Annotated in this window: 94 protein-coding genes and 1 tRNA gene (2 of these 95 cut by a window edge); 54 read left to right on the top strand and 41 right to left on the bottom strand. The window is 60.8% G+C overall.

The genetic code is table 11. The features are described 5' to 3' along the window. Window positions 1–911, bottom strand: the 5' portion of a protein-coding gene (locus AC1DXO_RS18260; protein WP_476979610.1) for a PA0069 family radical SAM protein. It extends 214 nt beyond the left edge of the window; the window shows 911 of its 1125 coding nt (coding positions 1–911); the start codon lies at window positions 909–911; its stop codon lies off the left edge, out of view. 211 nt (window positions 912–1122) lie between these two features. On the opposite strand from AC1DXO_RS18260, the gene AC1DXO_RS18255 reads away from it, so the two are divergent. From AC1DXO_RS18255 to AC1DXO_RS18230, 6 genes are all read left to right on the top strand, one after another. Then, a complete protein-coding gene (locus AC1DXO_RS18255) occupies window positions 1123–1560 on the top strand; it encodes an RrF2 family transcriptional regulator (RefSeq protein WP_476979609.1) in 438 nt (145 codons plus the stop codon). 41 nt (window positions 1561–1601) lie between these two features. Further along, complete coding sequence (locus tag AC1DXO_RS18250; RefSeq protein ID WP_476979608.1) at window positions 1602–1811, top strand: YezD family protein; 210 nt, start codon at window positions 1602–1604, stop codon at window positions 1809–1811. Window positions 1812–1977: 166 nt separating this feature from the next. Continuing rightward, complete coding sequence (locus AC1DXO_RS18245) at window positions 1978–3363, top strand: OprO/OprP family phosphate-selective porin (protein WP_476979607.1); 1386 nt, start codon at window positions 1978–1980, stop codon at window positions 3361–3363. Between the two features lie 91 nt (window positions 3364–3454). Further along, window positions 3455–4471, top strand: a complete 1017-nt coding sequence (locus AC1DXO_RS18240) for a sulfate ABC transporter substrate-binding protein (protein WP_476979606.1) — start codon at window positions 3455–3457, stop codon at window positions 4469–4471. 233 nt (window positions 4472–4704) lie between these two features. Next, on the top strand, window positions 4705–6114 hold the full coding sequence (locus AC1DXO_RS18235) for a glycoside hydrolase family 125 protein (protein ID WP_476979605.1): 1410 nt from the start codon (window positions 4705–4707) through the stop codon (window positions 6112–6114). A 59-nt stretch (window positions 6115–6173) separates the two neighbouring features. Then, window positions 6174–8483: a GH92 family glycosyl hydrolase gene (locus AC1DXO_RS18230; protein ID WP_476979604.1), complete on the top strand. Its 2310-nt coding sequence runs from the start codon at window positions 6174–6176 to the stop codon at window positions 8481–8483. 10 nt (window positions 8484–8493) lie between these two features. On the opposite strand, the gene AC1DXO_RS18225 is transcribed toward AC1DXO_RS18230, so the two are convergent. Continuing rightward, the gene (locus AC1DXO_RS18225; RefSeq protein ID WP_476979603.1) at window positions 8494–9045 is read right to left on the bottom strand and encodes a hypothetical protein; all 552 of its coding nucleotides are present in this window, start codon (window positions 9043–9045) and stop codon (window positions 8494–8496) included. 129 nt (window positions 9046–9174) lie between these two features. Between AC1DXO_RS18225 and AC1DXO_RS18220 the strand changes: the two genes are divergently transcribed. Genes AC1DXO_RS18220 through AC1DXO_RS18205 form a run of 4 tightly spaced genes read left to right on the top strand, consistent with a single transcriptional unit; the run spans window position 9175 to window position 10849 of the window. Further along, a complete protein-coding gene (locus tag AC1DXO_RS18220; RefSeq protein WP_476979602.1) occupies window positions 9175–9672 on the top strand; it encodes a DUF4262 domain-containing protein in 498 nt (165 codons plus the stop codon). Between the two features lie 13 nt (window positions 9673–9685). Beyond that, window positions 9686–10204, top strand: coding sequence for a GNAT family N-acetyltransferase (locus AC1DXO_RS18215; protein ID WP_476979601.1), 519 nt, complete (start codon window positions 9686–9688; stop codon window positions 10202–10204). Further along, entirely contained in the window at window positions 10194–10538 is a 345-nt protein-coding gene (locus AC1DXO_RS18210) for a ribbon-helix-helix domain-containing protein (RefSeq protein ID WP_476979600.1), read from the top strand. Before AC1DXO_RS18215 ends, AC1DXO_RS18210 begins: the two co-directional genes overlap by 11 nt. Further along, window positions 10535–10849, top strand: coding sequence for a type II toxin-antitoxin system RelE/ParE family toxin (locus AC1DXO_RS18205; protein WP_476979599.1), 315 nt, complete (start codon window positions 10535–10537; stop codon window positions 10847–10849). The genes AC1DXO_RS18210 and AC1DXO_RS18205 overlap by 4 nt, the downstream gene beginning before the upstream one ends. Before the next feature lie 70 nt (window positions 10850–10919). On the opposite strand, the gene AC1DXO_RS18200 is transcribed toward AC1DXO_RS18205, so the two are convergent. Next, window positions 10920–11699 carry a LytR/AlgR family response regulator transcription factor gene (locus tag AC1DXO_RS18200; RefSeq protein WP_476979598.1) on the bottom strand — a complete coding sequence of 260 codons (780 nt, stop codon included), beginning with the start codon at window positions 11697–11699 and terminating at the stop codon, window positions 10920–10922. Between the two features lie 157 nt (window positions 11700–11856). Here AC1DXO_RS18200 and AC1DXO_RS18195 point away from each other — a divergent pair, with 157 nt between their 5' ends. The 3 genes from AC1DXO_RS18195 to AC1DXO_RS18185 all read left to right on the top strand — a co-directional run bounded on the left by AC1DXO_RS18195 (window position 11857) and on the right by AC1DXO_RS18185 (window position 15749). After that, window positions 11857–13023, top strand: a complete 1167-nt coding sequence (locus AC1DXO_RS18195; protein ID WP_476979597.1) for an acyltransferase family protein — start codon at window positions 11857–11859, stop codon at window positions 13021–13023. Window positions 13024–13070: 47 nt separating this feature from the next. After that, window positions 13071–14777, top strand: a complete 1707-nt coding sequence (locus AC1DXO_RS18190) for a sulfotransferase family protein (RefSeq protein ID WP_476979596.1) — start codon at window positions 13071–13073, stop codon at window positions 14775–14777. Between the two features lie 213 nt (window positions 14778–14990). After that, window positions 14991–15749 (top strand): hypothetical protein, encoded by a 759-nt coding sequence (locus AC1DXO_RS18185; protein WP_476979595.1) that lies wholly within the window; start codon window positions 14991–14993, stop codon window positions 15747–15749. 178 nt (window positions 15750–15927) lie between these two features. Here AC1DXO_RS18185 and AC1DXO_RS18180 read toward each other — a convergent pair whose 3' ends face one another. Next, window positions 15928–18183: a family 20 glycosylhydrolase gene (locus AC1DXO_RS18180; RefSeq protein WP_476979594.1), complete on the bottom strand. Its 2256-nt coding sequence runs from the start codon at window positions 18181–18183 to the stop codon at window positions 15928–15930. A 283-nt stretch (window positions 18184–18466) separates the two neighbouring features. Further along, entirely contained in the window at window positions 18467–21112 is a 2646-nt protein-coding gene (locus tag AC1DXO_RS18175; RefSeq protein WP_476979593.1) for a TonB-dependent receptor, read from the bottom strand. 389 nt (window positions 21113–21501) lie between these two features. Here AC1DXO_RS18175 and AC1DXO_RS18170 point away from each other — a divergent pair, with 389 nt between their 5' ends. Genes AC1DXO_RS18170 through nagA form a run of 6 tightly spaced genes read left to right on the top strand, consistent with a single transcriptional unit; the run spans window position 21502 to window position 27524 of the window. Beyond that, the gene (locus AC1DXO_RS18170; RefSeq protein WP_476979592.1) at window positions 21502–22785 is read left to right on the top strand and encodes a sugar MFS transporter; all 1284 of its coding nucleotides are present in this window, start codon (window positions 21502–21504) and stop codon (window positions 22783–22785) included. 28 nt (window positions 22786–22813) lie between these two features. Next, window positions 22814–23752, top strand: a complete 939-nt coding sequence (locus tag AC1DXO_RS18165; RefSeq protein ID WP_476979591.1) for a glucosamine kinase nucleotide-binding domain-containing protein — start codon at window positions 22814–22816, stop codon at window positions 23750–23752. After that, window positions 23749–24549, top strand: a complete 801-nt coding sequence (locus tag AC1DXO_RS18160) for a copper homeostasis protein CutC (RefSeq protein WP_476979590.1) — start codon at window positions 23749–23751, stop codon at window positions 24547–24549. Before AC1DXO_RS18165 ends, AC1DXO_RS18160 begins: the two co-directional genes overlap by 4 nt. Then, on the top strand, window positions 24536–25276 hold the full coding sequence (locus tag AC1DXO_RS18155; RefSeq protein ID WP_476979589.1) for a GntR family transcriptional regulator: 741 nt from the start codon (window positions 24536–24538) through the stop codon (window positions 25274–25276). Before AC1DXO_RS18160 ends, AC1DXO_RS18155 begins: the two co-directional genes overlap by 14 nt. Window positions 25277–25293: 17 nt before the next feature. After that, a complete protein-coding gene (locus AC1DXO_RS18150; protein ID WP_476979588.1) occupies window positions 25294–26385 on the top strand; it encodes an SIS domain-containing protein in 1092 nt (363 codons plus the stop codon). Beyond that, window positions 26382–27524, top strand: a complete 1143-nt coding sequence (nagA, locus tag AC1DXO_RS18145) for an N-acetylglucosamine-6-phosphate deacetylase (RefSeq protein ID WP_476979587.1) — start codon at window positions 26382–26384, stop codon at window positions 27522–27524. The genes AC1DXO_RS18150 and nagA overlap by 4 nt, the downstream gene beginning before the upstream one ends. 41 nt (window positions 27525–27565) lie before the next feature. Here nagA and AC1DXO_RS18140 read toward each other — a convergent pair whose 3' ends face one another. The 3 genes from AC1DXO_RS18140 to AC1DXO_RS18130 all read right to left on the bottom strand — a co-directional run bounded on the left by AC1DXO_RS18140 (window position 27566) and on the right by AC1DXO_RS18130 (window position 31470). Beyond that, entirely contained in the window at window positions 27566–29107 is a 1542-nt protein-coding gene (locus AC1DXO_RS18140) for a glycoside hydrolase family 32 protein (protein WP_476979586.1), read from the bottom strand. Window positions 29108–29190: 83 nt separating this feature from the next. Beyond that, on the bottom strand, window positions 29191–30111 hold the full coding sequence (locus AC1DXO_RS18135; RefSeq protein WP_476979585.1) for an ROK family protein: 921 nt from the start codon (window positions 30109–30111) through the stop codon (window positions 29191–29193). Between the two features lie 42 nt (window positions 30112–30153). Further along, on the bottom strand, window positions 30154–31470 hold the full coding sequence (locus AC1DXO_RS18130) for a sugar porter family MFS transporter (RefSeq protein WP_476979584.1): 1317 nt from the start codon (window positions 31468–31470) through the stop codon (window positions 30154–30156). 346 nt (window positions 31471–31816) lie between these two features. Between AC1DXO_RS18130 and AC1DXO_RS18125 the strand changes: the two genes are divergently transcribed. After that, window positions 31817–33019: an ROK family transcriptional regulator gene (locus AC1DXO_RS18125; protein WP_476979583.1), complete on the top strand. Its 1203-nt coding sequence runs from the start codon at window positions 31817–31819 to the stop codon at window positions 33017–33019. A 19-nt stretch (window positions 33020–33038) separates the two neighbouring features. Here the strand turns inward: AC1DXO_RS18125 and AC1DXO_RS18120 are convergent, their stop codons facing one another. Together AC1DXO_RS18120 and AC1DXO_RS18115 are read right to left on the bottom strand one after the other, a co-directional pair. Further along, window positions 33039–35246 (bottom strand): beta-glucosidase, encoded by a 2208-nt coding sequence (locus AC1DXO_RS18120; RefSeq protein ID WP_476979582.1) that lies wholly within the window; start codon window positions 35244–35246, stop codon window positions 33039–33041. Window positions 35247–35363: 117 nt separating this feature from the next. Continuing rightward, window positions 35364–38369, bottom strand: coding sequence for a TonB-dependent receptor (locus AC1DXO_RS18115; RefSeq protein WP_476979581.1), 3006 nt, complete (start codon window positions 38367–38369; stop codon window positions 35364–35366). A gap of 310 nt (window positions 38370–38679) precedes the next feature. On the opposite strand from AC1DXO_RS18115, the gene AC1DXO_RS18110 reads away from it, so the two are divergent. The 7 genes from AC1DXO_RS18110 to copD all read left to right on the top strand — a co-directional run bounded on the left by AC1DXO_RS18110 (window position 38680) and on the right by copD (window position 46348). After that, window positions 38680–39111 carry an RbsD/FucU family protein gene (locus AC1DXO_RS18110; RefSeq protein WP_476979580.1) on the top strand — a complete coding sequence of 144 codons (432 nt, stop codon included), beginning with the start codon at window positions 38680–38682 and terminating at the stop codon, window positions 39109–39111. Between the two features lie 185 nt (window positions 39112–39296). After that, window positions 39297–39569 carry a metal-sensitive transcriptional regulator gene (locus AC1DXO_RS18105; protein ID WP_476979579.1) on the top strand — a complete coding sequence of 91 codons (273 nt, stop codon included), beginning with the start codon at window positions 39297–39299 and terminating at the stop codon, window positions 39567–39569. A gap of 11 nt (window positions 39570–39580) precedes the next feature. Next, on the top strand, window positions 39581–41821 hold the full coding sequence (locus tag AC1DXO_RS18100; RefSeq protein WP_476979578.1) for a copper-transporting P-type ATPase: 2241 nt from the start codon (window positions 39581–39583) through the stop codon (window positions 41819–41821). 602 nt (window positions 41822–42423) lie between these two features. Then, complete coding sequence (locus tag AC1DXO_RS18095; protein WP_476979577.1) at window positions 42424–44304, top strand: multicopper oxidase domain-containing protein; 1881 nt, start codon at window positions 42424–42426, stop codon at window positions 44302–44304. After that, the gene (locus tag AC1DXO_RS18090) at window positions 44291–45016 is read left to right on the top strand and encodes a copper resistance protein B (RefSeq protein ID WP_476979576.1); all 726 of its coding nucleotides are present in this window, start codon (window positions 44291–44293) and stop codon (window positions 45014–45016) included. The genes AC1DXO_RS18095 and AC1DXO_RS18090 overlap by 14 nt, the downstream gene beginning before the upstream one ends. 28 nt (window positions 45017–45044) lie before the next feature. Further along, entirely contained in the window at window positions 45045–45410 is a 366-nt protein-coding gene (gene copC, locus AC1DXO_RS18085; RefSeq protein ID WP_476979575.1) for a copper homeostasis periplasmic binding protein CopC, read from the top strand. An 11-nt stretch (window positions 45411–45421) separates the two neighbouring features. Continuing rightward, the gene (gene copD / locus AC1DXO_RS18080) at window positions 45422–46348 is read left to right on the top strand and encodes a copper homeostasis membrane protein CopD (protein WP_476979574.1); all 927 of its coding nucleotides are present in this window, start codon (window positions 45422–45424) and stop codon (window positions 46346–46348) included. Window positions 46349–46425: 77 nt separating this feature from the next. Here the strand turns inward: copD and AC1DXO_RS18075 are convergent, their stop codons facing one another. The 4 genes from AC1DXO_RS18075 to AC1DXO_RS18060 all read right to left on the bottom strand — a co-directional run bounded on the left by AC1DXO_RS18075 (window position 46426) and on the right by AC1DXO_RS18060 (window position 48422). Continuing rightward, window positions 46426–46812, bottom strand: a complete 387-nt coding sequence (locus AC1DXO_RS18075; RefSeq protein WP_476979573.1) for a hypothetical protein — start codon at window positions 46810–46812, stop codon at window positions 46426–46428. 25 nt (window positions 46813–46837) lie between these two features. Next, window positions 46838–47230 carry a YdcH family protein gene (locus AC1DXO_RS18070; RefSeq protein ID WP_476979572.1) on the bottom strand — a complete coding sequence of 131 codons (393 nt, stop codon included), beginning with the start codon at window positions 47228–47230 and terminating at the stop codon, window positions 46838–46840. Between the two features lie 72 nt (window positions 47231–47302). Then, the gene (locus tag AC1DXO_RS18065) at window positions 47303–47809 is read right to left on the bottom strand and encodes a TIGR02444 family protein (protein ID WP_476979571.1); all 507 of its coding nucleotides are present in this window, start codon (window positions 47807–47809) and stop codon (window positions 47303–47305) included. Continuing rightward, on the bottom strand, window positions 47802–48422 hold the full coding sequence (locus tag AC1DXO_RS18060; protein ID WP_476979570.1) for a UbiX family flavin prenyltransferase: 621 nt from the start codon (window positions 48420–48422) through the stop codon (window positions 47802–47804). The genes AC1DXO_RS18065 and AC1DXO_RS18060 overlap by 8 nt, the downstream gene beginning before the upstream one ends. A 169-nt stretch (window positions 48423–48591) precedes the next feature. On the opposite strand from AC1DXO_RS18060, the gene AC1DXO_RS18055 reads away from it, so the two are divergent. Next, on the top strand, window positions 48592–48792 hold the full coding sequence (locus AC1DXO_RS18055; RefSeq protein ID WP_476979569.1) for a DUF465 domain-containing protein: 201 nt from the start codon (window positions 48592–48594) through the stop codon (window positions 48790–48792). Between the two features lie 80 nt (window positions 48793–48872). Here the strand turns inward: AC1DXO_RS18055 and AC1DXO_RS18050 are convergent, their stop codons facing one another. Further along, entirely contained in the window at window positions 48873–49337 is a 465-nt protein-coding gene (locus tag AC1DXO_RS18050) for an Lrp/AsnC family transcriptional regulator (RefSeq protein ID WP_476979568.1), read from the bottom strand. A gap of 174 nt (window positions 49338–49511) precedes the next feature. Here AC1DXO_RS18050 and ald point away from each other — a divergent pair, with 174 nt between their 5' ends. Continuing rightward, complete coding sequence (gene ald, locus AC1DXO_RS18045) at window positions 49512–50609, top strand: alanine dehydrogenase (protein ID WP_476979567.1); 1098 nt, start codon at window positions 49512–49514, stop codon at window positions 50607–50609. A gap of 197 nt (window positions 50610–50806) precedes the next feature. Beyond that, complete coding sequence (locus AC1DXO_RS18040) at window positions 50807–52666, top strand: alkaline phosphatase family protein (protein WP_476979566.1); 1860 nt, start codon at window positions 50807–50809, stop codon at window positions 52664–52666. A gap of 231 nt (window positions 52667–52897) precedes the next feature. Here the strand turns inward: AC1DXO_RS18040 and AC1DXO_RS18035 are convergent, their stop codons facing one another. After that, entirely contained in the window at window positions 52898–55222 is a 2325-nt protein-coding gene (locus tag AC1DXO_RS18035; RefSeq protein ID WP_476979565.1) for a tetratricopeptide repeat protein, read from the bottom strand. A gap of 185 nt (window positions 55223–55407) precedes the next feature. Between AC1DXO_RS18035 and AC1DXO_RS18030 the strand changes: the two genes are divergently transcribed. The 3 genes from AC1DXO_RS18030 to AC1DXO_RS18020 all read left to right on the top strand — a co-directional run bounded on the left by AC1DXO_RS18030 (window position 55408) and on the right by AC1DXO_RS18020 (window position 57417). Further along, window positions 55408–55920 (top strand): GNAT family N-acetyltransferase, encoded by a 513-nt coding sequence (locus AC1DXO_RS18030; RefSeq protein ID WP_476979564.1) that lies wholly within the window; start codon window positions 55408–55410, stop codon window positions 55918–55920. Between the two features lie 377 nt (window positions 55921–56297). Continuing rightward, on the top strand, window positions 56298–56825 hold the full coding sequence (locus tag AC1DXO_RS18025) for a GNAT family N-acetyltransferase (RefSeq protein ID WP_476979563.1): 528 nt from the start codon (window positions 56298–56300) through the stop codon (window positions 56823–56825). Between the two features lie 115 nt (window positions 56826–56940). Continuing rightward, window positions 56941–57417 (top strand): hypothetical protein, encoded by a 477-nt coding sequence (locus AC1DXO_RS18020; protein WP_476979562.1) that lies wholly within the window; start codon window positions 56941–56943, stop codon window positions 57415–57417. On the opposite strand, the gene AC1DXO_RS18015 is transcribed toward AC1DXO_RS18020, so the two are convergent. Together AC1DXO_RS18015 and AC1DXO_RS18010 are read right to left on the bottom strand one after the other, a co-directional pair. Beyond that, on the bottom strand, window positions 57418–57912 hold the full coding sequence (locus AC1DXO_RS18015) for a CPBP family glutamic-type intramembrane protease (RefSeq protein ID WP_476979561.1): 495 nt from the start codon (window positions 57910–57912) through the stop codon (window positions 57418–57420). It abuts the gene before it with no gap. Between the two features lie 245 nt (window positions 57913–58157). After that, entirely contained in the window at window positions 58158–59183 is a 1026-nt protein-coding gene (locus AC1DXO_RS18010; RefSeq protein WP_476979560.1) for a hypothetical protein, read from the bottom strand. A gap of 45 nt (window positions 59184–59228) precedes the next feature. Between AC1DXO_RS18010 and AC1DXO_RS18005 the strand changes: the two genes are divergently transcribed. The 3 genes from AC1DXO_RS18005 to AC1DXO_RS17995 all read left to right on the top strand — a co-directional run bounded on the left by AC1DXO_RS18005 (window position 59229) and on the right by AC1DXO_RS17995 (window position 63136). Beyond that, complete coding sequence (locus tag AC1DXO_RS18005; RefSeq protein WP_476979559.1) at window positions 59229–59705, top strand: MarR family winged helix-turn-helix transcriptional regulator; 477 nt, start codon at window positions 59229–59231, stop codon at window positions 59703–59705. Between the two features lie 111 nt (window positions 59706–59816). After that, on the top strand, window positions 59817–61403 hold the full coding sequence (locus AC1DXO_RS18000) for a GH39 family glycosyl hydrolase (protein ID WP_476979558.1): 1587 nt from the start codon (window positions 59817–59819) through the stop codon (window positions 61401–61403). Window positions 61404–61462: 59 nt separating this feature from the next. After that, a complete protein-coding gene (locus AC1DXO_RS17995) occupies window positions 61463–63136 on the top strand; it encodes a carboxylesterase/lipase family protein (RefSeq protein WP_476979557.1) in 1674 nt (557 codons plus the stop codon). Window positions 63137–63182: 46 nt separating this feature from the next. Here the strand turns inward: AC1DXO_RS17995 and AC1DXO_RS17990 are convergent, their stop codons facing one another. After that, a complete protein-coding gene (locus AC1DXO_RS17990) occupies window positions 63183–65720 on the bottom strand; it encodes a tetratricopeptide repeat protein (RefSeq protein WP_476979556.1) in 2538 nt (845 codons plus the stop codon). A 14-nt stretch (window positions 65721–65734) separates the two neighbouring features. Then, complete coding sequence (locus AC1DXO_RS17985; RefSeq protein WP_476979555.1) at window positions 65735–67069, bottom strand: tetratricopeptide repeat protein; 1335 nt, start codon at window positions 67067–67069, stop codon at window positions 65735–65737. Window positions 67070–67233: 164 nt separating this feature from the next. Between AC1DXO_RS17985 and AC1DXO_RS17980 the strand changes: the two genes are divergently transcribed. Genes AC1DXO_RS17980 through AC1DXO_RS17965 form a run of 4 tightly spaced genes read left to right on the top strand, consistent with a single transcriptional unit; the run spans window position 67234 to window position 69983 of the window. Continuing rightward, entirely contained in the window at window positions 67234–67851 is a 618-nt protein-coding gene (locus AC1DXO_RS17980; RefSeq protein ID WP_476979554.1) for a LemA family protein, read from the top strand. 26 nt (window positions 67852–67877) lie between these two features. Further along, window positions 67878–68702 (top strand): TPM domain-containing protein, encoded by an 825-nt coding sequence (locus AC1DXO_RS17975; RefSeq protein ID WP_476979553.1) that lies wholly within the window; start codon window positions 67878–67880, stop codon window positions 68700–68702. Between the two features lies 1 nt (window position 68703). Next, on the top strand, window positions 68704–69399 hold the full coding sequence (locus AC1DXO_RS17970) for a TPM domain-containing protein (protein WP_476979552.1): 696 nt from the start codon (window positions 68704–68706) through the stop codon (window positions 69397–69399). Further along, window positions 69396–69983 (top strand): YcxB family protein, encoded by a 588-nt coding sequence (locus AC1DXO_RS17965; protein ID WP_476979551.1) that lies wholly within the window; start codon window positions 69396–69398, stop codon window positions 69981–69983. Before AC1DXO_RS17970 ends, AC1DXO_RS17965 begins: the two co-directional genes overlap by 4 nt. A gap of 527 nt (window positions 69984–70510) precedes the next feature. Here the strand turns inward: AC1DXO_RS17965 and AC1DXO_RS17960 are convergent. From AC1DXO_RS17960 to AC1DXO_RS17925, 8 genes are all read right to left on the bottom strand, one after another. After that, on the bottom strand, window positions 70511–72190 hold the full coding sequence (locus AC1DXO_RS17960) for a thiamine pyrophosphate-dependent enzyme (RefSeq protein ID WP_476979550.1): 1680 nt from the start codon (window positions 72188–72190) through the stop codon (window positions 70511–70513). Between the two features lie 36 nt (window positions 72191–72226). After that, window positions 72227–72529, bottom strand: a complete 303-nt coding sequence (locus tag AC1DXO_RS17955; RefSeq protein ID WP_476979549.1) for a hypothetical protein — start codon at window positions 72527–72529, stop codon at window positions 72227–72229. A gap of 99 nt (window positions 72530–72628) precedes the next feature. Then, window positions 72629–73345, bottom strand: coding sequence for a response regulator transcription factor (locus AC1DXO_RS17950; RefSeq protein ID WP_476979548.1), 717 nt, complete (start codon window positions 73343–73345; stop codon window positions 72629–72631). A gap of 115 nt (window positions 73346–73460) precedes the next feature. Next, window positions 73461–74786, bottom strand: a complete 1326-nt coding sequence (locus AC1DXO_RS17945; protein WP_476979547.1) for an NAD(P)/FAD-dependent oxidoreductase — start codon at window positions 74784–74786, stop codon at window positions 73461–73463. Between the two features lie 177 nt (window positions 74787–74963). Then, entirely contained in the window at window positions 74964–76037 is a 1074-nt protein-coding gene (locus tag AC1DXO_RS17940) for a hypothetical protein (protein WP_476979546.1), read from the bottom strand. A gap of 280 nt (window positions 76038–76317) precedes the next feature. Further along, window positions 76318–77976, bottom strand: a complete 1659-nt coding sequence (locus tag AC1DXO_RS17935) for an RNA-binding domain-containing protein (protein WP_476979545.1) — start codon at window positions 77974–77976, stop codon at window positions 76318–76320. Window positions 77977–77983: 7 nt separating this feature from the next. Next, the gene (locus tag AC1DXO_RS17930) at window positions 77984–78187 is read right to left on the bottom strand and encodes a hypothetical protein (RefSeq protein WP_476979544.1); all 204 of its coding nucleotides are present in this window, start codon (window positions 78185–78187) and stop codon (window positions 77984–77986) included. A gap of 613 nt (window positions 78188–78800) precedes the next feature. Next, window positions 78801–80234, bottom strand: a complete 1434-nt coding sequence (locus AC1DXO_RS17925) for a hypothetical protein (protein ID WP_476979543.1) — start codon at window positions 80232–80234, stop codon at window positions 78801–78803. Between the two features lie 562 nt (window positions 80235–80796). On the opposite strand from AC1DXO_RS17925, the gene AC1DXO_RS17920 reads away from it, so the two are divergent. The 3 genes from AC1DXO_RS17920 (at window position 80797) to AC1DXO_RS17910 (ending at window position 84020) form a co-directional block, all read left to right on the top strand. Then, window positions 80797–81714, top strand: coding sequence for an HNH endonuclease (locus AC1DXO_RS17920; protein ID WP_476979542.1), 918 nt, complete (start codon window positions 80797–80799; stop codon window positions 81712–81714). A gap of 175 nt (window positions 81715–81889) precedes the next feature. Beyond that, window positions 81890–82996 (top strand): hypothetical protein, encoded by a 1107-nt coding sequence (locus tag AC1DXO_RS17915; RefSeq protein WP_476979541.1) that lies wholly within the window; start codon window positions 81890–81892, stop codon window positions 82994–82996. A gap of 109 nt (window positions 82997–83105) precedes the next feature. Continuing rightward, a complete protein-coding gene (locus AC1DXO_RS17910; RefSeq protein WP_476979540.1) occupies window positions 83106–84020 on the top strand; it encodes a metallophosphoesterase in 915 nt (304 codons plus the stop codon). Between the two features lie 704 nt (window positions 84021–84724). Here AC1DXO_RS17910 and AC1DXO_RS17905 read toward each other — a convergent pair. The 4 genes from AC1DXO_RS17905 to AC1DXO_RS17890 form a co-directional block, all read right to left on the bottom strand. Further along, a complete protein-coding gene (locus tag AC1DXO_RS17905; protein ID WP_476979539.1) occupies window positions 84725–85264 on the bottom strand; it encodes a Panacea domain-containing protein in 540 nt (179 codons plus the stop codon). 308 nt (window positions 85265–85572) lie between these two features. Then, window positions 85573–85659, bottom strand: a tRNA-Leu gene (locus AC1DXO_RS17900). Between the two features lie 124 nt (window positions 85660–85783). Continuing rightward, window positions 85784–87049 carry a calcium-binding protein gene (locus tag AC1DXO_RS17895; protein ID WP_476979538.1) on the bottom strand — a complete coding sequence of 422 codons (1266 nt, stop codon included), beginning with the start codon at window positions 87047–87049 and terminating at the stop codon, window positions 85784–85786. 166 nt (window positions 87050–87215) lie between these two features. Continuing rightward, on the bottom strand, window positions 87216–87791 hold the full coding sequence (locus tag AC1DXO_RS17890; RefSeq protein WP_476979537.1) for a hypothetical protein: 576 nt from the start codon (window positions 87789–87791) through the stop codon (window positions 87216–87218). A 194-nt stretch (window positions 87792–87985) separates the two neighbouring features. On the opposite strand from AC1DXO_RS17890, the gene AC1DXO_RS17885 reads away from it, so the two are divergent. Together AC1DXO_RS17885 and AC1DXO_RS17880 are read left to right on the top strand one after the other, a co-directional pair. Then, on the top strand, window positions 87986–89686 hold the full coding sequence (locus AC1DXO_RS17885; protein WP_476979536.1) for a GH39 family glycosyl hydrolase: 1701 nt from the start codon (window positions 87986–87988) through the stop codon (window positions 89684–89686). Window positions 89687–89688: 2 nt separating this feature from the next. Further along, window positions 89689–90408, top strand: coding sequence for a FadR/GntR family transcriptional regulator (locus AC1DXO_RS17880; RefSeq protein ID WP_476979535.1), 720 nt, complete (start codon window positions 89689–89691; stop codon window positions 90406–90408). Window positions 90409–90725: 317 nt separating this feature from the next. On the opposite strand, the gene AC1DXO_RS17875 is transcribed toward AC1DXO_RS17880, so the two are convergent. From AC1DXO_RS17875 to AC1DXO_RS17850, 6 genes are read right to left on the bottom strand one after another with little or no spacing between them, the layout of a single operon-like run. Beyond that, complete coding sequence (locus tag AC1DXO_RS17875) at window positions 90726–91409, bottom strand: gluconate 2-dehydrogenase subunit 3 family protein (RefSeq protein WP_476979534.1); 684 nt, start codon at window positions 91407–91409, stop codon at window positions 90726–90728. Next, window positions 91406–93139 carry a GMC family oxidoreductase gene (locus AC1DXO_RS17870; RefSeq protein ID WP_476979533.1) on the bottom strand — a complete coding sequence of 578 codons (1734 nt, stop codon included), beginning with the start codon at window positions 93137–93139 and terminating at the stop codon, window positions 91406–91408. Before AC1DXO_RS17870 ends, AC1DXO_RS17875 begins: the two co-directional genes overlap by 4 nt. Window positions 93140–93144: 5 nt before the next feature. Beyond that, window positions 93145–93978, bottom strand: a complete 834-nt coding sequence (locus AC1DXO_RS17865; protein WP_476979532.1) for a sugar phosphate isomerase/epimerase family protein — start codon at window positions 93976–93978, stop codon at window positions 93145–93147. A gap of 26 nt (window positions 93979–94004) precedes the next feature. After that, window positions 94005–95702: a GMC oxidoreductase gene (locus AC1DXO_RS17860; RefSeq protein WP_476979531.1), complete on the bottom strand. Its 1698-nt coding sequence runs from the start codon at window positions 95700–95702 to the stop codon at window positions 94005–94007. Continuing rightward, complete coding sequence (locus AC1DXO_RS17855) at window positions 95699–96268, bottom strand: gluconate 2-dehydrogenase subunit 3 family protein (RefSeq protein ID WP_476979530.1); 570 nt, start codon at window positions 96266–96268, stop codon at window positions 95699–95701. Before AC1DXO_RS17855 ends, AC1DXO_RS17860 begins: the two co-directional genes overlap by 4 nt. 11 nt (window positions 96269–96279) lie before the next feature. Then, window positions 96280–96714 carry a c-type cytochrome gene (locus AC1DXO_RS17850; RefSeq protein ID WP_476979529.1) on the bottom strand — a complete coding sequence of 145 codons (435 nt, stop codon included), beginning with the start codon at window positions 96712–96714 and terminating at the stop codon, window positions 96280–96282. A gap of 251 nt (window positions 96715–96965) precedes the next feature. Here AC1DXO_RS17850 and AC1DXO_RS17845 point away from each other — a divergent pair, with 251 nt between their 5' ends. Together AC1DXO_RS17845 and AC1DXO_RS17840 are read left to right on the top strand one after the other, a co-directional pair. Continuing rightward, entirely contained in the window at window positions 96966–97970 is a 1005-nt protein-coding gene (locus AC1DXO_RS17845) for a LacI family DNA-binding transcriptional regulator (protein ID WP_476979528.1), read from the top strand. A gap of 92 nt (window positions 97971–98062) precedes the next feature. Further along, entirely contained in the window at window positions 98063–98830 is a 768-nt protein-coding gene (locus AC1DXO_RS17840; protein WP_476979527.1) for a 3-keto-disaccharide hydrolase, read from the top strand. 54 nt (window positions 98831–98884) lie between these two features. Here the strand turns inward: AC1DXO_RS17840 and AC1DXO_RS17835 are convergent, their stop codons facing one another. Next, window positions 98885–101305, bottom strand: a complete 2421-nt coding sequence (locus tag AC1DXO_RS17835; RefSeq protein ID WP_476979526.1) for a TonB-dependent receptor — start codon at window positions 101303–101305, stop codon at window positions 98885–98887. Between the two features lie 226 nt (window positions 101306–101531). Between AC1DXO_RS17835 and AC1DXO_RS17830 the strand changes: the two genes are divergently transcribed. After that, window positions 101532–102254 carry a response regulator gene (locus AC1DXO_RS17830; protein WP_476979525.1) on the top strand — a complete coding sequence of 241 codons (723 nt, stop codon included), beginning with the start codon at window positions 101532–101534 and terminating at the stop codon, window positions 102252–102254. Further along, a complete protein-coding gene (locus AC1DXO_RS17825) occupies window positions 102247–104148 on the top strand; it encodes a hybrid sensor histidine kinase/response regulator (RefSeq protein ID WP_476979524.1) in 1902 nt (633 codons plus the stop codon). Before AC1DXO_RS17830 ends, AC1DXO_RS17825 begins: the two co-directional genes overlap by 8 nt. Window positions 104149–104173: 25 nt before the next feature. On the opposite strand, the gene AC1DXO_RS17820 is transcribed toward AC1DXO_RS17825, so the two are convergent. Further along, window positions 104174–107071, bottom strand: a complete 2898-nt coding sequence (locus AC1DXO_RS17820) for a M16 family metallopeptidase (protein WP_476979523.1) — start codon at window positions 107069–107071, stop codon at window positions 104174–104176. Between the two features lie 373 nt (window positions 107072–107444). Between AC1DXO_RS17820 and AC1DXO_RS17815 the strand changes: the two genes are divergently transcribed. The 5 genes from AC1DXO_RS17815 (at window position 107445) to AC1DXO_RS17795 (ending at window position 113667) form a co-directional block, all read left to right on the top strand. Continuing rightward, window positions 107445–109463, top strand: coding sequence for a polysaccharide lyase family 7 protein (locus AC1DXO_RS17815; protein WP_476979522.1), 2019 nt, complete (start codon window positions 107445–107447; stop codon window positions 109461–109463). A gap of 101 nt (window positions 109464–109564) precedes the next feature. Beyond that, on the top strand, window positions 109565–110272 hold the full coding sequence (locus tag AC1DXO_RS17810; RefSeq protein WP_476979521.1) for a hypothetical protein: 708 nt from the start codon (window positions 109565–109567) through the stop codon (window positions 110270–110272). A gap of 93 nt (window positions 110273–110365) precedes the next feature. Continuing rightward, entirely contained in the window at window positions 110366–112198 is a 1833-nt protein-coding gene (locus tag AC1DXO_RS17805; RefSeq protein WP_476979520.1) for a bifunctional protein-serine/threonine kinase/phosphatase, read from the top strand. A gap of 3 nt (window positions 112199–112201) precedes the next feature. Then, a complete protein-coding gene (locus AC1DXO_RS17800; protein WP_476979519.1) occupies window positions 112202–112885 on the top strand; it encodes a hypothetical protein in 684 nt (227 codons plus the stop codon). Between the two features lie 485 nt (window positions 112886–113370). Beyond that, entirely contained in the window at window positions 113371–113667 is a 297-nt protein-coding gene (locus tag AC1DXO_RS17795) for a hypothetical protein (protein WP_476979518.1), read from the top strand. A 60-nt stretch (window positions 113668–113727) separates the two neighbouring features. On the opposite strand, the gene AC1DXO_RS17790 is transcribed toward AC1DXO_RS17795, so the two are convergent. Further along, a protein-coding gene (locus AC1DXO_RS17790) for a calcium-binding protein (RefSeq protein ID WP_476979517.1) crosses the window boundary here: on the bottom strand, window positions 113728–115343 show its 3' portion. It continues 400 nt past the right edge of the window; the window shows 1616 of its 2016 coding nt (coding positions 401–2016); its start codon lies beyond the right edge, outside the window; its stop codon occupies window positions 113728–113730.

The following is a 115343-nucleotide window of genomic DNA, read 5'->3' as shown; positions in this document are numbered from 1 at the left end:
ACCTTGTTGGCCCGATCGGGAAAATTGGCCTGCAGCCACTCCTCGAACAGGGTCTTTATCTCGTAAGGCAGCCGCACCAGAGTATAGCCGGCGCGATCGGCGCCGGCGTCGCGCGCCGCCGCTAAGATCGCCTCCAATTCGTGATCGGTCAGGCCGGGGATCATCGGCGCCGCCAGAACGCTGACGGGAATACCAGCCTGATGCAGGGCAGCGATCGTATCGATCCGCCGCGACGGTGTCGCCGCACGCGGTTCCATGACCCTGGCGACGTGACGATCCAGCGTCGTCACCGACAGGGTCGCGCTGACCAGCCTCTCCGCTGCCATGGGCGCCAACAGGTCGAGATCGCGCTGGATCAGGGCCGATTTGGTGATCAGGTGGACCGGATGACGGAATTCATACAGTACCTCCAGCAGGCCACGCGTGATGCGCTCCTGCTTCTCGGTCGGCTGGTAGGCGTCGGTATTGATCCCCAGAACGGTTGGGCCTGGCTTGTAACGCCGGTCAGACAGCTCAGCACGTAACAGCTCGGCGGCATTGGGTTTGCGGAAGATGCGCGTCTCGAAATCCAGCCCCGGCGACAGGTCGAGATAGGCATGGCTGGGCCGGGCAAAGCAATAGATGCAGCCGTGTTCGCAACCCTTGTAGGGATTGATCGAGCGATCGAAGCCGACATCGGGTGACGTATTGCGCGTAATGATGGTCCGCGCCGTATCGACGCCCAGGACCGTCTCGCGGCGCTCGAACTGGTGCCGTTCCTGCTGCGTCCAGCCATCGTCGATCTCATAGCGATCCGGCGCATCAAAGCGCCCGCTCGTCCGGTTGGACACTGAGCCCCGCCCCTTGCGCGCGCGGTTCGGCAAGGCAGCGTCATCGCTAATCGGTGTCGTGCGCAGGGTGGGTGGCGGCATAGCGTCACCTTAACCCTCAACCGGAACAAATCAAGAACAAACTGGGCCTATACGCTGCGTTGGTGATATGGTCTTCCGGAATTCTGCGCGCTCCGCCACAAAATCAACGAAATTTCTACACAATCAGTTTAGATTAAATACCATTGACGCACTTTGGATTAAACAATATCAATCTGGTGTAGATTGAAAACGGGCGTCGGAGAGGCAACACATGCTATCCATGAAAGCCAAATACGCGTTGAAGGCGCTTATTCATATGGCACAAAGCGAGTCTCCGACCCTGCCCAGCAAGCAGATCGCCGAGGCTGAGAATATACCGCAGAAGTTCCTCGACAATATACTCCAGGAACTGCGCCAGAATGGCTTCGTCGATTCCAAGCGAGGCATTTTCGGCGGCTACGTCCTGGCCAAGCCGGCCAGCGAGATCTTTCTGGGCGACATCATCCGCATCATCGACGGTCCGCTGGCGCCCATTCGCTGCGCCTCCCTGACCGCCTATCAGAAGTGCGACGACTGCCGCGATGAAGCTGCCTGTCACCTGCGTCGCCTGATGCGCGATGTCCGTGACGCCATGTCGGCCGTACTGGACGGCCGATGTTTGCAAGACCTGATCTCGGCACCCGAACTGCTCGAAGTCCGTACCGCTTAACCCGATTTTTCCACCACCCTAACTCATCAGACGAGGATCACATGAGTGTACCGTCAGACCTTTCCGTACGTTCCAATCTCACTGAGCAGGGGCTCAGCGAGACCGAGCGCCATATCCTGAACACCCTGCGCAATATCCGCTTCGGCGCCCTGGAGATCGTGGTTCACGATTCTCGCGTCGTCCAGATCGAACGCAGCGAAAAAACGCGCTTCGACGTCAAGGGCAAGCCGCTTAGCGAAAGCATTTCTTGAGCGAAAAGCTCAAGAACGGGCGAAAGCATTTCTTGAGCGAGAAGCTAAAGAACGGGCGAAAGCATTTCCTAAGATTTCGTCTCAAACCAAACAATCTTAAATCAACAAAAACAATACACTGACCGGACGCACCGGAAGTGATCTGCACATCAACAGGACATCTTCCATGCGACTCATTCACCTCTCCGCCAGCGCCATCGCGCTGGCTGCGGCCCTGGCTGCCGCGCCCTTTGCCGCCCAGGCTCAAAGCGCCTTCGTCCATGACGACGGCACGCCCTTCACCACCGATGAAAAGATCGACGCCCTGCAGGCCGAGGTCGATCTGCTGAAGCGTCAGCGCGACGTCGATCAGGAAGTCACGACGGCTACCGCCGCCAAGACGCCGACCGTCACCGTCGACAAGAAGGGCCTGAAATACGTCTCGCCCGACCAGAAGTACGAACTGGGCCTCAACGCCCAGATCAATGTCGACGTCCACAGCTTCGGCAATGACGCCGGTACCCTGGTCGACGAAACCCAGGATCGCCTGATCCGCCTGACCTTCAGCGGCCGCGCCGGCAATGCTTCGTTCCGCATCGTTCCCGAGTTTGGCGGCTCGTCCTCAGCCGCCTCGTCCATCGTTGACGGTTACATCGAATACAAGTTCAGCGACCTGTTCAATGTCCGCGCCGGCAAGTTCAAATCGCCGATCGGCCTGGAGCGCCTGCAGTCGGACCCGGATGTCATCTGGACCGAACGCGGCCATTCAACCAACCTGGTTCCCAACCGTGACGTCGGCTTCCAGCTGTTCGGCACCGCCCTGTCCAATACGCTTGAATATCAGGTCGGCCTGTTCAACGGCGCCAGCGACAACGTCAATCTGAACAACGACCTCGACAACAAGAAGGACATCGCCTGGCGCGTCTTCGCCCAGCCCTTCGCCAATACCGATTTCGTCTTCCTGCAAGGCCTCGGCATTGGCTGGGCCGGCACCGACGGCGAGCATGTCGGCAACGCCACCAATACCCAACTGCCGAGCTATCGCACACCGGGTCAGCAGACCTTCTTCAAATACGCTGCCAATGTCTATTCCTCGGGCAAGCTCACGCGCTCCAACCCGCAGGCCAGCTTCTACTTCAACAATTTCGGCCTGCTCGCCGACTACATCTCCGAAAAACAGGACGTGACCAAGGTCGGCGGTACGTCGGCCCAGCTGGAAAACACCGCGCTTGACCTGTCGGCCTCGTGGGTCATCACCGGCGAAAGCCTGGGCTACAAGGGCGGTGTCAAGCCAAGCCACGACTTCTCACCCGGCGGCGGCGGTTGGGGTGCCTGGGAACTGACGGCGCGCTACGGCTACACCGATGTCGATGATGCGGCCTTCACCACCTATGCCTCGGCTACGGCGTCCGCCACCAAGGCGACCTCGACCGGCCTGGGCGTCGCCTGGTACCTCAGTGAAAATCTCAAGCTGCTGGCCGACTTCGATCATACCGAGTTCAAGGGCGGCGCTGTCACCGGCGATCGGGCCGACGAAGACTTCGCCTCGGGTCGCCTCCAGTTCCGCTACTGATCGCACTCACGATAGATTTTTTGCACAAATGGACGCAGTATAGCCACGTGTTTGCGTGCCGCGCGTCCCTCCCTACTCAAGGATAAGACCTATGAACCGCAGAAACTTCCTCGGCACCAGCTTGATCGGCGGCGCCCTCGCCGGCACCGGCCTCCTGACCGCCGGCGCCGTGCAGGCCAAGGCCGCCAGCCTGCTCAACGTCTCCTATGACCCGACCCGCGAACTGTATGAGCAGTACAATGCCGCCTTCGCCAAATACTGGAAAGGCAAGACAGGCACCGATCTGACCGTCCGTCAGAGCCATGGCGGTTCCGGCGCCCAGGCGCGCTCGGTGATCGACGGCATCAATGCCGACGTCGTCACCCTGGCCCTGGCCGCCGATATCGACTCGATTGCCGCAAAGACCGGCCTGCTGCCGGCCAACTGGCAGAGCCGCCTGCCCAACAACTCGTCGCCCTATACCTCGACCATCGTCTTCCTGGTCAAGAAGGGCAACCCGAAGAAGATCAAGGATTGGGACGATCTGATCCGCCTCGACGTCTCGGTCATTACACCCAATCCGAAGACCTCGGGCGGCGCGCGCTGGAACTACCTGGCCGCCTATGCCTACGCCAAGAAGCGCTGGGGTACCGACGACAAGGCCAAGGAATTCCTGAAGAACCTGTTCGGCCGTGTGCCGGTGCTCGACACGGGCGCCCGCGGTTCGACCGTCACCTTCGTCGAACGCGGCGTCGGCGATGTGCTGATCGCCTGGGAAAACGAAGCCTATCTGGCCGTCAACAAGCTGGGCCAGGGCAAGTTCGAAATCGTGACGCCGTCGATCTCCATCCTGGCCGAACCGCCGGTCGCCGTGGTCGACAAGGTCGCCCAGAAGAACGGCAATCTGGAACTGGCGCGCGAATATCTGAAGTATCTCTACAGCGACGAAGGCCAGGATATCATCGCTCAGAACTACTATCGCCCGTCCAATCCAGCCATCGCCGCCAAATATGCCGGCCGCTTCCAGAAGATCCCGCTGGTCACCATCGCCGACTTCGGTGGCTGGAAGAAGGTCCAGAAGGAGCAATTCGATTATGGCGGCGTGTTCGATCAGATCACCAAAAAGTAAGTAAAGTCGCCGGGGCTCAGCCCCTGCACCCGATACATTTTTCAGGGCAGGCGTCCACCCGGGCGCCTGCCTTTCTGACGTAATAAGGCCGACTTCCCTTATGAGGCGAATCGGCCTACCAGTAGCCATACCAAAACCATCCTGCGGCAGGCTCCCCTCACCCCGGAACCTGCCGATTTTTTGTTGCAACTGTCCCCACATAGTGCTGACCTGCCACAAACAGGGAGCACATCATGGACCGGCGCAGCATTCTGATCGGCCTTGCCGCCGCGGCCGTCGCCGGCCCAACCCGCGTCAACGCCGCCGTCCCCGCCGCACGCCCCGCCCCGGCTGAGCGCAAGTTCACCAGCCCCGCCGTCGAAACCCTGATCGCTGACATCAAGAGCCGCCTGCGCGACCGCGAACTCGCTCAGCTGTTCGAGAACTGCTTTCCCAATACGCTTGACACCACCGTCACCACATCCGTCATCGACGGCCGCCCCGACACCTTCGTCATCACCGGCGATATCGATGCCATGTGGTTGCGCGATTCCTCGGCCCAGGTCTGGCCTTATCTGCCCCTGGCCAAGGACGATCCGGCCCTGCGTACGCTGTTCCATGGCCTGATACGCCGCCAGGCCGACTGTATCCGCCTCGATCCCTATGCCAACGCCTTTATGCGCGACCCAGCCCAGCCGACCAACCTCGTCTGGTCACTGGACGACAAGACCGACATGAAGCCTGGCGTCGCCGAACGCAAATGGGAGATCGACAGCCTGTGCTATCCCGTCCGCCTAGCCCACGGCTATTGGCAGGCGACCGGCGACACCACGCCCTTTGACGGCGACTTCCAACAGGCCCTGCGCCTGATCCTGCAGACCTTCCGCGACCAGCAGCGCAAGTCCAGCGACGGGCCCTACCATTTCCAGCGCAAGGCCGAGAATCCCGTCGACACCCTGCCGCTCAACGGCTACGGCGCACCGACAAAAAAGATCGGGTTGATCCACTCCGGCTTCCGCCCATCGGATGACAGCTGCATCTATCCCTTCCTCATCCCGTCCAACCATTTCGCCGTCGTCACCCTGCGGCGCATGGCCGAGTTGTCCGACGCGCTAGACATGGGCGCCGGTTTCGCCATCGACTGCACCGGCTTGGCCAACGAAGTCGCCAGCGCCCTCGACATCTGGGGCAAGACACGCCTTCCCACCGGAGATATCGTCTGGGCCTATGAGGTCGACGGCTACGGCAACGCCCTGTTCATGGACGACGCCAACACGCCCGGCCTGCTCAGCCTGCCCTATCTCGGCGCCATGCCGGTCACCGATCCGACGTATCAGCGCACGCGCAAGGCCGTGTGGAGCCTGGCCAATCCCTATTTCTTCAAGGGTCAGGCCGCCGAAGGCATAGGCGGGCCGCATATCGGTCGCGACATGGTCTGGCCCATGTCGTTGATGATGCGCGCCCTGACCACCTCCGATCCCGCCGAGATCCGCAAGGCGCTCGACATGCTGAAGCTTAGCCATGCCGGCACCGGCTTCATGCACGAAGCCTTTCACAAGGACGATCCGGCAAAATTCACACGCTCGTGGTTTGCTTGGGCCAACACCTTGTTTGGCGAGACCGTGCTTGATATCGTCAAACGGAAACCGGAACTGGTACTGTAACTGCCTTTGGGGGCCCCTGAGTGTTGTCGAACCGAGTATTATCGCGTCGCCGATTGTTGATGTCCGCCGCTGCCGCCGGCGTCGCGACCGCCCTGCCGTTTTCCGCCTCTACGGCGTGGGCCGATACCCTGGGCCAGGCCGACCCGACGATTTTTGTCGACCCGATGATCGGCACGGGCGGCCACGGCCACGTCTATCCCGGCGCCAGCGTCCCCTTCGGCATGATCCAGCTTTCGCCCGATACCGACAATGCGCGCTGGGACGCCTGCTCGGGCTACTATTACGACGATGCCACCCTGCTCGGCTTTTCGCATACCCATCTGTCGGGTACCGGCGCCAGCGATATGCTCGACCTGCTGGTCGTCCCCTTCGTCGGCGAGACAAAACTGGCGCCCGGCACCCTGGCCAATCCCGCAGGCAGCTACCGCACACGACTGAGCCACGACCACGAAACCGCCATGCCGGGCTATTACAGTCTGACCATGCCGGACAGCGGCATCCGCGCCGAACTGACGGCCAGCGCGCGCGCCGGCCTGCACCGCTACACCTTCCCGGCAGGACAGCCGGCGCGTCTGTTGCTCGACTGGAGCCACGGTTTCCGCAACAGTGCGACCACGCCGACCCATATCGCCTCGGCCTGGCTGCAGGATAGTAATAGCTTGACAGTCACAGGCGCTCGCACCGTCCAGCAGTGGGCGAACGGCCGTCACATGCATTTTATCATGCGCCTGTCGCAGCCCTTCACCTCCATCCAGTATTACGACAACGACCGGCCGGTCGACCGCCTCGCCGCGCTGACCGGTCGCCACCTGAAGGCCGTGCTCGACTTTGGCGTATTGACCGAACCCCTGCTGCTCAAGGTCGGATTGTCGGCCGTCGACAGCGTCGGCGCCCTGACCAATCTCGACGGCGATACGGGCCTCGATCCCACCCTGTTCGATTTCGAAGGAACACGAGCACGCGCCCGCGATGCCTGGGCCCAGGTCCTGGCGCCCATTCGCATCGAAACCGACAACGATGCCCACCGCCGCATCTTCCACACCGCCCTGTACCACGCCCATATGGCGCCAACCCTGTTCAGCGACCGCGACGGACGCTATCGCGGCATGGACGGCGCCGTCCATACGCTGACCCCCGGCCAGGAAAACTACAGCACCTACAGCCTGTGGGACACCTACCGTGCCTGGCATCCCCTGATGACCCTGATCGCGCCCGATCGCGCCGCCACCCTTGCGCGTAATCTGATCGAGATCGCCTGGCAGAGTCCCCAGGGGCCTGCCATCTGGCCGCTGCAAGGCGTGGAAACCTACTGCATGATCGGCTGGCATTCCGCCGTCGTCATCGCCGAAGCCCTGGCCAAAGGCCTTCCCGGCATCGACGCCGGCCGCGCCTGGGCCATCTACCGCGAGCTCGCCTTTGATCGCAACTCGGACGAGCTGATCCTGTACCGCACGCTCGGCTACATGCCGGCCGACAAGCAGAACCAGTCGGTCAGCAAGACGATCGAATACAGCTACGACGACTGGGCGATGGCACACATTGCCAGGGCCGCTGGCGCTCGCGACGACGCCCAGGCGTTGCTGCGCCGCTCCGGTAATTACCGCAATGTCTTCGACGTAAAGACCGGCTTCATGCGCCCGCGATGGAGCGACGGCCGTTGGGCGACACCGTTCGATCCGCGCGCCATGGGGCACAATTCGAAATATTGGTGGGACTTTACCGAAAGCAATGCCTGGCAGGCGACGTTCGGCAACCAACACGACCTGTATGGCGGCATTGCCCAGTTCGGCGGCGACGCGGCCTTCGAAGCGCGCCTCGACGCCCTGTTCACTGCGCCGAGCGACCTGCCGGACGACGCCCCGCCCGACATGGAAGGCATGATCGGCCAGTATGTCCACGGCAACGAGCCCAGCCACCATATCGCCTATCTCTATGCCTATGCCGGCGTGCCGTGGAAGACCCAGGCGCGCGTGCGCTCGATCTTGCTGGAACAGTATCGTGCTGCGCCCGACGGCATGTCGGGTAATGAGGACTGCGGCCAGATGAGCGCCTGGTATATTTTCAGCGCGCTAGGCTTCTATCCGGTCGATCCGGTCAGCGGCATCTATGTCTTCGGTTCGCCGCTTTTCCCGGCCGCCGAGATAAAGGTCGGCGGTGACAAGACCCTGCGTATCGTCGCCGACAATGCCGGCGACGACCGCCCCTATATCCAGAGCGTGACACGCGACGGCGCGCCCTACCCGTTCTCATGGATTTCACACGCCGACATCCTTCAAGGCGGCGAACTACGCTTCGTCATGGGCGACCAGCCCAATCCGCAGTTCGGCCGCGATCCGGTCCACCGTCCGCCGTCGTTCGAGATGGCGTAACGGAAGGGGTTTACGCCTTCTTGCGATGGAAAAAGGTAACCACGAAGACCAGCGCCACCAGACCGCTGATCCAGCCCGACACCTGGCCGAACATGGCGTCGTAACGGGTGTGGAAGCCGGCCATATCGAACTGGATCGCTGAAGCGACATAGGCCATCAGCTGTCCGGACCAGGCATTGATCTCGTCATATAGCGGCGAATGGCCACTGATCTCGACCCCGACAAGCTGGGCATAGGTCTTGAACGCTGTCATCGGCGCGAAGATCAGGAAGCAGATAAACGCCGCCATCAACACTATCCAGGTGACATTGACGATGGCCCCGATGCCGAACAGATATTTGCGGCTGATCCATACCGAATAAAGCAGGAACAACTCATTCACCAGCACCACGCCGATCTGGCTGGCCAGGGCGCCATCGATCCCCGACACGAAATCGTAGTGAAACACCTGGGTCGACCACAGCACATTGACGATCGATGAAAAGAAGGTGGTAACCCAGCTGATGGTATAGGCCTGCATGTTGCGGCCCATCAGCGAGAAGATAGATTTGTGGCTAACCATGCCCTGCCCCTTTTGCCCGTTTCGTTCCCTGTCTTAACCCTATCGCAAAACGGCGCCCAATGCAAAAACGGTCCCGCCGCGGCGGCCGCATACAATTGACAAACGCCCGGCCGCGTTCGAAAGTATCCTATGCAAACAGCTCTCGATCTTACCCCCTCCGACCTTGACGCCGACCAGCAGGAGTTGGTCGAAATCATCCGGACCTGGGGCTGGAACTTCACCAGCTTCCCGGCCGCTGATGGCTATCCCGCCTTTGCCTATACGACTGGCTTTTGGCTTAATCTTGGGTTTCCGGAAATGGTCGTTTTTTCCCTGCCGGAAAAGGTCGCCCAGAACGCCTTCTGGGATATCTGGAACATGATCAAGGCCGGCAATCGCCCTCCGGTCAATGAACCCGTGCCAGTGTTCGGCAACAATATGAACGGGTATCTCCTGCCGGTCGACAAGGCGGAATATCCTGTCCTCCTCGATCGCAATCTCTGGTTCTACGGCGGTGACGATTTCAAGTGCCTGCAATTGGTCTGGCCCGATGCCAACGGATTTTTCGCCTGGCAGAAGGGTTTTGACCAAACCATGGCCGACGCCCAGCCCAATCTGACGTCCGGCCCCGGTCCGGGCATCGTCTGACCTCAAAAATCTCATGGCCATCACCCTCCGCGCCGCGTCATCACCCGCCGACTATGACGCCTTTGCTGCCCTGTGCCGCGACTATGTCGGCTGGTGCCGCGAGCGTTATGCCCACGACACCTGGTTCGTGAGTGAAGTCTTCGGCTATCAGTCGCTGGACGACGAGTTGATGGACCTGTCGCGGAAATACGGACCGCCCGGTGGCAAGGCCATGCTGGCTTTCAGCGGAAATGACGTCGCCGGTGTCGGGGCCTATCGCAGGACCTCCGACACGGTCTGCGAAATGAAGCGGCTATATGTATCGCCCGCCTTCTCCGGCCAGGGCATCGGACGTCAATTGGCCAATGCACTGTTCGATGCAGCACGGGCGGATGGCTACAGCCTGATGCAGCTCGATACCGGTACCCTGATGAAGGAAGCCATCGCCATGTATGAAAGCCTGGGCTTTTACCGCATCGCGCCGTACAGCGTCTATCCGGAAAAACTTCTGCCCTATCTGGTGTTTATGGAAAAGCCGCTCGATGGCACCTAATCAGGATGTTGTTGAACTGACCACGCTCGGCGGATATGATGAGGCGGTCCATGAGGTGCGTATGACGATTAATTTTGAAATTCGCGGTCACTCGGAAGAGTTTGTGCAGGTGCTGCTCAACAGCGGCCGTTACAGCAGCGCGACCGATGTCGTAAGTACCGCGCTCCGCCTCATGGAGGAACGCGACCAATTGCTCGCCATTCACAAGGACGCTCTGGCGCAAAAGATCGAGGCCGGGTACCAGTCTTTGCAAGAAGGCCGGCATTGTGACGGAGAGGCGTTTTTTGCGACTCTCGAGTCCGAGCTTGATGAAATCGACCGCCAAGTCAAGTGAGCCGCTTCCGCCTGTCGCTGGAAGCCCAGCAAGATCTCAGAGACATACAGACCTATATGGTTGAAGCCGGCGGCACGCGCTTGGCTCGGTATATCCGTAACGAAATTATCGATGCTATCCGCTTTCTGGCGTCCAACCCGGGCGCTGGACATAGTCGCTCGGACCTTACGCCGGTCCCTGTAAAATTCTGGCCGGTATTCTCCTATCTGATCGTTTATGATCCGATTTTTAAACCTCTCGGCGTGGCCCGCATCTTTCACTCCGCACGCGACCTGGAAACGGTGTTCGAGGAAAACCCGCCCAAGGCCTGACGCGGGACGGTTTCGACATAATGCTTTGCGACACTTCTGATGCCTCGGACAAAGTCATCCTAGCATCAGGTCAGGCCAGGCCTTCCAGCCCTGCCCGATACCGTCGGCTTCCGGCAAGCTCCTGACCGTCCTCAAGTGTAATCCGCAGGTCTCCGGACGGCGTCGCCGTGAAACTACGCATATGGACCGGATTAAGCAGCCGTGAGCGGTGAATGCGCACAAAACCGTAGATCACCAGACGCTTCTCATACTCAGCCAATGTGCCCCGCAACAACAGGGGCTTGGCCGGCGCCACAAGATGCAGCTCGACATAGTTGCCGGCCGCCTCGGCATACAGCACCTCGGCCGGTGTCAGGAAAAGCGTCCGACCATCGGTTTTCACCTCCAGGCGCGCCGGAGGTGCTTCCATTGCGACCGGCTGGCGCAGCCGTTCATCGACCCACGCGATAGCGCTGATCAGGGCGACGGTGAGGACGTCTTTGCGCCCTTCGTAGATCAGTTGCAGCAACAGGTTGTCGTGTGAAAAGGCATAGCGGCCGCCCATCACGGCGTAGGTGGCGTGCCTGAGCCCTACCATGATCGCGTCGTGACCCAGGGTGTAGAACAGCCAGGCAAGGACCTGCCCCGCCAGGAACTGCGGCAGGGGCAACCGGCTCCAGTGGAAGCGCCGGTAAATCCAGTACACACCGGGCAGCAGCACGGCAAATCCGACAAGGCTGCTGACCTCCCAGCAGAAGGGTTCCCAGGCGTCGAAGTTGCGGTGGCCCGGCGGATGCTCGATCAGCGACGACGAAATATTGACGATATTGACGGCCGCAACAATGGCGACGCTGAACAGCCACAGGCGCATCGGGATAATCCCGCTTGTCCCGGAAAGCCTGCCGCTCGTCCCTGATGATCTGCCGTTCATCCCCGTTCGTCCCAAGACCACCGCCGCCCGTGGCAGCGCGCTTGGCCCAAATCTAGCCCCGTGTCACTCCAAAGGCCACAGATAAACGGAGACCCTGATGAACTCGACCACACGGCGTTACGATCTCGACTGGCTGCGGATCATAGCCTTCGCATTGTTAATTTTTTACCATATCGGCATGTTCTACGTGACTTGGGGCTGGCACGTCAAAAGCGACCACGCCGGCCATACCATCGAACCCCTGATGCGCCTGGTCAATCCGTGGCGGCTGGACCTGCTGTTCCTGATCTCCGGTGTTGCCACGCGCTTCATGGCAGACAAACTCGGCGCTCTGCGTCTGGCCGGTTCGCGTTTCAACCGCCTGTTCTGGCCACTTCTATTCGGCATGGCGGTCATCGTCGCCCCGCAGAGCTTCTTCCAGATCCGCGAGGAATTAGGCTATGACGGCAGCTATCTCGACTTTTACGTCAAGTATCTGACCCACTATAAAGGCTGGTGCACGCCTGACGGCTGCCTGGCTGTGCCGACATGGAATCACCTGTGGTACGTCGTCTATCTCCTCGCCTACAGCCTGATCTTCGCGGCCCTGTGGCCTCTGCTGAAGCGTATTCCTGTCGCATGGGCGAAAAACCTGCCGGCCTGGGTCTATGTCGCCATCCCGCTCGTCTTCTACTGGTTTGGCGACTATGTCCTCGACCCGCGCTTCCCCGAAACCCACGCTTTTGTCGGCGACTGGTACGTCCATTACGACTCGGCTGGATTCTTCATCATGGGCATTCTGATCGCCCGTTTCGACCGCTTTTTCGACATCGCCCGCAAGCTGCGCTTTGTCAGCCTGATCACAGGTGTCACCGCCTATGCAGCGCTCGAATATCTGCGCGTCAACTGGACCGGCGGCCACATCTCCGACGACCTGGCCGAAATGATCGGCAACGGCATCGAGGCCGCCCAGGCCGTTTTCCTGATGCTGGCCCTGCTGGGTTTTGCCCGCCAACACCTGGCTGGCGCCGACGGTCCCGTGCGCCGCACCCTGACCGAAGCGATCTTCCCCTTCTACATCGTCCACCAGACGATCATCGTCGTCGTCGCCTGGTATCTCAATCGCCTCCACTGGCCTGTGGCGATCGAAGCTGCCACATTGGTTGCGATCACCGTTGCCGGGTGCGGCCTGACCTACCTGATTGTCAGACGCGTCGCCATTCTGAGACCCTTCCTCGGCCTGCCGTTCCGTACAAAGCCAACGCCCTTACCGCTTGAAGCATAACAACAAACACCTTAGAAGTCGGGGCCACGCTAGATGAGGACAATACCGTGGCCCAATCGCCCCATCCGCTGGTCGTCAATGGCCGTCAGGCCTTCAAGGCCGGTGATCTGCCGGGTGCCATGAGCCTGGTTGAAATGCGCCTCAATGACATGGCCGGCGACACCCAGGCCCTGGAGCTGAAGGCGCTGATCCTGCAGTCCCGCGGCGATCTACAGGGCGCCGAGACCGCCGTCAGGGCCGCCATAGCGGCCGATCCCGAATGCCATTGGGCGCTCAACGACCTGACTGTGCTGTTGCGCCAGGCGGGTCAGCGCGCCGCTGCCGAAATGGCTGCGCGCGAAGCCCTGGTTGCCCTGCCCGACGACGCCCAGGCGCATCTGCAACTCGGCGTCATCCTGGCAGAAAAGGACGACCTGCCGGCCGCCGAATATCATAATCGCCGCGCCCTCGCCCTGGCCGGACCGCATCCCCAGACCCTGCTCAATCTCGGTCTGACCCTGTACAATCAGGGCAAGCTCGACGAGGCCCTGGCGGCACTGCTTGAAGTCCATCGTATGACGCCCGATGCCGCCATGGTGATGGGGCATATTTCGCGCGTCTTCGAGGCCAGACGCGATATGCCAGGCGCCTTGGCCTGGCTCGACCGCGCCGAAGCCGCCGGCCGCGCAACGGGCGAGGATTTTACGCTTCTGCGCGCCCTTTATCTCGGCAACAGCGACCACGCCCAGGAAGCGCTCGACCTGATCGAAGCCCAGGGCCAACTGGCGGGTCCAGCCCAACTCGACCGCGCCCGCCTGCTCGACAAACTGAAGCGCCACGATGAAGCCTGGCCGGCCCTGCTCGCCGCCAAGGCCCAACTGGCGCAGGATATGGGCGTGGTTTATGACGCGGCACGCGTCGATGACCAGTACACTGCCCTGAAGGCCTTTTTTACGGCTGATCGCATGACGCGCCTGCCCAAGGCGCGCGTGCGGCGCGATTGCCCCCAGCCCTTGTTCATACTGGGCTTTCCGCGCTCCGGCACGACCATGCTGGAACAGATGCTGGCCAGCCACCCACAGGTCGATGCCGGGGGCGAACTGCCTTTCGTTTACGAATGGCAAGCCCTGGTGCGCAATCTCCTGCCCGGCGACACGGCGTTTCCGGACAAGCTGGCCTTCGCCCAGGCCGCCGACTACCACCATATCCCCGGCGTCTTGCGCGACTACTATCTCGAACGGGCACAGACCTACGGCATCGGCGGTCAGGATCGCCGCCTGTTTACCGACAAGATGCCGCTCAACGACGTCTATCTGCCGCTGATCCAACTGGCCTTTCCGGGCGCGGCGGTTATCCGCATGGTCCGCCATCCTTTCGACATCGCCATGTCGGTCCTCAGCCACAACCTGACCCATGGCGAAAACTGCGGCTACGCCATCGAGACCGTCATGGCGCATATCAAGGCGACCTATGCCCTGAACAGCCACTATGACTCGGTGCTGGAGCAGCCGGTCATGGTGTTGAAATACGAGGATTTTGTTGCCGATCAGGACGGCCAGACCCGGCGTGTCCTGGGCCAGTGCGGGCTGGACTACGATCCGGCCTGCCTGCGCTTCCATGACAATCCGCGCCATGCACCGACTCCCTCCTATGCCCAGGTGTCGAAGCCGCTCAACGACCGTTCGATCGGCCGCTGGAAGGCCTATGCCAAACATTTCTGGCCATGGCGCGAAGCGATGGCGCCGGTCATCGAGGGACTTGGTTACAGTCTTTAGGATGTTACCAGCTCCAAACGAGCCATCGTTTGGCAAGGGCGACTGCCCGCCCGAGCTGATGCGAGGAGCCACGCGGCGTTTGAGCTCCAAATAGGAGAAAGCGTCGCCGGAAAAGCACGATCGTTCGGCTTCATAGGCCTGTCATCATTTCGCATTAGCGAAGGCCGTTGCGCCTGTGTTAGCGTTTTTACGGGCACGGCTTTCGGGGATCTTATGCCGGTTGATACGACAGCGCAGGCGCGGACAGCGCAAGAGGCGGCGTGGTGGAACGCGTGGCGCCAGCTCGACCTGTCGTGGGACGGTCTGGCCAGGCGCAGCGGCCATCAGGGCACTTTGCAGGACTATTGGCGCAACGAAGCCGGCCAACTGATCACGGAACCCGGCACGGGCCGGCGCTGGACGCGCTATCATTGTCCCTTCAATTTCGCCGACGGCACCCCCTCGCCCAAGGTACTATGGACCGCCAGCGAGTGGCGCGACCTGCACAACAGCCTGCGCACACGCCTGGCCATGGGAACGGCGGACAAGCCAAGCCTGCTGACCGGCGTGGTGCTGGACGGGCTCTGGGAGCCTGAGGTCGAAGTACCGGACGCCGAGGGTTTTCTCTATCTGCGGGCCAACTGGGCTTATTTCCGCGACGGGGTCGATTTCAGCCGCAACGGTATGGGCCTGGCCGATTTCCGCGCCGCCTGGTTCGGCAGCAAGGCCGTATTCGAAGGCGCCCGCGCCGTGTCTTCGGACTTCGACGGCGCGTTGTTCGCCGATCGGATGATCCAGGAAGCAGCATCGACACCAGGAAATGTTCGTACCGCGGCCCCCACCGCCATCGAGCCGGTGCGTGTCACTCCACATGTCGTTGAACCGCTCATCGAACCTGAAGCGCTGGCCAGACCTCGGGGTTGGCGTATCATCGCCGGGGTTGCGGTCCTGGCGGTTATTGCCGGCATTGCCTGGGCGGCCGCGCACGTTTAAAAGCATAACCGTCAGTATGCCGAGTCAAACGTATAGCGTTTGACCGCCATGCGCAGATTAACGCAGATTTTTCAGAGCCTTAATCTAATCGTGAAGCGCGTTGAGGAGCGATCGAAGTATCTCTCAAATAATCTGCGCTAATCTGCGAAATCTGCGGTTAACTAATCCTTCGGTCGGCCTACTGCGGCGTCAGACGCACATCTTTCAGCGCCCATTCCGGCGGCGGGGCTGACTGGGCGAACAGGAAGCACAGGTCATGGGCGCCGGATTGCGCGGCAATCTGCCCTGTCAAAACCGTAACGCCTGTGGATTTCGCTGCCGCATCGAGCGGCAACCGCGCCGCCACCGGACCATCGCAAGTGTCGATATGGACGACCAGTTCACCGGATGGCGTCTGCGGTATCTCGAACTTGATCGGATCGGGACGATTGCCGAGCTGAAAATTGAACGGGTAGTTGGCGACGCGCGCGGACATGGCCAGTCCTTTCGACGTATCGGCGGCGCGCCATATCCAGCACGGTTTCAAGATATCCATCAGCACGACGCCGCGGTCGCCGCCGTCATCCTCAAGCGCCAGGTTGAGCTTGCCCTGGCACATATCGAGTTGATAGCTGTCGCGGGTTTCCAGCGCCGCACGGGTGATGGGGACGCGACGAGCGCGACCCAGGGGCTGGCCGTCAAGCAGGGTCTGCACAGTCACGGTCGTGTCGCGACTCACGGTGATTGGTCCGCTATAGGGCTTCCCGTCGACATGGATGTCACCAATACCGAGGCCATTGGCCAGGCTGACTGAAATGCCGTCACCGCTGGCCGTCAGAGTGGCGTGCGGCTCGAACGGTACGGTATTGTAGCCGATACCCAGCGTATCGAGGCGTTTCAGGTCAGCGGGCAGACGGCGGACAAAATCGTCCCAGTCGTGGCTCGCAGCCGGGCTCCAGCCGATCTCTGCGACGGCCAGCAGACGCGGAAAGGCCATGGCCTCGACGCGGACATCGGTGCGGATGTGTTCGGTCCATAGATTCGCCTGCAAGCCCAGCACATGTTGCCGTTCGGCCGGCGTCATGGCGTCGAGCGCCGGGTTGAAGTCATAGACGGTCTTCAGTGTTGTCGGAACACCGCGGCCCGGTGGTTCATCCGAAAATACACTCTGGCGATGGTCGAAATACATCTGCGGCGACGGTGACAGGATGGTGTCGTGGCCCAGTTTCGCCGCCGTGACGGCGCCGTCGATGCCGCGCCAGCTCATCACGGTGGCATCGGGGGCGATGCCGCCCTCCAGTATCTCATCCCAGCCGATCAGGCGGCGACCACGCGCGGCCAGATGCCGGCCCACGCGAGCAATAAACCACGCCTGAAGCTCGTGTTCGTCCTTCAGGCCAAGCGACTTGATCCTTGCCTGGACCGTCGGGGAGGCTTGCCATTGCGGCTTGATCGCCTCGTCGCCGCCGACATGGATATAGGGGCTGGGGAACAGGTCCATGACCTCGTCATAGACGGTGTCGAGAAAGGCAAAGGTCGCATCCTCTGGGCTGAGCAGGTTGGGATAGACGCCCCAGTCCGACATGCGCTCTTGTGGCGCGACGCCTTGGGTACCCAGGGACGGATAGGCCTTGATGATCGCCGTGGCATGACCCGGTATGTCGATTTCGGGCACGATGGTGATATTGCGCGCCGCCGCATAAGCAATGATGTCGCGCAGCTGATCCTGGGTGTAGAAACCGCCATAGCGGATAGGCCGGCCGTGCTTGTCGACGCCCGCCGCGCCGGCCTCCTGCCGCCACGCCGAGACCTGGGTCAGTCTGGGATAGGCCTTGATTTCCAGCCGCCAGCCCTGGTCGTCGGTCAGGTGCCATTGCAGGATGTTGAGCTTCTGCGTCGCCATGGCGTCGATCAGCTTCTTGACCTCGGCCGGCGGCTGGAAATGGCGGGCTGAGTCGAGCATCAGGCCGCGCCATTTGAAACGCGGCGTGTCGAAGATGGCAACCGCCGACATGCGGGTTGCGCCCTTGCCGGCTTCCTGGGTGGCCAATTGCCACGCCGTGACTGCGCCGTAGAACAGCCCCTTTGGTGCGGCGGCGGCGATGGTCACACCTTCGGCGGCAACGGTCAGGTGATAGGATTCAGCGTCTTCGGCCACGAAGGTCTGGATGCGGGTAAAGACGATGGCGGGTGTGTTTTCAGGCGCCGCTCCGCTGACGATGGTCAGGGTCAGGCCGCGTGACTGCCGGATCTTGTCGCGCAGGTAGACGGCGGCGTTGCGAGCAGCGAGATCCCCGGCCGGAATATAGATGCGGGTCTGCGCGGTCAGGGTGAAATGGCCCTCGCCCTCGGTGATCTGCGAAGGCAGCGGCGTCAGCAAGGGTGTTGCGGCCCCGACCGGCAGGGCAAACCCCAGGCACAGGATCATACTCAGGAGTAAGCTTTTCAGAGTCATGTTTCCCGCCCGTTGTTTTGCGCCAGCATAGGCACCTTAAAAAAAGAAGAGCAAGCCCGGGTGCGACGCCGGACTTGCTCTGGGTATCTGTTCCGCCGCCAGGAGGATAAGGCAGCGCTGAGAAACGTCAGGTTTTTTACACGTCCCGCCCATGTCCGCAAAAGCGGCCTACACACGCATCACAAGACAGGACAACCCAACTCGCCGCCTGGGAAAACAAACGGCGGAACAGACGTAACGGACCGAACGCGGGTAGAGAAGGTTCGGCCCGTCTGGTCTCAAATCAGTACTTCAGGCGAGCGCCGAAATAGAAGGACTGACCGTTATCGTAATAGGCGCGCGGGATGCTCGGATTGCCGACGAAGTAGTACAGCTTTTCGTGCAACAGGTTTTGCGCATCGACCGTCAGTTCGACGTGTTCGGACAGGTTGTAGCTGAACGAACCGTCGAGCGTGCCGAAGTCGTCCTGCCACATGGCGGTGCCGCGGTCGGTGCCCGACTTGAACTTCGAGCGGTAGTTATAGGCCAGTCGCGCGCTGACCTTGTCGTTTTCAAAGTAGCCCGTCAGGTTCATCGTGTTCTTCGAACTGCCGTCGACCGATTGACCGAGGCGGTCCTTGGTGTCGACATAGGTGTAGTTGAAGATGAAGCCCAGGCCGTAGGCCAGAGGCTGCTGGACGCTGAACTCGTAACCCAGGCCCTTGGCCTTGCCGCCGTTGGCGGGTCCGGTCATGGTGAACAGGTGACCCTGCGGCGTCTGGATGGTGGTGAAGAACTGCTGGAAGCTCTCCTGGGTGATGTAGTTGGAGATATCCAGGTCGAACACGCCGAACGACACCAAAGATTCCGGACCGTAGTAGTATTCGGCGCCCAGATTGTACTGCCAGGCGCGGTACGGATCGAGGTTCGGGTTACCACCGGCGTTGCCGGTGAAGTTCGAGTCGACCAGGGTGAACGAACCGGCCAGTTGCGCGTAACCCGGACGAGTCATGACCTTGGCGGCGCCGGCGCGCAGCAGCAGGTTGTCCGCGATCGTATAGGTCAGGTTGGCGCTGGGCAGGTAGTCGGTATATTCCTTGTCGGTGACGATGGCGCCGTAGGAACCGAAGATGTTGTTCACCGTCTTGTTCGGCGCGTTCGGCGACCATTGCGTCGACGTGGTCTGGGTCTTGACGGCACGCAGGCCGACGTCACCACGCCAGTTGTCGCCGCCGAGCTTGGCCATGGCGTAGATGGCCGAGGACTTTTCCTTCACGCCGAAGCTGGCCGGCGCGTAGAAAGCAAAGGTACGGCCGCCATTGTGCGTATCGAGATACTTGTAGACCGCAGCCGCGTCACTGAACGAGTAGTGCGGAAGCGCGCCGACATCAGCGCCGAAGTCGTCCGGAGTCACGCTGCCGGTAAACACAGTGCCCAGGCCGACATTATTCGTGCCGCTGTTGGCGCCGTTGCCACCCCAGCCATAGGCCAGGTAGTTCAGGTCACGCGTGTGGTCTGTAAAGCGGGCGCCGAACAGGACCGTCTTGAAGAAGCTCTTGTTGATGTCGTAGGCAAAGTCGATCTTGGCGTAAGCTTCCTTGTCGGGCGACGAGATGGTGCCACCCCATGACCAGCTGAACTTGTTGTTCAGATAGGTCGCGGCCGTCGGATCGGCCGGCAGGCCGGGATAGCTGACCGTGCTGATCTTGCCGTCGTTGGCGAAGGTCGCGCCGACATTATCCCAGTAGGTTTCCCAGGCGGCGGTATCGTCGGTGACGCCTTCACCCGAAGTGAAGCCGACCTGGCCCTTCATGCTCAGGTTCTCGCTGATCTCGTAGGAGAAGTCGAGGTTCAGGTCGTAGGAGTTGGAATGGGCCTTGCGGAAGATGTCGTCCTGGACCAGCGAACCGCCGGTGGCTGCTGCGTCCGCAGCCGTCCATGAGGCGGAGGTGACATAGTCGCCGCTGGTGGTATAGGCGGTCGGCGTGCGCGACGCCAGGTGCGAACCCCACAGCATGAAGTTATGGTTTTCGTTGTCAGCCTGCAGGTAGGTGTAGAGACCCGAGAAGTCCAGTTCGAGCTTGTCGGACTTCCATTGCATCACAAAGTTGGCGCCCTTGCGGGTGCGTTCCTGGGTGAAATAGGCCGCGCCGATCAGCGACGGCACGTTGAGCGTCTTGCCCGAGCCGGCAAAATTGGCCTGGGGCGAATAGCCGAGGATTTCCTGGCCGTCGCGGCGGAAGCTGCGCTTTTCATAGAAGGCGCCGAGCAGGATGCCGAAATCGTGGTTTTCGTTCTTCCACGAATACATGCCCGAGATATTCGGCTGCCACTTGTCGGCCAGCGTAGCATACATGCCCTGGGCCGAGGCCGAGAAGCTGCCGGACTTCAGGTCCAGCGGCTTGCGGACGTGGACGTCAACAGTGCCACCGATGCCGCCTTCGGGCAGGTCGGCCGACGATGCCTTGATGACTTCAATGGTGCCGACCACTTCCGACGGCAGCATGGTATAGTTGAACGAACGGCCGCCACTGGTCTGGTCGAGGACGAACCAGTCGCCGGTTGCCATGTTATGGCCGTCCATCAGGGTTAGGTTCAGCGTCGGGTCAGTACCACGGATCGAGATGTGCTCGTTTTCACCGAAACCGCCGGCATTGGCCGAACCGGTGACGACGTTAACGCCTGTGGCGCGCGACAACGAGTCGGCGACGTTCTTGTCCGGAAACTTGCCGATGTCCTCGGCGGTGATGATTTCCGACACGCGGTCGGATTTGCGCTTCTGGCGCAGGGCGCTCTGCAGCGACTTGCGGATACCGGTAACGACGACGGTGGTCGAATCATCCGGTGCAGCGGCGCCATCCTGAGCGTAGGCCTGGGCCGCGAAACCCGCCGACAGGACGAGTGCCAGGGAGGCCACGCCGGTCATCAGGATCTTACGTTGGAACTTCATAGTGTTGTATTTCCCTATTTTATTTGTTTGCCGCCTGCGGCATAGGCGAGCCCCGAAACCATTATGCTGCCGCGCATAAGCTGTGGTCAGGTGCGGATGAGATACCACTAGGATACCATAACATACCAACCGCATACCTTTTGCGGAACCAACGGTAACTTTGGTTTTAAAAATCTGTCAATAAAATTTTACATTGGGCTTGTTTTGGGCTGATTTCGCGGCCCAATGTGGCAATTTTATCGCGCCCAGGAAGGACAAATTTGCGACAAATGCCTTGCTGCGCAAAGGTTTTGCGTCAAAGCGCATATTTTCATCGCTGAAGATTGCAATTTGCGTGGAAGTCAGCCATACCATTTAGACAAATTGGTATTATCAGGGACGAAACAACGATGCCTGCCGATCAATCGACCACTCAAAAGACACCTTGGGGCGCGGTTCTGCTCTTCTGCCTGCTGTTCTTCATCTTCGGCTTTGTGACGTGGCTGAACGGACCGCTGATCACCTTCGTCAAGCTGGCCTTTTCGCTCAGCGACGTTGAGGCCTTCCTGGTTCCGTCGGTCTTCTATCTGTCCTACTTCTTCCTGTCGTTGCCGGCCGCCTTCATGCTGCGCAAGACGGGCATGAAGCGCGGCATGGCACTGGGTCTGCTGATCATGGGGGTGGGCGCCGCCTGCTTCGGTCAGTTCGCCACCATGCGCATCTTCCCGGGCGCTCTGACCGGACTGTTCATCATCGGCGCCGGTCTGTCGGTGCTTCAGACGGCCGCCAATCCTTATATTTCAGTTCTGGGTCCAATCGAATCGGGTGCCCAGCGCATCGCCGTCATGGGCCTGTTCAATAAGGGCGCCGGCTTCCTGGCCCCTATCCTGGTCGGGGCTTTCATCCTGCACGGCATCGGTGAACTGGACGCCCAGGTCAAGGCCGCGACCGATCCGGTCGCCCGCGACGCCATTCTCGATGCCTTTGCCGGCCGCATCCACACGCCCTACATGGCCGTGGCCGCCTTCCTGATCCTGATGGCGATCGGGACCTGGTTCTCGCCCCTGCCCGCCCTCGGCGACGACTCCAATCCAGATTCGGGTCAGGGCAGCAATTTGGCCTATGTGCAGATGTTCTTCGGCTTTCTCGCCATCTTCTTCTATGTCGGGGTCGAGGTCATGGCCGGCGATGCCATCACCACCTACGCCAACGGCTTCGGCCTGCCGCTTGAACAGACCAAATACTTCACCTCGGGCACGCTGATCGCCATGATCGCTGGCTATGTCGCCGGCCTGGTCGCCATCCCGCGCTTTATCAGCCAGGAAAAGTACCTGCGCTTCTCGGCGGTGCTCGGCATCCTGCTGACCATCGGCGCCTTCTTTACCAAAGGTTATGTCAGCGTCGCCTTCGTCGCCGCGCTGGGCTTCGCCAACGCAATGATGTGGCCGGCTATCTTCCCGCTCGGCATTCGCGGCCTGGGCAAGCTGACCGAATTCGGCGGCGCCCTGCTGGTCATGGGCATTGCCGGCGGTGCCGTCGTGCCTCAGCTGTTCGCGCACCTGAAGGCGCAGTTCGATTTCCAGCTCGTCTTCGCGTGCCTGATGATCCCTTGCTACGCCTATATCCTGTTCTTCGCCCTGTTTGCCGGCGGCAAGAGCAAGACTGCGGCCCAAGCCGCCATCGCCGATATCTGAGCCGCCGTCACGCAAGCTTGAGCCCACCATGTCCTTCTTTTCGCGTATGATTTCGTTCATGAACCAGAGCTCTCCCCCGTACCAGATCTTTGCGGGCGTCGACGGCGGCGGTACCAAGTGCCGCGTCCGGCTGCGCGATGCGAACGGCGCCCTGATCGGGGAGGCCGAGGGCGGATCGGGCAATATCCGGCTCGGCCTCGACCTGGTATGGAGTCATATCCTGCAGGCTTTGGATACAGCCCTGGCCCAGTCCGGCCGCAACCGGTCGGCCTATGGCAAGATATCCCTGGGCCTCGGTCTTGCCGGGATTTCCGACTATGGCGACGCGGCGCGCACCATCGCCGCCGGGCCGAAATTCGCCCGCTGCGAAGCCTCGTCCGACGCCCATGCCGCGGCACTGGGCGCCTTTTCCGGCCGCGATGGCGCCATCCTGATTTCCGGCACCGGTTCGGCGGCCTATGCCTGGGTCGGCGGCCGCGGCATCCAGATCGGCGGTTGGGGCTTCGAACTGGGCGATGACGGATCGGCAGCCGATCTCGGCCGCGACGCCCTGCGCGCCACGCTTGACGCCGTCGATGGCCTGTCCCCGCCCAGTTCCCTTACCCAGGCCCTGCTGGCCCGGTTCGACACACCGGCCGAGATCGTCCATTTCGTTACCAGCGCCAAGCCTAAGGACTACGGCGAACTGGCACCGCTGATCATGCAGCACGCCGGACAGGGCGACCCCGTCGCGGTCGCCCTGGTCGAGAAACAGGCTCACGATATGGGCCGCTATATTGCCCGCTTACATGAAGTCGGCGCGCACAGGATCGCCCTGGTCGGCGGCATGGCGCCCGTCTTCAAGCCCTGGCTCAACCCGGTGGCGCAGGCCCTGCTGGCCGAACCCGAACACGACGCGCTGGAAGGCGCACTTTTGATGGCTCAGGGCCAGCCCAGCGGCCTTAAGCCGGCGCAGGTGCATGCATGAGTCAGACGTCATTTCTCCTCGAAGCCCCTCTTCTCCTGGAAGTCTGCGTCGACACGGCCGCCGGCGTGCGCGCCGCGATCGACGGCGGCGCCGATCGGATAGAACTGTGCGACGCCTTGAGCGTAGGCGGCCTGACGCCATCGGCCGGCCTGATGCGGCTCGCCCACCAGCTGGGCGCGACGACGCGGGCCATGATCCGGCCCCGTGCCGGTGACTTTATCTATAGCGCCGACGAAATCGCGGTCATGCTGCACGACATGGAGTTGGTGGCCGATACGGGGCTGGAAGGCGTCATCCTGGGCGCCAGCCTGGCTTCGGGCGAGTTGGATGTGGCCGCACTGGAATTGCTGGCTGGACACGCCAAAAGCCTCGAGCTCAAGCTGGCCCTGCATCGCGCCTTCGACCTGGCGCCCGATCCGGCCGCAGCGCTGGACACCGCCATCAGTCTCGGCTTCGACACGGTCCTGACGTCGGGCGGCGCACGGCCCGCCCCTCTGGGCATTGCCGGACTGACGGCCCTGGTCGAACAAGCCGCGGGCAATATCGAAATTATCGCCGGCAGCGGTGTTACCACCGCCAATCTCGGGGATATACTCGCCTCCGGCGTCCGCGCCGTCCACGCTTCCTGCAGCGCCGTTGTACCGGTGCGCAGCCCGCGCGCCGCCGAACTGGGCTATGTCTCGCCCGATCTTCGCGACACCAATGCCGCCATAGTGGCGCAGATGCGCGCCGCCCTCGACAGCTACAGCCAAACCGAAAGCCCAATATCAGAAGGAATGGCCCATGTCGTTTGCTGAAACCATCGGCCATCTGAGCAAGGACGATCCGGCGCCGCTGTACCTTCAGCTGCAGCGGGCCCTGCGCGAGGCCATCCAGCGCCGCCAGTTGCATCAGGACGACGCCATCCCGCCGGAACGCGATCTGGCCGAGGATTTCGACGTCTCGCGCATCACCGTGCGCAAGGCGATCGAGGGCCTGGTCTCAGAGGGCCTGCTGACACGTCGCCGCGGCGCCGGCACATTTGTCGCCAGCCGTGTGGAAAAGAGTTTTTCCAAGCTGTCGTCCTTTTCCGAAGACATGATTTCGCGCGGCCGCAAGCCGCATTCGGAATGGGTCAGCAAGTCGGCCGGGGCGGTCACGCCGGAGGAATCGCTGTCGCTCGGCCTGTCGCCGGGGGCTCTGGTCTACCGCTTCCACCGCGTCCGCTATGCTGACGGAACCACCATGGCGCTCGAATATTCGACCATACCCGGCTACTGCCTGACCTCGGCGGAATCGGTCGGGTCGTCGCTGTACGAGGCGCTCGAAAAGACCGGCCACCGCCCGGTGCGCGCCCTGCAACGCCTGCGCGCCGTGGCCTTTTCACCCGACCACGCCGAACGTCTGGGCGTCAAGCCCGGTGATCCGGGCCTGTTCATCGAACGCCGCGGCTTCCTGCAGGATGGACGCGCCGCCGAATTCACCCAATCCTATTATCGTGGCGACGCCTATGACGTGGTCGCCGAATTGAACGATATAAGCTGATTTCAAGAGACACTGTAATGACCTCCTCTACTTTGACTTCCTCTGGCCTAGCTTCCCCCGCGCCCCCGACTGAAATCGACGTCACGACCACCCTGATGTTTGCGGAAGCGTCCGAGGGTGGCGCTGCCGTAGCGCGTTTCCTCAGTCACAACCGTGCCGCCCTGGCGCGTCTCGGCGCGCGGCTGAAGGCCGATCCGCCGCGTTCCGTCGTCACCGTGGCGCGCGGATCGTCCGACCACGCCGCCACCTTCGGCAAATACCTGATCGAAACCCTGACCGGCGTGCCGACCTCGACCGCCGCCATGTCGGTATCGTCCATCTATGCGGCGCCCGTGGTCGCCGAAAATTCGCTGTGCATCGCCATTTCGCAGTCCGGGCGGTCACCCGACCTGCTGGCCAGCGTCGAGGCCCACCGCAAGGCCGGCGCCTATATTGTCGCCCTGGTCAATGACGAGGCCTCACCGCTTGCCGCCCTGGCGGACGAACTGCTGCCGTTGAAGGCCGGTCCGGAAAAGTCGGTGGCGGCGACCAAGTCCTATATCGTGTCGCTCGCCGGCCTGGCCGCCATCGTCGCCGCCTGGTCGGGCGACCGCGCCCTATCCGACGGTCTCGATCGCCTGCCGCAACAGCTCGACCATGCCTTCGCGCTCGATTGGTCGGCCGCCCTGCCGCCGCTGACCGCGGCGCGCAACCTGTTCGTCATCGGTCGCGGCTATGGCTTTGCCGTCGCCCAGGAAGCGGCGCTGAAGCTCAAGGAAACCTGCGCTCTGCACGCCGAAGCCTTCTCTTCGGCCGAGGTGCGCCACGGCCCCATGGCCATCGTCAATGACGGCTTCCCCATCCTGGCCTTCGCCACCTCGGATACGGCCGGTGACGGCGTGCGCGACGTATCGGCGGAATTCGCCGAGCGCGGTGCGTCCGTCCTGCTGGCCAGTTCCGCCGCTCCGTTACCGGGCACGATCGCCCTGCCCGCGCTCGATACGGTTTCGGCCCTGGAGCCGATCCTGCAGATCGCCAGCTTCTACCGCCTGGCCAACAGCCTGTCCCTGGCGCGCGGTCTCAATCCCGACAGTCCTCCCCACCTCAACAAGGTCACCAGAACCGTATGACGTCGCTCAGCTTTACCAATGCGCAGATCGTCACACCCGGCGGCATTGTCTCGGGCAATCTGACCTGCGAAGGCGAGACCATCGTATCATTGGGCGGGCCGGCGGCTGCGCGGGCGATCGACGTCGCCGGCGGCTATCTGTTGCCCGGCTTCATCGACACCCAGGTCAATGGCGGCGGCGGTGTGCTGTTTAACGACCAGACCACGGTCGACGGCATCGACGCCATCGGCCGGGCGCACCGGACCTTTGGCACGACGGGCTTTTTACCGACCCTGATCAGCGACGAACTGGATGTGATCGACGCCGCCATGCGCGCCACCGAAGCCGCCCTGGCCGCCGGTGTACCGGGTGTGCTGGGCATCCACATCGAGGGGCCGTTCATTTCGAAAGAGCGCAAGGGCATCCATAACCCCGAGATGTTCCGCACCCTCGACGCGCAGTCCAAGACCTTGCTCAAAAGTCTGAAGGTGGGCAAGACCCTGGTCACCCTGGCGCCGGAAAACTGCACGCCTGAGGATATCCATGAACTGGCCTCTGCCGGGGTGATCATCGCCGCCGGCCATACCAATGCGACCTATGAGACGACGGTCGCGGCGCTGAAGGCCGGCATCACCGGTTTTACCCACCTGTTCAACGCGATGTCGCCGCTGACGCATCGCGCCCCGGGCGTGGTCGGCGCCGCGCTGGAAGACCCGGACAGTTTCTGCGGCCTGATCGCCGATGGCCGCCATGTCGACTGGACCGTGCTGCGCATCGCGCTGCGGGCCAAGGCGGTCGACCGTTTCATGCTGGTGACCGACGCCATGCCGACGGTCGGCTCGTCAACCAAGACCTTTGTCCTCAATGGCCAGCAGATACACGTCGAGGACGGCGTCTGCATCGGACCGGACGGAACGCTGGCCGGATCGGATCTGGACATGGCCACCGCCGTGCGCAACACCGTGCAGAAGATCGGCGTGTCGCTCAGCGATGCGTCGGTTATGGCGGCAGGCGCGCCGGCGGCCTTCCTGGGGCTGCAATCGGCCCGCGGGGCACTGGTCGCCGGTCGGCGGGCCGATATCGTCTGGCTCGACCAGGACCTGCAGGTGAAGGGCACATTTATCGGCGCGCAACAGGACGAGGCCCTGGCGGCGGAGTAGGCTGAGCCTCACGCCTTTCCCGCAAGGTACCCGCCTATCTGTCAGTGTATGGATTTGACTGGTGCAACTTTGAACTTCGTTACCTTAACCGGCTCGCCGTCTACGATGAATTTTAGAATGGAATACGGCTCCGTCGGAAAGAGCGACTCCGTCATCACTGTCGCACCGTCATCCGCGAACAGTTCCACGGAATCACGATCCATGAAGACCCGCATCTTCACGGTGTCGGCCTGCGAAATTCTGGGCGCCGTATGAATGGCGTTGGCGAACTTGTCGGAAAAGTCCGTTACGCCGGACTTGCGGCGGTCGCTGAAGTAGCCGTCCTCGCCGTCATAGCCAATCCGGTAGACGTCGCCCAAGGTGTTTGAGAACTCCAAATAGGCCTTCGTACCCTGGGCCGGAAGGGTGAATTCTAATCTGGTCTCGGACTGGGTCACGGAGCTGGCCGGCGCGACGGCCTGCAGACTGTCCGAGACCGTTTGTGCTGGGGTCAGGTGGCTGGCGCCTATGATAGGCTTGAGTTCGGCAACCGGTTGCGACCGCAGCGAATAGCCTGCAGGTTCGACATGCAAGGTCAGTTCCCGTGGCAAGGTCATGGCGCTGCGCCAAACGGTCGTGGGAACAGACTGACCGTAGTCCCAATTGTTCATCCAGCCGATCGACAGAACGCGGCCGTCGCTTTTCGGAACGTCGGACCAAGTCACGCCGGCATAGTTGTCGCTGCCCCAATCGATCCAGTGCGCTCCGCGGGCCTGCAACTGGTCGCTGAACTTCGGGTCCATCGTGAATGCCTTACCATCGAAGTCACCGACAAAATACTGGGTTGCCGACCCGCCGTTGGGTCCACCGGGATTCAGGCTTTGGAGCAGCACCCATTTAACCTGGCCCGTTTCGGCAACCTTTACGGGGAACAGGTCCGGGCATTCCCAGACTCCGCCGTGAGCGCCAAGGCCGGCCCCGAAAGCGCTGAGATATGTCCAGTTTTTGAGATCGGGGGAGCCATAGAACTCGGTATGGTCGCCCGCGGCCAAAGTCATGATCCACGACTTCGTCGCCGCATGCCAACGCACCTTCGGATCGCGGAAATCCGCCTTGCCGGCCGGCGCCTTCAGAACCGGATTACCCGCGTATTTCGTCCAGGTCTCGCCACCGTCCGTACTATAGGCCAAGGCCTGATTCTGATGCTCGTTCAGCCCGGACTGTTTGTAGTTGTCGTTATTGTAGGTGAAGATAGCCACCAGAGGCGGCTTCTTCCTTGTCCCGAATCCGCTGCTATTGTTCCAATCGACAACGGCACTGCCGCTGAAAATAAGCCCCTGCGAGTCTGGAGCCAGGGCCATGGGCTTGTTGGTCCAATGCACCATGTCCCTGCTGACGGCGTGGCCCCAGTGCATCGGCCCCCACGTATTGCCGTCGGGATAGTGCTGATAGAACAGGTGGTAGGTGCCCTTGTAATAAACCAACCCGTTCGGATCGTTCATCCAGGCCTTGGGTGGCGTATAATGGTAGGCCGGCCGATATGGCTCGGTATAGGATTCCGCCGCCGAAGGCTCAGCCGTTACCGCCTTGGCCACCGTGGACATGGGTTCCGCCGTTAAAGTCACAACCAACCCGGCCAGGAGTGGGCCTGTCAAATTCCTGGTCTTCATCGCAGTATCCTCGCCTGTTATTGTGTTTCCAAAGCCGCCGGCGCATGCCCCGGTGTCAATCTCGCAGCCAGCCCGATCGCGCCGAGCACACCGGCCCGATCTTTGAGTGCGGCAGCCTGAATATAATCCTGGACGTCCTGCGGCCTGCGCAACTTGTGCAAATAGCCGCCGAGAAGCCGCGAGAATTCCAACCGGCTGCGGTCAATCACTTCACGCTTCAGGCCGACTCCGCCGCCGATCAGTATGCGTTGTGGAGCGGCGATCACGGCCATATTGTAGTAAAGTTGGGCGAGATAGTCGCCGATCAAATGCCATACGTCGTGGTCATCCGGCAGATCTTCTCCGCGCCGCCCTGTGCGCAGTTCGATGGTCGGACCACTGGCCAGCCCCTCGAGACAGTCGCCGTGAAAGGGGCACGAACCTGGAAACGGATCGCGGCCGGGATCACGGCGTACCAGCATGTGGCCGGCCTCGGGATGGAGCAGGCCATGCACCGGCTTGCCATTGACAAACAGACCCGCGCCGATACCCGTGCCGACGGTTACATAGGCGAAGGTGTCGAGACCGCGGCCGGCGCCCCAGTTCGCTTCCGCCACCGCGGCGCCATTGACGTCGGTATCCAGGGCGACGGGCAAACTCGGGAATCGACTCCGGAGCGCGCGCACGATGTTGAAGCCGCGCCAGCCGGGCTTCGGCGTATCGCAGATCGTCCCGAAGTCCTCGAGCGCGGGGTTCACCTGGACTGGACCGAAAGACGCAATGCCGATCGCGCAAATCCCGGGATAAGCCGCCTGAAAATCCAGAACCTGGCGCGCAATGGCCGCGAACGTCAGGTCCGGCGTCCCCGTCGGGATCCGTACCAACTGCGTCAGGTCTTCCGGGCAGGTCCCGACCGCCATGATGACCTTGGTTCCGCCGATTTCAATGCCGATATACATGTCGTCACTCGTGATTTGCACAAACGCCAGCCGACGGTCGGTTCAGTGACCGATCGATTGTTCCATGTCCTCCAGGGTCACGCCCTTCGTTTCCGGGAAGAATTTCAAGACGACGACGAACTGGAGCACCATGGCGACGGCGAAGAAGACGAACGGCAACCCCTTGGAATACGCAGCCGCCAGCGGAAACGCCGCCGCGATTATCGCGTCCATGAACCAGTGAACCGATGCGCCCAGCCCCTGGCCGCGCGAACGGACCTCGGTCGGGAAGATTTCCGATATATAGACCCAGATGACAGCGCCCTGCGAAAACGCAAAGGACGCGATGAAGAGGATCAGCATCCAAAGCAGGTAGGCCTGATGGGTGGCGGTGAGTTGGATGTAGGCCGTCCCGGCGAGCGAGAGCACCAGGCCAACCGAACCGATAAGCAGCAGGGTCTTGCGGCCAACGCGGTCGATGATGGTGAGCGCCAGCAGGGTAAAGGTGAGATTGGTTGCACCGATGATGACCGACTGCAGGTCGGCTGAAACCTTGGCGAACCCGGCTGCGGCGAAGATGTCGTTCAGATAATAGAGGATGGCATTGATGCCGGAAAGCTGGTTGAAGCCTGCAATGGCGATCGCCAGCAGCATGGGCCGGGCGTAGGCCTTCCAGGTCAGGCGCGCCTTGGCGCCCTTGTGACTATTGTGATTGACCCAGTATTTATTCAGTTCGGCCTCGGGGTCGATGACTCCGATCCGGGCCAGCACGCTGCGGGCCTCGTCCAGCTTGCCCTTGACGGTCAGCCAGCGCGGGCTGTTCGGGATGGTATAGAGAAGCAGCCACAGGACGAGCGAAGGCAGGACGGTGACGCCGAATTTCCATCGCCATTCCTCTTCGCCGAGATTGAGCGTTCCGATCAGGTAGTTGCTGAGATAGGCCACCAGGATTCCGAACACGATGTTCAGCTGGAACATGCCGACCAGGGCGCCGCGGTTCTTTGCCGGCGCAATTTCGGCAAGGTAGGTCGGAGCCAGGACGGATGAGGCGCCGATGGCAAGTCCGCCCAGGATGCGCGATACGATCAGAATGGGAAGCGTTGGCGCGAAGAAGCTGCCGATGCCCGAAACGACGTACATCACGGCGATGGCGCGAAGACAGTTGCGGGCTCCGAAGATATCGCCCGGCTTACCTGCGAACAGCGCGCCGGCGAGCGTTCCCCAAAGCGCGCTGGATACCGTCAGGCCGAGCGCCGCGGGATCGAGATGGAACGCCTGGGTCAGGCCTTGTGTCGTTCCCGCGATGACCGCCGTATCGAAGCCGAAAAGCAGACCCGCCAGGCCGCCCACAAAAATCCCGCGAACCAGAGTAGAGTTCATTCCGGTGGTCTCCTGCCTTGAAGATGTTTTTATGTTTCTAAAAAAAGGGCGAGCACAACGGGGGAAGTCGTGCTCGCCAGACAAGGGAGAAACATACACGGGTCCTGGCCGGTCAGGCCCTTGCCGACCGGCTCTTAAGGCCGGCAACGAAACTGCCGTCCTCCTTTTTACACACCATACCGATCATTAAGTCAATATACCGGACTTAAAAATCTTATTCCACAAGCCTGGCGGGCTTTTAGCGCCTGAAAATAGCAAAACACTCAGGTTCCGGAAGACTTTTCGAGAGTGAACCGGCAAACGAGCACATTGGACTAACGCCAAAATCGGATTACAGCTAACCACTATGAGCAAAGTAAATCGTGGAACGAATATCGTCGCGGTCGGCGCCTATAACGAGCGCCTGGTCTTGTCGATTCTCCGTTCAAAGGGCGCCCTGTCCAAGGTCGAGCTTACCCAGGAAACCGGCCTTTCCAAGCAAACATTGTCGGACGTTATCGGCCGGCTCGAAGCCAACGGACTGTTATTGCGCGGAGAGCCCATTCGCGGACGTATCGGTCAACCCCAGGTGCCGTTCGCCCTCAATCCCGCCGGAGCCTATTCGATCGGCTTCAAGATCGGACGGAAAAGCTATGAAATGGTCCTGATGGACTTTTCCGGCCATATCCTGAAATGGATCACCAAGCACATCGACTATCCTGTGCCGGATGACATGACAGCCTTTGTCGTGGCGGGACTGAAGGCCATTCGCTCCGAATTCACGGCCTCGATTCTCGACAAATGTGTTGGGATGGGCGTGGCCATGCCGAATGAGCTGTGGCGCTGGGGCAAGGAGTTCGACGCACCGGAAGACCAGATCGAGACATGGCGCGACTTCGACGTTCAGACGGCGCTGGAAGGCGTCGCCGGCATGCCGGTGCTGATCTGGAACGACGTCGCCTCCGCATGCAACGGCGAGCTCATTTACGGCAAGGGCGAAGCGTCGAATGATTTCCTGTACATCTATATCGGGACCTTTATCGGCGGTGGCTTCGTTATGAACGGCAAGATCGTTCGTGGGGCACGCGCCAACGCCGGAGCCGTCGGCTCCATGCTGATCACCGACAGGAAAGATGGTGGAGAGGGCCGGCAACTTCTGTCGGTCGCCTCAATCATGAATCTCGTTCACAACCTGATGGCGGCCGGCCGGGACGCTTCGGGCATATGGAATCTGGAAGACGAATGGACTCAAATCTATGATCTGGTCCTGCCTTGGGTCGAGCAGGTTTCCAGCCACCTCGCCATCGCCTGTATCAGCGCTGCGGCCATCACCGATGTGCCGCAAATCGTCATCGACGGTTCGATGCCCGAACACGTTCGCGACCTCATTGTAAAGAGCACAGACGCTCATATCCGCAGGCTTCCGACGACAGGTTTATCGCCCTTCAAGGTTCTGCCCGGGACCCTGGGTTACTCGGCTCGGGTGATAGGCGCTGCCAGTCTTCCGATGCAGGCGCGCTACGCGCAGGATCTCGAAGCCTTGCTGAAGGGTGACCCTGTCGTTCGTTAGAGTGCAAGCCGATCAACGATCAGTCGCGCCATTTCCTTGCCGCCATCGGAACGGTGACGACGGCGCCCAGGTCCTCGGCATTGTCCCCTAAGGCAAAGCCATAGTCTCCCTTCGGCATCGACCACCCTGCGTCCTTCCAATCGGCAAGCAGGCGCGGATCGATGGTAACGGTCACGCGACGGCTTTCGCCAGGCTGAAGGCTGACACGCTGAAAGCTCACCAGACGCAGAATCTTGTCGCCGGCGCGGTCGACCAGGTAAAGCTGGGTGACATCGTCGCCGGCGCGCGCGCCCGTGTTCGTAACCATGTAGCTCGCAGTGTTTCCTTTTACGGAAAGGCCGGCGGTCGCAAAGCTTGTATAGGAGAGACCGAAACCGAAAGGATACAACGGTTTGGCGCCCTTGCGCGCGAACCAGCGATAGCCGACGTCCGCCCCCTCGATGTTATAGTCGGCATAGAGCTTCTCCCCGCCGGGCGGGATATCGTCCGCGGTATAGGGCGCGACCCAATCGCTGCCGTCGAGTTTCGGGCGCGGGAGCTGAGCCTCGCTGGCCGGAAAAGTGACCGGCAGGCGTCCGGCAGGGTTGGTTTCGCCGAACAGGACCGATGCGATGGCCTGACCGCCTCGTGCGCCTGGATACCAGGCTTCGATCACCGCCGCCGTCTTGTCGAGCCAGGGCATCTTCACCGGTCCGCCGGTCTCCAGGACAACGATCGTGTTGGGATTGGCTTCGGCGACTGCGGCGATCAACGCGTCCTGGCCATCGGGAAGCGACAGATCGGGTTGATCGAAGCCTTCGGTGCGCCATTCGGTGGCGAAAACGATCGCGACATCCGCCTGCTTAGCCTTTTCGACCGCATCGGCGATATAGCGGCCGTCACGGAAGGAAATCTCCGCGTCGGGCGCCATGGCCCTGATCGCGTCCAGAGGGCTCGACCGGTGGTACTGCTGCGACGCTGAACTGCCCGACGGTCCTACAGCCACCGGAACCGTGATCGCCGCTCCCTCCTCGCCATGAACCTGACTGGAGCCACCGCCCGACATCACGCCGCGATCGGCGTGGCCACCGATGACAACGATACGCCAGGCCGTTCGCGCCAATGGCAGAACCGAGTTTTGGTTGCGGAGCAGGACGATGCCTTGCCGCGCGACCTCCTCTGCGATCGCTGAATCTTTGGCAAGGTCGATCTTGCCGCCAGGCGTGGCGGGATGCATGTCCAATCCCGCGGCATAGATCGCCGTCAGGACGCGCCTGTTCATTTCATCGACTTTTGCAGCATAGGTGCGGTCGGACGCCGCCTTCTGCCTGAGAGGATCACCGAAGAAGATGGCGTCATCGAGTTGTGAGCCGGACTGCTGATCGACGCCGTTGAGCGCGGCGCCAAGGCCGGGGACGGCTTTCCCCCAGTCGGACATGACGAAGCCCTTGTAGCGCCAGGATTGCTTGAGCACCTTGTTGAGCAGCCAGTCACTATCGCAGGCCTTCACCCCGTTCACCCGGTTATAGGCGCACATGACCGCGAGCGGCTGGCCTTGCTCGATGCCGATCTGGAAGGCAAGCAGGTCGCTCTCGCGGGCGGCTGGCTCGGCGATCCTGGAGTCGACGATTTTGCGGCCGGTTTCCTGACCGTTGAATGCGAAGTGCTTGATGGTCGAAATGATAGTGTTGGACTGGATGCCGCGAATGGCTGCGCCGACGAGCACCCCCGTCAGCAAGGGATCTTCCGACAGATATTCAAACGTACGTCCGTTGCGCGGATCGCGCATCAGGTTGGCGCCGCCGGCCAGCAGGACGTTGAATCCCTTGGCCCGCGCTTCCGAACCGATCATGGCTCCACCTTGGTAAAGCATGTCGGGATTCCAACTTGCCGCCTGGGCCAGACCGGACGGAAGCGCAGTCGCGCCATCTTTACGCATCCCGGAGAAGTAGGCGACGCCGAGACTGGCGTCGGTTTCCGTCAGCGCCGGAACACCGAGACGCTGAATACCTTCGACATACCCGGCCCCAAGGATTGACTCGGCCGGCAGTGGCCCGTCCAAGCGATAGTTGAGAGCCATGATGCCATGTGTCAGGATGGTCTTTTCGTCGGCCGACATCTGGCTGACGGTTGCCTTTGCGCGTTTTTCGGCGGCGGCGACGTCTTTCGCCGCAGGTTGCGCGAAAGCCAGGCCAGGAAAAATCATATTGGCCAACAAGGTTGTGGCCAGGATCAACTTCTTGTTCACGATCAACCGCTTTCGGGAGCTAGAATGGCACTCTCGAGTGGAGAGCGTGCGGCTGCCGATCGCCGCCATGAGACGGACAGGCGGCGGGCATCTTGACAGATGCCGCCGCCCTCCATTTTACATCTTGAATCTCAGGCCGATGCCGAGATACCGGCCTTCGACGCGCACATCGGCAGGAAAGTACTGAGTGGCATTATAATAGCGATAGTCCCTCCATGGCGTGCCAAGCAGATTGCTTCCCGTGAAGGCGACTGAAAATTTATCCGAAACAGCATAGGTAATGGACGCGTCAAGGCGAGAGACGGCATCCGCCAGTTCTGCACCCAAACGCACATCGCTTGTGGTACGACTATATTTATTCACATAGTTCGAACGATAGTTGTAGGCCAAGCGTGCGCTAAGCGGGCCTTGTTCATAAAACACGGCCAGATTATACGCCCACTCGGAAACCCCCTGTATCCGTACCATCCGGTCATCATTGAACTGTGCCGGGAATGCGTTCTTGGCATCGATATAGGTCAGGTTGCCCTGCACACCAAATCCAGAGAGTCGGCCGGGCAAGAAATCCAGAGCATACTGGAACGATGCTTCCGCTCCCTTAATCCTGCCCTCGCCCGCATTCTGGGGTTTGGTGTTGTTGATGGTTGTATTGGTTGCTGGGTCGAATTCCGCCGTTGAATAGGTGCTGACGAAACCCCAGAGATCCTTGTAGAACAGGGCGAGTGAAGCATAACTGTCCTTGTTGAAATAATACTCAAGGGACATGTCGTAGTTTTTCGCTGTCAGCGGCACCAGATCAGGATTCCCGCCATCAACGTTTATGGTTCGCGCTGACGGCGGCGACATAACAGGGTTTCCGTTAGCGTCGAGGACGGGGTTTCCGTCCGCATCCAACACCGGGGAAGGCGCATTGTTGGAACGTGTTACAATCGCTCCTGGCCTTAAGTCGGCGTATTTTGGCCGCGTCATTGTCTCGGTATAGGCAAGCCGCACTAAGAACTGATCCGTAAAATGAATCCGCGACTGGAACGAGGGCAACAGATCGTCCCATTGATAGCTGGCCTCTCCTGGCACAAACTCATTATTGAATACGATCGCGCTGGTTTTTCCTTTCGTCAATGCCAGACGGGCGCCGACTGTGCCGTCAACCGATACGTTGCCAACAAGGAATTCATATTTGCCCTGAAGATAAGCCGCATAGGTACGCTCCTTGCCACTGAAGTACCATGCTGCGGGAAGGCTGGAAGCGATCAGCTTGTCTGCGTCATTGATGATGCCCTGGCGAAGATCGATTGCCCATTGTTGAGTTTGAGCCCATGGCTCGTTTATCCAGCCATTCTGTACGAAGTCTTGTGTCTGATCATATATATATTGTCGCACCTGTTGTGTGACGGCTGGATCCCGCAGGTCGGCGCCACTCGGCGCTATCCAATCCCGGAAACGCTGAGGATCGTTCCGGAAAGCGCCCATGGCCAGTTCCGTACCGATGGGCAGATCACTCAGTTGCTTCCGGTCATCGGATATCCACCAGGGAAAAATCTGTCGATTGTTGATATCAATGGACGAGGTGCGCGTCGTTTCTCTGACACCGAACTGGATTTTCGGCAGCCAGCCGATATTGGTATCAAAATCAGCGTCCATCCGCCCTTGCCAGCCATCGCCTTGAGCGACAAGATGTTCGTCTTTCATAGACTCCAAAAGGAAGTTATCGGCATTCTTCACATCGAGCCCTTGCAGGTCGAATACAGCCGACCCTGCATTGTCAAATTCGGCGTTGATGGTGAAATCGCTATTTGGCCTCAACTCCAGCATCGTAGAGTCTGCCTCATAGGCACTTTTGCTATAGGCAAAGTCACCCGTAATCGTTAGCCGGTCAATCAATGTACTGCGGAAGCCGAAAGCGCCCTGATACAGATCGGTTTTATCTGTTTTACCTGTGCGATTATACCGGACGTAAGGGCTGCCGTGATAGCTAAAGCTTTCCGCCTTTCCCGGCTCGCCCCCGGCCAGGACAACGTTGCTGAAGACGCCGCTATTTTCCTTTTTCAGGCTTTGGCCATAGAAGTCATTCGCAAGCTTTCCGCGATAACCGCTCCACAGCCCCTCGACATAGAGTTCGAGTTTGTCGTTTGGACGCCATTGCACAACAAAATTGGTTGATGGGCGAACGCGTATGCCAGCATCATAAGAATTGCCAATGAAATCAGGGTGGCAGAATTCACCCTCCTGCACCGTGATCTCTGAATTGCACGAACCATCCCGGGTAGCGCCATTCGGATCACCGACCAGCTCGCCATTGTCCACACGATTGCGAACGACAGCAGCACCGTCGTAACGCAAGGCGTTCTGATATTCGGTACGGATATAGCTTGCCCCCAGCAATACACCGATTTCCCCGATGGATGTGTTCCAGTTTTTGACCAGAACCACGTTTCCAGCGGGTTCAAAGGTTTGGGATTGGTCGTTATAAATGCCCTTGATCTCACCGCTGATGGTCGTGCCCCGCAAGTTAAACGGACGGCGGGAATCGATATTGATCAGCCCGCCCAGACCGGGTTCGACCAGGTCTGATGTCGCGGTTTTGTACACCGAAAAGCCACCGGCCATGCTCGCCGAGATATCCTGCCAATGAATCACGCGATCATCGGTGCTGAACATTTCGCGGCCATTATAGGTTGTTGCAATATCGGGCAGTCCCCTGACCAGCACTTCGGCACCCTCATCAAGCTTACGCACGATCTGAACGCCAGGAATACGCGCCAGGGTCTCGGCCCCGGTGTTGTCCGGCACCTTGCCAATGTCATCCGCAACCACAGCATCGACAATCGATGGCGAATTCTTTTTGATGCCCTGTGCCGAACGGAGTGCTGCCCGGTAGCCGGTGACGACGACGATGGTCGCGTCCGCCTGATCGGCATTTCCTGCGTTCGCGTCCTTCGTCCTGGCATCCTCGACCTTGGCCTCGGTCGTCACGTCTGGAGCAGTAATCGTGTCCTGGGCCGCCACCATCTGCGGGGTGACGATCAGCGCCGCCAAAGCCAGAACACCCATTGAACTGGCCGCTGAGAGCGAACGCTTTAACGCGGCGCGGACGCACGGCGAGCGTTGGGGGAATGATTTCATTGCTATCTCCTGTTTCCTCCGAGCCGCGTGCTGCACGAGCACTTTATAGTTCGACCCTTGATGGTCAGATAGCATCGGCATTTATTTAAATCAATACTCCGGACTTAATATCGTCACTATGCCGACATACCTATATCATATTTGCCACACGCGTCTTTTTTGGAATTTATTTTGCAAACTACACGGCCGCGTTGCTTTCATAGGGAAGGTGAAACACCTCGCCTTCATATTAAGTCTGGCATATTGACCTAGGGGGTGATGAGAGCCTATCTGAAGGCTGACCCCAATTTATCGGCCAGAGGAGACATTCATGCTCAAAGGTATCAACCCGCTTTTGGGACCGGACCTGCTGGCCATACTGCGGGAAATGGGACATGGCGACGAAATCGCTATCGTCGATGCGAACTATCCGGCGGTCAGCCATGCGAAACGCCTGGTGCGAATGGATGGGCACGGCGCGCCCAGGATCGTTGAGGCCATATTGTCGCTGATGCCGCTGGACCGCGATGTTACGGAAGCCGCGTTCCGGCCATGCGCCTTCGGCGACTGCGAACGCATTGAACCGATTTATGAAGAATTTCAGGCGGCGATCGAGCGGAACGACCCGGGCATGAAGCTGGTGCCGATTGCCGGACAGCCATTCTATGATCGGATAAAGAGCGCCTACGCCATCGTTGCCAGTGGAGAGGCACGTCTCTATGGAAATATCATACTCCGCAAGGGCGTAATTGCGCCAAAATAGGCCCGAGCTTACGCGAGGAGCCATCGGGGGCGCCCGTGCGATGGCGTTTGAATTGCAAAAGCGCAAGATCGAAGCCTGTGCCTTATGTGTCAGCATCTGTGCAGGTTGGTATAAGGTCGCGCCTCGGGCTTGAATGATACCCCCACCGGGTATATATACCCAACGGGGGTATCATTGAGGCCACTATGTCTGAACATCCATCGCATTCCGATCAATTACCAGCACTGAACCGCGCCGCCGGCCAGATCGAGGGCGTCAAGCGCATGATCGGCGAGGGCCAGTACTGCGTCGACATCCTCACCCAACTTCGCGCCGTGCGCAGTGCTCTAAAGACCATCGAACTCGGCGTACTGGAAACGCACATGAAGTCATGTCTGACGGATAGGTGCTGTACCGGTGAAAAGCAGCGCGACGACCAGATTGCCGAAATCATGACGCTGCTGAAGAAGTACGAATAGGAAGCCAGATCATGGACAAGATTTCTGAAGCTACGCGCCAGACGGCAGGCGAAGGCGACCCGGCATCCTCTGGTGACACGAAATCCTGCTGTCATTCGACACCCGCCACCCCGGCGCCAAGCGCTGGTCCGGGCCAAACCATCATCTATACCTGCCCAATGCACCCGCAGGTGCAACAAACCAAGCCCGGAAACTGCCCGATCTGCGGCATGACGCTGGAACCGGCCGGTGTCGCCCTGTCCGACAAGCCGGATCCGGAACTCGTCGATATGACACGCCGCTTCTGGATAGCCGTCGCCTTGTCGGTCCCCCTGCTGCTCAAGGTGATGGGCGAACATTTCATTCCGTGGATACATGAAAATCTCAACAACGACATGGCGCGCTACGTCCAATTGGCGCTGGCAACACCTGTCGTTCTCTATTGCGGCTGGCCCTTCTTCGTCCGCGGCTGGCAGTCGCTGATCAACCGCTCGCTTAACATGTTCACCCTGATAGCGTTGGGCGTCGGTGTGGCCTTTGGCTACAGCCTGGCGGTCACGCTTTTCCCGGCCGCCTTCATGGCCTTCACCCATCAATCGATGCCGCCGGAAGTTTATTACGAGGCGGCGGCGGTCATCACTGCCCTTGTCCTGCTTGGCCAGGTGCTGGAACTGAAGGCCAGATCACAAACCAACAGCGCCTTACGCGCCCTGTTCGACCTCGCTCCCAAGACCGCCCGTCTGATCGGCGACGACGGCCAGGAGCGCGACATTTCGGTGAGCGACGTCAAGGTTGGCGACCGCCTGCGCGTGCGTCCGGGCGAGAAGATTCCGGTCGATGGCGTTGTCACCGAGGGTGCCAGTGCCGTCGATCAGTCCATGCTGACGGGCGAATCCCTGCCCGTTGAAAAACATGCGGGCGATAAGGTCACGGGCGCCACCCTCAATGGCACGGGTGCCCTGGTCATCCGCGCCGAGCGCGTCGGGCTCGATACCATGTTGTCGCAGATCGTCGCGATGGTGGCCAAGGCGCAGCGTTCACGCGCGCCGATCCAGCGCATGGCCGATATCGTTTCTGCGTGGTTTGTGCCGATCGTCGTCGCTATCGCCCTGGTGACTGCGGCCATCTGGGGCATGTGGGGGCCAGAGCCGAAACTTGCCTATGCGCTTCTGAACGCTATCGCCGTGCTTATCATCGCCTGCCCCTGTGCACTCGGCCTTGCAACGCCGATGTCGATCATGGCCGGCACAGGACGCGCCGCCAAGGCCGGTATCCTCATACGGGACGCGGCGGCGTTGGAGTCGTTTGAGAAGGTTGACACCCTGGTCATCGACAAGACCGGCACCCTGACCGAAGGCAAGCCGCGCCTGATCAAGGTGTCCGCCCTGGACGGCTTTTCTCCGGATCGGTTGCTCCAGTTGGCGGCCTCGCTTGAACGGTCCAGCGAGCACCCACTCGCCCAGGCCATTGTCGACGGCGCCGCCGCCAAGACCCTAACCTTGCTCGATCCTCAGTCATTCCGCTCGGTGACGGGCAAGGGCGTAACCGGCCTGGTCGACGGCCAAACGATTAGCCTGGGTAATGCCGCCCTTCTGGAGGAGGCCTCGGTTGCATCCGGTGTGCTTGAGGCCTTGGCCCGTCCGTTCCGCGACGAAGGCCAGGGCGTCATGTATATCGCCATTGGTGACAAGCCCGCCGGCATCATCGTCGTTGCCGATCCGATCAAGGCAACAACGATCGAAGCGCTCGCCGCCTTGAAGACCGAAGGCTTGAAGGTCGTCATGCTGACCGGCGACAATCTTGTTACGGCCAAGGCCATCGCGTCCAGGCTCGGCATCACCGATATCGAAGCCGACGTCCTGCCGGCGCGTAAAGCCGAGGTCGTTCAAAACCTGATGGCAAAAGGCGCAAAAGTTGCCATGGCGGGAGACGGCGTCAATGACGCGCCTGCCCTGGCCTCCGCGACCGTCGGCATCGCCATGGGCAATGGCACAGATATCGCCATGGAGAGCGCCGGCATCACCCTGATCAAGGGTGACCTGTTGGGCATTGTCCGCGCCCGGCGCCTCAGCCATGCCGTGATGAACAATATCCGCCAGAACCTCTTCTTTGCCTTCTTCTATAATGCCATGGGCGTGCCTGTGGCCGCCGGCATCCTCTACCCCTTCTTCGGTCTGCTGTTGTCGCCGATCATCGCCAGCGCTGCCATGGCCTTCAGTTCCGTTTCGGTCATCGCCAACGCGTCAAGGATCAGGGGCGTAAAGCTGTCGTGAGGCAACCAGTCGCGCAAAGTTCACTTTTCATTCAAGGCCAAGGGCCTATAATTCTGTCATGTTGAAGCGTTGGATATGTATCTGGTCGATGCTGGTGTTTGTCTTCGCGACAATCGCTGCGCCCCTGCATGCCCACAACATGCCGGCCGGGAACGTCGCTTCCCCGGTAACGACCCACGTCGCCGCTCCGCAAGCCATGAACGATATGCCGGGTATGATGGGCGATACCGCTTGCCAACATTCCGCAGCCACGAAGGCTTCAAAAGAAGCTATGCCGGTACATTCAAAAGGCTGCTGTTCGGACGGATGCCAGTGTCCGTTAAGCCATTGCCCGGCATCGCCCGGGCTGCTTGTCCTCCTTCAACAGCCATTGCTGTTTTCTGTCGGCGGCACACGCGTCGGACTCATGGCGGAAGCCAGATTGACCGACCAATGGAACGATCGACTTAAACGACCTCCCCGAACCTGAATTTGAAACGCCAGGGGCCACCGAACCTTTGTTCGGCGGCTGATCCGAGAGACCGCGCCTGTTCAAATGCGCGCAAGTCTATTGAATCCGCCTGTGGCCCCAAATCCCTGCTTTCAATTTCAGGAATACCCTCATGAAAAAACACCTGCTCGCGGCCTTGGCTAGTCTTTGGGGGCTGCTCTTGCTGGGGCTGATCCCGGCAAGCCTGGCGGCGAAAACCGTCGAATATCACCTAACGATCGCCCGTCAAAACGTGACGATCAACGGCGTGTCCGCCAATAAGATCACCGTCAACGGCTCCATTCCAGGTCCCGTGCTCACCTTCACCGAAGGCGATGACGCCGTTGTCTCCGTTACCAATGCGATGAACGAGGACACGTCCGTGCACTGGCACGGCATGCTGGTGCCCGGCAATCAGGACGGCTCTCCCGGCTTCAATGACTTCAAAGCCATCAAGCCCGGTGTGACCTTCACCTATCGCTTCCCGATCAAACAGTCTGGGACCTACTGGTATCACTCGCACAATGTCGGTCAGGAACAGGACGGGCTCTATGCCGGCATCGTCATCGCACCGAAAACGCCGGATCCGATCGTCGCCGACCGGGACTATGTGATCCTGCTGTCCGACTATAAGGCGGAGAGCGCGGCCTCGACATTCAGGCACCTCAAAATGTCATCGGACTATTACCAATATCATCGTCGCACGCTCGGTGACCTGATGACGGACGCCCAAACCCAGGGCCTGGGCAAGGCGGTCAAATCCGCCGCAATGTGGGGCAGGATGCGCATGCTGCCGACCGACCTGTCCGACGTTTCGGGCTATGCCTTCCTGATGAACGGCCTGACCAGCGCGCAGAACTGGACTGGTATCTTCAAGCCCGGCGAAAAGGTGCGCCTGCGTTTCATCAATGCGTCTGGCATGACCATGTACGACGTGCGTGTCCCTGGCCTCAAAATGACCGTGGTCGCGGCAGACGGCCAGCCGGTCGAGCCGGTTACCGTCGATGAATTCCGTTTCGGCAATGCCGAGACCTATGATGTCATCGTCGAGCCGCCAAAAGACGCGAGTAATCCCGATAAGGCCTACACGATTGCCGCCGAGTCCATCGACCGCGAAGGCTTTGCCCTGGGAACGCTTGCCCCTCGCGAGGGAACGAAGGGCGATATCCCGGCGCCCCGACCGCGTGCGCGCCTGACCATGTCCGACATGAACATGGAACAGATGATGAAGGACGATCCGAAAATGGATATGTCCGCCATGGGTGAGCCCAGTGGCTGGGCCCAAACATTCGCGCCTGAGGGAACCAAGGTCCTTAGCTACGACGATCTTCGCTATGCCGGCGCGCAGGACGACACCCGCGAGCCGACACGCGAGATCGAGGTCCATCTCGGCGGCAATATGAATCGCTACATCTGGACAATGAACGGTAAGACGTTCGATCCAATGGACGGCATCAAGGTCGCGTTCAACGAACGGGTTCGCATTACCTACATCAACGAAACCATGATGGCGCACCCGATGCACCTGCACGGCATGTTCGTACAGCTTGAAAACGGCCAATCCATGGACAAGTTGCCCAACAAGCATACCGTCATTGTCCCGCCCGGGCAGACCCTGTCGGTCATCCTGACCGCCAATAACCCCGGCAGTTGGCCCTATCACTGCCATCTGTTGTTCCATATGGCCTCTGGCATGATGACCACCCTGGTGGTGGCTGAACCTGATCCTTCAGCACCGCCGCCGCCCGCCCGACAGCACGATTCCCAACCCGTTGATAGCTCCACGACGGAACCAGACGCCGCCAGTCCCGCTACCAGTTCGGCGGAAATGCCGGGCATGGACATGGGCAATACAGCCGCCCATGAACCGGCGCCTGCGAAGCCTCAGGCCGAAAAGCCCGCGACCAAACCCGCGCCTGCCGCCAAGAAGCCCAAGGTCCAACCCAGCATGAAGGGCATGGATATGGGCGGGATGGATATGGGCGCGATGGGAGACCACCATGAACAGCATTAAATCATTGACCCTGGCTTTGGTGCTGATGGGCCTGCCGGCCTTCAGCCAGGCGGCCGAAGCCATGCACGAAAACGGCGGCGCCACCTATCACGCTATTCGCCTCGAAACCGAACTTGGCCGCTATAGCGGGCAGGACACGGCGTCCTGGGATCTCGATGGCTGGATCGGCAACGATTATGACAAGCTCTGGCTCAAGAGCGAAGGTGAAATCGCCGGCTCGAAGATAGAACAGGCCGAAGTCTGGGCGCTTTACAGTCGAAACGTCTCAACCTTCTGGGATACCCAGATCGGATTGCGGCAGGACCTCAAGACCTCCAGCGCTGGCAAAGGCCACACCTATCTCGTGGCAGGCATCAATGGGCTGGCCCCATACTTCTTCGAAACCGAAGCGCATATCTTCCTGCGTGACGACGGAGCCTTGAGTGCCCGGCTCCGGCAGGAGAATGAAATCCTGCTGACCAATCGCCTGATCGTCCGTCCACGGCTGGAGGTCAACCTCAACAGCCGTGCCGACCCGGCCGAAGGCGTGGGAAGCGGCCTGACCGATGCGTCGATTGGCGTCCAGACCCGTTACGAGTTTACGAGGAACTTTGCCCCGTATGTGGAGCTGAAATATCAGAAAAAGTTTGGCCTGACGGCGGACTATGCCCGCGTTCGCGGCGAGAAGCCTGACGCAACCACCTTAGCCGTCGGCATTCGCTGGCTGTTCTAACCCCTCATAATCCAAAGGAGACTTTTACATGAAAAACCTCAACCACGTCCTGGCCACCGCAGCCATCTGCGCCACGGCTCTCATCGCCAACACGGCCGACGCCCACGCCAAGCTCCAGCATGCCGCACCTGAAGCCGGGGCAACCGTGGCATCGCCCACGACCATCATGCTGCATTTCAACGAAAAGCTGGCGCCGAAGCTCTCAGGCTTCGAGGTCAGCATGTCCGACGGCATGAAGGTCAATGTCACACCCGCCGTCGATTCCAGCGGTCTGATGCTCACCGCGCCCGTTAAAGGCAAGCTGATGGCGGGCACCTACAAGGTCACCTGGCACGCGGTGACGACCGACGACGGTCACCGCACCGAAGGCAGCTATACGTTCACTGTGAAGTAGGGAGGCACGGCATGTGGCTGGCAGGTCTGGCAAGGTTTCTTGAATATGCAGGCGCCGCCGGCCTGTTCGGCGGAGCTCTGCTTTACCTAATGCTCCTGCCGTCCAAAGGAAAAGCTTCGGCCAGTCAACTGGGCTGGCCGAAGCCCCTCCTGATTGGCAGCAGCCTTTTGCTCCTTGTGGGCACGCTGCTGTCCCTCGCGGCGCAAACCGCCACGATGAACGGAATCAATATCGACAAACTTGACGTAGCATCCCTCGCGATCGTTCTGACCGATACCCGTTGGGGTCACGCGATATCCGCGCGCATTGTCTTAAGTCTCGTTGCCGTCTTGATCGTAAACCTCGGGCAACCCTCCCGGGGCCTTTGGAAAATTACGTGTGTCCTGAGTGTGATTCTCCTTTCAAGTTTCGCATGGACCGGTCATGGCGCCTCGACACCGGGCACAGGTGGCCTGGTTCACCTGGTCGCCGACATAGCCCACGTGATCGCTGCGGGACTGTGGCTGGGCGCCTTGGGTGCCTTCCTGGCTTTGCTCTTTTCGGCTGGATCTCAGGATCTGGACCAGCAAGCCGCCCTGCTCAACGCATTGAAGACATTTTCCGGGATCGGCTCTGCCCTTGTCGCGACACTCATCGTGTCTGGCCTGATCAACAGCTATTTCCTGATTGGAATCAGTCACGTACCCGAACTGCTCGCGTCGCCATACAGCCGCCTCCTCGTCATCAAGCTCATACTTTTTGGCATGATGCTCGGACTGGCGGCTTGGAACCGATTCCGTTTGACGCCGGCCCTGGCAACCGCCCTGGAAAACGGGCAAGCGCTTCACCAAACATTGGGTGATCTTCGCCGCAGCCTTGTGCTGGAATCCCTTGCCGGAGCCGCCGTACTTGCACTCGTCGGCGTTATTGGAATGATGGAGCCACCAACGGCGCAATAGGTGTGCCAGCTCGCGGCGGCAAAGTTCAGCCGAACCGCGGCAAGCGACCAAGCCAATCCCCTGCACAACAATCCTCGTTACCGGCAGTGTTCCTGCCAGAAGTCCTGCATTTCGCCGCCCAGGGCCTGAGCGGATTTTTCCTGGCTGATCACCCAGTCCATGACCTCGTCGGCGCTATGGCCTTCGAGATCGCCCCCGCTGGCGACCATATCCCGGATCGCTTCGACCTCGCCATAGGCGGTTTCGAAATTGACACGTGCCCGCTCCAGGGCATCGCAGCTCTCGGTTCTGTTACCCAGCAGGTATTGGGTATGGGCGTCTTCGAGCTGGGACTGGCCCTTCGCATCACGGGTAGTGACGTCGTCATACAACACGCCGAAGGTCTCGGCATGGGCAGCGCTCGCAACCAGACCCATAGCCAAACTCAGGGCTACGATCGCCGATGCGATGGCTTTACGATTCATGATTTCCCCCTCATGGCTGCCGGCTTCAGGCGATGATGTCCGGACGGATCTTGTCTTCAAGGGTCGACATACGGTCGCGCAGGGCCAGTTTCTTGCGCTTCAGACGGGCCAGCATGATCTGGTCAGGCAGGCGCACCATCTGTAGCGCATTGATCGACTCGTCCAGATCCTTGTGCTCCTGGCGCAGCAGGGCCAGTTCGTTGCGCAGGGCGACGGTTTCGGCAGAGATCGGCAGTTCGCGAACGCGCGGTTCCAGGTCGTCGGGCTGATAGTCCGGCACCAGCTCCAGGCGCGGTTCGCCATCAACCCGTTGCGCCACACGTCTTTCGATATCCCCCCGCGCCGCGTCGCCATCCGTCTTGACCAGGTGCAGGTTGTCACCGCCGCGCAGGCTCCGGATGTTCGTGTCGTCGTGCATGGAGAGCAACTCCTCTTGGACGTAAGGATTTGAAGCTAAAGGACAAACGGGGAAGCTGCCAAGGTTCCGCGTTTAGCCATTATAGCCTAAAATTTCCGTCTTGGTAAGGGCCTGAGTCAGGCTCGTCAGGCCTTCGACGGGAATTTCGGCCGTCCACGCGCCGGACGTCGCCAGCAGGGCGGCCAGGATAGAGTCCACCAGGCCGGAAACGGGTATGAAATCACCAGGCACGGCCAGCGATTCCAGTTGACTCATAAGGGCCCGTTCCGCCGCCAGCTCGGCCGTCTTGACCGTCTCGCGCAGGGCGAGCCGGTCCGCATCATCACCTTCATGAAGCGTCGTCTTGAGGCGGCGGCGGATGGTGCGCAACGGTATGATGGCTGCCTGCGACCAGACACGAGCGACGTCCGCGGCACGCTCCACATGGCCGGCGATTCGGACTCCGTGGGCCGCGCCCCAGGCCGCCCATAACAGCAGAGGGACGTTCTGATCGTGATCGTCCTGCAAGGCCAGGCACAGGGCGGCAACGCCGTCACGGCTGTAGCGCTCGACCGCCCAGGTCCAGAAAGACTCAGCCATCCTTAAGGCCATCTTTGAGACCGTCCTTGGATTCGGCCTTGAGTCCAGCCCAACGCTTGATATCGACCTCGATATCGAACAGGTCGAGCGCCCGGCCGACGCTCTGGGCGATGATCTCGTCGACCGATTGCGGCCGGGTATAGAGCGCCGGCATGGGCGGGGCGACAATGGCGCCCATCTCGGTGACCGCCGCCATGGTGCGCAGGTGGCCCAGATGCAGCGGACTTTCCCGCACCATCAAAACCAGACGGCGGCGCTCTTTCAGGCAGACATCAGCGGCACGCGAAACAAGGCTTGTGGTAACGCCGGTGGCGATCTCGCTGAGCGACTTAATCGAACAGGGTGCGATCAGCATCCCTAAGGTCTTGAACGAGCCTGAGGCGATGGTGGCGCCGATATCACCGGGTTTGTGAACGACGTCGGCCAGGGCATGGACATCGGCCAGCGAAAGATCCGTTTCGACTCCGAGGCTTAAGGCGGCGGCGCGCGAGACAACCAGGTGCGTTTCAACCTGTGCGTGCTTCAGCATTTTCAGCGCGGTTATTCCGTACCCGGCGCCCGACGCGCCACTTATGGCGACAATAAGTTTTTGATTAGGTTTATGTATTGTCAATATCTGCCTGCCTTGCTGCAAAGCACAACGTTAAGAATTCATTCGCTTTGAATCTCTCGATTGTGTGATCAGATGTAACGGATCGTGATTCTACTTTCGCTTCCCACGGGTGTTCCATACGGTCTCCGGACACGGGGTCCGGCTCATGAGAGAACGAGGATATTGCCGTATGTCCATCGAAGCGAGAGTTCGTGAACTCGACCATCGTCACCAATCCCTCAAAGATATGATTGCACGCGAGGAGCGGAGCCCCTCCAGCGACTCCCTATACCTTACGGAGCTGAAGCGAAAGAAGCTTAAGCTCAAGGAAGAAATCGAACGCATGAAGGCACACGTACGACAGGGAGTCGAAGAGCCTGTCTTCCACTGAACCAGCGCCGGGATGGCGTAGGAAAAATTGAAATATAGAAAACCCCCGGAGCGATGACGCGGCCGGGGGTTTTTATTGGGTCACGCCATCTTCACAGTGCGGATCGAGAACTGCGACACCAGTTTCGACACGCCCGGCATGGTCGACAGGACATCACGGTGGACGTCTTCATAGGACAGGCTTTCGCGCAGCACGATCTTGAGCAGATAATCCGCCTCGCCCGACATCAGGTGGCATTCCTCGATGGCGACACAGGCAACCGCCGCCTTTTCGAACTTCTCAAAGGTCTCGCGGCGCTGGTCCTGAAGCGTTACATGGACGAAGACCGTGCCCTGTTTGCCCTGGACATTTTCGGCGATGACGGCGCGATAGCCGGCGATCACGCCCTTTTGTTCCAGTATCTTGACGCGCCGGTGAGCGGCCGACGGCGACAGCCCCACGGCCTCGCCCAGATCGGCGGAGGTCGCTCGGGCATTGCCGCGCAAGACCTTGATCAGTTCACGGTCAAAGGAATCGAGATCGGAAAATTTATCGCCTACTGCCATGTTTTTGAGAATATCTCTGACTGACTGCCGTGGCAATTCACAAAATTTCGAGGATTTGGCGCGGCGAGTAGGATATAATTGATCTCATTTGCAACGGCACCCCGGATGCAACGGCTTCCCGTGTAGCGTTGAGGGACAGGCCCGGCACCCACATCGTATGAATGGAGAGCCCCCATGAAGATCAGCGTCCCCAAGGAAATCAAGAACCACGAATACCGCGTCGGTCTCGTACCTCACTCCGTCGCCGAACTGACTCATCAGGGCCATCAGGTCTTCGTCGAAACCCAGGCCGGCGCTGGCATCGGCTTTTCGGACGACGACTATGTCGCCGCCGGCGCCACCATTCTGGCGACGCCAGAGGAAACCTTCGCCGCCGGTGACCTGATCGTCAAGGTCAAGGAACCGCAACTGCACGAATGCGCTCGCTTAAAGCCGTCGCAGACCCTGTTCACCTATCTCCACCTCGCCGCCGACAAGCCCCAGGCCGAAGCCCTGATGAAGTCGGGCGCCACCTGTATCGCCTATGAAACCGTAACCGAAGCCGCCGGTGGCCTGCCGCTGCTGCGCCCGATGTCGGAAGTCGCCGGCCGCATCTCGGTCCATGTCGGCGCCACCTATCTGCACAAGGCCTTTGGCGGCCGCGGCGTCCTCCTGGGCGGCGTTCCGGGTGTGGCGCCGGGCAAGGTCGTCATCATCGGCGGCGGCGTCTCGGGCATCAATGCCGCCCAGATGGCGGTCGGCCTGTCGGCCGACGTCACCCTGTTCGATATCAATCCGCACAAACTGATCGAAATCGACCAGATGTTCCACGGCCGCGTCAAGACGGCCTATTCGTCCAAGGCCGGCCTGGCCGAGGCCATTCGCGACGCCGACCTGGTGATCGGCGCCGTGCTGATCCCGGGTGCCGCCGCCCCCAAGCTGATCACCCGCGACATGCTGAAAACCATGAAGCCCGGCGCGGTCCTCGTCGACATCGCCATCGACCAGGGCGGCTGTTTCGAAACCTCGCATCCGACGACGCATCAGGACCCGATCTATCTGGTTGATGGCATCGTCCACTATTGCGTCGCCAACATGCCCGGCGCCGTGGCGCGGACCTCGACCCTGGCGCTGAACAACGCCACCCTGCCCTTCGTACTGAAGATGGCGCGCATGGGCGTTTCGGCGGCCCTGGCGGCTGACCCGCACCTGCATGCCGGACTGAACGTCGCCGCCGGCAAGATCACCTACAAGGCGGTCGCCGAGGCCCTCGATCTCGACTTCGCGGCTTAACACCAACGGTCAAAAATGACCGGTTGGTATTAAGCTTTTTTGAGCTCAAGCGCCGCATGGCTCCTCGCATAAGCTCGGGCGGGCGGTCGCCCTTGCCAAGCGCGATGAGTCAGCGTCATCGCGCTTGGAATAAACTGCCTGCACCTACACACGCCTGTCACATTGCCGTGGTCATGGCGGGGCTGGAGACTCCCGCCATGACCCTGTTCAAAACCTGCTTCACGTCCTGCCTGGCCATCGCCGCCGTGCTGGCCCTGCCTATGGCCACTCAAGCCGCTGACGCCGCCTCACGGCACAATGTCATCATCTTCGTCGCCGACGGCCTGCGCTCGGGCATCGTCACGCACGACACCGCGCCGACCTTCGACCAGGTGCGCAGCCAGGGTGTCGATTTTCACAATTCGCATTCGCTGTACCCGACCGTCACGACGGTGAACGCCTCGGCCATCGCTACCGGCCACGGTATCGGCGATACGGGCGAGTGGGCCAACAACATGCATTTCGACCCGGTCCTGACGGCGGCCCAGGGCGCGCCGACCGCCGACATGGAGGACAATCCGGTTCTCAACGAGGTCAATGCGCGCTACGGCGGCAATTATCTCAACGAGGTCAGCCTGCTGCGCCTGGCGCGTGAACACGGTTACCAGACCGCCGCGATCGGCAAGGAAGGCCCCGTCCTGATCCAGGACATCGCTGCCCCTGCCGCCGGGGCCATAGTTATCGACGATGCGACCAGCGCCAAGGTCCATGCGGGTGGCATCGGGCTGGATCCTGTCGTGGCCCAGGCTATCCGTGATGCCGGTCTCGAGGTCTCGGCGCCCGACCGCGGCCTCAACACCTGGGCCGGTGCCTACAATATGCCGGGCGTCCAGGTCGCCAATACGGATCAACAGGCCTGGTTCGCCGCCGTGACCACCAAGGTTTTGCTGCCGCGCTTTGCCGCGTCGGGCCAGCCCTTCGCCATGGTCTACTGGTCGCGCGACCCGGACGGCACCCAGCACAATACGGGCGACAGCCTGAATGAGCTGTATCCCGGCATCAACGGCCCGACCTCGCTGGCCGCCGTGCGCAATGCCTCCGACAACCTTCAGGCCCTGATCGACTCGCTGAAGGCCCTGGGCCTCTACGACACGACCGACATCTTCGTCACCGCCGACCACGGCTTCTCGACCATCAGCCGTCAGTCGAAAACGTCATGGGCCGCCAAGCAGAGCTTCCCCGACGATACGGTGCCGGGTTTCCTGCCCGTCGGCTTCCTGGCCATCGACCTGGCACACGCCCTGAACCTGCCGCTCTACGATTCCTACGGCGCGCCGGTCGACGCGACCCATAACCAGCACCCGGGTGGCACGTCGCTGATCGGCGCCGATCCGGCGCACCCGGATATCCTGATCGTGGTCAGCGGCGGCACGCAGATGCTGTATCTCGATCCCGCCAAAGCCAAGGACCTGGCGCCGCGCATCGCCGGCGCCCTGAGCACCCAGGACTATGTCGCCGGCCTTTTCGTCAGCGACGAACTGGGTCAGGTTCCGGGCGCGCTCACCTTTGGCCAGGTCGGCCTGACGGGCAGCGCGATCACGCCGCGCCCGGCCATCTATGTCAGCATGACCGACCAGGTCGTGCCCGAGTGCATGGCGCAATGGCATAATGAAGAGCTATGTTCGGCCATGGTGGTCGATGGCGGCCTGCAGCAGGGCCAGGGCAGCCACGGCGGTTTCACCCGCGCCAATACACACAACTTCATGGCGGCGATCGGTCCGGACTTCAAGTCAGGCTTCGTCGATCCATCACCGATCAGCAATGCCGACATCACGCCGACCCTGGCGCACATATTGGGCTTCGACCTCCCGTCTGTAGGCACGCTCAAGGGCCGTGTGGCCATAGAGGCCCTGGCCGGCGGACCTGAAGCCGTCACGGCAACGCCAGTGGTTACGCGCTCACAACCGGCGACCAACGGTTTTGTCACTGTCCTGGAAACCCAGACAACAGAGACGGCAACCTATCTCGACGCCGCAGGCCAGCCCGGCCGGGTCGTGGGCTTGAAGACGCAAAAATAGGCACCCGCGGCAATTTCGGATCTTACCCGAAAGCAAAGATTTTCACCACGGATCACCTACGCGTCAGTGAAGGTGATCCGTGTTCAAAGTCTTTTTACCACATCAAAAAAATTTCGCCGACACGTGATCCAAACCAAACTGAACGCCGTAATGCTCATATCCGTGGCGTTCCCCTATGACAGCCCGGTCTGCGGCGCCCAAGGCTGTCCCCCCTGCCTTGGGCGTCTTTTTTTATGGCTGCACGAAGCTGCCGAGCTTGGTGAGCAGGCTCAAGCGGCCCCTGGCCAGTTCATCGGCCGTCATGCTGGCCTCCATGGTTTCCAGCCAGCGCCAGTCGGCCGCCGGATCGAGCAACAGCCCCTCCGCCGAAAGTTGCCAGCCCAGGGCGCGATCGAGCGCACAGGTCTGGCCATCGAAATGATAGCTGCCCAAAATCGCCGCCGCCCACGGCGCGCCGTGGTCATAGCCGCGTTGCGCCCAGGCACAGCGGGTCCGGCTGTCCAAAACGATATAGGGTCCTTCCGATGTCCCCATCAACAACTGACGCGGCGCATCGAAGTCACCGGCCTCCATCAACCTCTCGACACAGGCCACCGTGCGATCGACCATGGGCTCGCAGATCGTGGCTTCCAGCTGGAGGTTTTTCACGTGTTCAGGGTTCAGGTCTTCCATATAGCTGTAGCGGTCGACCATGCTCCAATTGACCGGCACAAGTTTTCCATCGGCATAGAGATGGGCCAGCCGGTTATGGGCGTCCTCGATAAAGCCGTCCTTGCCCTCCGCCGCCAGCGTCAACCAATGCACGGCCATGATCACATCGCGCTGACGGGTACTGGGTTCATGATGCCAGGGCCCCAGATCCTGTTCGAGGGCCGAGTCACCACGTAATGCCGTCGCCTGGTACCAGTCGGAGGCCATGTCATCGCTGCGTTCGACGCCCTGGCCCAGCAGATACATCAGGCCGAGCGCGTGACGGGCATCATCATGGCCCTGTTCGGCGGCACGGCGGAAATCATCGGCAGCCAGGGTGTAATCGCCCGCGGCATAGCGGGTCTTGCCGCGGGCATACAAGGCCAGTGGCTCACCCAGGTTTGCAGCGCTTTCGTCATGGCCCAGCGCCAGTTCGGCGCGGGGATCTGTGACCGCCGCCCGCTGCAACCAGGTCTGGGCCGCCGCCGGATCGGCGGCCCCGCCTAGGCCGTCGCGCAGCATCAGGGCGAGATTGGTCATGGCCAGACTTTGGGCTCTCGCCTGGCCCTGCGCTGCCGCCTTTTCGTACCACGCGCGCGCCTGGACGAGATCCGGAGTTAAGCCTTCGTCGCCGAACTGCAGGGCCTTGGCCAGTTCATATTGCGCCAAAGCGCTGCCGGCCAAAGCGTCGGCCTGTATCCGCATGATCGCATCGGGATCGGCGGGATGAAGCTTTTCGTCCAGCAACAGGCCACCCAGACGGGCCGCCGCGAGCCCGCTGCCCTGGCGCGCGGCTTTTTCATACCACTCTGCCGCCAACCCGTAGTCTTGCGCCACGCCGTCGGCGTTTTCATAGGCCAGGCCGGTTTCATACTGCGACCAGACCAGGCCGGCTTCGGCAGCGGCCTTGAAATGGGCAAAAGCGCCGGCGGGTTTGCGCCGGGCCTTTTCCATCTGCCCCAGTCGCTGGTGCGCCAGGCCATTGCCCTGAGCGGCGGCCAGGTCGAGCAAGCGCCGGGCCCGCGATGCATTGTACTCGACGCCGGGGTAGAATTCATCGCTGTCGGCATAGATGACGCCGACGGCTTCCTGCGCCGCCGCCTCGCCACTACCGGCCTTGCGGCGCAGGGTTAGCCACGCCTCTGCAAAATTCTGCGGGTGCAGGTTTTCAGCCAACGACCAGGCCGGAGCACCGTCGGGACAGTTGGCGGCATAGGCAAAGTCCATCATGGCGGAATCGTAGTCGACAGCGGTACCGTCACCGGCGAAGAGCATGTATCCCTGGGCCAGGTTCGACTTGCAACTGCCGTCATTGCCGAACAGGCCGAAGGCCTTCGCCCGATCCTGGGCGACGCCGGTACCCTTGAAATAATGTACGGCCCGGACAAAATAGGCGCCTTCGCTGCGCTCGTACCAGCGCATGGCCTCGGCATCATCTTCCGCAACCCCCAGCCCCTGGTCGAACATCAGGCCTATCTTTTCCTGGGCGAGGCTATTGTCGCCGGCCTTGCGGTACAGCTGCATGGCGCGGCCGTAGTCGCGCGGCTCGCCGTGACCTGTAAACGCGTAGTTGCCGAGGTGGTACCAGGCCGTGGTGCTGCCCTCCGCCGCCGCGCGCTGATACCAGTCGCGCGCCAGGGCGTAGGACGGATCGCAGCCGGTATAGACGGGATAATAGTTGCCCTCCGGATCCGGCAGGTCGGGATCGAAACATTCGCCGGCGTCGTTCAGGGCGAACGGATCGTTGACGTCGATCTTCGCGGCGTCGAAGACCGGCTTTTTGGGCGCCACGGAGCGCGCCTGTGCCGCATCACCCAGGCCTGCCAGCCCGGCGAATGTTACAAGACACAAGATTGCCGCGCGCATGAAACCCCCATCTTGTTCCCCGTTTTTTGCTAGCTTACGCCCAGTGGACGGCTGTCGCAAGTCCAGCGCCGGCGGGCCCACGCAGGCAAGCCAAAATGCGCGAAATTTACACTTGGAAAAACCGGCGTTCTGCAACATAGTCAAGGCAGGCCGCAAAAAGACGGCTCAGCCACAGGACAGCAAATATGGCAAAACAGCCCAGGGTGCGCAGGATCGGCGTTGATGAACTGGAAATCGTGCGCGAACTGGCGCTGATTATCTGGCCGAAATGTTATCGTAACATCATCGGTCCCGACCGTGTCGACGCCATGCTGGCTGTGCTGTACGCCACCGACAACCTCGAAGACGAAATGATACGCCAGGGCCACGCCTTCTGGGTCGTGCGCTATGGCGACCTCGATGTCGGCTATGCCGCAGCCTATAAGGACGGCGATCGCCTCTGGCTGAAGAAGCTGTATGTCCGCGACGACCATCGCGGCCTGGGCCTGGGCAAGCGCTTGATCGAGACGGCGCTGCATCACTTCCACGCCCACGAAGTGACCAGCAGCCCGCCGCAGGAACTGGCCCTCTACGTCAACAAGGATAACAGGCCGGCCATCGACTACTATCTGCGCTCAGGCTTTCAGGTCGAGGCCGAGGTGCCGGTCCAGATGGGGCCGTACGGCTTCACCGACTACGTCATGCAGAAGGCGCTTTAGCGCTGAAAATCTGACCTGGTTCCGACCCTTACGTTTTCCTTATTTCCGAAAATGGCGTCTTTACATTTCATTTACAATACTTAAGCCTTTCTTTGCAGGGATTAACAAAGGCCTAACGGACACCTCCGTTCACGCGAAAATGCCCCAGGTCAACAATCCCGTTACCGTCTATTTCACGGCTATTTACTCTGCCTTTTCTGTGTTACAAAATTAAGGTCCTGTTAATTCATGCCTAACAACGGGTTAACAGGCCGGCCGAATAAATCGGCGCAAAATAAATATAAGCGCTCGGGACCACCACGAAGCGCGTGCCGTCACGATACGGCCAACTGTTTGCCAGATGCTTTAAAATCGTAACCCGACCCGTGGAGCCAGCCATGCCCAACCTAGCCCAGGTCCGTACCATCTCTATCGACGACCTCGATGTCGTCCGCGCGCTCGCCATGCAGATTTGGCCGAAGTGCCATCATGCCCATATCGCCCCCGGCGACATGGATTCGACCGTCAGCAGCCTGTTCGACATCGACCAGATGGAAGACGATATACGCGAACGCGGCGACGTCCATTTTGTCGTCCGTGTCGGCCGGGCCGATGTCGGCTTCGCCACTGCGCATCTCGAAGGTTCGCGCATCTGCATGAGCCACCTCTATGTCATGAAGGATTTTCGTGGCTACGGTCTCGGCAAGGCGTTGATACGCGCTGCCCAGGATCATTTCGCGCCGGCTCGCGACCTGGTGATCACGGTGCACAAGGACGAAGGCGCTTCGGTAGATTTCTGCCTGCGCTCGGGTTTTGCCGTAAAGCGGGAATTCAGCAGCCAGGTCGGACGCTACGCCTTTACCGACTATCTCATGCACAAATATGTCAATCCAAGCGCCGCGACCCAGCCCCTGGTCATGGCGTAAAGATCCTGGCGTGACGATGCGGTAACCGGCGACGGTTGGACGCGCTTTCATACCCGTGTTAACTTTCCCCGCAGAGCGCGGCCGCTATAAGGCCGTGCCACAGGGAGATATGACCATGGGGCGGCTTAAAACCGTAATTACAGGCGGCCTGATCGCCGGCTTTCTCGACATCACCTACGCCTTTGCCATCTTCTGGTTCTGGAAGCACATCCCACCGATACGGATCGGCCAGGGCATAGCGACCCACGTGCTTGGATCATCGTCGTTCAGCGGCGGCTGGCCGACCTTCGCGCTGGGCATCGGCCTGCATTTCGGCATCGCCGTGGTCATGGCGCTGGTCTTCTATCTGATCTGCCGCATTGTCCCGATGATCGCGCGCAATGCCCTGATTTTCGCCCCAGTCTATGGCGTGATCCTGTATGGCGTCATGACCTATGTCGTCCTGCCGATGACCGACCCGAAGCACGGCCCAGCCCCCGCCTTCCCGCCGGCCTTCGATCTTGATTTCGCCAGCGCCATGTTCGCCCACATTATTCTGGTCGCCTTGCCCATCGCCATACTGACGCGACGCGCGCTGCGTGACGAAGCCTGACTATCTCAGCTCGGCGATTGCGGGTCCGCTGAACAGGACCTGCCAGGCGAGGACGACGACGCCGTGGAAGACAACGCCCGGCCATAGCGAGCCTGTGCGATAGCGCATCCAGGCGCAGGCGGCGCCGAGGACGGCGGCGCAGATGAGGAAGCCCGGCGTCAGGAATAGCGTCGCACCGGGCAGGAAGGTGGTCGCTTCGACGACGTGCCACAGGGTGAAGATGACAACGCCCAGGCTGAGCCAAAGGAACGGCCGCGTCGTCTCGCCCTGTGTCGGTAGCGGGCCGCGAAAGATCAGTTCCTCGGTAAAGGCCGGGATCAGAAAAACGACCGGCGACAGGCGGGACAGGTCGGGATGATAGCGGAGCAGACCAGTGGAGGTGGCAAGGACGGCAATGATTGCCGCACCACCGAGGCTTGTCAGCAGGCATTCCAGCCAGCCACGGCCAGTGGGCCAGTTGGTCAACGAACGGATCAGGCGGGAGAACAGGGGCATGGCGCCTATTGATCAAATACGAGAAACGGCCGCCGCCCTTGCAATTAGGTGAACCGCAGATTTCGCAGATTAGCGCAGATTTTTCGGTGCTTCCATCGGATCCTTTGCCCTCAAAGCCCTCATATGATCGCGTAACGATCCGTTTTCGTCGCCCCGCCAACGACCAGGACAATTCAAGATTAAGGCTCTGAAAAATCTGCGCTAATCTGTGAAATCTGCGGTTCACCTTCCTTGCCTGCCGTCGCCTACGCTTTCCGACGCAGATAAACCACCGCCAGCCACGACATCAGCAGCGCGCCCAACACATCGAGGACGATCTTGCCGTACAGGTCGACCGGCGATGCCCCGATAAAGGCCACGAACAGGAAACCGAAATTGGCCAAAACCGTGCTGTAGCTCATCGTAACATCGTGCCAGCGCGTCCAGGCCGGTGATGCCATCCAGCGCGGCACCAGGACCAGCATCAGCAGGCCCAGCACGATCCCGGTCACGACCGGTACCACCTCAGGCATCTGCGGCATGATACCAAAGGCCAGGATCTCGATGGCAAAGATCACACCGGCATCCGCAACCCCGAGCACCGCCAGCACCAGCGGATGCGGCGGGCTAAGCGGCTTCGCAGCGCCGGCGACCAGGCGCCGCGTGGGCCCCAAGGCCAGCAACACGAGCACCAGGAGCCCCGTAATCGCCGCGATCATCAGGTCCTGCGGCAGATGATAGGCCTCGAGATGGAAGATCTGCACGCGGGCGATCATGTTCCAGCCGTACCATGCCGGCACGCAGGCCACCGCGAACAGGACGACCAGGACGCCAATCCCCCAGCCGTTCAACCACCCGTCAGCCTTGCGCGACGGGAACAGCATCTCGCACAACAGGACGGGGATACAAACGACGAAGATCGCCTCATACAACAGCGCCCAAACGAAATAGACATAGTTGACGCCAAAGGCGCGGCCGTATTCGACGCCCTTGAGCTGGATGACCAGCGAGGCGAATGACGTCTGCTGGATCAGGCATTCCTCGGCGACCGACAGAGCCAGGGCCAACAGGACCAGGTTGAACCAACCCAGCCGGTACTTACGCACGAAAAATCGCGCCAGCACGGCGCCGCCGCCCCAAATCATCATCTCGACCGGAAAAAAGATGGCGGCACTGACGCGCGTCGCGCCCGGCAACAGTTCGGCAATGGCTGGCGCCATGACCAGCAGGGTCAAGGCCGGCAACAGCTTGGAAAACCACGATCTTTTGACGTCAATTTCGGCGGCGGACATGAGATTTTCCTTTCATTTCGTGAAAATCTCATATATAAATATCTTATGTCTAAGATAAATTCAAGTCAGATTGCGAAGGCCCAGGGCGGCGACCGTTTGGGCCGTGAAATGGCGACCGCCGTCATTACCTTTCACGAAACCGTGGCGCGCAAGATTGGCATGAGCGCCGCCGAAAGCCGCTGCCTGGGCGTATTGGGGGACATGGGTACGGTGACACCGGGACAACTGGCCCAGGCGACCGGCCTGACGACCGGCGCCATCACCGGCATTGTCGACCGCCTGGAAAAGGCCGGCTATGCCCGGCGCCAGCCCAATCCCGACGATCGGCGCAGCCTGCTGGTCCACGCGACCAACCGCGAAAAGCTGGCCGCCGTCCTGGGGCCGATCTACGGCGCGCTGGGCGCGGCCATGGCTGATATGTCTGCGCATTACACGCCGGCCGAACTGGAGGTTATCGGCCGCTACCTCGCCGACACCACGGCCGTACTCAGGGGGCAGACGGAACGGCTTAAACAGAGCTAGGTAAAAAGACCACATTTGTCTGACATAATAGTTGACGAATGCAATCTTTGGCGTCCATATTTGATATATGAAAAAGACGCGGCGTTCGACCGCTCGCCAAGGAGGAAATGCATGCGTCCGGGTCTTACCCTGAATACCGTCGTCTTTTCCGCGATGGCCCTGCTGCTGTCGGCCGCGCCCGTCCTGGCCCAGTCGGCCGACAGGGTCGTCACGGCCGATGTGTCACGCGTCATCGGCCCGCACTCGCCCGTCCCGCTCGAGGTCGTCGGCGCCGGCCGCGCCGCGGAGGGCCTTCGCGCCGACTGGCAGGACCAGCTATCGACCGTGCAGGACGAGATCGGCTTCAAGTATCTGCGCATGCACGGCATCCTCAATGACGAGATGGCCGTCTATGACGAGGACAAGCAGGGCAATCCCCGCTACAATTTCCAGTATATCGACACGCTCTACGACGCGCTTCTGGCCCGGAAGATCCGGCCGTTCGTCGAACTGACCTTTATGCCCAGCAAGCTGGCGGGCGGAACAACGACGGTGTTCTGGTGGAAGGGCAACACCTCGCTGCCCAAGGACCAGACCAAGTGGGCCAACCTTATCCGCGCCCTGATGGTCCACTGGAAGGAACGTTATGGCGAGGCCGAGATCACACAATGGTACTACGAGGTGTGGAACGAGCCGGATATCCGCGGTTTCTGGCCGCACCCGCTCGAGGACTATTTCCAGCTGTACAAGACGACGTCGGAAGCCATTCGCGCCGAATGCGCTACGTGCCGCATCGGCGGACCTGCCACGGCCGTCCCCTATGCTTCGGAACAGGCGTTCGAGAAATGGATCATCGCCAATCCTGCGCCGATCGACTTTATCGCCCTGCATGCCTATGGCGTCGAACAGGGCTTCTTCGACCAGGACGGCACCGCCGGCACGATCATCGATCCCAATCCTGAGCGCGTTGCCGGCCGGATGCGCCACTCGCGCGAGCTGATGAACGCCAGCCCGCTACGCGACAAGCAACTGCATTTCACGGAGTGGAGCTCGTCCTACACCCCGTCGGACTACATGCACGACCAATACGGCCAGGCCAGCTTCATCATGAACGTGGTCAAGCGCGCCTCGCCCTATGTCGATTCGATGTCCTACTGGACCTTCACCGATATCTTCGAAGAGAATGGCCCGCCCTTCAAAGCATTTCACGGCGGGTTCGGCCTGCTGAACATCCACGGCATCAAGAAGCCGTCCTTCCATGCCTTCAAGTTCCTGCGCCGGCTCGGTGAGAACGATGTTGAGAGCAGCGACCCGGCGTCGTGGATCACCTCCTCGAAGGACGGCTCGATCCAGGCCCTGGTGTGGGACTATTCGCCGGTCGTGCCGCCCAAGGGCCAGACCGACCAGAGCTTCTACAAGAACGAAGTGCCGGCGGACGACAAGGGCAAGCTGACCCTGAACATCGCCGGGGTGGCGAACGGCCGCTACCGGCTGGAGATCCACCAGATCGGCTACGGCCACAACGACCCCTTCACTGCCTATGTCCATATGGGCTCGCCGACCCAGCTAACGCGCGCCCAGGTCGGAAACCTGACGGCCCTCAGCGAGGATGCGCCATTATTCACAGGCGAGGTGACAGTCAGCAATGGCCGCTTCACCCGCGAGGTGGCGCTGCATGCCAATGATTGCTTCGAGTTCATTCTGACACCCATCCAATAAAGCCGTCACCAAGAACGGCCCAACTGAAACAGGGCCCAACTAAAAAAGGGAATGCCATCATGACCATCGACTCCACGCCGCTCAGCCGGCGCCATGCCCTCCTGGCCGCCGTTACCGGGGCGGGGCTCGCCTTCCAGGGACCGGCCCAGGCGGCCACGGTCAAGTCAACCGCCGACGCGGCCGGCGGCTGTTCAACCCCGCGATCGGCAATCGCCAAGACCCAATACGGCCCGGTGCGTGGCTATGTCGACCACGACGTCCTCACCTTCAAGGGCATACCCTATGGCGACGACACGGGCGGCGAGAACCGCTGGCTTCCCGCCAAGCCGCCCAAGCCGTGGACGGATGCCTATGCCGCCCTGGCCTATGGCGCCAACTGCCCACAGACCCTGCACAATTTCCGCGCCGCCGAACACACCTTCCTGCAGCAATGGACGGACGGCTTCCTCGGCGAGGACATGCTCAAGCTGAACATCTGGACGCCGTCCCTGACCGGCAACCGCCCGGTCATGGTCTATTTCCACGGCGGCGGATTCAGCTTCGGCTCGTCCTACGAACTGGCATCGCATGACGGCGCCCAGATGGCGCGCAACCACGACGTCGTCCAGGTGTCGGTCAACCACCGCCTGAACGGGCTGGGCTTCTTCGACCTGGCGGAATTCGGTGGTTCCGCTTATGACGACTCGGTCAATATCGGCATGATGGACCTGGTCTTCGCCCTGCGCTGGGTGCGCGAGAACATCCACAATTTTGGCGGCAATCCCGACAATGTGCTGATCTACGGCCAGTCCGGCGGCGGGTCCAAGGTGACGACCCTGCTGGGCATGCCGGCCGCCGCGGGGATGATCCACAAGGGCATCATCCAGTCGGGCGGCGGCGGTAATATCCCCTCGGCGGAACAGTCGAAGGACTTCGCCCGCCAGGTGATCAAGGAGCTGGGCGTGGCGGCCGGCGACATGGCCGCCTTGCAAAAGATGGACTGGGCCACCCTGAATGCCGCAGGCCAACGTGTCGCCGAGCGCATCAACGGCCCGATGAAGGGCGGCTACCTGTCGCCCGCCCCCAATCCCAACCCGACACCGCGCGTCGGCTGGGCGCCGACCCTCGACGGCCGCATGGTGATCTGCCGGTCTTATCAGGACGTAGCACCCGACGCCTCGCGCAACATCCCGGTGATCGTCGGTAATGTCAGCGAAGAGGGTATGCGCTTTGGCTCGAATCCGACCGAGGCCCAGTGGCGTGCCGACCTGGCGGGTTCGCTCGGCGACACCAAGGCCGATGCCCTGATCGCCGCCATGAAGGCCGCGCATCCCGAAAAGGCGATCCGCACCCTGTCCTACGGCGTCGGCGGGATCGTCGCCCGCAACAATGTCCAGCGCATGGTCCGGCTGAAGTACGAACAGAAGGCGGCGCCGGTCTACCAATACCTGTTCCAGTGGCAGTCGCCGCAGCTGGACGGCGTCGCCGGCGCCTGGCATACGGCCGAACTGGCCTTCTGCTTCGACAACACGCGCCGCTGCGACCAGGGCACCGGCGACACGCCGCAGGCGCGGGCCCTGGCGACAAAGATGGCCGGCGCCTGGGCCAGCTTCGCGCGAACCGGCAGCCCCAGCCAGGCCGCCCTGCCCTGGACGCCCAGCGACCCGGTCAGGTGCCAGACCATGGTCTTCGACAATGCCTGCGGCATGCGCGACGATCCGGAAGGCACCACGCGGCGCATCCTGCTTGGCTGATCGTTAAGCGTCGCGAACCGGAACTCCGTCCGGTTCGCGCTTCGCTTTAGGCGGCTGCGGTCATCGTCTCCAGCACCAGTGGACCGGCCTTGAACGCCTTGGCGGCGGTTTCAGCCTTGCGGATATCGCCGCCGGTCATCTGCTTTTTGATTGCCTCGATCGCTTTTGGTGCATCGGCATTGTCACCGGCGGCGGCGATCAGATACCAGGTCAGGGCTGCGACACGATCCTGCGCCACACCCATGGCGTTTTCAGACATGACGCCCAGATCGAACTGCGCCGTCGGACTGCCCGCCCTGGCCGCCGGCCTCAGCCAGATCAGCGCCTCGTCATAGTCTTCCTCGACACCGCTGCCGTTGAGATAGACCTCCCCCAGGGCGGTGAAGCCATAGGCCTGTTTGTCGGCGACAAAACCGTCGATGATGGCCTGGCCCTTGTCCATGTCCATCACGACGCCGACGCCTGAGCGATACATGGCGCAGACCTGTGCCTTGGCGGCGACATTGCCGCTGTCGGCCGCCTTGCTGTACCAGGTAAAGGCCTCCACCGGATCGCGGTCGACGCTTTCGCCGAACAGATACAGGAAGGCCAGATTGACCTGGGCATCCTCCAGTCCCGCTTCGGCGGCCTTGCGATAGTATTCCACGCCCTTGGCCTCGTCCTTTTCGACACCTTCGCCGTGACGATACAGGTAGCCGAGTTGGTTCATCGCCGCGGCCAAGTCCTGGTCGGCCGCCTTCTTCGTCCAGGCAAAGGCCGTCTTGGCGTCCGCCGTCACGCCAAAGCCGTTATAATAGATCTGGCCGACATAGTATTGCGCCCATGGCTCGCCATCATTGGCGCCGACCATGAAGTTGTCGAGCGCCACCTTGTAATCCGACGCGACGCCATCGCCCTCGTAGTAGATCAGGGCGATATAATAGCGGGCGTCCTCGTTTCCGGCGTCGAGCGCCTTGCGGAACCACGTCAGGGCCTCGGCATAGTCCTGGTCGACGCCGTCACCGTAGAGCTTCATCCAGCCATAATTATAGGGCGCGGTGGCGCTGCCGTTGGCGATCGCCTGCTTGTACCATTTCACCGCGGTCGCAGCATCGACCGTAACGCCGTAGCCCTTCTGGTACATGAACCCGAGGCTGTTCTGCGCGTCGGCGTCGTTGCCGGCAGACGCCATCAGCAGATAGGACATGGCCAGTTTGTAGTCAGGCGCCTTCCCCGCAATGCCGTCGAGATACATGTTGCCGGTCCGCCGCTGCGCCGCGACATCACCCTGGTCGGCCGCCTGGCGATACAGGGTGACGGCGCGCGTCTCATCCTTCGCCACGCCGCTGCCCCGCTGGTACAGGGCAGCCAGGTTGAACAGGGCATCATTGTCCTTCAGGTCGGCTGCCTTTTGGTACCATACGGCGGCTTGCGCCGGATCGGCCGCAACACCCACGCCGCCTTCGTACATAAGGCCAACGCGGTTCATGGCCTGGGCATTGCCCTGGTCCGCCGCCTTGCGCTGCCAGGTCATGGCGGCCTTTTCGTCCTTCGCTACGCCCTCGCCGTTCAGGTACATGATGCCGACGGCGAGTTGCGCATCGGCATGGTCCTGGTCCGCCGCACGACGGTACCAGCTAAAGGCCTGGGCGACGTCCCTCGTCGTGCCCCGGGTGCCCGAATAGAGAACATCGGCCAGTTCTTTCTGGGCGTCCGAAAATTCGAGCTGGGCGGCCTTGCGCAGCCATTCAACGCTTTTCGGCGGATCAGCCGTCACGCCCTCGCCGTTGATATAGCTCGTTGCCAGCGCATACATGGCGTCGGGCTGGCCCAGATCGGCGGCCTTGCGCCACCAATCTACCGCCTGGACGTGATCCTGCTGTACGCCCAATCCGTTGGCATATATGTAGCCGATCATGTAGTCGGCGGCCGGCTCCCTAAGGTCGGCGGCCTGGCGAAACCACGCCATGGCCTTCACATCATCCTTGTCGACGCCGTGTCCGGTCAGACAGGCAAAGCCCATCATCTGCATGCCGAAGGTCGAGCCGCCATCGGCCGATTTACGGCTCAGTTCGACCGCCTTGGCGTAGTCCTGCCTTACCCCCAGGCCATCCTTGTACAGCCTGGCGAGACTGGCCAGGGCGTCGAAGCTGCCGCCGGCGATCGCCTGCTCATACAGGCGCTTCGCCTCGGCGTAATCCTTGGCGACTCCGTGCCCAGCAAGATAGGCATCCCCCAGCCAGCGCATGGCGTCGGTATTGCCCGCGGCCACAGCCTTGCGATACAGAGCGACGGCGCGCGGATAATCCTTGTCGAGGCCGTAGGCCCATTCGTAGATCCAGCCCATGGCCGCCCAGCCGAGGGGATCGCCGGCGTCGGCCGCCTTGGTGAACCAGGCCTCGGCCCGCGTCATGTCGCGCGGCTCACGCCACCCTTCGCCATAGGCCTCACCCAGGGTGACCATGGCGGTGGTATCGCCCTTGGCCGCGGCTGCCTCCAGATCGGGCATGGAACGCAGGTCATTGACATCGGCAGCACCGACGGGCGCCGCCGTCATCAGCGCCAGAAGGGAGATACCAACCGATAGCAGCAGATGGGGACGCATCAGCCGGGCCCCCATCAACTGGATTTGGCGGCCTTGGCCGCCTTCGCCATCTTTTCAGCCTTGGCGATATCGCCGCCCGACATCTGCGCCTTGATCGTCTTGATGGCAGCCAGGGCGTCTTCGTCCTCCTGGTCGGCAGCCAGGCTGTACCTCATCAGCGCCGTCACCCGGTCCTGCGGCACGCCCATGGCGTTTTCATACATCACGCCCAACTGGTACTGCGACCAGGCGTCTTCCTGTTCTGCCGATTTGCGGAACCATGTTTGCGCGTCGGCATAGTTGGTCTCGACGTCGAGCCCCTTCATGTAGCAATAGCCGATATAGTACTGCGCCCGGGCATCGTCCTGGTCGGCGGCCTTGTGGAACCAGATCAGGGCCTCGTGCGGATTGGACGGCAGGAACGAACCGTAGAAATAACTCATGCCCAGCTTGCGCTGGCCGAGCGCCACACCCTTCATGGCCGCCAGGGCGTAATATTTGAAGGCCTCGCCCTCGTCCGCGTCGCGGCCCAGTCCGTCGGAATAGAAACGGCCGACCGCCAGCATGCTGTAGCCACAACCCTTTTCGACGCCGGTCGTGTAGTATTCGAAGGCCTTGCCGATATTGGCGGTAAAGCCCAGATTACCGTCCTCATAGGTACTGCCCATATTATAGATCCCGGTGCAGTCGCCCAGTTCGGCGCCCTTGCGGTAATAGGCCACGGCCTTGGAGGCGTCCTTGGCGACGCCCAACCCGTTTTCATAGATGTCGCCGAGTGACGAATAGGCATAGCCGCCGCCGAGATCGGCCGCCTGCTGGTAGTATTTCGCCGCCATAACATAGTCCTTGGGGACGCCACGGCCAAAATAATAGAGGTCGCCCAGGTGGTTGATCGCCAGGATATTGGACTGTTTGGCGGCCAACAGATACCATTTCTGCGCCTCGGCATAGTCCTTCGTGACGCTGTAGCCCTCCTCGTACATCCAGCCGACACTGTATTGACCGCTCGCCGTGCCCTTCGCCGCCGCCTGGCGGTACAGGGTCATGGCCATGGCGTCGTCTTCGTCGACGGCTGAACCGTTGAGATAGAGGTCACCCAGGGCGACAAGGGCCTCGCCGTCGCCCGTGTCGGCGGCCTTTTTCAGCCACGACAGGGCCTTTTCGCCGTCCTTGTCGACACCCTTGCCCTCGGCGTAGCGCTGGCCCAGATCGACCATGGCCTTGACGTCGCCGCCCTGGGCCTTGGCCGTCAGGGCATCGATTTCGGATAGTTTGGCTGCGGCGCTGGGCGCGTCGGCAGCATGGGCAAAAGACGGCACAGCCGCCAGCAAGGCCGCGGCAATTAGGGCGTTACGGCAGGTCGAAAACATGAATCCCCCTCTGGTAAGCAACGGAGATTAGCGGCTTTATTTCGGGTTGTCTCGTACCTCCTCCAAAAAATGTGCTCTTTTGCCGCCCTTTAAAATGGGTTAAGACACCCCACATAGGCTGGCAGGGGGGCGGACGAGCTCCCTTTTGAAAATGGGAGCTATCAATGTTCAAGCGCGTTTTAGGTCTGATTGCGGTTGCGGGTCTGGCGCTCGGCCTCACCGGCTGCGGCTTCAACACCATCCCGACCAAGGAAGAAAACGCCAAGGCCAAGTGGTCGCAGGTCGAGGTCGAATATAAGCGCCGCGCGGATCTGATCCCGCAGCTGGTCGCCACCGTCAAGGGCGCCGCCAAGCAGGAAAGCTCGACCCTGGTCGCCGTTACCGAGGCCCGCGCCAAGGCGACGCAGATGACGGTCGATGCGTCGACCATCACCGATCCGCAAAAATTCCAGCAGTTCCAGAAGGCCCAGGATGGCCTGTCGTCGGCCCTTGGCCGCCTGATGGTTATTCAGGAGCAGTATCCGCAACTGAAGACCAATGAGAACTTCCTCACCCTGCAAAGCCAGATCGAAGGTTCGCAGAACCGCATCTCGATCGCGCAGAGGGACTACAACGAGGCCGCCCAGGATTATAATACGACCCTGCGCACCTTCCCGGGCATTGTCTGGGCCAAGACCGCCTATTCGGGCAGCAAGCCGATGATCTACTTCACGGCGCCGGAATCGGCCTCCGAAGCCCCGACCGTCGATTTCTCGGACGTCGGCGTCAACAGCTCGAAATAAGCGCCTAACAGCAGGACCAAAGAGCTATGACTGTCCCGATTTTCAAGGGTTTTCGGCCGTGGCTCGTGGCCCTGCTGACGCTTGTCTTCAGTGCGATGACCGTCCAGGCCATCGCCGAGCCGCAGTTTCCGGCGCAGAACAACACCCATGTTGTTGATGACGCCAACATCCTGTCGGAGGCTGTCGAGCACGATCTCGACCTCAAGCTCCAGGGGCTTGAAAAGGCCACCACCGACCAGGTCGTGGTTGTTACGGTCAAGGATCTGGGCGGCTATGAGATCTCCGACTACGGCTACCAACTGGGCCGTAAGTGGGGCATCGGCCAGAAGGGCCAGGTCCAGGCGTCCAACGGCCAGACCTATAAGGATAACGGCCTGCTGCTGATCGTTGCGCCCAACGATCGCAAGGTGCGCATCGAGGTCGGCTATGGCCTGGAACCGGTGATGACCGACGCCCTGTCGTCGATGATCATCCGCAACGCCATCCTGCCGCAGTTCAAGGCCGGCAATTACGAAGCCGGCGTTACCGGCGGCACTGATGCCATTGTCCAGCAATTGTCGCTCGACCGGGGCGTCGCCATCCAAAAGGCCCAGGAGGCCACTCAGCAGGCGTCCGCTGGTAACGAGCACGGCTCGCGCCTCCCCCTGCCGGTTCTGATCCTGATCATCATTTTCATCGTCTTCTTTGCCCGTGGCTGGCTACCGTGGCTGATCCTCGGCAACCTGTTGGGCGGCGGTGGCCGCGGCGGTGGGGGATGGTCCGGCGGTGACTGGGGCGGCGGCGGCGGAGGTGGCGGATTTTCCGGCGGCGGTGGCTCGTTCGGCGGCGGCGGAAGTTCGGGGAGCTGGTAAGATGAGCCAACTGAATATCGATCACAGCCGCATCAATGCGGCCATTGCCCGGGCCGAGGACACGACGTCCGGCGAGATCACCTGCGTGGTCAAGGCCAAGGCGCTCGACTACGGCGAGACACCGCTGGGCTGGGCGGCAGCGACGGCCTTTATCGTCCCGCTGATCGTCGCCGGCATGGGTATGTTGCCACACGACTGGCTAGCTGGCGTGCTCACCTCCGTCCTGGGCTGGAACTCGATCGGCGTGACGGGCGAACTGGCCATGTGGGAGATCGTCGTCACCTACGCCTTCCTGCAGTTGGTGCTGTTCGCCGGCGTCTATCTGCTGATCAATTTCACGCCGCTGAAGCTGTGGCTGACCCCGGCGGCGACGCGGCGCAAGAAGGTCCATACCAAGGCCATGGAGCAGTTCTATGCCCGCGGCCTGCACCTGACCCAGGCCCAGACGGGCGTGATGATCTTCCTGGCTTTGGAAGAACATGTGGTCGAGGTCATTGCCGACGCCGGCATCTATGCCAAGGTCGACAAGGATTTCTGGAACGGCACGGTTTCGGTGCTGTTGAAACATATCAAGTCGGGTGACCTGACGACGGGATTCGAAGAAGCTATCGCGGCCTGCGGCGCGGCTTTGTCGGCGCACTTCCCACCGACGGGTGATAATCCCAACGAACTGCCCGACGTGCTGATCGAGATATGAGCGAGAGCGCCATGCGCATTTCCGGCTATCGAGTCGGCGTCAATAATATCAATGGCTTTTTCGGCGTCTGGCTGAAACGTAACCTCCCGTCTCGGCGGCGCCTGATTATCACCGGCGTATTCGCTATCGGCATGCTCGCCATGATGGCGTGGAGCGTGAAACCTTGGGATTTCTATGCAAAGTCGAATTTGCCTTCCATTTGGTTTGCTGCGCACATTCTGACGTTTCTGCTTTTCAGCCTGGCTTTTACCTTACTCATATCGGCTCTGGTCATGTATGTCCTGTCACCGCTGGCTACCTATCTGCAGCTGCTGGCGGGTTACTGGTTGGGTCCGGTTTCCCGCCGGGTCAGTGACGCCGAAATCACCGATGCGGGTATCCTGAAGACGACCGACTCGAAAATCTCTACCCTCGCTTGGGCGGATATTCACGAGGTCACGGCCTCGAAAGAAACCATCTTGATCTTTACCAATCGCAATTGCGCCATGATGCTGCCCAAGGTGGGGTTTGGGTCGCCCGAAGCCGCGCAGTCCTTCCTCGACACGGCCCTGACGCGTTGGCAGGCGGCAATGTCGGTCAAATAATCTTTGATAGGCCGACGCCGGCATCTATGCCAAGGTCGGCAAGGATTTCTGGAACGACACGGTTTCGGTATTGTTGAACATATCAAGTCGGGTGACCTGACGACGGGATTCGAAGAAGCTATCGCAGCCTGCGGCGCGGCTTTGTCGGCGCACTTCCCACCGACGGGTGATAATCCCAACGAACTGCCGGACGTGCTGATCGAGATATGAGCGAGAGCTGCACTCATATGAAAAGCAGGGCTTAAATTCCCTCTTCCCGTTTACGGGGAGAGGGTGGCGAGCTTCTTGCGAGCCGGGTGAGGGGCATTCCACTGCGGGTTCAACGGCGCGGTCAGCGGTTATATTAAATGCGATAGCCAAAGCTCGTGCTGCACAGCCATAGAGGCCATTGCTTCTGTAGTGGAATGCCCCTCACCCGGCGCTTCGCGCCACCCTCTCCCCGTAAACGGGAAGAGGTGGTTTAAGCGTATCGACCACTTGCCTACGCCTGTCACCTCGCCGGAGGCGTAGGCATGGGAAACCCCCTTCTACTCCGCCAGTTCCTTGATCTTGGCGATGACATAGCCGGCAGCCTGGCTAAGGCTGACCTTGGGCGGGACAAACGTCACTTCCGGATCGATCATCACATCGAGGATATAGGGTTCCGGGCTGGCCAGGCCGCGCGCAATGGCGTCATTAAGGTCCGCAGGGTCCATAATACGCTCGCCATCACCACCGCAGATCTGGGCAAAGGCGGCGAAATTGGGATTATGCAACTCGGTCTCATAGCGCGGCATGCCCTTCACTTCCTGCTCGGACTCAATCAAGGCCAAGCGCCGGTTGTTGAAGACGACAATCAGCATGGGAAGCTTGTATTTCACCGCCGTCGAAAAATCGGTCATCAGCATCGAAAAGCCGCCGTCGCCGGTGAGGACGACGACCGGACGTTCGGGATAGGCCAGTTTGGCGCCGATCGCCGCGCCCTGCGAAAACGCCATGGTCGCCAGCATGCCCGACACCGTGAAGCGCTGGCCCTTCCTGATCTCGAGATAACGCGCCACCCAACCGGTGACCTCGCCCGTATCGCAGACGAAGATGGTGTCGTCCGCCGCAGCATCCGAAATGGCCTTGACCAGTCGCGCCGGATGGACGGGCTTATTGGCTGCCGTCGTGTAGTCTTCCTTCTCTTCCTGCCACTGGCGGACGTGCCGCTGCACATTACCAAGAAACGTCCTGTCCGCCTTGGCAGAAACCAATGGCAGCAGTTGATCGAGCACAGCACCCGTATCACCCGCGATCCCGCAATCGACCGGGACACGCTTGGCGATCTGGCACGGATCGAGGTCGATCTGGATCGTCTTGATCTTCCTGGGCAGGAATTCGACATAGGGAAAATTGGTGCCGATCAGCAAAAGCAGATCGGCATGTTCCAACGCATAGACCGATGGTTTTACGCCCAGATTGCCGATCCCGCCAATCGACAGGGGATGCGATTCCGGGAACAGTTCCTTGGCGCGCAAGGCGTGGATCACCGGCGCGCCGATCGCTTCGGCCAGGTCCAGCACCTTGTCCTCGGCGCCGCTGCAGCCAAGCCCGGCCAGGATCACCGGCCGCGCGCTGCTGTCGATCAACTTTGCCGCCTGGTGGATCGCGTCATCGGCCTCGGAAACCGTCGCCGGCACGCTGCGCATATCAGGCACACGCACGTGCCAGCGGTCGGCCTGCGGAACCGATTTCGAGGCCAGGTTCACCGGAATATTGATATGGGCCACGCCGCGCCGTTCCAAAGCCGCCTGGATCGCCTGCACAATGATATAGGGTGCGTGCTCCGGGTTGACGATCACCTGGTTATAGATGGCGACATCGGCAAACAGGGCATGCAGGTCGACCTCCTGCTGATAGTCGCTGCCGGTCATGGCGGTCGAGACCTGGCCGGTGATGGCCAGCACCGGCGCGTGGTCGCATTTGGCGTCATAAAGCGCATTGAGAAGATGGATGGCGCCCGGCCCCGACGTGCCGGCACAGACGCCCAACCGGCCTGTCAGCTTGGCCTGGCCGACCGCGGCAAACCCGCCCGACTCCTCGTGATTGACATGGATGAAGTCGACCACCGTCTGGCGGCGAATGGCTTCGGTCAGGGCGTTGATGGCATCCCCCGGAACGCCGAAAATATGGCGGGTACCGGCCTCGCCGATCAACCGCACAAGAACGTCACAGACATTAGCCACGGTGCTTGCCTTTTTAAGAGGGTCGGCCGCCTCGGCCTACGCGGTTTCCCGGTCCGCCCCGGTGACCGTCTCGATCTTGTAGACGGTCCAGTTTGAACTGGCGCCAGGCAGCCTGTGCACCGCCGTGTCGCCGCTCCGCCACGGGCGACAATGGACTGTTCGGGTACCCGCCCGCAGGGTGAGAAGCTCCGGGCCGACGGTTTCAAGCGTGCCTTCGACGTGTTCGGCGGCCGTTTTGAGCGTGAAGGTGTCGCCAGGCTTGAGACATGCGCCCTCGAACGACAAGGCCATATCGCGACCGAGGGTTTTCGAGTGGCTGAAAGCGGTTTGATGTGGCAACGCAACCTCCATATTGTTTAATCAGAGGTTAGCGAAATCGAGGTTAAGGACCAATACGGAACTGGTTTCCAGCGGCAAAATCCCTGATTTGCCAGAAGCTTATTCGGCCGCCTCAAGCACATGTTCGGGCAGCATCTCCATGCGGTAACCGATGCCCGCTTCAGAGACGATGACGTCCGACAGGCCGGCCTGGGCCAGCTTGTCGCGCACCTGGCCGACATAGACCCGCAGATATTGCCGGTCGTCGATATGGGCGGCGCCCCACACGTCTTTCAGGATCTGCTTGTGCGTGACGATTCGGCCGCGATTGCCGACGAACATGCTCAACAGATCGTATTCCTTGGGCGTGAAGGCGACAGGCTTGCCGTAGACATGGACTTCGTGGCGGTTGAGATCGATCTCGACCGGCCCGTTGACCAGGCTTTCGCTAGGCGCGACGCGGCTGTTGCGATGGCGCAGATTGGCGTGGATACGCGCCAGCAGCACATCGACCCGGAAGGGCTTGGTGATATAGTCGTCGGCGCCGAGATTGAGCGACTCTACCGCCTGATCGTCCTCGGAGCGCGCCGTCAGCACGATAATCGGCGTCTGGGTATAGCTGCGCAGGGAGGTAATGACCTCCTTGCCGTCCATATCGGGCAGGCCCAGGTCGAGAAGGATCAGATCGGGCTTGTGGCTGATCGCCGAACGCAGGGCGTCCTTGCCATTGATGCTTTCGATGACTTCGAAATCCTCCACGCCCAGGAAGATACCGAGCATGTTGCGAATTTCGCTCTCGTCATCAACGATGAGAATTTTGGGATTTTTGTTGGTCATGGGTAATACCTGTTCCGCCGGATTGTAATGCAAGGCCATTGATGAGGCTTGGCGGTCCGGGAATCGATAGGAAACTACCCCAATAAAATAAGCGCAGCGAAAGGGTTGGGTGCAGTCAGTGCAGTTTCAGCTTCGGACGGACGAAACGGCTGATATGGCCGACGGCGATGACGGCCAGACCGCGAAGCCAGCCATGCACGGCCAGGATATGCATGCGGTACAGGGACATGTAGACGAAACGTGCCAGCCTGCCTTCGATCGCCAGCTTACCACCGACCAGGCTGCCCATCAGGGAGCCGATCGTCGAAAAGCGGCTTAGGGAGACCAGGGAACCATGGTCGTGATAGGCAAAATCCCGCAACGGCTTGCCCGACATCAACCGGACCAGGTTGTCATTGGCGGTGGCGGCCATCTGGTGGGCGGCCTGAGCGCGCGGCGGCACCGGCCTTTCGTGACCGGGCAGCTTGCAGAAGGCGCAGTCGCCCATGGCGAAAACGCGGTCGTCGCCGGGCACTTGCAGGGTCGGCCTGACCACGACCTGGCCGCCCCGCGTCAATTCGAGGCCGTCGAGTCCGTGGCGAATGGGCACCGCCTTCACGCCGGCGGCCCAGACCTGGAGGTCGGCAGGGACAAAGACGCCACCCGCCGTTTCCATGCCGGTGGCCAACGAGGCGGTGACCACCGTGCCCGGTCGCACCTTGACGCCCAGCGCTTCCAGTTCCTGCGCCGCGGCGTCGGCCAAGCGTTCAGGCAAGGCAGGCAGGATCCGTGGACCGGCTTCGAGCAGGGTGACGTCGAGACGGCTGCGATCGAAGACTTCGAGCCCGTAATGGCCCAGGGCGTCGGCGGCGTTATACAGTTCGGCGGCCAGTTCGACACCGGTGGCGCCGCCGCCGACGATCGCCACACGGACATGGGCATCGGACTGCGGATCGGTCTGCATGGCGCGGGACACGCGAAGACAGTGGTTCAGCAACTGGTCGCGGAAGCGGTCGGCCTGGTCCCGGCGATCCAGAAAGGTGCAGTTGTCGGCGACGCCCGGCGTGCCGAAGTCGTTGGTCATGGATCCGTAGGCCAGGACCAGATAGTCGTAGCGGACGGTGTGGGCGGCCACGACTTCGCGGCCGTTTTCGTCAATCAGTGGGGCGATATGGACCTGGCGCGCCGTGCGGTCGATCGAGTCAAGGACGCCGTACAGGTAGCGGTAACCCCAGCGATGGCAGTGGCCGCGATAACCGATTTCGTCGAGGCTGGCGTCGAGCGAGCCGGCGGCCACTTCATGAAGCAGGGGCTTCCAGATATGCGTCCGGTTGCGGTCGATCAGAATGATGTCGTGGCGCTTGCGGCCGAAGCGCGCGCCGAGCTTCCGGGCCAGTTCCAGGCCGGCGGCGCCGCCGCCAACGATAACGATTTGTGTCTTGCGTGCAGCAACCTGTTCCATCTTCCGGGCCCGTTAGGCATACAGCGGACGCGAAGCCGCTTGATCCGCTGCCAGCATCACGACGTCCACCGTCCGCTGTCAAAGAAACTGATGTTTCGAATTGCTGCAACGCAACACAAACTCAACCACCATATTCGTAACAGCGGCCGTTGACATCAGGCCGGGGCCAAACCGACCTTAGCGATCGTTCGCCGGCTCATCCTCGACCACGACTTCGTCCTCTTCCTCGTCGCCCAGGCCTTCGGCGAATAGCCGCATCAACTCCGGGTCCGACAGCAGGTCGTCCACCGTCTCGCGCGTGATCTTCGGCTTTCCGATCAGCTTGCCCAGCGCCGCCTGCAACATGGCAATCCCCACCTCGGCCATGGGGTCGTCGTCAACCGTCAGAATCAGCTTGCGGTCTTCCAGTTCCAGCACGCCCAGCTCGATCTCCTTGCCGTCCTGATCCAGGTCCGGGTGCATCCACAGCCAAGTCCGGACGTCGTGCAGCTCCAGTTGCGCCACCGTGCCCAGCGCCGCCACGACCTCGCCCACCTTGGCCTTGCGCGCCAGGGAGAATTCGACCTCGACGATGAGATCGGCCGCTCCGTCGTCCTCGTCCTCCATGGCCTGGTCCATGACGATCTCCAGCCAGGCCTGGGAGACCAGTGGCGCCGCCGCACGCAGCCGGTCGTCACCGATATCGCGCCAGGGTGCGTCTTCGGTCTTGTCGAAGAATTCCTTCAGCATCTCCAGCAAGACTTCCGCGCCGTCCGGAAACCCCATGATGCCGCCGGCAATGCCGACCTTGCCCAGGACGGTGACCACGCGCGCCGCCAGAACGTGGCCGGCCCCCAGCGTACGGCTGGCCGTGCCTTCATAGACTGTGACCGGGTCGTCGCCGCGGATCAGATCGCGCGCCTTGAACGAGGTGCCGGGCACAACGTCGCTGATGGCATAGAGGCTGATCACCGACGTGCGCAGCGCCTTCATATAGGCGCGCGATCCGGGGCCTTCCCGCCACCCGCGCTTGGGCAGATAGGTATCGATGATATTGCCCTTCGCGCCGAAGCTGCGCGTCACGAAGTCCTCGAATACGCAGCCCCAGACGGCCATGACCGTATCGGTATCGGCCAGCCCGGCCAGTTCATCCAGCGACTCGAAGAGGTCGTCCAGATGTTCGGCCAGGACCGCCTCGAACTCGGCTTCCCAGCCGTCCTGCTTGATAAAGCGGAGTAGTCCCGACAGATCATTCACGTTCTGCTTGACCATTTTGTCCTCCGTCGCACCGCCAAGGCTTAAGACGATGTTAAAGCGAAATCAACCGTCTTGGCCGGCTCACGCGCTTCGATGACGTCACCGCATTCATCACTTCCCGACGATGTCCATGGTCAATCCTCCCTGACCCGGTTTATTCGGTATTTAGTCGGCATCATCGTGTCTTATGTAGGCGGTCGGGTAGGCCTGGAGTTTAAACTTAAGGTTCATAATGCCGGTACTTTCGTACGATCTTTCGTAGGCTTTCGTAATTCTTTCGTAGAATGTTCTTGTTTTAGTCCGCCAAACGCCACTCGCCCGTAGACCGTCCGCCGGCATTATAAATAATATTTTTCCTGCGCAACTTACTCAAAATGTTACCTATTTTGAACATTTTTTGCTCGACTGTAAGGGCATCGCTCAGCCTATCCAAGACCAGTTCATCTATGTCCTTGCGCGATGCTTTGCCGAATTTTCTCAAGTAATCTGTGATCAGGCTTTCGTAATGTTGATCGTCAAAGCCGCGCGTTTTGATGTACTGCGCCTTGCCGGACGTTGCCGCAGCGACCATGGCTGAGACATGGAAGTTCGGCTTGCGACCCTCGATGAGACCGGCCTTCTTCAGCCGCTTTACGGCGTCGTCCGTCAAGGGCAATCGCTTCTGCACACGGTCCAGCGCCAGAACATCGACCAACGGCAAGCCGGTATTTTGCATGAGCAACTGAGTATAGGCCGGATCGACCACCTTGCCCGGCACCGAGAGACTGACCGCGTCAGTCGATGACAGATCGTAGTCCGGCATGGGGAAGTAGCGCTTCTGCTGCTCCAGATACATCCGGTGGATGCCATAGCCCATGGTGTCGATCATGTTCAGTTCGACCATGGCCTGGGCCAGGAAGGGGTTGCGGTAGCGGCGCGGCGTCTTCACACCCGTCACATAGTCTTCCGGCCGCCCCTCGAAGAAGCCGCCCTCGTTTTCCAGCACCAGCCGATCCGGCCACTCAGTCACGATGACCCGGCCGTCACGACGATAGTCCTGATGCGCGATGCAGTTGTGCAGGGCCTCCATGACCACGGTCTGGTCGTACTTCTGCACCTCATCTGGCAGCAGAGTGTTGTCAGGCAGCAATCGCAAACGGATATTGCGAATCCGCTGGAACAATTGGGTCGTGGTCAGCAGGAACGGTGGCCCGAAGTGCTCATAGGCCCGCTCCGGCCCCTCCAGCTTCCAGGTCAATTGCGCAGGATGTGGCAACAGTAACGATGCTGACTCCGCCTTGCCAATCAGCAGCAGCGCCGCCCGTGTGATCCGGCCGTGGATGGTCAGCCGGGCACGATCGAGGAAAGTGTCCAGCGGCCACCCTGCCACTTCACCGTCGGCAAAATGGTTGGCGTGTTTCCTGGCGAAGGATGCTCTGGCGACGGCCAGCGCGGTCGGGTCGAGATCGTCTGCTGTGGCACGATCGGCAACCTGACCGGTCCAGTCGCTGTTCAGCGTCTGGGCGCGAATGGCATCTAGTTTATCAAGGGGGAGCGAAACAAGACTCTCGCCGGCGCGGGCGTAATAATGGCCCTTCCAGGCAATAGGAATACCGCGCGGCGCCGCCGGAATCTCCATCATCACGACGCGGCCATCCACATGATCAAGCACATGGAGACCGCGAAAGTGGATTCCAGGGTCGGTGCTTTCGGCTATTTGCTGTTTCAGGCCGTTCAAACGTTCAGGTTCGGCGCGGTAAGACGTGCCGGTCACCTTGCGGGTCTTGTTACTGACGCCGAACACCAGCCATGCCTTTTCGAGACCGTGCAGGTTCGCTTCATTCGACAGGGAAGAGACGTATTTCCCAATATCGTTGGTGGAAAAGCTGTCCGTCGCCTCTTTGAATTCAATGACCTCATTCTCCCACTGCGCGATGAGTCCGGTCAGAATTGCATTGAGTGCTTTCGCATCCATGAGGGCCTCAGATCGACTTGACATTGGTACGCGGGGACAGCTGGCGGAAGATCAGTTCGACATTGATCTTTACAGGGTCGGAAACGAACCCGGCGTCCGGGAAGACGTCGCCAAGATGTTCGACCAGGACCGCCTCGAACTCGGCTTCCCAGCCGTCCTGCTTGATAAAGCGGAGCAGTCCCGACAGATCATTCACGTTCTGCTTGACCATCTTGTCCTCCGTCGCAATCGCCAAGGCTTAAGACGGTACTACGGCGAAATCAACCATCTTGGTCGATCGATAGATTAGGTGTTTTGGGTTGGAGTTCGATCATGTCGATATCGTTCGACATGTCGATATGTGTCGACGATATCGGGTTTTATCAACTCGACTGACGGTCCATGCCCCGTTCTTCTTCACCTCAACATACAGCTTTTTATGCCCCCCAAGACCACACTGATTCATCATCGTCGCTCTGAGAGAGGATTTACCTTTGGGCAGATTTTACCTGTCGTACTTTCGTCTTCCCGAAGCCACTAGGAGTCCAGCTTTCATTTTTTTTTGTAAGGCCTGAAGAGATGCTCAACCCTTTCGGGGTCGCCGTCAAAAGGCGCCTCTCGGTAAAAATCGATCTCCTGTGAACTCTAGGGTGCGATGTGTTTTTCTGAGATCCTCTGGCATGACGTCAGAACTATAAAGATCAGCAAAGAAATTGGCTGAGCGCTTCATCAGCAAGCTCAAACGATTCCGAGTAAATGCTGCTCTATATGCCTATCTCAACTTCCTGGTTGCGGTCAAAATTGTTTCTATACTCATCTGGATCAAGGCATTATTAGGCTGAGGCCTAGGCAATTATATCCCTAAATTTTTTATAAAGCATTTCTTCTATGACATTGTCTTTGAATTCACTCTTGTATTCTAGCATCTTCACTAGGTCATCGTCAGTCAGCGTGATTATGTAACCCCGCTCCTTTCGTGCCAAATCTCGGCAACGCTGCAGAAGTAGCTTTTCATTGTCAATTGATCGGCAAGTTATTATGCCAAATTTTCCTCTATTATTGTCAAACCTGCCCAATAATTGATCAATTTCTGGATTTTCTATGTCGTTTTTGTAATTTTTACACTCAAATATTACGGTATTTGCATTTGTTTTACTGTCATCACGGCGTTGAGAGAAGAATCCGTCGTTCGCCGAATTGGTGAAAACGATATCAGCTCGCTTCCGTCCGTCGTCAATCTCCCATTCCTTGTGAGGTTGAATTAACAAAGGGTAGAATAGTAGGGTTAAAATTCCCATGGCCACAGTATGATAATTGTTGGCATCCGACGCCCCAACAGGTATTTTTTTCAGAACATTTATTAGTGATCTGCACGCATCGCCATATGTTATCCCTGTATCCTCAAATGATACTAATGATGGGTGTTTTTTTGCTATGTCCTTGTATATTTGCAAAAGCTCTGGATGTTTCCTGACCAGTTCAGCAATCATTTCTTTGTCTTTTGGGTGCTTCTCACGCACTTCAGATTTTGTAATTTTTTGGACTTTTTTTCCGCCCTTCAGAGTTTGTACTAAGGAACTAGTTGCCCTTATAGCTTCTTGAACAAAAAAATCCGTAATCTGCTTGTTATAAAATTCCTGGCTATTTAGAGAAAGTTGCCTTCTAACAATATATTTTGGAACCAATATAATTGGATCACCGTCAATGTATGGAAGCATAGCTTTTTTTGAAATCCAATTCTTACGGTTGCCATCCCAAATTGGAGGCCCGTTGTATTCCAGTGTCTCTATGCCAAAATTTTGACACTGCTCGTTGGTATACGTTATTAATAGTGACCTAATTATATTTGTGGTTAAATCTGATATTTTATCTTTATCAACGCCTTCAACATACAGCGCCATCTCAGAAAGGTCCCCAAGTATGCCGGTCTTAAACGCTTTACTCCCGGCTATAGCCTTTATCAACTCATTGGATTGTCTTGCGCCAACACCCCTTCCCTTCGGACTCCCTTTTGAAACTCCTAAAAAGGTTTCTTTTGGCTCATGAAGATGAGACATTAATCCCTGAGCACGTAATTTGTCGCCGGCTCTAATGCTATCCAAGACTTCCTTAAAAAAAATCCGTATTAATTCCGAGGCCTTTTCTGCCCAGATATCATCGTTAATTTCAATTGCGTAAGGGTCAACGTAGACCGGAGTATCATAATCATTACTTACGTCAACAAAATCCAGTTGATGTTGCGTCGAATTCAATCTGAAATAAGTTGAAAATTTTGGCATATTTGGCCCTCACGAAAGAACGACTCAACCTATGCGAAAATGCATGTGATTACAATAACCAATAATTGTACGCTACAACGGTCGCCGATGCGCCGGTGAAGCTCAAACAATAAAGCTGGCCATCGCATAATGTCCGTATTGTATTGTCAATATCGTGAAAGTACCTCTAAGCCGCGTGGATTAGTGCGAGCTACGAGGATACTATAGATCAATGCGTCTTATTTTCACCTTGTTGATGGTGGTTCATGCGGCAATAGCCGACCAGCGTAGCTAGAACGCCTTCATAGCACAGGCTTTTTGGGGCTAGGCCTTCACCTGTTCAGGTGTTGTGCATACCTGTTGCCGATACGGTCCAAAATCTGGCGCAGGCAGTGCAGATAGTAGTGACGTAATCACGCCGATTCCTTAAAGACTTCACACGTAGTCTGGGCGCTCTTCCAGTGGTCCTGGCGCCGTAAGCAATTGACTTAGCCGAAGCAATCATGCGCCAGTACAGGCAATAAATGATCCGACGCACTTCCACGGCAACACGGACTCGTGTTTTCGCTCTCGGGGAAATACTATGAGCATCAAGCTGGTTGTCGCCGTCACCGATAAAGCCTGGTTCGACATGCTCAGCCGTCAGCCCGATCTGACCGAAGTCAATTTCTGGGCACCGTCCTCGGTCAATTTCAAGGCGCTGCAGCCGGGCGAACTGTTCCTGTTCAAGCTGCACGCGCCACATAACTTTATCGTCGGCGGTGGCATTTTCGCCTACGGCACAGCTCTCCCCTGGTCCCTGGCTTGGGAATCCTTCGGCCGGGCCAATGGCGCCGCGTCCGCCGAGGAAATGCGTCGCCGAATTGCCAAATACCGCAAGGTCGATCCCAACGACCGCTCCGATTTCACCATCGGGTGCCGCATCCTGACTCAGCCGTTCTTCTTGCCCGAATTCCAGTGGATAAAGCCGCCCGACAGTTGGGCCAACAACATCGTCACCTTCAAGACCTATGACACAGGCGATGCGGAGGGCCTGGCACTCTGGGAACGCATGAACGGCCTGCATGATATGCAGGTAGCTCCCGGAGTCAGTGAAGGCGCGCGTTACGGCGCTCCACACCTCGTTCGACCACGCCTCGGTCAAGGCGCCTTCCGCGTGGTGGTCACCGACAATTACAATCGGCGTTGCGCAATTACCGGAGAGAAGACCCTCCCCGCCCTGGAGGCCGCTCATATCAAGCCTTACGCCGATGGCGGCGAGCATGAAGCTCGGAACGGCCTACTGCTGCGCCGGGATATCCATAGCCTGTTCGACGCCGGCTATGTGACCGTCACGCCCGATTTCCGCTTTGAAGTCAGTCCCAAGATTAAGGAAGACTACGACAACGGCCGCCATTACTACGCCCTGCAAGGCCAGCATATCGCCCTGCCGCAAAACTCGCGACATCAGCCAGACGTATCGGCACTGACCTGGCACAACGACAATCGCTTCCGAGTCTGAGCTTTAGTACCATGGTCAATGACGTCATCGGCGATATCTATCGGCAGGCCGAGCCGCAAAAAACCTTTGGTGACGCTGGGTGAGTACAGCACGGCAGCCTTGGGCTGTGGTTAATTTGACGCTGAATACCGTGCGTAGTTTTTAGACTGCAAAGCGATATTTTCAAGGAGGCAAGGTGAGTATACTGGCGGCATTGACCCGCTCGATCGGGGACGCCGAGCCAATCGCCACGAAAGGCTTGGCTTACATCCTGCGCCATCATTCGTCAGCGCGGGAAGCCTTGCACCAGTACCTTTACGCGCAGGGCCTGGACCTTCACCACCTTGCCTCCGCGGATCATGAGGAATCCCTGGACGCATCAGGTCGTGTCGACATAGCCTGTAAAAACCAGGCAGGTAACCACGCGCTTCTTATCGAAGGCAAGTTTTGGGCTGGCCTTACGGACAACCAGCCGAACAACTATCTTGTTCAATTGAAAGATGATGACAAATCGGCGCTCTTGTTCGTTGGCCCCGAGAAACGGTTTGAATTACTGCGGGTGGAGTTGAGTTATAGAATTTCCGAACTGAACTATCCTGCACTTTCGGGCAGCAACCCGTTTGCGATTTCCAGGCTCCCTGGAAAGCCCAGTGTCTTGCTGTCGTCATGGCGCTCCATTTTAGGCATAATTCGAGGCCGCTTCGATGCGGACTCACATCGCGAGGGTGCAAACGACCTGGATCAACTCATGAGTCTGGCCGATATGCAGGACGACAAGGCTATCTTGCCCCTGCATGCTGAGGAACTCTCTAACCTTCAAATTGCCAGACGTCAGGTTGATTTCGCTAATCTGGCGATCAGCATCTCGGAAAAGGCGCTTCAGAGACCCGGAGTAACCGGCGAGGGCCTTAGAAAAACGCCGACTATATACGGCTACGGCCGTTATCTCTGGCTTGGAGGAATCTGCGGTTGGTTGGCGTATGCCGCCGACTGGTGGTCGTTGTTTGGACGAGGCCCGATGTGGTTGATTTTCTCGGCAGGGATCGATGGCCGGGCCGCAATCGTTCGACAAGCTCTGGCCAGTTGGGAGACCCAATTTCCGCCACGGCTCTATGTGAAGGACGGCCAGGTCGGTATTCCTCTTTTGCTTAGGCAAGGCGTTGAAATGGAACGCGTGATCGAAGACGCCGTCAACCAGGTGGAGGAAGTCGTAAAAGTCTTGTCGGCACTTGATGTAAGAAAGCCAACGGCCACGGCCATAATCGAGGCCGCAGAAACCCTTGATTCTGACTTAGAATCTTGACGTTCGTCTTGGAACGCCAAGGTGGTGGCTGCCATTAGACGTATCGGCAGGAATTACGCTGCAAAGTCCGATAGAAATCCGTTTTCGTGCAAGACTGGATCATCCCACCATGCCCTATGACATCATCGGCGATATCCATGGGCACGCTGAGCCGCTCAAGGCGCTGCTGACCAAGCTGGGCTATCGCGACACGGCCGGCGCGTGGCGTCATTCCGACCGCACCGCCATCTTCGTCGGCGACTTTGTCGATCGCGGCCCCGGTCAGCTCGAGGTCCTGGGCATTGTCCGGCCGATGATCGACAGCGGGACGGCTTTGGCCGTCATGGGCAATCATGAATTCAACGCCATCGCCTGGGCCATGCCGGATCCCGATGACGACGGCGCCTATCTGCGCCCACGGAACCAAAAGAATCGGCATCAGCATCGCGCCTTTTTGGCTGAGGTCGGCGAGGACTCAGGCCTGCATCAAGAATGGACGGACTGGTTCCTGGGGCTTCCGCTATGGCTGGCGATGCCGAAGTTTCGCGTCGTCCATGCCTGCTGGCATGCGCCCAGCGTCGCGGAGCTGGTGCCTGTCCTCAAACCCGGACATCGTTTGGACCGGGATCTGGTGGTGGCGGCCAGCCGGCGCGGCTCGAAGGTCTACGCGGCCGTCGAGACCCTGCTGAAAGGGCGTGAGGTCACCCTGCCGCCCGGGGTCAGCTTCCACGACAAGGACGGCCACGAACGCCATGAGGTGCGCATCAAGTGGTGGACCAGTCATGCGCGCACCTATCGCGACGCCGCTATGGGCACCGGTGATGCGATCATCCCCGATATCGCCATAACCGACCTCGACGCCGTGAAGGCGCCCGACCGTCCGACCTTTATCGGCCATTATTGGCTGAATGCCGACCACGGTATCGCGCCACTGTCGCCCATGGTGGCCTGCGTCGATTACAGCGTGGCCAAGGGCGGGCCGCTGGTCGCCTATCGCTTCGATGGCGAACCGGTGCTGGATGCCGGGAAGTTCGTCTCGGTGTAGGGTAAGGCGTTGAGGCAAGCTATGCCAACGGCGGTGTTGTTGCCTCTGACCAAAGGGCCCCGCCTACCGCTTCGCGGTCCCCCCTCCCCGCTTCGCAGGGTGGGCGAAGAAAGGTCAGACATCCGGAAGGACCCCAAGAGGGCAACGGATGAACAGGATACGTAAGCCCCCCTCCGTCGCCGACAAGCGGCGCCACGCCACGGGGCGCCCCGCTCCCCCGCAACGCCCTTATGGGCTACGGTGGAGGACTGGCTGATTTTGACTAAAGCTAGGAGATGTGTGGATACGGTAGCCCGGAAAACGAGGCGCGGCCAAGCCGAATTCCGACGACGGCATCTATCTGGCGAGCAACTCTACCATACCGTCCAAAATGATCTTTACCTGGAAAGGACGTAGGGTGGACGGTGGACTGGAACTAATAAAATCATGGATGCGCTGCGCCAGCTCTGGACTTATCGGTCCCCTGTTGCGCGCGGTTGCCATTTCGTCGGCTGAGAATGTCGTGATGCGCGAACAATCCAGAAAACAATCTCTGTCCAGTGCTGCATGGTCTGCGCTGGTCAGAGGCAGCTGGCCTATGCCGTGTCTGGCTGCGTTTGTATTGATCCAGAGAAAGAGGTTTGGCTCAAGGGCAATGCAAACCGTAATCTTGTCCTTGGGTGGCCTGGCAAGCGTCGTATTGACAACAACCACATCGCCAATGCTCACAAGACACCGTAGGCCGCAAATTCCCTGGCCTCTGCTATAATTGCGCCACGAACGTCGTCGTCGCCATCAATCATCAATTCGTAGTCCATCGGGCCGTTTTGATCGGCTTCAAGCCAGGAGCGTTCCTGATGCGTCAGGTTTGACAGGTCATCGAACTTGCGGCCGCGACAAAACTCAATCGCCTCGTTCAAGCATTCAATGTCGCTGGGGGAGAGCTGTTCCGTGTCTGCCACACGTTTGGCGGTGACTTGACGATAGCTTCCCTGGCTAATCGTCAGAGCCGCAACGACCGCCTCCGGGTCGCCGGCCTGGTCCAATTCGCCCTTGATGAAATTATAGATCGTAGACGGCACGGGTCCGTTTGGCATCGCGATAAATGTGTCGGCAACGATCGGTCGGGCATATCTATTAAGGTGCCATTTTTCAGCAAAGAAGAGGACTTTCGACGCATAAAACGACGTAATCCCAGGCCACTGAGACGCTATATGCGTAATGGCTTCAACAGCCTTTTTCTCATTAAACTGAAATCGCAGCATGATATGCCTCTCTGTTGAGGCTCTTTCCTTTTGAGCTATTTGGCCTTTTGACTTATTTGGTTCGCAAATTTTGCAGAACGAAATACGAACTTACAGCACAGATATAGTGTGGTGTGGATAGCTTTCAACACCTTTAACAGAGTCAGCTACCTTTTGAACGGCCCAAAACGCTGTCCGCGCACAAAATTCCAACGCGAGGTTTGGGCGTCACACCTCTTGCAACAGGCTACAGATGCGGAGTGTTAGCCCGCCAAACATCATATTTATAAGGAGTTTTCAAATATTCGCATATGCTGCGAACAAACCGATGGTGCCCAGGAAAGGACTCGAACCTTCACGACTGTTACATCACTGGCACCTGAAGCCAGCGCGTCTACCAATTCCGCCACCTGGGCACTTTATCAGGTCAGCGTATCCGCACTTACGTGCGAAGGCGGCGACCTATAAGTGGAAAGTTTTCGCCGGTCAACGGCTTACATGACGTTTTTGCGCTTTTCCACAGCCGGACCTATTCCAGTCCTACAACAGATCGAGATCGTGGTGCCCTTGCACGGCCCAGCCGATGACGTTTTCCGCATAGGCGCGCATAGCCAGCACCAGGTCATCGGCATTGGCCAGCGGCAGATAGGCGGTGAGCGGAATGGAAGAATAATAGACGGCGCCCAGCCCATAGGCATAGGCGAAGCTGACGATATGCGACGGGTCGCCCGTCGTCTGGACACGCACCACGTCACTGCCCAGGCTGGCGTCCAGCGTGTATCCGTGGCTGGAATAGTAACCCTGATCAAGCGAAGAGTCGTTCAGATGGCCGCCCGGCCCCTGCGCAATCAGGCCGCCGTCATGGACGAAATCGACATTGCGTCCGTCATCGACATTGCGCACGATGTCCTCGCCCGTCAGCCCCGGCAGCAAGCTTTCCGCGCCGTCAACAAAGGCGTCATGGATAATCAGCACCCCGCCGTGCGCAACATAGTCGGCCAGGGCGGGCAAGGCGGCCAGCAATTCGGCGGGATAGCCTTCATTGCTCTGGTTCAGCAGGAAAACAGCGCTGAGGCCCGCCAGGTCGGCACTTCGCAGGTTGTCGAGACTGACCGCGTCGTAACCCAGGTTGTTGATCGGCGCGGCATAGGCCGGGTTATGGCTGCCCGAGCCGATCACGGCTTCGTAATAGCCGACGCTGACGCCCGGCACGGCAAAGCGGAAGTCGCCGTTGTCGACGACGCCGCGATAATCGCCTTTCAGCGCGATCTCGAAATCGGAATGATCGTCGCGCAGATAGGTCCGGTCCGACGCCGCGCTATAGGCGATGCGCAGTTCCGCCGCCGAGGCTGTGCCGGCGGTGAAACCGGTATAGCCCAGCGCCCGCAGGTCGATCTTGTCGATCCCGTGCTCGAAGTCATAGATGATATCGACATCGCCATAGGTGCTGTCGGTCAGTGCGGTATATAGAAAGGTGTCCTGGCCCGCGCCCCCGGTCAAGGCGTCATGTCGCGCACCCCCGATCAGCACGTCATTGCCGTCCTCGCCTTTCAGCGCGTCCAGGCCGTCGCCACCGTACAGATAGTCCCAGCCATCACCTCCGTACAGCTTGTCATCGCCGGCGTCACCGTGCACCTCGTCGTCGCCCTTGCCGCCGTGCATATAATCCTGGTCCGCCCCGCCAAAGAGGGTATCTCTGCCGCTCAGCCCCTGGATGAAATCGTCGCCGTCCTGGCCGTAGATCTCGTCGGCAAACTGCGTGCCGGCCAGCGTGTCATCGTAAATCGTACCCGTATATATGGCCATCTTCCAACCCTCGTCCAGGCGGTGAAAAGGTAAATGCCTACTGTCAGGACAAGTGTTGTCGCCGGTCAGATAAATTTACGATGTGGATTGTGTTTTATAGCCTATGCAACCGTCTGCATGGGTTTCAGGTCGCCCCAGACGGGTCGTCTCCGGCCGAACCGCAGGCCTAACCTGCGCGCTGCAGCTCAGCGCGGTCGATATAGTCATGGAACCGTTGTGCAGCCTCTTCGACGGTCAGGTCACCCGGTAGCTCCAGGCGCAAGGTGTCGTCGCCTTCGAAGCCGCGGCCGTTAAAGCCCTTCTTCCAGGTGTCCATCGTCCAGCGGTCGGTCCATCGGAGAAGCGTGTAATAACCCATCTGCCGGTAGACCTGACGCCATGAGCGTAGCGGCAGGCGCGCCAGAAGTTTGTGGTGGTTGTCCTCCTGAGGTTTTTCCAGGATCAACCTTTGATCCAGTTGAGTCGCGATCGCGGCAACAAAGGCATCGTGGTCGACCAGATCGACAGTCAGGACCGGTTCTATTTGGACCGATGCGCCATTTCTGATCCGGGCGGATTTCGGGAGGTAGGCCCTGCCCTTATGCATATAGACGCAAACCGAATTTACAAAGCCATTGTCATCGACAACCTCGTCATCGGGTGCGCTCGCCGGCCGGCTGTGAAGGCGTGCCGCGGGTTTATCGTCCGGCCGCAACAGCCGCGAACCAAACACCCAGATGGCCGACATTACAGGACCCAGCATAATGCCTTCACACAGGTTGACGTTCGTCGCCCAACCTATGGCCCGTCGATGAGGATGTCGACAACAAACGATGCGCCGGCAGGGCGTGAGCGCAGTTGAAACTGCGTTTCCCCCGCATGAGATGGACAGCGTGTTTCTTTTGTAATACAAAACTGCGCAAAGCAGCGACACGGCTGCACCTGGAAGGAAGCCCGATGATTAAGTGGCCCAAAGTTTCGGCGGCTATTGCGGCCCTTGCCGCCCTGCTCGCCTCACCGGCATTTGCGCAGGACCGTACCCTCCCCGATGCCGCACCGATCGCCGTTCACATCACGGTCGATGCGTCGAAGCCGGTCGGCGACCTGCCGCCGATCTGGCGTTTTTTCGGCGCCGATGAGCCCAACTACGCCACCATGAAGGACGGAAGCAAGCTGATGACGCACCTGGGAGAACTTCGCCCGGGCGCCATCTATTTCCGCGCCCACAACATGCTCAATACCGGCGACGGCACACCTGCCTTCAAATGGGGCAGCACCAATGCCTATACCGAAGACGCCCAGGGCAAGCCCGTCTATGACTGGACCATAACCGACGCCATTATCGACAGCTATATCGCGCGCGGCGTCCACCCGTATCTGCAACTGGGCTTCATGCCCAAGGCCCTGTCGTCGGCGCCGAAGGACATACCGTATCAGCATAGCTGGCAGCCGGGAGCTGGCTACCGGATCGAAGGCGGCTGGAACGCTCCGCCGACCGACTATGCCAAGTGGGAGGAACTGGCCTACCAGTGGACCAAGCACAATCTCGAACGCTATGGCCGCGACGAGGTCGCCACCTGGTATTTCGAAGTGTGGAACGAGCCCAACCTGTCGGTCTATTGGAGCGGCACCCAGGACGAGTTCAACAAGACGCACGACTATGCCATAGCGGGCGTACGTCGCGCCTTCCCCGAGGCCCGCGTCGGCGGTCCGGATGTGGCGGGTTCGGGCGGCGTCTTCATGGACGCCTTCCTGAAACACGTCGTGTCGGGTACCAACTCAGCCACGGGTGAAACCGGTACGCCAACCGATTTCCTAAGCTTCCACGCCAAGGGTTCGCCCGCCGTGGTCGACGGCCATGTCCGCATGGGCATGCAGGCGCAACTGAAGGCCGTCGATTCCGGCTTTGCGAAGATCGCCGCCATTCCTGAGCTCAAATCCAAACCGATCGTCATCGGCGAAAGCGATCCGGAAGGCTGCGCCGCCTGCCCCGGCCCGCAAAACGCCTATCGCAATGGCACCCTGTACGGCAGCTATACCGCCGCCAGCTTTGCTCGTGTTTGGCAGCTGGCCGGGCGCCACGACGTCAAGCTGGATGGCGCCCTGACCTGGGCCTTCGAGTTCGAGGGCCAGCCGTGGTTCGCCGGTTACCGCCAACTGGCGACGAACGGCGTCGACCTGCCGGTGCTCAATGTCTTCCGCCTGTTCGCCAAGCTGGGCCCGACGCAGGTCACCGCTACCTCCGACGCCGAAATCGCGCTCGATGATGTGATGACCAAGGGCGTCACCGCCGCGCCCGATATCGGCGTCCTGGCCACCCGCACACCCCAGGGCCAGGTCGCCGTCCTGGTCTGGCATTATCATGATGACGACGTCGCCGGCCCCGACGCCCTGGTCACGCTGGACCTGAGCGGCCTTGGCAAGTTGAAGAGCCAAACTGCTACCCAATGGCTGGTCGACCGCGACCACGGCAATGCCTTCACCGCCTGGCAAAAGATGGGCAGCCCGCAATCGCCCGACCCGACGCAATATGCTGCCATGGAGACGGCTTCGGTAATGACGCCACAGGCTGTCACGGTGAATTCGGACAAGACAGGCACGGGCGAAATCTCTCTGCGTATCCCGCGCCAGGGCGTCACACTGCTGATTGTCGAATAACCATGTCAGCCGGTGACTATGTCAGCGTCACCATGCGCATCGTCCAGGACCTGGGCATGGGCATCGTCACCGGGCGGTTCAAAGACGTGCCGTTTCCGACCGAACTGGCCCTGTCCGAAACCTATGGCGCTGCCCGCACGGTAACGCGCGAAGCCGTCAAGATGCTGGCCTCGAAGGGCCTGATCCGATCGCGGCCCAAGATCGGCATCCGCATCGAGCCGGAGGAGCGTTGGAACCTGCTCGATCCCGACGTTTTGCGCTGGTTGCTGGAACGCGAGTTTTCGCTCGGCACGCTGATCGACTTCACCGAATTCCGTCTGGGCGTGGAACCCAATGCCGCCCGACTGGCTGCCATCCACGCGACGCCGATCGACAAGGGCGCGATCGCCGAGGCCCTGGCCCGCATGGCCGAAGCCGAACGCCTGGGCGAAGACGGCCTGGCTGCGGACATCGCGTTTCATGTTGCTGTCCTGGCGGCGACGCATAATCCGTTCCATCTGCACATGCGCGACTTTATCGCCACGGCCCTGACCTACAGCATCCGGCGGACCAGCAGCCTGAAGGACCACCACCACGCCTGCGCCGCCGACCATGACGTCGTCGCCCGCGCCATCTTCGACAGCCGCCCAGCCGAGGCGTTTGCGGCCATGCAGGCATTGATCGATAATGTGCTGGTGTTGATGCATCAGGAAGGGTTTGGAACCGCGAATGAACGCAAATAAACGCGAATTTTTCAAGAACCAACGGCGGCCGGGAGCTATCGCTCTTACTGTTCCATCAATCTGCAATAAAGCCAGTCCTCCACCGTAGCCCGCAGGGCGTTACGGGGGAGGTGCCGCCGAAGGCGGCGGAGGGGGCATCTAAAAAATCAAACTTCTACTAGCCTTGCTGCATCGCACTTTATCGGCAGCGTTCAGGGTTCTTCATGCCTGCGGAGTCCCCCCTCCGCCGCTTTCAGCGGCACCTCCCCCGCAAGCGGTGGAGGACTACCTGATATGCAATGAACCAGTATTTGTGAAACTCAAAAGCGCTTTGGTAATCAGCTATACGTCGGCAGGTTCAAGGACACCAGCAGTGCGTGCAAATGCGCCATCGCCTCGTCGCTCGGGCCTGGGTACGCGCCCAGGATCGGCTCTTCCGGCGCCAATCCGGCCACAGCCAGATTGTCCGGCATGCTGTAATAGCCATGGATCATCAGCACACGGAACCACGCAAAGGCATCGCCGGCCTCAACGGGTACACCGGCATAGTTCAACAACCCATCCAAAATCCGCGTCTGGATATCAACGCCGGCACGCACAAATTCCGCGCCCGTCAGCAACCGGCTTTGCGCATCGAGCCACAGGAACAGCCCGATAAAGCCCGGCCGGTCGTCTTGCTGGCTAGGATAGGGCGCACTGATCCACTCGTCGAAGAAGGCGGCGATATCGCACTGCCCTGCCCCTTTCGACAGCTCGTCCGCCGGCAGGATCAGATCGCCTAGCACATTGATCAGCTCACGATGCGCCTTGGCCAGGGTCAATGGCCACGGCGCCTTCGGATTGATCGTGTCCGGATCGGTGCCATAACCAGCACCCGTCAGCGGCGGCAGCTTCACCACCGGCCACAGGGCGATCGGCCCAATCGCCGGCGTCGCAACTTCGGCCATCGCCGGGCGCGCCGATCCGGCCACGGCCGCAGCGGCCAACATCCAGGCTATGGTATCACGCCGCGAAATCGTCATGCCACACTTCCCGTCTTCAGTTCCCGCGCCAGATGCTCGCAGGACCGCATGGCCAGGGCCATGATGGTCAGGGTCAGGTTCTTGTGCGGGTTGGAAGCCAGTATGGCCGCGTCGTGCAGGCGCAGGTTCGGCACGTCCCAGCAACGCTGCCACTGATCCGTGACGGAGCGCGTCGGGTCGGCGCCCATGCGCGCGCTGCCGGCTTCGTGGATGATGCTGCCGCCGACCTTGATCGCCTCTTCCGGTGTCCGGTCGGGCTCAGTGACGATGCCGCCCATGCGGGCGAAGATCGCCTTGGCGGTCGCCTGGCCGTGGGCGATCTGGTTCAGTTCGCCCTTCGTCCATTGCCAGTGGAATTTCAGGACCGGAATGCCGAAACGATCTTTCACGTCGTTATCTATCTCGGCGTAGCAATGCTCATTGGCCACCATCTCGCCGCGCACAGTCAGGTGCAGGGTCGTGCCCTTGGTCCGGCGCACGGCAGCCTTCAGTTCGGGCCCATTGACCTTGGGCAGGTTCCACGTCGCGGTACCCGTGTCCGGCGGACCAAAGCGGCCACCGACCTCGAAATGATAGCCGCGCGGGAAGTCGAGCTGACCGGCCAGTTGTTCCTTGTACAGCCACCACGGAATGTACATGTGGGCGAAATTGATACCGAATTCGTTGTAATAGGGCCGGCCTTCCAGCCCGGGGATTAGCGCTTCGGTGCTGGCCCCGGTGGTGTCGGTCAGGTTGCGCCCGACCTGGCCGCTCGAATTGGCCAGGCCGTTCGGGTGTTCCGGCGTCTTCGAATTGAGCAGCAGGCGCGCGGTTTCACAGGCACTGGCCGCCAGGATCACCGCCCGCGCCTTGACGATATGCCGCCGGCCGGTCTTGCGATCGACATATTCTACGCCCTCCGCGGTATTCTTGGTCGACAGCAGCACGCGTGACACCATGGCGTCGGTGACGATTTTCAGCCGGCCGGTCGCCTTGGCCATGGGCAGCAGAGACGTCGTCGTCTGGAACGCCGCACCGATCGAACAGCCGCGGCCGCAATCGCTGGCATTGAAGCATGCGCTGCGCGGCGCGTCCTTGTCCGGCATGTCGCGCGTCAGCACGGCAGTGTGGGTCGGCACGCACGGAATTCCCAGCGACTTGGCCGCCGCGGCGATCAGCAATTCCGGCACGCGCGGCTTGGGTGCTGGATGCAAGATGCCGGCCGGCGAATCCGGATGGTTTTCGAGATTGAGCTCGCCGCCGCACACCCCGATCAGGCTTTCAACGCGGTCGTAGAAGGGCGAGACGTCATCGTAGGAGATCGGCCAGTCGACGCCGTGGCCATCGCGCGAATAGCCTTTGAAATCATAAGGTCCAAAGCGCGGTACGTGGCGCGCCCAATGGTTGGTGCGCCCGCCCAGCATACGCGCCCGCCACCATTTGTAATCGCTGCCGGCAGCGATCGAATAGGGCTCGCCCGGCACCTGCCAGCCGCCGTCGACGGTGGCGTCGTAATAGCCGAAGGGCTTGTCCGGCGTGCCGCCGCCGCGCAGGGGTGCGTCTTGCGCGGTGCCGAACATGTTCGTTTCGGTGAGCGGATCGTAGTCGCGTCCGGCTTCCAGCATCAGGCAGTTGATACCGGCGCGGCTCAGGACATAGGCCGACATGGCACCGCCGGCGCCCGACCCGACGATGATGACGTCGATGGCCGCGACCTTGGCTGTCTGCGGTTTTGTCCCCTGGCTCGCCATCAACCTTAGATCGACTTCAGATACTTGATGCTCTGGTTGATGCTGTCGAACGGATTGACCGGATTATCATGCTCGACAAAGACAAATTCGACGCCATTCTTGTGCGCCGTCGACAGTACCTTGCGGAAGTCGATCGTGCCCTTGCCGACCGGCGCCATTGAGCCGTCCGTATTCATGTCCTTCAGGTGCAGCATGCGATAACGCGCCGGATCGCGGTTCAGCATGGCGACCGGGTCCTGCTTGCCATGGGTCGCCCAATAGACGTCCAGTTCGAACCACACCAGGCTCGGATCGGTATGGCTGCGGATGATGTCGAAGGGCAGCTTGCCATCTGCCGTCGGGATAAATTCGAAGTCATGATTGTGATAGGCCAGTTTCAGGCCGCGCGCCTTGGCCAGTTCGCCGAGCGCATTCAGCTTGGCGCTGAAGGCTTCCCATTCCTTGCGCTGGTCGTCGGGCAGATAGGGCACGACGGCATAAGAGGCCCCCAAGCTCACCAGATCGTCCATGGCGGCTTCGGCGCGTGTGGTCCAGTCGCCCATATGTCCCGATCGTGCGGTCAGGCCGAGACCGTCAAGCCAGGTCTTGATCTGCGCCGGCGCCAGACCGTTCAGGCCGATCATCTCGACCTGGTCGAAGCCGAGCGCCCGGATCATCTGCAAGGTGCCTAGCGGGTCGGCCTTCCAGGCGTCGCGCACCGTATAGAGCTGGACGCCGATCGGCTTATAGGGCTGACGGGCCACGGCCTTGCGAGCCTTCCTGGCATCGGCGGCGGTGGCCAAAAGACCGGCGGCGGCCAGGCCACCAAACAAAACACGACGTGAGAGGAACGAGTTCATAAGAGCTTCCAATCAAAAAATTAGTCTTAAATAACTCCCGCCTTGACCTGCTTGACGGCGTAGTCGGCCGCCCGCGCCGTAAAGGCCATGAAGGTCAGGGACGGGTTCACGCAGGATGTCGAGGCCATGGCCGCTCCATCGGTGACGAACACATTGGGCGCGTCGTGCAATTGGTTCCAGCCATTGGTCACCGAGGTGCGCGGGTCCTTGCCCATGCACGCCCCGCCCATTTCGTGGATAGCATCGCCCGGAATATGCGGCTTTTCGCTGGCTGCGACATCGACCAGTCCGGCAGCGCGCATCATGCGTTCGCCCTGGATGGCGGCGTCCTTCATCATCTTGCGCTCGTTTTCGCGGAAGGTGACGTTGAACACAGCCAGGGGCACGCCGTAACGGTCGACCTTGGAACCATGCAGGCTCAGCGTATTGTCGATATAGGGCAGGCATTCGGCGAAGACATTGAAGCCGATCGACCACGGGCCGTACTTGCGCAGGCCTTCCTTCATGCCAGCGCCGAAACCCTGGGCCCAGGCCGGAGTACGGTGCGCCCCGCCCTGCGCGCCGTAGCCACGCACGAAGTCGGCGTCGGCGTCCTGGCGGTTATCCATATTGCGGAAGCGCGGAATATAGACGCCCTGCGGCTTGCGGCCAAATTCAATCAGGTCTGCGTGCACGCCGGCCGGCAGGTTGCCCGAAAACACGGTCAGCATGACGTGGTCCATGACGTATTTGCCGAGCTTGCCACTGGTGTCGGCAAAGCTCTTGTCCGAGCCTTCCAGCTTGGAATTGAGCAGAATCTGCACCGACGCCAGGGTCGAGGCGCACAGGAAGACGATGCGCGACCGGTAGACCTTCGGCACCATGGTGTTGGCGTCCATGGTGCGCACGCCGGTCACCCGCTTGGTCTTCGGGTCGTATTCCAGCGACGTCACCACCGTATCGGACAGCAGGGTCAGGTTGCCCGTCGCCCGCGCCGCCGGCAGGGTCACCGCCTGGGTCGAGAAATAGGCGCCGAACGAACAGCCGCGGTTGCACTGCGACCGGTTCTGGCAGCGCGAACGTCCCTGTTCGGGCTTGTCCTCGGTCATGTTGGCGGCGCGCGTCGGGATGACCTTACGGCCCGGAATAGCCGTCTCCAGCTTGTCCTTGAACCAGGTTTCGGCGACATTCATCGGATGCGGCGGCTGGAATTCGCCATCGGGCAGTTGCGGCAGGCCTTCCTTCGATCCCGCGATCCCGGCATAGGATTCGGCGTAGGAATACCAGGGGGCGATGTCGTCATAGCGCACGGGCCAGTCATTGCCGTGGCCATCCTTGGCATTGGCTTCGAAATCCTGCGGACCATAGCGCAGTGACACGCGGCCCCACATGATCGACTTGCCGCCGACAATGCCCGGCCGTACCCAGCGGAAGTCCGTGCTCTCTTCGAAGGCGATGGGGTTGAGGCGGTCGTTGTTGAAATAGTCCTTCACCGCCGACTGGGCCGCGCCGCCATAGCGCGCCATGCGGTAGTCGCGTTCGACGACGGCCGGCGGGGTGTCGCCGCGATAGGGCAGTTCCCACGGCCCCTGGCCCTCGTGCGGATAGTCGACACTGTGCTCGACCATGCGCCCACGGTCCAGCATCAGGACTTTCATGCCCTTTTCGGTCAGTTCCTTGGCCGCCCAGCCGCCGCTGATGCCGGAACCGATGACGATGGCATCGAACTCATAATTGGCACTCATGACGCAAACACCCTTTTGACTTCGGCATAGGGATAGGCGCCGTCATAACGACCGGGCACCGGCAGATAGATGCGCTCGACCGTGCAGCCGATCTCCGAGCTGTAATAGCCGTAGATGACCATCTGGCGCAGATGTTCGAAAAAGTCCGGCGCGATCCCGGGCAGGGTTTTGTCTTGAGCCAGGGTCAGGATGGCGTCCTGGCGCTTGGCGTCTATCTTGCCGAACGGCTTGCCGTAGGTCTTTTGGGCGAAGGCATCGACGTCGTTCATGCCCGTGACGATCAACTCGCGTTCGGCGGGCGTGTGCCAGTCGGCCAGCATCATCTCGATAAAGGCCGGCACACCGGCGGCGATGGCGCCCGGCGTGTCGGTGGTCGGCACGATACGTTCGCTGATGGCGGCCGTCAGGGCGCGCAGGTCGGGCGTGAAGATCGGATGGACAACGTCTAAGCCGTCCTTCGGGCTTATGACGTCGGCCTGCATGGCGCGGGCGACGGGCGCCACCAGCGGCCCAGCAATCATCGCGGCTATGCCGGTGACGATACTGCGGCGATCCAGAAGACTCATGAAGGTTCTCCCTATTTGGCGCTCGATGTGACACGGATATAAGCGATCAAGGCCTTGCGCGTGGCGGGATCAGCCAGGCCGCGATAGGGCATCTTGGTGCCCGGCACGGCCTTGGACGGTCCGGTCAGGAAGGTATCGAGCCCCGCCTCGTCCCAGGTCAGGCCCGAGGCCTTCATCGCCGCGCTGTATTTGAAGGTGGCCGAATGGCTGCCGGCCTTGGTGCCATAGACGCCGTACAGGTTGGGGCCGACACCGTCGCGGCCGTCGGCGGCGATGCTGTGGCAGCCCTTGCATTGTGCGAAGGCGCGTTCACCAACGGCCAGCACGGCGGGATCGACGGGCACGGGCGCCTTTGCGCCGGCCGGGGTCACGGGGGCCGTCAGTCCGATCAGCGTAAAACCCGCCACGGCGCATGCCACCAGGCCCAGGGCCATGGATCGTTTCATATTGGTCTCCTGCCCTGTCGCCGTGGTCTCCGCCACCGGCTGATTTTCGCGTTGGAGGAAGTGATGGCATAATTTGTAATCGATTTCAACAATCATGATCAACACAAATTTAAGACCGATGTAAGCGCTTACAGGCCGCTTTTTACACTAGCCTGTGAAATTTGCATGACAGGTCAGTACCAATCACCTTATGGAGACATAAGGCTGCGCACCGGGGCGTAGCCCGAGTTGAGACGGTCGCAAGGCACTTTATGTCCACCATCCAGGATGTTGCAAAACTGGCGCATGTGTCGACCGCCACGGTTTCGCGCGTCCTGAACGGTTACGAACACGTCTCGCCCGCCGTCGCCGAAAAGGTGCGGCGCGCCGTCGACGAATTGGGTTACGAGCCCAACCAGATGGCCAAGTCGCTGCGCACGTTGAAGACCTCACGCATCGTCGTCACCGTACCCGATATCGCCAACCCGTTCTTTTCGCACATTATCCGCGGCGTCGAAGAAGCCGCCCTGGCCGCCGGCTATACCGTCCTGCTGGGCGATGTCGGCTTTCACGGCGACAGCGAGGAAGCCTATGCCAGCCTGCTGCGCCGCAAGGAGGCTGACGGCCTGATCTTTCTCGGCCATACTCTGCCGACTTCGCTGCAGAACCTGATCGAACGCAAGGGCGCCTCAGCCCCCGTGGTCAATGGCTGCGAGTTCAGCGATACCGTGAACGTCTCTTCGGTCCATATCGACAACAGCCGCGCGGCGCGCGAAGTCATGGATTATCTATATGGCCTGGGCCACCGCCGTATCGGCATCATCACCGGCGACATGCGCAGCCCGATCAGCCGCGACCGCCTGCAGGGCGTACACGACAGCGCCCAAGCCCACGGCTTTGCCGATCAGCTGACGCTCGCCACTGGCGACTATTCGATCGAATCCGGCGCCCAGGTGGCCATAGACCTGATCGCCGCGATGCCGCGCCCGACAGCGATCTTCTGTTTCTCGGACGACATGGCGTTTGGCGTTCTGCACGCCCTGCGCGGCGCCGGCCTGACCTGTCCGGCCGATATGTCGCTGGTCGGTTTCGACGACGCCCGCCTGTCGCGCTTCTCGGCCCCTGCCCTGACGACTGTGCGCCAGCCGATGCGCGAGATCGGCCGCAGATGCGTCGAACTGCTGGTCGACATCATGGACAATGGCGCCACCGAACGGGTCAATCTGACGCTCGGACACGAGCTGGTGGTGCGCGAAAGCACCGCGCCCTTCGCTTAACCTGCGCCTTGAATCACCACCTTGACGAACCTGCCAGCATGTGTAATCGATTACAACAGCCCGCGTCAGACGGGCGCTTCAGGAGAGGCCCCATGTTCAAATCCCTAATGCTCGTGTCCGCCGCTGCCCTCGCCCTGACGGCGTGCACCAAACCCGCTGCTACCGACAGCGCCGCGGTCACCCCGCCGGCGACCGCGTCGGAAGCTGCCGCCCCTTTCAACACCCTTACCGAAGCCGAAAAAGCCCAGGGCTGGAAACTTCTGTTCGACGGCAAGGACACCAGCCAGTGGCGGCTGTATAAGGGCGGCGCCATCGAACCGTCCTGGGGTATCGACAGTGCGGCCATGGAACTGCTCAACGCCAATGAAGAAATGGGTGGCGCCGATATCATCACGGTCGACGAATACGACAATTTCGAACTGGCCATCGACTGGAAGATCGCGCCTGGTGGCAACAGTGGCATCCTGTACATGGTCAAGGAAACGCCCGACGCCAGCAACCCTTATATGACTGGACCCGAAATGCAGGTCCTCGACAATGCCGGCCATCCCGACGGCAAGATTCCAACGCACAATGCCGGCGCCCTGTATGACATGAAGGCGCCGCCGAAGGACGTCACCGCCCCCGTCGGCCATTGGAACCACGCCCGCATCCTGGTCGACCACGGTCATATCGAACACTGGCTGAACGGCGTGAAGACGGCGGAATCGTCTTACGGCGACGATGCCTGGCGGAAACAGGTTGCTGCTTCGAAGTTCAAGGAAATGAAGGAATTCGGCATCGCGACCAAGGGCCATATCGCGCTGCAGGACCACGGCTTCCATGTCTGGTACCGCAATATCAAGATCCGCAGCCTGTAAGAAAAAGCCCGGGCGCGATGCCCGGGCTTCTCGTCTTCACGGCTCAGAATATTATTAGAACCGGCCCGTCACGCTGACAAAGACCATGCGCGGCGGCATGGGATAGGTGTTGTAGGTGCCCGAAGCCGCACCGACGACCAGGGTCGAGGTCGCCTTGATATCACCGAGATTGGTGACGTTCAGGCTGACCTTGGCGGCGTGCAGCGGCGAGTTATCAGGCAGATCGAAGCGGTAGCTGGCCTGCAGGCCGGTCAGGAAATAGCCGTCGACCGACAGGTCGTTGGTGTAGGTGGCGAAGCGTTCGCCGACATAGTCGCCCGACAGCTGGACATCGAACTGGCCGTAATTCGCCGACAGCACGAACTTGTTCATCCATTCCGGGCTGGCCGGGACGGCCTTGCCGGCGGTCGGAACCGTCGTCGTGCCGGACATGTAGTCTTCCTGGTAGGTCGACTTGTTGTAGGACACGGCGTCGTAGAACGACCAGTGCTTGCCGAAGCGGACTGTGCCGGCGATGTCGAGACCGTCGGTCTTGACCGAGCCGACATTGGTCAGGACGGCGGCGCCGGCGACCAGGGACAGGATGACCGGGGTCGGGCTGATCGACAGCAGGCGGTTCTGGAAGTCGACATGGTAGGCATTGACCTGGCCGTCGAAGCCGCTGATCAGGCTGTTGTCGAAGCTGTGGTGGAAGCGCCAGCCGGCTTCGTAGGTCCACGAGGTTTCCGGCTTCACATTATCCTTGAAATAGTCGAAGGCCGACGGGTTGGCCAGACTCCAGGCCGAGCCGCCGGCGCCGTAAACGATAAAGTGACGCAGGTTCTTCTGGGCATCGGCGAACAGCTGGTCATTGGCGGTCAGGTCATAGACAACACCCGCCTGCGGCAGGAAGGCCTCGCTGGTCTTGATCGTGCCTTCCGGATAGTGGATCGGGTTGGTATTGGTCGGTGCATTGACCTGATTGATCGGGAAGAAGCCCTTGCCGGTCTGCGACGTGGCCTTGACACCATATTGCAGACGCAGCTTCGGGGTCAGGCGCCACTGGTCCTGGATATAGAGGTTCAGAACCGAGACGTTGAAGCGGCCGTAATACTGGTTGAAGTTCTTACCCGTCGGAATGTCGTAGGGCGTCAGGTCGTTATTGGCTTCGGTGAACGGATACCAGGCGCGATGCTGGGTCGAAAACAGCTTTTCGTACCACAGGCCGGCTTCGATATCGTGGTCGCCGGTATGCCAGTTGAAGGTTGAAATCAGGCCCGAACGGTTGATCAGGTATTCGGTCGTGCGTACCGCCCAGCCGGTGCCGCCGAACAAGGCTTTCAGGCGCAGCGCCTGGTCGGTCGCCGTTTCGCCGGTCGGACCGGGATAATAGACGGCGAACAGGCCAGGCAGGCCTGCCTGGTTGATCGGGCCGGCAACAATGCCGCGGCCGTAATTGTAGTGATAATAGACCTGGTTGGACCAGTTCATGTCGTCGCTGAGCTTATAGTCGTACTTGACATAGGCCAGGGCGTCTTCGCGCTGGGCGGCGCTGTGATAGTTGTGGAAATTGTTGCCGTCGGCAGCCGGCGGTGCGCCGGTCGGCGACAGGTAGGCCAGGGCGGCGGCATAATCCGGATACAGGAACGGACGGACATAGGGGGCGGGATTGGTGCCCACGTGAACCACCGAATCCTCGTTCGGCTCGACCTTGGTCTGGTAATCGAGATAGGCGGTCAGCTTGCCCCTCTCGCCGGTGTGGACGAACTTGGCATTGAGCTGGTCGTCCTTCTGGTGACCGTTGAAATCCCAGGCCTTGGCGTCGTGGTGCAGGATCGAAACATAGGCGGCATTGCCGTTGCCGAAATCGCCGGTGTCGAGGCGCAGATAGGTACGGTTGGTGTTGTAGCTGCCCAGGGTCTCGGAAAAGACGCCGCCGCGATCGGCAGAGGGATCGGCGGAGAAGGTTTCAACCGCGCCGCCCAGGTTCGAGGTCGAGGCGACGCCCAGGCCGGCCGCACCCGAGGCGAACTGGACGCGGGCGACGTTTTCGGAGGTCACGGCGCGCGATACCGACAGGCCGTTCCAGTTGCCGTACTGCTGGTCGCCCAGCGGCACGTTGTCGAAGGTGTAGCCCAGTTGCTGCAGGCTGAAACCGTGGACGAACAGGGTTTCGTTCTGCTCGTTATTGCCCCACGGATCGGCCGTTTCGAACAGCACGCCGGGCAGGGTCTGGATGGCTTTCAGCGGATTGATCCCGGGCAGGATCTTCTGCAGTTCGCCGCCGCTCAGTTCGACCGATGAACGCGTGGAACGCTTGAGGGTGATGACGACTTCCTGCGCGCCATCAGCGGCAGATTGCTCAGCGGCGGGTTGGTCGGGTGCCGGCGCATCCTCGGCCAGGACGTGGGGCGCCGCGGTCAGGCCGATGGCGCTGGCGGCAAGAAGGACCGCGCGCAGGCGGCCAGATTTGAAAACAAATTTGGAAACAAACATGAACAGCTCCGGGGGAGGACGTGGAGCCGTCGGGATACGGGCGATGCGCGACACAAACCCGTCAGTTTCTGCACAGATTTATGATGTGTCGCGGCGGCCACACATGTAGCGGTGCACAGCTTATTGTCCCCACCGGCCAATATCCAGATAACGCAGGTTGACAGTCATAGCGCATCCGGGGAAAACCGTATGACGGGGATAAAAGCCCCGATGGAACCGGCGGGCCATGTCTTCAGACTTTCACATCGTTGTCGTCGATGACGAAGAGATCGTGCGCGAAACCGTGCAGGAATATCTCTTGCGCCAGGGCTATGCCGTCACCGGCGCCGACGGCGGGGCGCAATTGCGCGCCATCATGGCGGAACGCCCGGTCGACCTGGTCCTGCTCGATATCCGCATGCCCGGCGAAGACGGCCTGACCATCGCCCGGGAACTGCGCAAAATGGGACCCATCGGCATCATCATGCTGACCGCCAATTCCGACAGCGTCGACAAGGTTGTCGGGCTGGAGATTGGCGCCGACGACTATATCATCAAACCCTTCGACCTGCGCGAACTGCTGGCCCGCGTCCGCGCCGTGCTGCGCCGTGCCGCCAAGCCGGAACAGCCGGCCGCCACCCTGGCTCGCGAAATCCGCGTCGGGCGCTGCGTGCTTAATCTCGACCTGCGCCGCCTCTTCGCCGCCGATGGCAGCGAGATCGCCATTACCGCCATGGAATTCGACCTGCTGCAGACCTTCACCGCCCATCCCAACCGCGTCCTGTCGCGCGATCAACTGCTGGACCTGGCGCATAGCAAGGAGATGGAGGCCTTCGACCGCTCGATCGACACGCGCATCACCCGCCTGCGCCAGAAGATCGAGGTCGAACCGCAAGCCCCCCAGGCCATCCGCACCGTGCGCGGCGCCGGCTATGTCTTTGTTCCGGCAGGAGAATCCTTCCATGGCTGAGCCCCACCTGTTCGATCCCCTGCTGCTGGCCGTCGTCGCGTCGTCGCTGGACGGCGTCATCATGATCGACATCGACGGCAAGGTGCTGGAATTCAATCCGGCCGCCGAAGACATGTTCGGATACCGCCGCGCCGACGTACTTGGAAAGCCGATCGGCGACCTGATCGTCCCGCCGCATCTGCGCGGCGCCCACGAGGCCGGCATGACGCGCTACCTGAGCGAGGGCACGCCCCATGTTGTCGGCAAGCGCATAGAAATCGACGCCATGCGGGCCAATGGCAGCCTGTTCCCGGTCGAACTGGCGATCACCGAGATCGTCGCCGGCGGCCGGCGCCTGTTCAGCGCCTCGCTACGCGACCTGTCGGAGCAGCGCGCCGCCGAAGCCGCCCTGGCCCAAAGCAATGCGCGCCTGACCGCCTTCCTCGACTACGCACCGGCGGCCATGTACCTGAAAAGCAAGGGTGGCACCTATCTGGTCGCCAATGAATTCATGGCCGCGGCCCTGGGCAAGCCCGTCAACGAAATCGTCGGCCGCCATGTCGAGCAGATACTCGGCCCCGCGGCACTCAGCCAGGTTGCGGAAAGCGACCGCCGTATCCTGGAGACCGGCGCCCCCTATGTCAGCGAAGAGCGGTTCGACCTGCCCAATGGCCACCGCGACACCATGGCAGTCCGCTTCCCGGTGCGCGACAGCGACGGCGAGATCACCCATCTTGGCGGGGTTTTCATCGACATCAGCGAGCGCCGCAAGGCCGAGGCCGAGATCGAGCGTCATCGCGAAGCCCTGCACCAGGCGGAGAAACTGACGGCCCTGGGCTCGCTGCTGGCGGGGGTCAGCCACGAACTCAACAATCCGCTGTCGGCCGTGGTCGGCCAGTCGCTGATGCTGGAAGAGGATTGCGCCGGTACGCCCCACGCCGCGCGCGTGGCCAAGATCCGTACAGCCGCCGAACGCTGCGCCCGCATCGTCCAGACCTTTCTGGCCATGGCGCGGCAAAAGAAACCCGAGCGCAACCCGGTCAGGCTCGAGACCATTGCGATGGCCGCCGCCGATCTGGCCGACTACGGTATCCGGACCGCCGGCATCACCCTGACCACCGACTATGCGGCCGACCTGCCGACCATCACGGCTGACAAGGACCAGTTGCACCAGGTTGTGGTCAACCTGCTGATCAATGCGCAGCAGGCCATGCAGGATCAGTCGGAACCGCGCGAGATTCGCCTGCGGACCGCCTGGGGCGATACGCCGGGGACTGTCCGTTTCGAGATTTCCGATAGCGGCCCGGGCGTGCCGGCGGATGTTCGCAGCCGTATCTTCGATCCCTTCTTCACCACCAAGGCGCATGCCATGGGCACGGGGCTGGGCCTGTCGTTTTCGCGCGGCATCGTCGAAGCCCACGGCGGCAGCCTGCGCCTGACGGACCTGCCGGGACCTGGGGCTACCTTCGTGATCGAGCTTCCGGTCAATGGCGAGGCAGCAGGTGATGGCGACGTCGCCGCTGCCACGACAGGTCCTTCCGGCGGCCGCGCCCTGGTGGTCGATGACGAGCCCGAGGTCGGCGAGACCCTGGGCGAAATGCTGACCCGCCAGGGTTTTCGCGTCGATGTGGTGACCGCTGCCGCCGAAGCGCAAGATCTACTGGCCCAGGGCGATTACGACGTCATCCTGTCCGACCTGCGCATGCCGGGCATGGACGGTCCGGCCCTGTATCGCTGGCTGTGCGAGCAGCGCCCGGCCCTGGCGCAACGGGTCGGTTTTGTGACCGGCGATACCCTGGGCGACGCGGCGGCGACATTCCTGGCCAAGGCAGGGCGCCCCTATCTCGAAAAGCCGTTCACACCGGCCGGCGTACGGGCGTTGCTGGCCGCGTTGAGCGAACCGCAATCGGTATAGTCAGCTACTCAGGCCATTAAATATATCAGGGCTTCGCCGGCCGTGGCAGGATCTTGATGTGCAGGGCCTTGGCGTCGACCAGCCAGGCTTTGGCCAAGGCCATCACCATATCCGGCGTGACAGCCAGCAGTTCGTCGCGTTTGTGCAACTCGGCCTGCCCCCGCGCAGGATCTTCGACCAGATGCGGTACCACCGAAATCCAGTGCCCATTATCCTTCTGCTGGTCCTCCCAGCGTTCCAGCAGCGGCTTGCGCGCCCGGTCCAGTTCGTCCTGGGTCACCGGATGGGCCTGCAGGTCGTTGACGATCGCCGCCACCGCATCGCGGAAGGCGCCGTCTTGCCCGGCAGCCACCGAGCCCGAAACCTGCATCATGCCGTAATCCTTGAACGTCACCGACTGTTCGCGGGTCGCATTGGCGTCATAGGCCTGGCCCAGTTGCTGGCGTATCTGCGCAAAGACCCGCGCATTGAGAATCTCGGCCAACACCTGCAGGCCGCGTGACCTTTGGCTGTCGCTCAGTTCGTCCGGCAGCGGCCAGGCCACCAGGCTGAGACTCTGATCGGCACGACCGTTGTGATAATAGGTTCGGTCCAGATCCGTCGTTGGGAAATGGACGATGTCGCCGCCCACCGCCAGCCTCGGGTTTTGCGGCGTCATGGACAGGTTGCCGAAGGTCAGCTCGACTTGCTTCAATGCTTCCGCCGGATCGAAATCCCCGACCAGGGTGATCTCGACTGGCGCATTGGCCAGGGTTGCCTTCAAAAGGTCGCGCACCGCCTCAAAGGGCACCGCCTGGGCCTGGGCCAGATCCGGAAAAAGAAATCTCTTGTCGCCGGCATGGGTCGCCGCGGCCAGGTTGACATTGAGTATGCCCTGGGGCGACGCCGTCAGCTGGGTATAGACCGCCGGCAGTGCGCCCTGGATCTGGTTGTACATATCGGGATTGTAGGCCGCGTCGGTGGCAAAGGCCATCATCAGCTGAAGCTGCGTCGTCAGGTCACCGCGCGTCGTCGTGGCGTCCAGCGTGGCGGCGTTCTCACCCAGACTGTAGTTGACCTCGACCGTCTGGCCGGCCAGGGTCTGGCTCAGTTCCGACCGGTCCAGCTTGCCTGTACCGCCGCCCAGGAAGCCGCCGAGGGCGGCATAGAAGGCCGTCATGCCGACGGGCGCGTCGCTGTCCGGCGCCAGGGTCTGCAGGCCGCCGCGGAAAGCGACGCTGACCTTGACCTCGTCGTCCTTGAACTGGGTCGGCATCAGGTTGAGTGTCACATTGTTGGCAAAGCTATAGCGCGTAAAGCCGAAGTCGGGTCGGGCCTGTTCGGCCACTGGCGTCTGGATCGGGCCAAAATCGGTATAGGGCCAGTCCTTGGCGTCGGCCGATCCGAAGGCCGGCACCTTGACCTTCATGGCAGCCTTGTAGGCCGATTTCAGCGCCTTGGCGTCGAAACCGCCCAGGTCTTCGGCCGTGTGTTCCAGCAACGGCCCGTCACCTGAAAACATGGCCTGGGCGTGGGCCTTGACGACGTCGGGCGTCAGTCTCTGCTTGAAGCCGTTGAACCAGGCCAGATCCTGTTGCGGCGAGGTGAAGACCGAATTGACGTCAAGATTGGAGACCATGTTCTCGATGATCGCTTCGTTCGTACGGGTTCGGGCGCCGGAGACCTGCCCCTGAAAGACGCCGCCGAAGGTCTTGACGGCTTCGTCGATCTCGCTCTGGGTGGCGCCGTAGGTGGTCACCTGTTTCACGGCGCGCATGGTATAGGTCAGGGCGTCTGCGCCCCGGCCCGGTTTGGGTATGACGGATACCTGGGTGACCAGGGCCGTCTTCGCAATGGGCAGCACGACGACGCTGCCGCCGACCAGGCCGGCCTCGGGCTTCTGGGCGAAATACTGAATGCGCCGGGTAAGGATCGAACTGACCATGACGTCCAGCATCACCTGGTCGGTTTCGGCGACGCCCATGGCCTTTCCGGTCAGCGGCCGGAACCAGGCCGCGGTCACGGTGTCGGGCAAGGAGGCCGCCTGTTCGGCCATGGCCGCAACGCCCTTCTTGCGATAGGCGCCGAAATCGACGGCCCGCGCCGGGCCTTCGCCGGTCCAGTCGGAAAAACGGCTCTTGATCCTGGTTTCGACCGCATCGGGATCGACGTCGCCGACAATGATCAGGGTGGTGAGTTCGGGCCGATAGAAGGCGTGATAGAAATCGACAACGGTCTGGCGCGGCGCGTTGCGGATGATCTGCGCCAAGCCGATAGGACTGCCGCGCGTGGCGTATTTCTGGCCGGCAAAGGCGGCAGCCAGCCAGCGCGTCTGGCTGTCCTGCAGCGGGCTCTGGCGCAGGCGCTCCTCGCCCAGCACGACGCTACGCTCGCGTTCGACCGCACCTTCGTCGAACAGCAGGTTGCCGGAGATTTCACGCGCGATCAGCAGGGCGGTATCGACCGACTCCTCGTCATTGGATGGCAGGTCGAAGACATATTCCGTCTTGTTGGGCAGGGTGAAGGCGCCGGCGTCGGGCCCCAGCTTCAGGCCGTGACGCTGCATCAGCGGCAGCAACTCGTCCTTCGGGATGTTGCGCGAGCCGTTGAAGGCCATGTGCTCGACGAAGTGCGCCAGGCCGCGCTCATTGTCGTTTTCCATCAGCGAACCGGCATTGATGCGCAGGTGCATGGCGATGGTACCCGGCGGCGTGGCGTTCTTGTAGATGACATAGGTCATGCCGTTGGGCAGGCGACCGAAGCGCGCTGCCGGATCGGGCGCCATGTCGCTGCTGTCCTGGGGCCAGGTCACGGCCAAAGGGTTGGAAGAGGGAGTATTGACGGTCGGAACCGCGACGGCGGCGGGTTTGGCAGCCGCGATCGCCGGCGCCAAAGCCGTCGATATCATCAGGGCCAGCACCAGGCCACGCGACAGTTTCATCATAAAATCCCCCAACACCGTGACCAGCGCAAACCTGATGCCGGTTATAAACATCACGGGGTCCGAGGTAAAAGCTTTTTGAAACCGCGCCGGTATGACAGGCCAGGAATTTTATAGCGGCGAATTGACCCAGCAAAACCAGTGCCTTGTACCGGCAGGCAACATACGACAAAAAATTTGACAGCTATGTCAATTATATTGAATATCACCGAATATCACGGGCACGTGTTTCCAGTATTCGAGAATCTTAACGCCAATATCAACTAAATTACACTTTTAGTGAACATAAAATTTACATAATTAATTCGTACATTTATAATAAGTAACTTGTAAGAACGGTCGGGGCGGCATTTTTTTCTGGTGTGAGTTGCGTTTCATGGCGTTTCTATCTGACCTGTTTAATCTGACGAAATGGAAGCTGACGCTTCCCGTGGACGCCAACGGCCTCCATACCGGTGAGGCGATCGACGTGAACAGCCTGATCGGCTTCACCGACCCGATCCATTTTCACACAGCCGCCGATGGCGCCATGACCTTCTCGGCCGAGACCGACGGCGCTACGACCAGCGGGTCGAACTATGCCCGGTCGGAATTGCGCGAAATGGCGGCTCTCGGTCAGGAAGCGGGATGGAAGCCGGCCCAGGGCGGCACAATGACCGCGACCCTGTCGGTTAACGAGTGCCCGACGGCCAGTGACGGTACCCCCGTCAAGCTGGTTATCGGGCAGGTTCATGGCATCAGCAATGAACTGGTGCGGCTCTATTATGACAACGGACAGGTCTATTTCGTCAACGATCAGGCGGGCTCCAGCAATACCAGTCTCAAGTTCGCCTTCAGCGATTCCTCCGGCAAGGCGCCGCAGATAGATCTGGGTGAGATATTTTCCTACAAGATCGAGGTGAGCGCCTCTACGGTACAACTAACCCTGTGGGCCGACGGCAATATCTATATTGCCAGTAGCGTGGTCAATAGTATCTGGGCGAACGATCTGCTGTATTTCAAAGCCGGAGTCTATCTCGGCGCCAATGAAAGCACAGCAACCGGCATCGGCGAAACTGCCTTTTACGGCCTGGATTTCGCGCATACAAGTGGCCAGGGATTGGGCGGTCTGGTCGACCCCGGCACGCCCAACAGCGCCGCCGATGTGTCGGGCACCGCTCTGCGGGACACGCTGCGCGGTAGCGGTTTTGACGACAGCCTGAACGGCAAGGACGGCAATGACCTGCTCAATGGAAACGACGGCAACGACGACCTCGACGGTGGCAACGGCAATGATCGACTTAACGGCGGAGCAGGCGCCGACACCCTGACCGGCGGCGATGGCAACGACACCTATGTCGTTGATGATGCCGGCGATCGTGTTCTTGAGACGTTGTCCGGCAGCCTGGGCGGGGTTGATGCCGTCAATGCTTCGATCAGCTACGTACTGGGCCAGAATGTCGAAACCCTCATCTTGACCGGGACGGGCAATATCAACGGCTTCGGCAATGGCGCCGACAATTTCATGATGGGCAACAGCGCCAACAACAGTCTCGACGGCAGCATCGGGGCCGACACGTTGCGGGGGATGGGCGGCGACGACACCTACTACGTCGATTCCAAGAGCGATCTGGTCATCGAAAATCGCGGGGAAGGCAAGGACGTCGTCTATAGCGGCGTGTCCTACCGCCTGCCGGATCAAATTGAGAAGCTGTACCTGACGGGGAGCGGCATCAGCGGCATCGGCAATGCCCTTGGTAATACACTTACCGGTACCTCGGCCCATAATGTGCTGTCGGGACTGGACGGCAACGATTTTCTGGACGGCGGCGCAAGCAAGGACACGATGAACGGTGGACTCGGCAACGATACCTACGTGGTCGACAATATCGCCGACCTGGCGATTGAGAACGCCAATGAAGGCTATGACGTCGTCCGGGCGACCGCTACCTTCAGCCTGGGCGACAATATCGAAGACCTATATCTGCAATCGACGGGCGCGATCAACGGATATGGCAACACGCTCGATAACCACATCTGGGGTAATTCGGGCGATAATGTGATATCCGGCGGCCTGGGCAACGACACGCTTTACGGCAGCGGCGGGGTCGACAGGTTTCTGTTCGATACATCGCCGGATAGCGCGAATATCGACCTGATCTCCGACTTCAAATCCGACCGGGACCTTATCGTCCTGGATCACCTGGTCTTCGGCAGTCTGAATGCCGGCGTACTGGACTCGGGCGCATTTACGGTCAGTACAGCGGCCACCACTGCCAGCCAGCATATCATCTATGACGCGGCCAGCGGTATCTTGTATTACGATGCGGACGGCGTCGGCGGCGCGGCGCAGGTGGCGTTTGCGCAACTGGACCTTCGGCCGGCCGTTCTGATCTCAGACTTCCTCGTCGTGTGAGCGGGGTCGTATAATCGGGCGTCATCTTGCGGACCGGATATATTCGTGCCTTAATTCGGTTGCAGACGGAGCGCAATGTCGCGGCTTCGGAGGTATGTTCCATGATCGCGTCCCGTCTTATCCTGGCTTTCGCGCTTGCCGTTGTCATGCCTGGTGCGGCTTTTGCCGGCGACTCGGATGAAGTCGTGGTCAGCGCCTCGCGCAGCGCCGGCCTGCCCAGCCAGGCCAAGACGGACAAGACCGATACAACACCCGGCACGATCGCTCAAAAACCCGCCAGTCAGGAACAGGTCATGGCGTATCTCGCCAATGCGCCGCAGGTCGACCGCCCTATGGCCGACAACGACCTGCAACCGGCTCCGGGCGCCGCCACGGGCGGACGGACGGTCCACGGATCGGCGGGAGTCAGCATCGGCACCGGCGGCTACCGCAGCGCCTATGTCTCGGCCCTGTTCCCGGTCGGTGAAAACGGCACCCTGGGGATCGCGATCAGCCAGACCGATTTCGGCGAAAACGGTGGCTTCGGTTACGGCGGTTATGGCTACGGATACGGCGATTACGGTTATGGGGGCTACAATTATGGCGGCTATGGCGGCCGTGGTCATGACGGTTATGGTTACGGTCGCGGCCATCGCGGCACCTCGAAATCCCTGGCCGTGTCCTTTACGTCGGACGATGACGATCTGAACGGCGCCGACACGCCCGAAGGCTGCGCCCCCGGCTTTCGCGCCGGCGGCCGCTATGTCGAGCCGGTCTGGGTCAGCCAGTTGCACGGCAATCGTAGCTGCGAAACCGACTTCCTGCCGTAAATCCGCGCCTTTTGCGTTGCAAACGGGGCACGGTTGCGCCCTGGTGAAGCACCGGCCATAGACGCGCGGCCATTCCTCAGGCAATCCTGAGATATGACGCCGTCCTACAGCAAGCAGCACCTGAACATCGCCACCGGTTTCGCCAGCGAAACCGGCCAGCGCGACGACAACCAGGACTTTGCCGCCTTGTGCCTGGACGAGGCGCACGGCCACCATGGCGCGGTCGCGGCCTTGGCCGACGGCGTCAGCACAGCCAAGGGCGGCCGCGTGGCGGCGGAACTGGCGGTGCGCACCTTTATCGACGATTATCTGGGCCAGTCCGATCTGCTGTCGCCGCGCAAGACAGCGTCGCGCGCCCTGGAAAGCATCAACCACTGGCTCTACCGCGAAGGCACGAAGAACGAGACGCTGAAGGGCATGAGTTGCGCCTTCACCGGCATCGTCATCAAGGGCCGGCGGCTGCATGTCTTTCACGTCGGCGACACGCGCCTGTGGCGCTTTCGCGACGGCGTGCTGACCCAGCTGACGCGCGACCACAAACCGGACGGCGCCGAGCAGACCAGCTACCTGACGCGTGCCGTCGGACGCGAGGAAGCCGTCCGCATCGACTATATGGTGTTTGACGTTGCGCCGCACGACCGGCTGTTGCTGACCAGCGACGGCGTCCATCAGCCGCTCAGCGTGGCGCAGATCGCCGCCATACTGGAACAGCGCACGTCGTCCGAAGAGACGGCACGGAACCTGGTGGCTTCCGCCCTCGCCCATCACGGCGACGACAATGCCACTGCCCTGCTGATCGACGTCATCGACCTGGCCCCGGCGACCATCGACGACCTCAGCGCCGCCATCGCCGAACTGCCTTTGATCGATCCGCCAAGGGTCGGCGATATTGTCGACGGTTTCCGCATGGAGCGGATGCTGGCCGATGGCATCTATTCGCGCGTCTTCCGGGCGCGCGACATCCGCGAGAACCATCCGGGCGCGCCGGTGGTCCTGCTGAAGTTCCCCAAGCCCCACACCATCGGCTCGGAAAAGGCAGCGCGCCAGGCCTTCATGCGCGAAGCCTGGGTGGCGTCGCGCGTCCAGCATATCTGGATCGGCGCCGTCCTGCCCCTGGCGCCCGGCCGTCAGACCTGTCTCTACATTGCCCAGCCCTACTACGCCGGTGAAACCCTGGAACGCCGCCTGTTGCGTGCCCCCCGCGTCAGCCTGGAGGAAGGCGTATCGATCGCCACGCGCCTGGCCAAGGCCATCGGCTCGCTGCACCGCGCCGGCATCATTCACCGCGATATCAAGCCCGAGAACATCATCCTGCTGAGCGACGGCGGGCTGAAGCTGATCGACCTCGGCGTCGCCCGTATCCCCGGCTTGGAAAAAGACAGCGATTTTGTGCCCGGCACGCCGTCCTACAAGGCGCCGGAACAGTTCGAGACCAAGGGCAAGGCGCCGGCGCCCGGCGATGAACGCTCCGATATCTTCGCCCTGGGCGTGACCCTGTACCGGATGTTCACCGGCGGCGCCTACCCCTACGGCGAGATCGAGCCCAATGCGACGCCGAAGTTCAACCGTCCGGCGCGCCTGACGGACAAGCGCCACGACCTGCCGGCATGGCTGGAAAGCCTGATCCTGCAGGCCATCGCACCCGATCCGAACGATCGCTTCCGCGACGGCTTCGAGATGGCGTTCAAGCTCGAAACCGGGGCGTTCGGGGCAGAGCCCAATTTCTCGTTCAAGCATTCGTGGCTGGGCCGTCACGAGGCCGGTATCTGGCGCACCCTGGCAACCCTGTTGTTCATCGCGCTGGTCGGCGTGCTGTCGGCGGCGGCCATGGGCTATGAGATTGGGCCGACCCTGCGAACCTGGGGCAAGCAGGCCGTCGCGGCGGTGGTCAAGGCGATGGCTGTGCCGGACAAGACCGGATCATAGCCGGTGCCTGCCAGGCTTACCTTACCTGACGTCCTGGACAGGCTGGCGCCGTTATATGATCTGGGTACGCCGCTCAGCGATCCGATCGCCCAACTGGTGTGGGAAAATATCGGTTACCTGATCGATGACGAGCGTCGCTCGGTGCTGTTTGCGACATTCGAGGCCAGGGTCGGTTTGACGGCGCACCAGATCGCCGACGCGCCGGCCGAGGTCCTGGCTGAAATCGCCGGCCGCGGCGGCATGAACCCGATGACGCGCGTCGAACGGCTGCGCTCGATCGGCACATTGACGCTTGAGGTATGCGACGGTGATCTGGCTGGCGCCTTGCGGTCCTTGCCCGTTGCGAAAGCCAGGACTGTGCTGAAACGTTTCCCGACGATTGGCGACCCGGGTGCTGACAAGATCCTGTTGTTTGCCGGTATCGCTGCGCGGCCCTGCCTGGAATCGAACGGCCTGCGCGCCCTGGTCAGGCTGGGCCTGTGTCCGCAGTCGGGCGCCTATGCGCCGACCTACAAAGCGGCCATGGCGGTGATGGCGGCGCAACTGCCTGCGGATCTGGAGGTTCTGAAACGGGCTTACCTCATTCTGCGGGCGCATGGCCGCGCCCTATGCAAACGCAGCGAGCCCCTCTGCGCACCCTGCCCGTTGGATCAGGTGTGTTTGCATGTGGCCGCGAAGGGTTTGTGAGCTTTAAGCCAAACCCGAATGCTTCTGGGCTTTCTTCGCCCAACCCGTGTGCGACACTAGTATCTACAAATCTCCTAGCTTTAGCCTCAATCAGCCAGTCCTCCACCGTCGCGAATCGTTACGGGGGAGCGGGGCGCCCCGTGGCGTGTCGTCGCTTGTCGGCGACGGAGGGAGCTTCTGCGTAAGATTCAAAGGGACGGTCAGATATCAATTAGCTTAGCCGTTGCGTTTGCACTCTCAGAAAAACACTTACATTTCATCCACTTGCAGCTGCTCTACGCCACCCTAATGATGGTTTTGCGGGACTTCTAATATACATTCCGCGGGGTGCCTAATATACAAAATGCGACGGCTAAATGGCGAACAACGCAATGTCTTCGCCGGTGCGCGGACTATCGGACAACCTCAATCCTTGGCTTTTTCGAAAGCCTGGCCCAATCGCCTCCTTACACGCCGAAGTTCATAATCTACGACGGAGGTCCAACATGACTGAACCTGTCGACAAGAAACTCCCGTCTTCGCCTCAACCTCAGGCTCGGGCCGCAATTGCCGGTGAGGCTCTGCAGAAGAAGAACGAACCGGACCCTTTTCCGCCCGAAGGCACAGACGAAAAGACCCTCCGCCCCGGAAGCGAGGCGGAGCTTCCGATCTCGCAGGACGAAGCCGTTCGAGCGACCCAGGGTGTCATAAGGCAAGGGCTTCCCGACCAGGGTGAACAACCGGCCAGTTGGCCGAATGGACGACCGGCAAATGCGCTGAACGGCGGCGTTAAGCCGATATAGGCGCTGTCGTACTGCGAACTGAAACACGGCGGCCGGATTCCGGCTGAGTGAAGATCCAGTTCAAAACAGGAAATCGCCCGCGCTGAGCTCGGCCTTGTGCAACCCCTCCACCACGAAGACGCTCATCGGGCCCAGGGCAATCTCGACATCGCCACCGACATCGGTCGCCGCTGCCAGGACATGGGCGAAATCGAAGAAGAATTCCCGCGCGTCGATATGGTCCGCGCCCTGGTGGAAATCCGCGATCGTCGCGACTCCGTCTATAAAGTTCGCATCGAGGTGGACGACGAAGACATCCTTGCCGCCCCCGCCGATCATCTGATCCGCCCCGCCACTGAATATGAGCAGATCGTCACCGGTCCCGCCCTCCAGCCGGTCGTCCTGTCGGCCGCCGACCAGCGTATCGTTCCCCGACCCGCCCAGCAGGCCGTTGTTTCCGCCGTAGTCGGACAGCGAGTCATTGCCCGCACCGCCGGATATCCGGTCGTCGCCATCATCGCCGCGCACGACATCGTCGCCGCTGCCGCCGTCGACCGTGTCATTCCCGTCCCCGCCGCGCAGCGTGTCGCGCCCGGCCTCGCCGTTCATCACGTCGTCGCCGGCGTCGTTATCCCCGCCCCCGGCATGATTGCCATAGTCAAAACCGATCTGGTCATCGCCTCTGCCCCCCGACAAGGTGTCGCCGCCGTCACCACCGAACAGCACGTCAGGCGCCTTGCCGCCGCGCAGACTGTCATCGCCGCCGCCGCCCAGCAGGGTTGCCGGCGTGCTGGGGCCGCTGAGCAGGTTCGGACCCTCGTCGCCCGTGATCAGGGTCGTGAACCAGAAATTGTGCGGGCGCAGATCGGTGACCCGCATGTTATCGATCACCAGGAACCGGTCGCCCCCCAGCGCAATATGGACATCGCCGCCGGCATCGCTCGCCGCAGCCAGCGCTTGCGCATAATCGGCGAACACGTCGCGGACGTCGATCACCTCGTCACTGGCGTCAAAATCCCTGATGGTCGCCGTTCCCGTCAATCCGCCATCACCCGCGACGATCCTGAAGACATCCTCGCCGTCGCCGCCCCACAGCGTATCGTTGCCGCCGCCATAGTCGAGCGTATCATGGCCATCGTCGCCATAAACCCGGTCGTTATCCGCGTCACTGCCGCCCGAAACCACGTCATCGCCGGCATCGCCATGGACCGTATCCGCGCCAGCCCCGCCATTCACATAGCTGTCGTCGCCATCGCCGCCGCGCACCGCGTCATCGCCGTCGCCACCGTCGAGATAGTCATTATCGTCACCGCCGTCGACATAATCGGTGCCGTCGCCACCGGCGATGGCGTCCGCGCCGTCCTCGCCGAAAAACCGGTCGTCGCCGGCATCGTAATGGAACTCTTCGCCGCCAGTGCCGAAGCCGATGAAGTCGGCGCCATCGCCGCCCCAGATCGTATCATTACCGTCATTGCCGCTCAGCGCGTCGTCGCCGTCGCCGCCATGGATCTTGTCGCGTCCGCCGCCGCCATTGACCGCATCGACAAAGCCGCCACCGCGCAGATCGTCATTCCCGTCTCCGCCGAAGATCAGGTTGACGCCATCGCCGCCCACGACCGTGTCGTTCCCGGCCCCGCCGTCGGCGACATCTGAAAAGCTGAGCGGGACAAAGCTTTCGACGTCGGAGGTCGGCAGCA

The organism is Asticcacaulis sp. P2_C5, from assembly GCF_056404555.1.
This window is presented reverse-complemented; position numbering and strand designations above follow the sequence as displayed.

Excerpts from the sequence above, each read along its gene's own strand:
- AC1DXO_RS17865 (WP_476979532.1), bottom strand. The coding sequence starts at position 93,978 with ATGAACTCGTTCCTCTCACGTCGTGTTTTGTTTGGTGGCCTGGCCGCC.
- AC1DXO_RS18115 (WP_476979581.1), bottom strand. The coding sequence starts at position 38,369 with ATGAAATCATTCCCCCAACGCTCGCCGTGCGTCCGCGCCGCGTTAAAG.
- AC1DXO_RS18250 (WP_476979608.1), top strand. The coding sequence starts at position 1,602 with ATGAGTGTACCGTCAGACCTTTCCGTACGTTCCAATCTCACTGAGCAG.
- AC1DXO_RS17930 (WP_476979544.1), bottom strand. The coding sequence starts at position 78,187 with ATGGTCAAGCAGAACGTGAATGATCTGTCGGGACTGCTCCGCTTTATC.
- AC1DXO_RS18155 (WP_476979589.1), top strand. The coding sequence starts at position 24,536 with ATGTCGTTTGCTGAAACCATCGGCCATCTGAGCAAGGACGATCCGGCG.
- AC1DXO_RS18090 (WP_476979576.1), top strand. The coding sequence starts at position 44,291 with ATGAACAGCATTAAATCATTGACCCTGGCTTTGGTGCTGATGGGCCTG.
- AC1DXO_RS18225 (WP_476979603.1), bottom strand. The coding sequence starts at position 9,045 with ATGGTTAGCCACAAATCTATCTTCTCGCTGATGGGCCGCAACATGCAG.
- AC1DXO_RS18050 (WP_476979568.1), bottom strand. The coding sequence starts at position 49,337 with ATGGCAGTAGGCGATAAATTTTCCGATCTCGATTCCTTTGACCGTGAA.
- AC1DXO_RS18165 (WP_476979591.1), top strand. The coding sequence starts at position 22,814 with ATGTCCTTCTTTTCGCGTATGATTTCGTTCATGAACCAGAGCTCTCCC.
- AC1DXO_RS17805 (WP_476979520.1), top strand. The coding sequence starts at position 110,366 with ATGACGCCGTCCTACAGCAAGCAGCACCTGAACATCGCCACCGGTTTC.
- AC1DXO_RS18140 (WP_476979586.1), bottom strand. The coding sequence starts at position 29,107 with ATGTCCACGGTGGCCAAGGCGGTAACGGCTGAGCCTTCGGCGGCGGAA.
- AC1DXO_RS17925 (WP_476979543.1), bottom strand. The coding sequence starts at position 80,234 with ATGCCAAAATTTTCAACTTATTTCAGATTGAATTCGACGCAACATCAA.
- AC1DXO_RS18055 (WP_476979569.1), top strand. The coding sequence starts at position 48,592 with ATGTCCATCGAAGCGAGAGTTCGTGAACTCGACCATCGTCACCAATCC.
- AC1DXO_RS17995 (WP_476979557.1), top strand. The coding sequence starts at position 61,463 with ATGACCATCGACTCCACGCCGCTCAGCCGGCGCCATGCCCTCCTGGCC.
- AC1DXO_RS18000 (WP_476979558.1), top strand. The coding sequence starts at position 59,817 with ATGCGTCCGGGTCTTACCCTGAATACCGTCGTCTTTTCCGCGATGGCC.
- AC1DXO_RS18245 (WP_476979607.1), top strand. The coding sequence starts at position 1,978 with ATGCGACTCATTCACCTCTCCGCCAGCGCCATCGCGCTGGCTGCGGCC.
- AC1DXO_RS18010 (WP_476979560.1), bottom strand. The coding sequence starts at position 59,183 with ATGTCCGCCGCCGAAATTGACGTCAAAAGATCGTGGTTTTCCAAGCTG.
- AC1DXO_RS17940 (WP_476979546.1), bottom strand. The coding sequence starts at position 76,037 with ATGGTCAAGCAGAACGTGAATGATCTGTCGGGACTACTCCGCTTTATC.
- AC1DXO_RS17935 (WP_476979545.1), bottom strand. The coding sequence starts at position 77,976 with ATGGATGCGAAAGCACTCAATGCAATTCTGACCGGACTCATCGCGCAG.
- AC1DXO_RS18210 (WP_476979600.1), top strand. The coding sequence starts at position 10,194 with ATGGCACCTAATCAGGATGTTGTTGAACTGACCACGCTCGGCGGATAT.
- AC1DXO_RS17885 (WP_476979536.1), top strand. The coding sequence starts at position 87,986 with ATGATTAAGTGGCCCAAAGTTTCGGCGGCTATTGCGGCCCTTGCCGCC.
- AC1DXO_RS17820 (WP_476979523.1), bottom strand. The coding sequence starts at position 107,071 with ATGATGAAACTGTCGCGTGGCCTGGTGCTGGCCCTGATGATATCGACG.
- AC1DXO_RS17840 (WP_476979527.1), top strand. The coding sequence starts at position 98,063 with ATGTTCAAATCCCTAATGCTCGTGTCCGCCGCTGCCCTCGCCCTGACG.
- AC1DXO_RS17985 (WP_476979555.1), bottom strand. The coding sequence starts at position 67,069 with ATGTTTTCGACCTGCCGTAACGCCCTAATTGCCGCGGCCTTGCTGGCG.
- AC1DXO_RS17825 (WP_476979524.1), top strand. The coding sequence starts at position 102,247 with ATGGCTGAGCCCCACCTGTTCGATCCCCTGCTGCTGGCCGTCGTCGCG.
- AC1DXO_RS17810 (WP_476979521.1), top strand. The coding sequence starts at position 109,565 with ATGATCGCGTCCCGTCTTATCCTGGCTTTCGCGCTTGCCGTTGTCATG.
- AC1DXO_RS17880 (WP_476979535.1), top strand. The coding sequence starts at position 89,689 with ATGTCAGCCGGTGACTATGTCAGCGTCACCATGCGCATCGTCCAGGAC.
- nagA (WP_476979587.1), top strand. The coding sequence starts at position 26,382 with ATGACGTCGCTCAGCTTTACCAATGCGCAGATCGTCACACCCGGCGGC.
- AC1DXO_RS18185 (WP_476979595.1), top strand. The coding sequence starts at position 14,991 with ATGCCGGTTGATACGACAGCGCAGGCGCGGACAGCGCAAGAGGCGGCG.
- AC1DXO_RS18070 (WP_476979572.1), bottom strand. The coding sequence starts at position 47,230 with ATGCACGACGACACGAACATCCGGAGCCTGCGCGGCGGTGACAACCTG.
- AC1DXO_RS18035 (WP_476979565.1), bottom strand. The coding sequence starts at position 55,222 with ATGCGCGCGGCAATCTTGTGTCTTGTAACATTCGCCGGGCTGGCAGGC.
- AC1DXO_RS18100 (WP_476979578.1), top strand. The coding sequence starts at position 39,581 with ATGGACAAGATTTCTGAAGCTACGCGCCAGACGGCAGGCGAAGGCGAC.
- AC1DXO_RS17990 (WP_476979556.1), bottom strand. The coding sequence starts at position 65,720 with ATGCGTCCCCATCTGCTGCTATCGGTTGGTATCTCCCTTCTGGCGCTG.
- AC1DXO_RS17860 (WP_476979531.1), bottom strand. The coding sequence starts at position 95,702 with ATGAGTGCCAATTATGAGTTCGATGCCATCGTCATCGGTTCCGGCATC.
- AC1DXO_RS18025 (WP_476979563.1), top strand. The coding sequence starts at position 56,298 with ATGCCCAACCTAGCCCAGGTCCGTACCATCTCTATCGACGACCTCGAT.
- AC1DXO_RS17905 (WP_476979539.1), bottom strand. The coding sequence starts at position 85,264 with ATGCTGCGATTTCAGTTTAATGAGAAAAAGGCTGTTGAAGCCATTACG.
- AC1DXO_RS18195 (WP_476979597.1), top strand. The coding sequence starts at position 11,857 with ATGAACTCGACCACACGGCGTTACGATCTCGACTGGCTGCGGATCATA.
- AC1DXO_RS17875 (WP_476979534.1), bottom strand. The coding sequence starts at position 91,409 with ATGACGATTTCGCGGCGTGATACCATAGCCTGGATGTTGGCCGCTGCG.
- AC1DXO_RS18040 (WP_476979566.1), top strand. The coding sequence starts at position 50,807 with ATGACCCTGTTCAAAACCTGCTTCACGTCCTGCCTGGCCATCGCCGCC.
- AC1DXO_RS17920 (WP_476979542.1), top strand. The coding sequence starts at position 80,797 with ATGAGCATCAAGCTGGTTGTCGCCGTCACCGATAAAGCCTGGTTCGAC.
- AC1DXO_RS18230 (WP_476979604.1), top strand. The coding sequence starts at position 6,174 with ATGTCCGCCGCTGCCGCCGGCGTCGCGACCGCCCTGCCGTTTTCCGCC.
- AC1DXO_RS18125 (WP_476979583.1), top strand. The coding sequence starts at position 31,817 with ATGAGCAAAGTAAATCGTGGAACGAATATCGTCGCGGTCGGCGCCTAT.
- AC1DXO_RS17910 (WP_476979540.1), top strand. The coding sequence starts at position 83,106 with ATGCCCTATGACATCATCGGCGATATCCATGGGCACGCTGAGCCGCTC.
- AC1DXO_RS18030 (WP_476979564.1), top strand. The coding sequence starts at position 55,408 with ATGGCAAAACAGCCCAGGGTGCGCAGGATCGGCGTTGATGAACTGGAA.
- AC1DXO_RS18095 (WP_476979577.1), top strand. The coding sequence starts at position 42,424 with ATGAAAAAACACCTGCTCGCGGCCTTGGCTAGTCTTTGGGGGCTGCTC.
- AC1DXO_RS18110 (WP_476979580.1), top strand. The coding sequence starts at position 38,680 with ATGCTCAAAGGTATCAACCCGCTTTTGGGACCGGACCTGCTGGCCATA.
- AC1DXO_RS18130 (WP_476979584.1), bottom strand. The coding sequence starts at position 31,470 with ATGAACTCTACTCTGGTTCGCGGGATTTTTGTGGGCGGCCTGGCGGGT.
- AC1DXO_RS17835 (WP_476979526.1), bottom strand. The coding sequence starts at position 101,305 with ATGTTTGTTTCCAAATTTGTTTTCAAATCTGGCCGCCTGCGCGCGGTC.
- AC1DXO_RS18005 (WP_476979559.1), top strand. The coding sequence starts at position 59,229 with ATGTCTAAGATAAATTCAAGTCAGATTGCGAAGGCCCAGGGCGGCGAC.
- AC1DXO_RS18015 (WP_476979561.1), bottom strand. The coding sequence starts at position 57,912 with ATGCCCCTGTTCTCCCGCCTGATCCGTTCGTTGACCAACTGGCCCACT.
- AC1DXO_RS17855 (WP_476979530.1), bottom strand. The coding sequence starts at position 96,268 with ATGAGTCTTCTGGATCGCCGCAGTATCGTCACCGGCATAGCCGCGATG.
- AC1DXO_RS17815 (WP_476979522.1), top strand. The coding sequence starts at position 107,445 with ATGGCGTTTCTATCTGACCTGTTTAATCTGACGAAATGGAAGCTGACG.
- AC1DXO_RS18175 (WP_476979593.1), bottom strand. The coding sequence starts at position 21,112 with ATGAAGTTCCAACGTAAGATCCTGATGACCGGCGTGGCCTCCCTGGCA.
- AC1DXO_RS17970 (WP_476979552.1), top strand. The coding sequence starts at position 68,704 with ATGAGCCAACTGAATATCGATCACAGCCGCATCAATGCGGCCATTGCC.
- AC1DXO_RS17980 (WP_476979554.1), top strand. The coding sequence starts at position 67,234 with ATGTTCAAGCGCGTTTTAGGTCTGATTGCGGTTGCGGGTCTGGCGCTC.
- ald (WP_476979567.1), top strand. The coding sequence starts at position 49,512 with ATGAAGATCAGCGTCCCCAAGGAAATCAAGAACCACGAATACCGCGTC.
- AC1DXO_RS18235 (WP_476979605.1), top strand. The coding sequence starts at position 4,705 with ATGGACCGGCGCAGCATTCTGATCGGCCTTGCCGCCGCGGCCGTCGCC.
- AC1DXO_RS18075 (WP_476979573.1), bottom strand. The coding sequence starts at position 46,812 with ATGAATCGTAAAGCCATCGCATCGGCGATCGTAGCCCTGAGTTTGGCT.
- AC1DXO_RS18215 (WP_476979601.1), top strand. The coding sequence starts at position 9,686 with ATGGCCATCACCCTCCGCGCCGCGTCATCACCCGCCGACTATGACGCC.
- AC1DXO_RS18160 (WP_476979590.1), top strand. The coding sequence starts at position 23,749 with ATGAGTCAGACGTCATTTCTCCTCGAAGCCCCTCTTCTCCTGGAAGTC.
- AC1DXO_RS18065 (WP_476979571.1), bottom strand. The coding sequence starts at position 47,809 with ATGGCTGAGTCTTTCTGGACCTGGGCGGTCGAGCGCTACAGCCGTGAC.
- AC1DXO_RS17845 (WP_476979528.1), top strand. The coding sequence starts at position 96,966 with ATGTCCACCATCCAGGATGTTGCAAAACTGGCGCATGTGTCGACCGCC.
- AC1DXO_RS17950 (WP_476979548.1), bottom strand. The coding sequence starts at position 73,345 with ATGACCAACAAAAATCCCAAAATTCTCATCGTTGATGACGAGAGCGAA.
- AC1DXO_RS17890 (WP_476979537.1), bottom strand. The coding sequence starts at position 87,791 with ATGCTGGGTCCTGTAATGTCGGCCATCTGGGTGTTTGGTTCGCGGCTG.
- AC1DXO_RS18220 (WP_476979602.1), top strand. The coding sequence starts at position 9,175 with ATGCAAACAGCTCTCGATCTTACCCCCTCCGACCTTGACGCCGACCAG.
- AC1DXO_RS17850 (WP_476979529.1), bottom strand. The coding sequence starts at position 96,714 with ATGAAACGATCCATGGCCCTGGGCCTGGTGGCATGCGCCGTGGCGGGT.
- AC1DXO_RS18180 (WP_476979594.1), bottom strand. The coding sequence starts at position 18,183 with ATGACTCTGAAAAGCTTACTCCTGAGTATGATCCTGTGCCTGGGGTTT.
- AC1DXO_RS17830 (WP_476979525.1), top strand. The coding sequence starts at position 101,532 with ATGTCTTCAGACTTTCACATCGTTGTCGTCGATGACGAAGAGATCGTG.
- AC1DXO_RS18135 (WP_476979585.1), bottom strand. The coding sequence starts at position 30,111 with ATGTATATCGGCATTGAAATCGGCGGAACCAAGGTCATCATGGCGGTC.
- AC1DXO_RS17945 (WP_476979547.1), bottom strand. The coding sequence starts at position 74,786 with ATGGAACAGGTTGCTGCACGCAAGACACAAATCGTTATCGTTGGCGGC.
- AC1DXO_RS18240 (WP_476979606.1), top strand. The coding sequence starts at position 3,455 with ATGAACCGCAGAAACTTCCTCGGCACCAGCTTGATCGGCGGCGCCCTC.
- AC1DXO_RS17895 (WP_476979538.1), bottom strand. The coding sequence starts at position 87,049 with ATGGCCATATATACGGGTACGATTTACGATGACACGCTGGCCGGCACG.
- AC1DXO_RS18255 (WP_476979609.1), top strand. The coding sequence starts at position 1,123 with ATGCTATCCATGAAAGCCAAATACGCGTTGAAGGCGCTTATTCATATG.
- AC1DXO_RS18105 (WP_476979579.1), top strand. The coding sequence starts at position 39,297 with ATGTCTGAACATCCATCGCATTCCGATCAATTACCAGCACTGAACCGC.
- AC1DXO_RS17975 (WP_476979553.1), top strand. The coding sequence starts at position 67,878 with ATGACTGTCCCGATTTTCAAGGGTTTTCGGCCGTGGCTCGTGGCCCTG.
- AC1DXO_RS18020 (WP_476979562.1), top strand. The coding sequence starts at position 56,941 with ATGGGGCGGCTTAAAACCGTAATTACAGGCGGCCTGATCGCCGGCTTT.
- AC1DXO_RS18150 (WP_476979588.1), top strand. The coding sequence starts at position 25,294 with ATGACCTCCTCTACTTTGACTTCCTCTGGCCTAGCTTCCCCCGCGCCC.
- AC1DXO_RS17965 (WP_476979551.1), top strand. The coding sequence starts at position 69,396 with ATGAGCGAGAGCGCCATGCGCATTTCCGGCTATCGAGTCGGCGTCAAT.
- AC1DXO_RS17795 (WP_476979518.1), top strand. The coding sequence starts at position 113,371 with ATGACTGAACCTGTCGACAAGAAACTCCCGTCTTCGCCTCAACCTCAG.
- copC (WP_476979575.1), top strand. The coding sequence starts at position 45,045 with ATGAAAAACCTCAACCACGTCCTGGCCACCGCAGCCATCTGCGCCACG.
- AC1DXO_RS17870 (WP_476979533.1), bottom strand. The coding sequence starts at position 93,139 with ATGGCGAGCCAGGGGACAAAACCGCAGACAGCCAAGGTCGCGGCCATC.
- copD (WP_476979574.1), top strand. The coding sequence starts at position 45,422 with ATGTGGCTGGCAGGTCTGGCAAGGTTTCTTGAATATGCAGGCGCCGCC.
- AC1DXO_RS18200 (WP_476979598.1), bottom strand. The coding sequence starts at position 11,699 with ATGCGCCTGTGGCTGTTCAGCGTCGCCATTGTTGCGGCCGTCAATATC.
- AC1DXO_RS18170 (WP_476979592.1), top strand. The coding sequence starts at position 21,502 with ATGCCTGCCGATCAATCGACCACTCAAAAGACACCTTGGGGCGCGGTT.